General features: G+C 65.2%; 109 protein-coding genes, 1 tRNA gene, 1 other RNA gene and 1 pseudogene (2 of these 112 only partly in view). 31 read left to right on the forward strand and 81 right to left on the reverse strand.

The window, feature by feature from the left end; all coding sequences use genetic code 11:
* The 15 genes from ACODRW_RS06735 to mnmG all read right to left on the reverse strand — a co-directional run.
* Positions 1–413: the 5' portion of a DeoR/GlpR family DNA-binding transcription regulator gene (locus ACODRW_RS06735; RefSeq protein WP_235085929.1), read on the reverse strand. 379 nt of this gene lie to the left of the window's left edge; 413 of the gene's 792 nt are visible here — the first part of the coding sequence; the start codon lies at positions 411–413; its stop codon lies off the left edge, out of view.
* Positions 414–587: 174 nt separating this feature from the next.
* Positions 588–1,955, reverse strand: coding sequence for a bifunctional UDP-N-acetylglucosamine diphosphorylase/glucosamine-1-phosphate N-acetyltransferase GlmU (gene glmU / locus ACODRW_RS06740; RefSeq protein ID WP_107800955.1), 1,368 nt, complete (start codon positions 1,953–1,955; stop codon positions 588–590).
* Positions 1,956–2,030: 75 nt separating this feature from the next.
* Positions 2,031–2,453 (reverse strand): F0F1 ATP synthase subunit epsilon, encoded by a 423-nt coding sequence (locus tag ACODRW_RS06745; RefSeq protein WP_019103740.1) that lies wholly within the window; start codon positions 2,451–2,453, stop codon positions 2,031–2,033.
* An 11-nt stretch (positions 2,454–2,464) separates the two neighbouring features.
* Complete coding sequence (atpD, locus tag ACODRW_RS06750) at positions 2,465–3,862, reverse strand: F0F1 ATP synthase subunit beta (protein WP_019103741.1); 1,398 nt, start codon at positions 3,860–3,862, stop codon at positions 2,465–2,467.
* A gap of 41 nt (positions 3,863–3,903) precedes the next feature.
* On the reverse strand, positions 3,904–4,770 hold the full coding sequence (gene atpG / locus ACODRW_RS06755; protein WP_048410022.1) for a F0F1 ATP synthase subunit gamma: 867 nt from the start codon (positions 4,768–4,770) through the stop codon (positions 3,904–3,906).
* 43 nt (positions 4,771–4,813) lie between these two features.
* Entirely contained in the window at positions 4,814–6,358 is a 1,545-nt protein-coding gene (atpA, locus tag ACODRW_RS06760; RefSeq protein ID WP_048410021.1) for a F0F1 ATP synthase subunit alpha, read from the reverse strand.
* Between the two features lie 8 nt (positions 6,359–6,366).
* Positions 6,367–6,903 (reverse strand): F0F1 ATP synthase subunit delta, encoded by a 537-nt coding sequence (locus ACODRW_RS06765; RefSeq protein ID WP_043589588.1) that lies wholly within the window; start codon positions 6,901–6,903, stop codon positions 6,367–6,369.
* Positions 6,904–6,910: 7 nt separating this feature from the next.
* Entirely contained in the window at positions 6,911–7,381 is a 471-nt protein-coding gene (locus tag ACODRW_RS06770; RefSeq protein WP_048410019.1) for a F0F1 ATP synthase subunit B, read from the reverse strand.
* 50 nt (positions 7,382–7,431) lie between these two features.
* On the reverse strand, positions 7,432–7,719 hold the full coding sequence (atpE, locus tag ACODRW_RS06775; RefSeq protein ID WP_019101091.1) for a F0F1 ATP synthase subunit C: 288 nt from the start codon (positions 7,717–7,719) through the stop codon (positions 7,432–7,434).
* A 76-nt stretch (positions 7,720–7,795) separates the two neighbouring features.
* The gene (atpB, locus tag ACODRW_RS06780; protein WP_048413016.1) at positions 7,796–8,608 is read right to left on the reverse strand and encodes a F0F1 ATP synthase subunit A; all 813 of its coding nucleotides are present in this window, start codon (positions 8,606–8,608) and stop codon (positions 7,796–7,798) included.
* Positions 8,609–8,619: 11 nt separating this feature from the next.
* Complete coding sequence (locus ACODRW_RS06785; RefSeq protein ID WP_048413015.1) at positions 8,620–8,982, reverse strand: ATP synthase subunit I; 363 nt, start codon at positions 8,980–8,982, stop codon at positions 8,620–8,622.
* 90 nt (positions 8,983–9,072) lie between these two features.
* Complete coding sequence (locus ACODRW_RS06790; protein ID WP_107800957.1) at positions 9,073–9,930, reverse strand: ParB/RepB/Spo0J family partition protein; 858 nt, start codon at positions 9,928–9,930, stop codon at positions 9,073–9,075.
* Positions 9,931–9,935: 5 nt separating this feature from the next.
* A complete protein-coding gene (locus tag ACODRW_RS06795) occupies positions 9,936–10,727 on the reverse strand; it encodes a ParA family protein (protein WP_107800958.1) in 792 nt (263 codons plus the stop codon).
* Complete coding sequence (gene rsmG / locus ACODRW_RS06800) at positions 10,724–11,365, reverse strand: 16S rRNA (guanine(527)-N(7))-methyltransferase RsmG (RefSeq protein ID WP_048410014.1); 642 nt, start codon at positions 11,363–11,365, stop codon at positions 10,724–10,726. The genes ACODRW_RS06795 and rsmG overlap by 4 nt, the downstream gene beginning before the upstream one ends.
* On the reverse strand, positions 11,362–13,257 hold the full coding sequence (gene mnmG, locus ACODRW_RS06805; protein WP_488905415.1) for a tRNA uridine-5-carboxymethylaminomethyl(34) synthesis enzyme MnmG: 1,896 nt from the start codon (positions 13,255–13,257) through the stop codon (positions 11,362–11,364). Before mnmG ends, rsmG begins: the two co-directional genes overlap by 4 nt.
* Before the next feature lie 198 nt (positions 13,258–13,455).
* On the opposite strand from mnmG, the gene ACODRW_RS06810 reads away from it, so the two are divergent.
* The 4 genes from ACODRW_RS06810 to ACODRW_RS06825 all read left to right on the forward strand — a co-directional run bounded on the left by ACODRW_RS06810 (position 13,456) and on the right by ACODRW_RS06825 (position 17,333).
* The gene (locus ACODRW_RS06810) at positions 13,456–14,205 is read left to right on the forward strand and encodes a GNAT family N-acetyltransferase (RefSeq protein WP_488905416.1); all 750 of its coding nucleotides are present in this window, start codon (positions 13,456–13,458) and stop codon (positions 14,203–14,205) included.
* 42 nt (positions 14,206–14,247) lie between these two features.
* Positions 14,248–14,949 (forward strand): tRNA (N6-threonylcarbamoyladenosine(37)-N6)-methyltransferase TrmO, encoded by a 702-nt coding sequence (tsaA, locus tag ACODRW_RS06815; protein ID WP_227105524.1) that lies wholly within the window; start codon positions 14,248–14,250, stop codon positions 14,947–14,949.
* A gap of 56 nt (positions 14,950–15,005) precedes the next feature.
* Positions 15,006–15,995 (forward strand): Tim44 domain-containing protein, encoded by a 990-nt coding sequence (locus tag ACODRW_RS06820; RefSeq protein ID WP_107800962.1) that lies wholly within the window; start codon positions 15,006–15,008, stop codon positions 15,993–15,995.
* A 144-nt stretch (positions 15,996–16,139) separates the two neighbouring features.
* Positions 16,140–17,333, forward strand: coding sequence for a sensor domain-containing phosphodiesterase (locus ACODRW_RS06825; protein ID WP_107800963.1), 1,194 nt, complete (start codon positions 16,140–16,142; stop codon positions 17,331–17,333).
* 17 nt (positions 17,334–17,350) lie between these two features.
* On the opposite strand, the gene ACODRW_RS06830 is transcribed toward ACODRW_RS06825, so the two are convergent.
* The 5 genes from ACODRW_RS06830 to ACODRW_RS06850 all read right to left on the reverse strand — a co-directional run bounded on the left by ACODRW_RS06830 (position 17,351) and on the right by ACODRW_RS06850 (position 21,048).
* Positions 17,351–18,148, reverse strand: a complete 798-nt coding sequence (locus ACODRW_RS06830) for a DNA-binding protein (protein ID WP_227105526.1) — start codon at positions 18,146–18,148, stop codon at positions 17,351–17,353.
* A gap of 235 nt (positions 18,149–18,383) precedes the next feature.
* Complete coding sequence (locus ACODRW_RS06835; protein WP_488905417.1) at positions 18,384–18,965, reverse strand: BON domain-containing protein; 582 nt, start codon at positions 18,963–18,965, stop codon at positions 18,384–18,386.
* Positions 18,965–19,555 carry a phosphoheptose isomerase gene (locus ACODRW_RS06840; protein ID WP_107800966.1) on the reverse strand — a complete coding sequence of 197 codons (591 nt, stop codon included), beginning with the start codon at positions 19,553–19,555 and terminating at the stop codon, positions 18,965–18,967. Before ACODRW_RS06840 ends, ACODRW_RS06835 begins: the two co-directional genes overlap by 1 nt.
* 39 nt (positions 19,556–19,594) lie before the next feature.
* Entirely contained in the window at positions 19,595–19,930 is a 336-nt protein-coding gene (locus ACODRW_RS06845) for a YraN family protein (protein ID WP_235085919.1), read from the reverse strand.
* Entirely contained in the window at positions 19,930–21,048 is a 1,119-nt protein-coding gene (locus ACODRW_RS06850) for a penicillin-binding protein activator (protein ID WP_253313909.1), read from the reverse strand. The genes ACODRW_RS06845 and ACODRW_RS06850 overlap by 1 nt, the downstream gene beginning before the upstream one ends.
* Here ACODRW_RS06850 and rsmI point away from each other — a divergent pair.
* Positions 21,043–21,939, forward strand: a complete 897-nt coding sequence (rsmI, locus tag ACODRW_RS06855) for a 16S rRNA (cytidine(1402)-2'-O)-methyltransferase (protein WP_488905418.1) — start codon at positions 21,043–21,045, stop codon at positions 21,937–21,939. The genes ACODRW_RS06850 and rsmI overlap by 6 nt on opposite strands.
* 82 nt (positions 21,940–22,021) lie before the next feature.
* Positions 22,022–22,106 (forward strand) — tRNA-Leu (locus ACODRW_RS06860).
* Between the two features lie 80 nt (positions 22,107–22,186).
* Here the strand turns inward: ACODRW_RS06860 and ACODRW_RS06865 are convergent.
* The 3 genes from ACODRW_RS06865 to ACODRW_RS06875 all read right to left on the reverse strand — a co-directional run bounded on the left by ACODRW_RS06865 (position 22,187) and on the right by ACODRW_RS06875 (position 25,854).
* Positions 22,187–22,747, reverse strand: a complete 561-nt coding sequence (locus tag ACODRW_RS06865) for a DUF2939 domain-containing protein (protein ID WP_235085917.1) — start codon at positions 22,745–22,747, stop codon at positions 22,187–22,189.
* A gap of 256 nt (positions 22,748–23,003) precedes the next feature.
* On the reverse strand, positions 23,004–25,274 hold the full coding sequence (locus ACODRW_RS06870) for a TonB-dependent receptor domain-containing protein (protein ID WP_488905419.1): 2,271 nt from the start codon (positions 25,272–25,274) through the stop codon (positions 23,004–23,006).
* Between the two features lie 109 nt (positions 25,275–25,383).
* Positions 25,384–25,854 carry an Lrp/AsnC family transcriptional regulator gene (locus tag ACODRW_RS06875; protein WP_107800972.1) on the reverse strand — a complete coding sequence of 157 codons (471 nt, stop codon included), beginning with the start codon at positions 25,852–25,854 and terminating at the stop codon, positions 25,384–25,386.
* Positions 25,855–25,994: 140 nt separating this feature from the next.
* Here ACODRW_RS06875 and kynB point away from each other — a divergent pair, with 140 nt between their 5' ends.
* From kynB to ACODRW_RS06905, 6 genes are all read left to right on the forward strand, one after another.
* Entirely contained in the window at positions 25,995–26,648 is a 654-nt protein-coding gene (gene kynB, locus ACODRW_RS06880) for an arylformamidase (RefSeq protein WP_107800973.1), read from the forward strand.
* 8 nt (positions 26,649–26,656) lie between these two features.
* Positions 26,657–27,910 carry a kynureninase gene (kynU, locus tag ACODRW_RS06885; protein ID WP_488905420.1) on the forward strand — a complete coding sequence of 418 codons (1,254 nt, stop codon included), beginning with the start codon at positions 26,657–26,659 and terminating at the stop codon, positions 27,908–27,910.
* 285 nt (positions 27,911–28,195) lie between these two features.
* Complete coding sequence (locus tag ACODRW_RS06890) at positions 28,196–29,584, forward strand: amino acid permease (RefSeq protein ID WP_227105538.1); 1,389 nt, start codon at positions 28,196–28,198, stop codon at positions 29,582–29,584.
* 143 nt (positions 29,585–29,727) lie between these two features.
* Positions 29,728–31,500, forward strand: coding sequence for an ABC transporter transmembrane domain-containing protein (locus ACODRW_RS06895; RefSeq protein WP_488905421.1), 1,773 nt, complete (start codon positions 29,728–29,730; stop codon positions 31,498–31,500).
* Complete coding sequence (locus ACODRW_RS06900; RefSeq protein WP_488905422.1) at positions 31,490–33,247, forward strand: ABC transporter ATP-binding protein; 1,758 nt, start codon at positions 31,490–31,492, stop codon at positions 33,245–33,247. The genes ACODRW_RS06895 and ACODRW_RS06900 overlap by 11 nt, the downstream gene beginning before the upstream one ends.
* Before the next feature lie 18 nt (positions 33,248–33,265).
* Positions 33,266–34,060, forward strand: coding sequence for a TatD family hydrolase (locus ACODRW_RS06905; protein ID WP_107800978.1), 795 nt, complete (start codon positions 33,266–33,268; stop codon positions 34,058–34,060).
* A gap of 16 nt (positions 34,061–34,076) precedes the next feature.
* Here ACODRW_RS06905 and ACODRW_RS06910 read toward each other — a convergent pair whose 3' ends face one another.
* The 22 genes from ACODRW_RS06910 to ACODRW_RS07015 form a co-directional block, all read right to left on the reverse strand.
* Positions 34,077–35,708 carry a methyl-accepting chemotaxis protein gene (locus ACODRW_RS06910; protein ID WP_488905423.1) on the reverse strand — a complete coding sequence of 544 codons (1,632 nt, stop codon included), beginning with the start codon at positions 35,706–35,708 and terminating at the stop codon, positions 34,077–34,079.
* A gap of 203 nt (positions 35,709–35,911) precedes the next feature.
* The gene (locus ACODRW_RS06915) at positions 35,912–36,265 is read right to left on the reverse strand and encodes a DUF2069 domain-containing protein (protein ID WP_107800980.1); all 354 of its coding nucleotides are present in this window, start codon (positions 36,263–36,265) and stop codon (positions 35,912–35,914) included.
* Entirely contained in the window at positions 36,262–37,002 is a 741-nt protein-coding gene (tatC, locus tag ACODRW_RS06920; RefSeq protein ID WP_107802034.1) for a twin-arginine translocase subunit TatC, read from the reverse strand. Before tatC ends, ACODRW_RS06915 begins: the two co-directional genes overlap by 4 nt.
* Positions 37,003–37,074: 72 nt before the next feature.
* The gene (gene tatB / locus ACODRW_RS06925; RefSeq protein WP_107800981.1) at positions 37,075–37,575 is read right to left on the reverse strand and encodes a Sec-independent protein translocase protein TatB; all 501 of its coding nucleotides are present in this window, start codon (positions 37,573–37,575) and stop codon (positions 37,075–37,077) included.
* Between the two features lie 14 nt (positions 37,576–37,589).
* Positions 37,590–37,799, reverse strand: a complete 210-nt coding sequence (gene tatA, locus ACODRW_RS06930; RefSeq protein WP_043589548.1) for a Sec-independent protein translocase subunit TatA — start codon at positions 37,797–37,799, stop codon at positions 37,590–37,592.
* 72 nt (positions 37,800–37,871) lie between these two features.
* Entirely contained in the window at positions 37,872–38,198 is a 327-nt protein-coding gene (locus tag ACODRW_RS06935; RefSeq protein ID WP_107800982.1) for a histidine triad nucleotide-binding protein, read from the reverse strand.
* Between the two features lie 22 nt (positions 38,199–38,220).
* The gene (locus tag ACODRW_RS06940) at positions 38,221–38,547 is read right to left on the reverse strand and encodes a phosphoribosyl-ATP diphosphatase (RefSeq protein ID WP_043589545.1); all 327 of its coding nucleotides are present in this window, start codon (positions 38,545–38,547) and stop codon (positions 38,221–38,223) included.
* A gap of 124 nt (positions 38,548–38,671) precedes the next feature.
* Positions 38,672–39,064: a phosphoribosyl-AMP cyclohydrolase gene (gene hisI, locus ACODRW_RS06945; RefSeq protein WP_107800983.1), complete on the reverse strand. Its 393-nt coding sequence runs from the start codon at positions 39,062–39,064 to the stop codon at positions 38,672–38,674.
* Positions 39,065–39,182: 118 nt separating this feature from the next.
* Positions 39,183–39,947 carry an imidazole glycerol phosphate synthase subunit HisF gene (hisF, locus tag ACODRW_RS06950; RefSeq protein ID WP_019103912.1) on the reverse strand — a complete coding sequence of 255 codons (765 nt, stop codon included), beginning with the start codon at positions 39,945–39,947 and terminating at the stop codon, positions 39,183–39,185.
* 77 nt (positions 39,948–40,024) lie between these two features.
* Positions 40,025–40,765, reverse strand: a complete 741-nt coding sequence (hisA, locus tag ACODRW_RS06955) for a 1-(5-phosphoribosyl)-5-[(5-phosphoribosylamino)methylideneamino]imidazole-4-carboxamide isomerase (RefSeq protein ID WP_107800984.1) — start codon at positions 40,763–40,765, stop codon at positions 40,025–40,027.
* 20 nt (positions 40,766–40,785) lie between these two features.
* Positions 40,786–41,427 carry an imidazole glycerol phosphate synthase subunit HisH gene (hisH, locus tag ACODRW_RS06960; protein WP_227108620.1) on the reverse strand — a complete coding sequence of 214 codons (642 nt, stop codon included), beginning with the start codon at positions 41,425–41,427 and terminating at the stop codon, positions 40,786–40,788.
* 82 nt (positions 41,428–41,509) lie between these two features.
* Entirely contained in the window at positions 41,510–42,103 is a 594-nt protein-coding gene (hisB, locus tag ACODRW_RS06965) for an imidazoleglycerol-phosphate dehydratase HisB (RefSeq protein ID WP_107800985.1), read from the reverse strand.
* Positions 42,104–42,106: 3 nt separating this feature from the next.
* A complete protein-coding gene (gene hisC, locus ACODRW_RS06970) occupies positions 42,107–43,177 on the reverse strand; it encodes a histidinol-phosphate transaminase (protein WP_488905424.1) in 1,071 nt (356 codons plus the stop codon).
* A gap of 99 nt (positions 43,178–43,276) precedes the next feature.
* Positions 43,277–44,266 (reverse strand): ABC transporter substrate-binding protein, encoded by a 990-nt coding sequence (locus ACODRW_RS06975; protein ID WP_235085897.1) that lies wholly within the window; start codon positions 44,264–44,266, stop codon positions 43,277–43,279.
* A 60-nt stretch (positions 44,267–44,326) separates the two neighbouring features.
* Positions 44,327–45,619, reverse strand: coding sequence for a histidinol dehydrogenase (gene hisD / locus ACODRW_RS06980; RefSeq protein ID WP_107800988.1), 1,293 nt, complete (start codon positions 45,617–45,619; stop codon positions 44,327–44,329).
* A gap of 10 nt (positions 45,620–45,629) precedes the next feature.
* The gene (gene hisG / locus ACODRW_RS06985; protein ID WP_107800989.1) at positions 45,630–46,271 is read right to left on the reverse strand and encodes an ATP phosphoribosyltransferase; all 642 of its coding nucleotides are present in this window, start codon (positions 46,269–46,271) and stop codon (positions 45,630–45,632) included.
* A 55-nt stretch (positions 46,272–46,326) separates the two neighbouring features.
* The gene (locus ACODRW_RS06990) at positions 46,327–47,043 is read right to left on the reverse strand and encodes a flagellar brake protein (RefSeq protein ID WP_227105543.1); all 717 of its coding nucleotides are present in this window, start codon (positions 47,041–47,043) and stop codon (positions 46,327–46,329) included.
* A gap of 93 nt (positions 47,044–47,136) precedes the next feature.
* Complete coding sequence (locus tag ACODRW_RS06995) at positions 47,137–47,724, reverse strand: SCO family protein (protein ID WP_227105544.1); 588 nt, start codon at positions 47,722–47,724, stop codon at positions 47,137–47,139.
* Entirely contained in the window at positions 47,724–48,623 is a 900-nt protein-coding gene (locus tag ACODRW_RS07000; RefSeq protein ID WP_488905425.1) for a heme o synthase, read from the reverse strand. The genes ACODRW_RS06995 and ACODRW_RS07000 overlap by 1 nt, the downstream gene beginning before the upstream one ends.
* Before the next feature lie 26 nt (positions 48,624–48,649).
* Positions 48,650–49,666 carry a COX15/CtaA family protein gene (locus ACODRW_RS07005; protein ID WP_488905426.1) on the reverse strand — a complete coding sequence of 339 codons (1,017 nt, stop codon included), beginning with the start codon at positions 49,664–49,666 and terminating at the stop codon, positions 48,650–48,652.
* Between the two features lie 74 nt (positions 49,667–49,740).
* Positions 49,741–50,268: a hypothetical protein gene (locus ACODRW_RS07010; RefSeq protein ID WP_107800992.1), complete on the reverse strand. Its 528-nt coding sequence runs from the start codon at positions 50,266–50,268 to the stop codon at positions 49,741–49,743.
* Complete coding sequence (locus ACODRW_RS07015; RefSeq protein WP_158274378.1) at positions 50,252–50,881, reverse strand: SURF1 family protein; 630 nt, start codon at positions 50,879–50,881, stop codon at positions 50,252–50,254. Before ACODRW_RS07015 ends, ACODRW_RS07010 begins: the two co-directional genes overlap by 17 nt.
* A gap of 91 nt (positions 50,882–50,972) precedes the next feature.
* Between ACODRW_RS07015 and ACODRW_RS07020 the strand changes: the two genes are divergently transcribed.
* The gene (locus tag ACODRW_RS07020; protein WP_019102806.1) at positions 50,973–51,170 is read left to right on the forward strand and encodes a DUF2909 family protein; all 198 of its coding nucleotides are present in this window, start codon (positions 50,973–50,975) and stop codon (positions 51,168–51,170) included.
* 57 nt (positions 51,171–51,227) lie between these two features.
* Here ACODRW_RS07020 and ACODRW_RS07025 read toward each other — a convergent pair whose 3' ends face one another.
* The 7 genes from ACODRW_RS07025 to ACODRW_RS07055 form a co-directional block, all read right to left on the reverse strand.
* Positions 51,228–52,091: a cytochrome c oxidase subunit 3 gene (locus ACODRW_RS07025; RefSeq protein WP_227105548.1), complete on the reverse strand. Its 864-nt coding sequence runs from the start codon at positions 52,089–52,091 to the stop codon at positions 51,228–51,230.
* Between the two features lie 21 nt (positions 52,092–52,112).
* Positions 52,113–52,289, reverse strand: a complete 177-nt coding sequence (locus ACODRW_RS07030; protein ID WP_081544914.1) for a DUF2970 domain-containing protein — start codon at positions 52,287–52,289, stop codon at positions 52,113–52,115.
* Positions 52,286–52,843 (reverse strand): cytochrome c oxidase assembly protein, encoded by a 558-nt coding sequence (locus ACODRW_RS07035; protein WP_235085890.1) that lies wholly within the window; start codon positions 52,841–52,843, stop codon positions 52,286–52,288. The genes ACODRW_RS07030 and ACODRW_RS07035 overlap by 4 nt, the downstream gene beginning before the upstream one ends.
* 10 nt (positions 52,844–52,853) lie before the next feature.
* Entirely contained in the window at positions 52,854–54,491 is a 1,638-nt protein-coding gene (ctaD, locus tag ACODRW_RS07040; protein ID WP_107800996.1) for a cytochrome c oxidase subunit I, read from the reverse strand.
* Positions 54,492–54,529: 38 nt separating this feature from the next.
* Entirely contained in the window at positions 54,530–55,582 is a 1,053-nt protein-coding gene (gene coxB / locus ACODRW_RS07045) for a cytochrome c oxidase subunit II (RefSeq protein ID WP_233246750.1), read from the reverse strand.
* A gap of 240 nt (positions 55,583–55,822) precedes the next feature.
* The gene (gene bioD, locus ACODRW_RS07050; protein WP_488905427.1) at positions 55,823–56,461 is read right to left on the reverse strand and encodes a dethiobiotin synthase; all 639 of its coding nucleotides are present in this window, start codon (positions 56,459–56,461) and stop codon (positions 55,823–55,825) included.
* Between the two features lie 297 nt (positions 56,462–56,758).
* Positions 56,759–58,567, reverse strand: a complete 1,809-nt coding sequence (locus ACODRW_RS07055; protein WP_235085884.1) for a 2-isopropylmalate synthase — start codon at positions 58,565–58,567, stop codon at positions 56,759–56,761.
* Between the two features lie 235 nt (positions 58,568–58,802).
* On the opposite strand from ACODRW_RS07055, the gene asd reads away from it, so the two are divergent.
* Positions 58,803–59,645: an archaetidylserine decarboxylase gene (gene asd, locus ACODRW_RS07060; protein ID WP_227105566.1), complete on the forward strand. Its 843-nt coding sequence runs from the start codon at positions 58,803–58,805 to the stop codon at positions 59,643–59,645.
* A 128-nt stretch (positions 59,646–59,773) separates the two neighbouring features.
* Here asd and ilvC read toward each other — a convergent pair whose 3' ends face one another.
* From ilvC to ilvB, 3 genes are read right to left on the reverse strand one after another with little or no spacing between them, the layout of a single operon-like run.
* Positions 59,774–60,790, reverse strand: a complete 1,017-nt coding sequence (ilvC, locus tag ACODRW_RS07065; protein WP_048407995.1) for a ketol-acid reductoisomerase — start codon at positions 60,788–60,790, stop codon at positions 59,774–59,776.
* Positions 60,791–60,849: 59 nt separating this feature from the next.
* The gene (gene ilvN / locus ACODRW_RS07070) at positions 60,850–61,341 is read right to left on the reverse strand and encodes an acetolactate synthase small subunit (RefSeq protein ID WP_019101853.1); all 492 of its coding nucleotides are present in this window, start codon (positions 61,339–61,341) and stop codon (positions 60,850–60,852) included.
* A gap of 11 nt (positions 61,342–61,352) precedes the next feature.
* The gene (gene ilvB, locus ACODRW_RS07075; protein ID WP_107801000.1) at positions 61,353–63,119 is read right to left on the reverse strand and encodes a biosynthetic-type acetolactate synthase large subunit; all 1,767 of its coding nucleotides are present in this window, start codon (positions 63,117–63,119) and stop codon (positions 61,353–61,355) included.
* Positions 63,120–63,314: 195 nt separating this feature from the next.
* Here ilvB and ACODRW_RS07080 point away from each other — a divergent pair, with 195 nt between their 5' ends.
* The 4 genes from ACODRW_RS07080 to ACODRW_RS07095 are packed head-to-tail and all read left to right on the forward strand — an operon-like array spanning position 63,315 to position 65,172.
* The gene (locus ACODRW_RS07080) at positions 63,315–63,881 is read left to right on the forward strand and encodes an RNA polymerase sigma factor (RefSeq protein ID WP_107801001.1); all 567 of its coding nucleotides are present in this window, start codon (positions 63,315–63,317) and stop codon (positions 63,879–63,881) included.
* Positions 63,878–64,243, forward strand: coding sequence for a DUF3619 family protein (locus tag ACODRW_RS07085; protein WP_107801002.1), 366 nt, complete (start codon positions 63,878–63,880; stop codon positions 64,241–64,243). The genes ACODRW_RS07080 and ACODRW_RS07085 overlap by 4 nt, the downstream gene beginning before the upstream one ends.
* Positions 64,236–64,625, forward strand: a complete 390-nt coding sequence (locus ACODRW_RS07090; RefSeq protein WP_235085878.1) for a DUF3106 domain-containing protein — start codon at positions 64,236–64,238, stop codon at positions 64,623–64,625. Before ACODRW_RS07085 ends, ACODRW_RS07090 begins: the two co-directional genes overlap by 8 nt.
* On the forward strand, positions 64,612–65,172 hold the full coding sequence (locus ACODRW_RS07095; RefSeq protein WP_235085876.1) for an RDD family protein: 561 nt from the start codon (positions 64,612–64,614) through the stop codon (positions 65,170–65,172). Before ACODRW_RS07090 ends, ACODRW_RS07095 begins: the two co-directional genes overlap by 14 nt.
* Here the strand turns inward: ACODRW_RS07095 and ACODRW_RS07100 are convergent, their stop codons facing one another.
* Complete coding sequence (locus ACODRW_RS07100) at positions 65,173–66,066, reverse strand: LysR family transcriptional regulator (RefSeq protein WP_107801005.1); 894 nt, start codon at positions 66,064–66,066, stop codon at positions 65,173–65,175. It lies immediately after the preceding gene.
* Positions 66,067–66,180: 114 nt separating this feature from the next.
* Here ACODRW_RS07100 and ACODRW_RS07105 point away from each other — a divergent pair, with 114 nt between their 5' ends.
* Positions 66,181–66,609, forward strand: a complete 429-nt coding sequence (locus ACODRW_RS07105; RefSeq protein ID WP_107801006.1) for a carboxymuconolactone decarboxylase family protein — start codon at positions 66,181–66,183, stop codon at positions 66,607–66,609.
* A gap of 132 nt (positions 66,610–66,741) precedes the next feature.
* Positions 66,742–67,239, forward strand: a complete 498-nt coding sequence (locus ACODRW_RS07110; RefSeq protein WP_107801007.1) for a MarR family winged helix-turn-helix transcriptional regulator — start codon at positions 66,742–66,744, stop codon at positions 67,237–67,239.
* A gap of 89 nt (positions 67,240–67,328) precedes the next feature.
* Here the strand turns inward: ACODRW_RS07110 and ACODRW_RS07115 are convergent, their stop codons facing one another.
* Together ACODRW_RS07115 and ACODRW_RS07120 are read right to left on the reverse strand one after the other, a co-directional pair.
* A complete protein-coding gene (locus ACODRW_RS07115) occupies positions 67,329–67,970 on the reverse strand; it encodes a lytic transglycosylase domain-containing protein (RefSeq protein ID WP_107801008.1) in 642 nt (213 codons plus the stop codon).
* Positions 67,971–67,977: 7 nt separating this feature from the next.
* Positions 67,978–69,687, reverse strand: coding sequence for a proline--tRNA ligase (locus tag ACODRW_RS07120; protein ID WP_107801009.1), 1,710 nt, complete (start codon positions 69,685–69,687; stop codon positions 67,978–67,980).
* 309 nt (positions 69,688–69,996) lie between these two features.
* On the opposite strand from ACODRW_RS07120, the gene kup reads away from it, so the two are divergent.
* On the forward strand, positions 69,997–71,862 hold the full coding sequence (kup, locus tag ACODRW_RS07125) for a low affinity potassium transporter Kup (RefSeq protein ID WP_107801010.1): 1,866 nt from the start codon (positions 69,997–69,999) through the stop codon (positions 71,860–71,862).
* 62 nt (positions 71,863–71,924) lie between these two features.
* On the opposite strand, the gene ampD is transcribed toward kup, so the two are convergent.
* Together ampD and ACODRW_RS07135 are read right to left on the reverse strand one after the other, a co-directional pair.
* Positions 71,925–72,512, reverse strand: a complete 588-nt coding sequence (gene ampD, locus ACODRW_RS07130; protein ID WP_488905447.1) for a 1,6-anhydro-N-acetylmuramyl-L-alanine amidase AmpD — start codon at positions 72,510–72,512, stop codon at positions 71,925–71,927.
* A gap of 48 nt (positions 72,513–72,560) precedes the next feature.
* Positions 72,561–72,944, reverse strand: a pseudogene (locus ACODRW_RS07135) (GNAT family N-acetyltransferase); the annotation flags it as partial.
* A gap of 234 nt (positions 72,945–73,178) precedes the next feature.
* Here ACODRW_RS07135 and ACODRW_RS07140 point away from each other — a divergent pair.
* Positions 73,179–73,712 (forward strand): hemerythrin domain-containing protein, encoded by a 534-nt coding sequence (locus ACODRW_RS07140; protein ID WP_488905428.1) that lies wholly within the window; start codon positions 73,179–73,181, stop codon positions 73,710–73,712.
* 236 nt (positions 73,713–73,948) lie between these two features.
* Here the strand turns inward: ACODRW_RS07140 and tal are convergent, their stop codons facing one another.
* From tal to phoB, 3 genes are all read right to left on the reverse strand, one after another.
* A complete protein-coding gene (gene tal / locus ACODRW_RS07145) occupies positions 73,949–75,010 on the reverse strand; it encodes a transaldolase (RefSeq protein ID WP_235085869.1) in 1,062 nt (353 codons plus the stop codon).
* 320 nt (positions 75,011–75,330) lie between these two features.
* Entirely contained in the window at positions 75,331–76,638 is a 1,308-nt protein-coding gene (gene phoR, locus ACODRW_RS07150) for a phosphate regulon sensor histidine kinase PhoR (protein ID WP_107801014.1), read from the reverse strand.
* 6 nt (positions 76,639–76,644) lie between these two features.
* A complete protein-coding gene (phoB, locus tag ACODRW_RS07155) occupies positions 76,645–77,334 on the reverse strand; it encodes a phosphate regulon transcriptional regulator PhoB (RefSeq protein WP_048412957.1) in 690 nt (229 codons plus the stop codon).
* Between the two features lie 431 nt (positions 77,335–77,765).
* On the opposite strand from phoB, the gene ACODRW_RS07160 reads away from it, so the two are divergent.
* Complete coding sequence (locus ACODRW_RS07160; RefSeq protein ID WP_019100282.1) at positions 77,766–78,209, forward strand: Lrp/AsnC family transcriptional regulator; 444 nt, start codon at positions 77,766–77,768, stop codon at positions 78,207–78,209.
* A gap of 95 nt (positions 78,210–78,304) precedes the next feature.
* Here ACODRW_RS07160 and gap read toward each other — a convergent pair whose 3' ends face one another.
* The 6 genes from gap to ACODRW_RS07190 all read right to left on the reverse strand — a co-directional run bounded on the left by gap (position 78,305) and on the right by ACODRW_RS07190 (position 86,870).
* Positions 78,305–79,318, reverse strand: a complete 1,014-nt coding sequence (gene gap / locus ACODRW_RS07165; protein WP_107801015.1) for a type I glyceraldehyde-3-phosphate dehydrogenase — start codon at positions 79,316–79,318, stop codon at positions 78,305–78,307.
* Positions 79,319–79,549: 231 nt separating this feature from the next.
* Complete coding sequence (nagE, locus tag ACODRW_RS07170; protein WP_107801016.1) at positions 79,550–81,226, reverse strand: N-acetylglucosamine-specific PTS transporter subunit IIBC; 1,677 nt, start codon at positions 81,224–81,226, stop codon at positions 79,550–79,552.
* 159 nt (positions 81,227–81,385) lie between these two features.
* Entirely contained in the window at positions 81,386–83,890 is a 2,505-nt protein-coding gene (gene ptsP / locus ACODRW_RS07175) for a phosphoenolpyruvate--protein phosphotransferase (RefSeq protein ID WP_488905429.1), read from the reverse strand.
* Positions 83,891–84,014: 124 nt separating this feature from the next.
* Positions 84,015–85,037 (reverse strand): SIS domain-containing protein, encoded by a 1,023-nt coding sequence (locus ACODRW_RS07180; RefSeq protein WP_488905430.1) that lies wholly within the window; start codon positions 85,035–85,037, stop codon positions 84,015–84,017.
* Entirely contained in the window at positions 85,018–86,139 is a 1,122-nt protein-coding gene (gene nagA / locus ACODRW_RS07185) for an N-acetylglucosamine-6-phosphate deacetylase (protein WP_227105585.1), read from the reverse strand. The genes ACODRW_RS07180 and nagA overlap by 20 nt, the downstream gene beginning before the upstream one ends.
* A complete protein-coding gene (locus ACODRW_RS07190; protein WP_019101073.1) occupies positions 86,136–86,870 on the reverse strand; it encodes a GntR family transcriptional regulator in 735 nt (244 codons plus the stop codon). The genes nagA and ACODRW_RS07190 overlap by 4 nt, the downstream gene beginning before the upstream one ends.
* A gap of 439 nt (positions 86,871–87,309) precedes the next feature.
* Here ACODRW_RS07190 and ACODRW_RS07195 point away from each other — a divergent pair, with 439 nt between their 5' ends.
* On the forward strand, positions 87,310–88,473 hold the full coding sequence (locus ACODRW_RS07195) for a lytic polysaccharide monooxygenase (RefSeq protein WP_107801020.1): 1,164 nt from the start codon (positions 87,310–87,312) through the stop codon (positions 88,471–88,473).
* A gap of 195 nt (positions 88,474–88,668) precedes the next feature.
* Positions 88,669–89,196, forward strand: a complete 528-nt coding sequence (locus ACODRW_RS07200; RefSeq protein WP_488905431.1) for a cytochrome b — start codon at positions 88,669–88,671, stop codon at positions 89,194–89,196.
* On the opposite strand, the gene yedA is transcribed toward ACODRW_RS07200, so the two are convergent.
* The 3 genes from yedA to tsaC all read right to left on the reverse strand — a co-directional run bounded on the left by yedA (position 89,193) and on the right by tsaC (position 91,397).
* Positions 89,193–90,056 (reverse strand): drug/metabolite exporter YedA, encoded by an 864-nt coding sequence (gene yedA, locus ACODRW_RS07205; RefSeq protein ID WP_227105589.1) that lies wholly within the window; start codon positions 90,054–90,056, stop codon positions 89,193–89,195. The genes ACODRW_RS07200 and yedA overlap by 4 nt on opposite strands.
* 85 nt (positions 90,057–90,141) lie before the next feature.
* Positions 90,142–90,810 (reverse strand): protein TolQ, encoded by a 669-nt coding sequence (tolQ, locus tag ACODRW_RS07210; RefSeq protein ID WP_019101077.1) that lies wholly within the window; start codon positions 90,808–90,810, stop codon positions 90,142–90,144.
* A 26-nt stretch (positions 90,811–90,836) separates the two neighbouring features.
* Positions 90,837–91,397 (reverse strand): L-threonylcarbamoyladenylate synthase type 1 TsaC, encoded by a 561-nt coding sequence (gene tsaC / locus ACODRW_RS07215; RefSeq protein ID WP_227105591.1) that lies wholly within the window; start codon positions 91,395–91,397, stop codon positions 90,837–90,839.
* A 592-nt stretch (positions 91,398–91,989) separates the two neighbouring features.
* Here tsaC and rfbB point away from each other — a divergent pair.
* The 4 genes from rfbB to rfbC are packed head-to-tail and all read left to right on the forward strand — an operon-like array spanning position 91,990 to position 95,416.
* Positions 91,990–93,051, forward strand: coding sequence for a dTDP-glucose 4,6-dehydratase (rfbB, locus tag ACODRW_RS07220; RefSeq protein ID WP_488905432.1), 1,062 nt, complete (start codon positions 91,990–91,992; stop codon positions 93,049–93,051).
* Positions 93,044–93,970, forward strand: a complete 927-nt coding sequence (gene rfbD, locus ACODRW_RS07225) for a dTDP-4-dehydrorhamnose reductase (protein WP_488905433.1) — start codon at positions 93,044–93,046, stop codon at positions 93,968–93,970. Before rfbB ends, rfbD begins: the two co-directional genes overlap by 8 nt.
* A complete protein-coding gene (gene rfbA, locus ACODRW_RS07230; RefSeq protein ID WP_205464805.1) occupies positions 93,967–94,854 on the forward strand; it encodes a glucose-1-phosphate thymidylyltransferase RfbA in 888 nt (295 codons plus the stop codon). The genes rfbD and rfbA overlap by 4 nt, the downstream gene beginning before the upstream one ends.
* Before the next feature lie 16 nt (positions 94,855–94,870).
* Positions 94,871–95,416, forward strand: a complete 546-nt coding sequence (rfbC, locus tag ACODRW_RS07235) for a dTDP-4-dehydrorhamnose 3,5-epimerase (protein WP_227105624.1) — start codon at positions 94,871–94,873, stop codon at positions 95,414–95,416.
* Between the two features lie 69 nt (positions 95,417–95,485).
* Here the strand turns inward: rfbC and purD are convergent, their stop codons facing one another.
* From purD to rnpB, 6 genes are all read right to left on the reverse strand, one after another.
* A complete protein-coding gene (gene purD / locus ACODRW_RS07240; protein ID WP_107801027.1) occupies positions 95,486–96,763 on the reverse strand; it encodes a phosphoribosylamine--glycine ligase in 1,278 nt (425 codons plus the stop codon).
* A 53-nt stretch (positions 96,764–96,816) separates the two neighbouring features.
* Positions 96,817–97,377 (reverse strand): lipid IV(A) palmitoyltransferase PagP, encoded by a 561-nt coding sequence (gene pagP, locus ACODRW_RS07245; RefSeq protein WP_227105626.1) that lies wholly within the window; start codon positions 97,375–97,377, stop codon positions 96,817–96,819.
* A 65-nt stretch (positions 97,378–97,442) separates the two neighbouring features.
* A complete protein-coding gene (purH, locus tag ACODRW_RS07250) occupies positions 97,443–99,020 on the reverse strand; it encodes a bifunctional phosphoribosylaminoimidazolecarboxamide formyltransferase/IMP cyclohydrolase (RefSeq protein ID WP_488905434.1) in 1,578 nt (525 codons plus the stop codon).
* Between the two features lie 73 nt (positions 99,021–99,093).
* Complete coding sequence (gene fis, locus ACODRW_RS07255; protein ID WP_019100932.1) at positions 99,094–99,330, reverse strand: DNA-binding transcriptional regulator Fis; 237 nt, start codon at positions 99,328–99,330, stop codon at positions 99,094–99,096.
* A gap of 30 nt (positions 99,331–99,360) precedes the next feature.
* Positions 99,361–100,404, reverse strand: coding sequence for a tRNA dihydrouridine synthase DusB (dusB, locus tag ACODRW_RS07260; protein WP_107801030.1), 1,044 nt, complete (start codon positions 100,402–100,404; stop codon positions 99,361–99,363).
* A 128-nt stretch (positions 100,405–100,532) separates the two neighbouring features.
* Positions 100,533–100,996: RNase P RNA component class A (gene rnpB, locus ACODRW_RS07265), an RNA gene on the reverse strand.
* A gap of 106 nt (positions 100,997–101,102) precedes the next feature.
* On the opposite strand from rnpB, the gene ACODRW_RS07270 reads away from it, so the two are divergent.
* Complete coding sequence (locus ACODRW_RS07270; protein WP_488905435.1) at positions 101,103–104,282, forward strand: bifunctional diguanylate cyclase/phosphodiesterase; 3,180 nt, start codon at positions 101,103–101,105, stop codon at positions 104,280–104,282.
* A gap of 30 nt (positions 104,283–104,312) precedes the next feature.
* Here the strand turns inward: ACODRW_RS07270 and ACODRW_RS07275 are convergent, their stop codons facing one another.
* Together ACODRW_RS07275 and ACODRW_RS07280 are read right to left on the reverse strand one after the other, a co-directional pair.
* A complete protein-coding gene (locus ACODRW_RS07275) occupies positions 104,313–105,605 on the reverse strand; it encodes an MFS transporter (protein WP_227105628.1) in 1,293 nt (430 codons plus the stop codon).
* The gene (locus ACODRW_RS07280) at positions 105,602–106,789 is read right to left on the reverse strand and encodes a M20 aminoacylase family protein (protein WP_488905436.1); all 1,188 of its coding nucleotides are present in this window, start codon (positions 106,787–106,789) and stop codon (positions 105,602–105,604) included. Before ACODRW_RS07280 ends, ACODRW_RS07275 begins: the two co-directional genes overlap by 4 nt.
* Before the next feature lie 162 nt (positions 106,790–106,951).
* On the opposite strand from ACODRW_RS07280, the gene ACODRW_RS07285 reads away from it, so the two are divergent.
* Positions 106,952–107,899, forward strand: coding sequence for a LysR substrate-binding domain-containing protein (locus ACODRW_RS07285; RefSeq protein ID WP_488905437.1), 948 nt, complete (start codon positions 106,952–106,954; stop codon positions 107,897–107,899).
* 43 nt (positions 107,900–107,942) lie between these two features.
* Here ACODRW_RS07285 and ACODRW_RS07290 read toward each other — a convergent pair whose 3' ends face one another.
* Positions 107,943–111,418, reverse strand: partial view of a translocation/assembly module TamB domain-containing protein gene (locus ACODRW_RS07290; RefSeq protein WP_488905438.1) — the 3' portion only. Its footprint extends 337 nt past the window's final position; only the last 3,476 of its 3,813 coding nucleotides appear in the window; its start codon lies beyond the right edge, outside the window; its stop codon occupies positions 107,943–107,945.

Below are 111,418 nucleotides of genomic sequence, written 5' to 3' on the forward strand. Positions count from 1 at the left end.
GTGGGTTCGTTCTCCAGCTCGCGCAGCGCGCCGGCCACGTTCAGGGAGTTGGTCATCACCACCAGGCCGCGCTTATTGCCCAGCAGCGGGATCATCGCGCTGGTGGTGGTGCCGCTGTCTATGATCACGCGGTTGTGGTCGCGCAGCCGCTCGGCGGCGGCGCGGGCGATGGCGATCTTTCGTTTTGAAACCTGCTCCGCGTCTTCTTCGACCACCATCTCCGACGGCAAGGACACCGCGCCGCCGTAGCGGCGCAGCAGCAGGCCGCCGGTTTCCAGCAGGGCCAGGTCTTTGCGTATGGTCACTTCGGAGGTGGAGAAGCGCTTGGTCAGCTCGTCCACGCTGACCTCGCCGCGTTCCTGCACCAGGGCGGCGATGGCGTGACGGCGTTGCTGAGTGTTTCGCTTGGTCATTTTATGTTTCGTTTCGAAAGTTTCGCGATCATAGCAGCGCCGCTTCGGCTTTGACAAGCGCCGGCCGCGGAAGCGTCGCGCCGCGGCAAGGGGTTGTCGCAAGAATGCCGCCATGAAAAACGGCGCCCATCCTCCAAATCAGGAGAATGGACGCCGCATGGCGACGGAAGGGAATCAGTCGGTTTTTTTCTGCGGCCGCTTCCAGCCCGGCACCGTGACCTGGCGCGCGCGCGCCACCGTCAGTTCGCCGGCCGGCGCGGTCCGGCTGATCACCGAGCCGGCGCCTATGGTGCTGTAGGATTCCAGCGTCACCGGCGCCACCATCAGGGTGCCGGAGCCGACGAAGACGTTGTCGCCGATCACGGTCTTGAACTTGTTGATGCCGTCGTAATTGCAGGTCACCGAGCCGGCGCCCACATTCACCTTGCCGCCGATCTCGGCGTCGCCGATATAGCTCAGGTGGTTGACCTTGGAGCCTTCGCCGATCACGCTTTTCTTCACTTCGACGAAGTTGCCGATATGCACGTGGCCGGCCAGTTTCGCGCCGGGGCGCAGCCGGGCGTAAGGCCCGATCCGGCATCCCTCGCCCACCACCGCGTCTTCCAGATGCGAGAACGGCGCGATCTTGGTGCCGGCGGCCACTTTGACGTTTTTCAGCACGCAGTGCGCGCCGATGTCCACTTGCTCGCCCAGCTCCACCACGCCTTCGAACACGCAGCCCACGTCTATGCTCACGTCCATGCCGTGGCTAAGTTCGCCGCGGATGTCGATGCGCGCCGGGTCCGCCAGCGTGACGCCGGCTTCCAGCAAGGCTTGCGCCTGGTTGCGCTGCAGGATGCGCTCCAGCTCGGCCAGCTGCACCTTGTTGTTGACGCCGGCGGCTTCCCAGCTGGCGTCCACGCTGGCGCTGTCCACGCTCACGCCGTCCGCCACCGCCAGGGCCAGCACGTCGGTCAGATAGTATTCGCCCTGGGCGTTGCCGTTGTTGAGCGCGGCAAGCCAGCCGGCCAGCCGCGCATTGGGCAGGGCCATCATGCCGGTGTTGATTTCACGGATCGCCAGTTGCGCCGGCGTACAGTCCTTGTGCTCGACGATGGCTTGGAGCTTGCCGTCCGCGCCGCGCACCATGCGGCCGTAGCCGCTGGCGTCGTCCAGCACGTCGGTCAGCACCGCCATGCCCGCGCCGGCGGCGCCGGACAAGCGATGCAGCGTGTCCGCCTTGGTCAGCGGCACGTCGCCGTACAACACCATGGTCTTGCCGTCCTTCGGCAGGTGCGGCAGGGCCATCTTCAGCGCGTGGCCGGTGCCCAGCTGCTCGGCCTGCTCGGCCCAGATCAGGTCCGCGTCCGGGATGGCCGCCCGCACCTGTTCGCCGCCGTGGCCGTACACCACGATCAGACGCGCAGGCTTCAAGGCGCGCGCGGTGCGGATCACCCGCGCCAGCATCGGCTCGCCGCCTATGGGGTGCAATACCTTGGGTTTGGAGGAGTACATGCGCTTGCCCTTGCCGGCAGCGAGAATGACGATGCTGAGACTGTCCATGGTTTTTTCACGACTCGAAAACGGAAAAAGGCTGCCACTTGCGTGGCAGCCTACTATACACGATTACATCTCTTATCAGTGGGCGCGCTTCTTGAGGAAATCCAGCGCCTTCAACTCCGCGATGGCCACTGCCAGAGCAGCGTGCGCCTTCGCGGTGGAGAGGTCGTCGGTGGCGCGCTTGAGAGAATCCTCCGCAGCGCGTTTTGCCTCATTGGCGCGGGCCTCGTCGAGATCCTCGCCGCGAATCGCCGTATCGGCCAGCACGGTGATCAGGCTGGGCTGCACTTCCATCATGCCGCCAGACACTGCCACCAGAACTTCTTCGCTGCTGCCCGGCACTTTCAGACGCAGCACGCCGGGCTTGATACGGGTCAGGAGCGGCACGTGTTGGGGATACACACCGATCTCGCCTTCGGTAGCCGGCGCAACCACGAACTCAGCTTCGCCGGAGAAGATCATTTGCTCGGTGCTGACCACTTCCACACGCATCTTGGACATCAGCCCTCTCCTTAGTTAAGGGTCTTGGCTTTCTCGGCAGCTTCTTCAATGGAGCCAACCATGTAGAACGCTTGTTCCGGCAGATGGTCGTACTCGCCAGCGAGAATGGCCTTGAAACCCTTGATGGTTTCGCGCAGCGGCACGTATTTGCCCGGCGAGCCGGTAAATACTTCAGCCACGTGGAACGGCTGGGACAGGAAGCGCTGGATCTTACGGGCGCGAGCCACGACCAGTTTGTCTTCCTCGGACAGTTCGTCCATACCCAGAATCGCGATGATGTCGCGCAGTTCCTTGTAACGCTGCAGCGTGGACTGCACGCCACGGGCTACCGTGTAGTGCTCGTCGCCTACCACCAGCGGATCCAGCTGACGCGAGGTGGAGTCGAGCGGATCCACCGCCGGGTAGATACCCAGCGAAGCGATGTCGCGCGACAGAACCACGGTGGCGTCCAAGTGGGCGAAGGTGGTCGCCGGAGACGGGTCGGTCAAGTCATCCGCAGGCACGTATACGGCCTGGATGGAGGTGATCGAGCCATCGCGGGTCGAGGTAATGCGCTCTTGCAGACGGCCCATTTCTTCCGCCAGCGTCGGCTGATAGCCCACGGCGGAAGGCATACGGCCCAGCAGCGCGGATACTTCGGTACCGGCCAGGGTGTAGCGGTAGATGTTGTCCACGAAGAACAGCACGTCGCGGCCTTTGCCGCTTTCGTCCTTCTCGTCGCGGAAGTGCTCGGCCATGGTCAGACCGGTCAGGGCCACGCGCAGACGGTTGCCCGGCGGCTCGTTCATCTGGCCGTACACCATCGCCACTTTGTCCAGTACGTTGGAGTCCTTCATCTCGTGATAGAAGTCGTTACCTTCACGAGTGCGCTCACCAACGCCGGCAAACACGGACAAACCGGAGTGTGCCTTGGCGATGTTGTTGATCAGTTCCATCATGTTCACGGTCTTGCCCACGCCGGCGCCGCCGAACAGGCCCACTTTGCCGCCTTTGGCGAACGGGCACAGCAGGTCGATCACCTTGATGCCGGTTTCCAGCAGGTCGGTGGCGGGGGACAGTTCGTCGAACTTCGGAGCGGGCTGGTGGATGGCGCGGCGAACATCGGTCGCTACCGCGCCGGCTTCGTCCACCGGGTTGCCCAAGACATCCATGATGCGGCCCAGGGTGGCGCTGCCCACCGGCACCGAGATCGGTGCGCCGGTGTTGACTACGCTCATGCCACGCTTCAGGCCGTCAGAGCTGCCCATGGCGATGGTGCGCGCTACGCCGTCGCCCAGCTGCTGCTGGACTTCGAGCGTCAGGTCGGCATCAACCAGCTTCAGGGCATCATAAACCTTTGGCATGGCGTCGCGCGGAAACTCCACGTCGATCACCGCGCCAATGATTTGTACGATTTTACCTTGGCTCATTATCGGTTCCTAAACATTAAACTTTTTCAGTCTGCGACGGCTTACACCGCTGCGGCGCCTGCCACGATTTCAGACAATTCGGTAGTGATCGCCGCCTGACGAGCCTTGTTGTACACAAGTCGCAGTTGCTTGATCGTGTTACCGGCGTTGTCCGTGGCGGATTTCATCGCCACCATGCGGGCAGCTTGCTCGGAGGCCATGTTCTCGGCCATCGCCTCGAACACAACCGACTCGATATAGCGTTTGACCAGGAACTCCATCACGGCAAGGGCGCTCGGCTCGTACAGGTAATCCCACGAGTGCGAGTGCTCCACCACCATGTGTTCCGAGGTCAACGGCAGCAGCTGTTCAGTCGCCGGCTCCTGCTTCATCGTGTTGATGAAACGGGAGTAAACGATGTAGAGCGCGTCCAGTTCGCCTTCGGCGTACTGCTTGAACAGCACCGTAAGCGGGCCAATCAGTTTTTCCATCTTCGGCACATCGCCGAGCTGGGTTGCGCTGGCCACAACGTTGAGGCGCGCGCGCTGGCATGCGGCCAGGCCTTTCTGGCCCAGGCAGCAGACATCCACTTCGATGCCCTGGTCCTGCAGATCCTTGACTTGGGCGAAGAAGCGCTTGAGCGTGTTCACGTTCAAGCCGCCGCACAGGCCCTTGTCGGAGGTCATCAGGATGATGCCGGCGCGTTTGACTACGTCGCGGCTTTGCAACAGCGGGTGCTCAAGATCCGTGTTCGCCTGAGCAAGGTGCGCCATGACTGTGCGCACCTTCTCGGCGTAAGGACGGGCAGCGCGCATACGCTCTTGCGTTTTGCGCATCTTGGAGGTCGCCACCATTTGCATTGCGCGAGTGATCTTCTGCGTGTTTTGCACGCTTCGGATCTTGGTGAGAATCTCTTTGCCGACTGCCATTCCTGAACCTTTCCTAGTAACTGTTTGCGTTAACCGAAAAGACTCAGTTGTAGCTGAAGCCAGCCTTGAACGATTCCATCGCCTTGGCCAGGATTTTCTCGTTGTCGCCGGACAGATCGCCGGAAGCGTTCACCGCGGCCAACACATCGTGGTGGTTCGCGCGCACATAGGCGAGGAACGCCGCTTCGAAAGCCAGGGCCTTCTTCACCGGAACGTCTTCGTAGCTGCCCTTGTTCACCGCCCACAGGGTCAGCGCCATTTCGGCGGTGGCCAGCGGCAGGAACTGCTTCTGCTTCATCAGCTCGGTCACCACTTCGCCGTGTTGCAGTTGCTTGCGGGTAGCCTCGTCCAGATCGGAAGCGAACTGCGAGAACGCAGCCAGTTCACGGTACTGGGCCAGGGCCAGACGGATACCGCCGCCCAGCTTCTTGATCACCTTGGTCTGCGCGGCGCCGCCAACGCGGGATACCGAGATACCGGCGTTGATGGCCGGACGGATGCCTGCGTTGAAGAGGTCGGTTTCCAGGAAGATCTGACCGTCGGTGATCGAGATCACGTTGGTCGGCACGAAGGCGGAAACGTCGCCGGCCTGGGTTTCGATGATGGGCAGCGCGGTCAGGGAACCGGTCTTGCCTTTCACTTCGCCGTTGGTCAGCTTGGCCACTTCGTCTTCATTGATGCGGGAAGCGCGTTCCAGCAGACGGGAGTGCAGATAGAACACGTCGCCAGGGTAGGCTTCGCGGCCCGGCGGACGGCGCAGCAGCAGCGAAATCTGACGGTAGGCGACGGCTTGCTTGGACAAGTCGTCGTACACGATCAGCGCGTCTTCGCCGATGTCGCGGAAGTATTCGCCCATCGCGCAGCCGGAGTACGGGGCGATGAACTGCAGCGCGGCGGCTTCGGAAGCGGTCGCGGCCACCACGATGGTGTGGCCCAGCGCGCCGTGTTCTTCCAGCTTGCGCACCACGTTGGCGATGGAGGAGGCCTTTTGGCCAATCGCCACGTAGATGCACACTACGCCGGTGCCTTTTTGGTTGATGATCGCATCCAGCGCCACCGCGGTCTTGCCGGTCTGGCGGTCGCCGATGATCAGCTCGCGCTGACCGCGGCCAACCGGAACCATCGAGTCGATGGCCTTCAGGCCGGTCTGCATCGGCTGGGATACCGATTGACGCGCAATCACGCCCGGCGCGATCTTTTCGATCGGGCTGGACAGCTTGGCGTTAACCGGGCCCTTGCCGTCGATCGGCTGACCCAGGGCGTTGACCACGCGGCCAATCAGTTCCGGACCTACCGGAACTTCCAGAATGCGACCGGTACAAGTAACTTCGTCGCCTTCCGAGATGTGCTCGTACTCGCCCAGAACCACGGCGCCGACAGAGTCGCGCTCCAGGTTCATCGCGAGGCCGAAGGTGTTGCCCGGGAATTCGAGCATTTCACCCTGCATCACGTCTGCCAGGCCATGGATACGAACGATGCCGTCGGTCACGGAAATCACGGTACCTTTGGTACGGGTTTCTGCGCCTTCGGCCAGGTTCTGAATCTTCGCCTTGATCAGATCGCTGATTTCAGAGGGGTTCAACTGCATGATCTCTCCTAATTCTTGAGGCTTACTGCCATGGCTTGCAGTTTGCCGCGCACGGAAGCGTCGATGACATCGTCGCCTACCAACACACGAACCCCGCCGATCAGGTCAGGGTTGTCACGCACATCAATCCGTACGGATTTGCCGTACTTCTTGGAAAGCGTGTCGGTCAGTTCGGCTTGCTGTGCATCGTTCATTGCAAACGCCGTTTCCACCACGGCATCCACAACGCCTTCCGCTTGCGCCTTGAACACTTCAAACTGTTCGGCGATTTGCGGCAGCAGCGTCAAACGGTTGTTCTCGATCAGCGCGGCCAGAAAACGTTTTACGTCTTCGTTGCCGCGCGCGCCCAGAACATCCAGCATCAGCGCCTCAAGCTCTTGTGCGGTATGTTTCGGATTGGTGATGACGGCTTCCAAATCCGGGTTCTTCACCATGGCAGCCAGCCACGACAGCGATTCCGACCATTGCTGGGTGGCGTGCTGCTCGGTGGCGAGGCTGTATACCGCTTCGGCATAGGGCCTAGCTACGGTAATGAGTTCTGCCATGAGTTAATTAAAACTCCGCTTTGATGGAGGCAAGCAGATCAGCGTGCTTGGCCGAGTCGATCTCTTTGCGCAGGATCTTCTCTGCGCCCGCAACCGCCAGGTCGGCCACTTGCGCGCGCAGGGTTTCCTTGGCGCGCAGGACTTCCTGATCGATCTCAGACTTGGCGTCGGCCACAATGCGCGCGCCTTCAACGCGTGCGGCATCCTTGGCTTCGTCCACGATCTGGCTGGCGCGCTTTTCAGCGGCCATCACGATTTCGGTCGCTTGCTGTTTGGCCTTGCGGAGTTCGTCCGCAACGCGTTTTTCAGCGGCTTCCAGATCTTGCTTGCCACGCTCGCCGGCGGCCAGGCCGTCTGCGATGCGCTTGGCGCGCTCATCCATCATGTTGGTAAGCGGAGGCCAAACAAACTTCATGGTGAACCATACCAGGATGGCGAACGTGATCGCCTGGCCCAGTAGTGTTACGTTGAATTCCACGCTTGTTTTCCTCCAGTAGTATTACTGCAACAACCAATTCCGCTTAAAAATTAAGCGCCGGCTTTCAGAGCGGCCAGGGCGGCGGACAGGAACGGGTTATTGAAGGTGTACAGCATGGCGATACCAACACCGATCATGGAGATGGCGTCCAGCAGACCGGCCAGAATGAACAGTTTGGTTTGCAGAACCGGGATCATTTCCGGTTGACGGGCGGAGGACTCGAGGAATTTGCCACCCAGGATGGCAAAACCCAGAGCAGTACCGATGGCGCCCAGGCCAATGATCAGGGCAGCGGCCAGTACGGTCATGGACTGGATCTGAGAAACGAGTGCTTCCATTGTGTATCTCCTAAGACTTAATCAAGGATGGTTGGTAAAAAAGCTAAAAAACAAAGGTAAAACAAAGAAACCGGTATTAGTGCGCTTCCACCGCCAGGCTCAGGTACACGATGGTCAGCATCATGAACACGAAGGCCTGCAGGGTGATGATCAGGATGTGGAAGATCGCCCACGGCGCGCCCAGCAGCCATTGCAGGCCCCAGGGCAGCAGCGCGATCAGGATGAAGATCATTTCGCCGGCGTACATATTGCCGAACAAACGCAGGGACAGCGAAATCGGCTTGGCCAGCAGTTCCACCATCTGCAACAGGAAGTTGGCCGGAGCCAGCAGGATCTTGCCCACGGTGCCTTCCGCGTGGAAAGGCGCGGTGAACAGTTCTTTGGTGTAACCGCCCACGCCCTTGGCGCTGATGGAGAAGCCGATGATGCAGAACATCACGGACAAGGACATCGCGAAGGTGGCGTTGACGTCGGCGGACGGCACGACGCGGAAGTAAACATGATGCGGCTCGGCGCCGAAGAAGGTGTAACCCACCCACTGGGCCAGCGTCGGCAGCAGATCCACCGGCAGCAGGTCCATGAAGTTCATCAGGAAGATCCAGCAGAAAATGGTCAGCGCCAGCGGAGCGATCACCTTGCTCTGGCCGTGGAATACGTCGCGCACCTGCTTGTCCACCATCTCCACGATGCTTTCCACAAACAGCTGCAGCCGGCCCGGATTCTCCAGCTTGGCCTTGCGCGCCACGACGGCGAACACGCCGGCGAAGATGAAGGCGAGAACCAGCGAAATGGAGAAGGTATCAAGGTGCAGGCTCCAGAAGCCGGCGGAAGGATCCGAATTCCAGAAGGTGAGGTGGTGCTTGATGTAGTCAGTTGCGTTGCTTGCCATCGCTCATTTTCTCAATTTTTGATTAAAAGCCCGAACCAGTAGCCGGATACGGCGGCAAAAAATCCGCCAAAAAGACCGACTATCGATAAATCCTTGAAAAATACCAAAGTCGCACCAAATATCAGGATGGTGAGGACGTATTTGACGGCCTCTGCCCTGAAATGCGCTTTCATCAGTTCCGCGGGAGCGACATGGCGCTTGGCGTAGGCGATTCTGGCGTACACCAGAGCCGGCACCAAGGCCGACAATCCGCCAAGCAAGACAGAAACCGGAACGGCCAGGTTTCCTCCCCCTGCAACCATTCCGATCAGCAGCGCGACCCCCACCAGGGTGCACTGCAGGCGCAGTATACGCTTAACTTCTGGATTAACCATGTTTACCCAGCAAAAAAACCGCCGAATTATAGGCTTCACGCTTGATTTGCGTCAACTTGCCTGTCATTGACATGCTGCGTTGCAACAGTCTCATTTGCTTGAAGTTTTCTGCAGCTTTTCCAGCAAGCCTTCCAGCTCGTCCAGCGTTGCATATTCTATGACCAGCCTGCCGTTGCCGCGGTTTGCGTGACGGATGCTGACGCGCGCGCCTATGCGCTCCGACACCTGTTCCGCCAGCCGGTTCACGTCCGGGTCTGTCTGTTTTTGCTGCGGTGCAACTGTGGTTTTTTCCACAGCTTTCTGCTGTACCCTGCGCTCCACCTCGCGCACGGACAGGCCTTTCTCGCCCACCTCCTGCGCCAGACCCAGCTGCTCAACCACCGGCAGCGCCAGCAAGGCGCGCGCATGGCCCATCTCCAGCCGCCCCTGATGCAGCATGGTCTGCACCGGCTCCGGCAGCGCCAGCAGACGCAATAGATTGCTGACCGCGCTGCGCGAACGGCCCACCGCGTCGGCGGCGGCCTCGTGGGTCAGGCCGAATTCGTCGATCAGGCGCTTGAGGCCCTGGGCCTCCTCGATGGGGTCCAGTTCCTGGCGCTGAATGTTTTCGATCAGCGCCATCGCCAGCGCCGCTTCGTCCGGCACGCTCTTGATCACTGCGGGCACTTCGGACAAGCCGGCCTTGCGCGAGGCGCGCCAGCGCCGCTCGCCGGCGATCAGTTCGTAATCGCCAAAGCCGATTTCGCGCACCACCAGCGGCTGAATCACGCCCTGGGAGCGAATGGACGCGGCCAGTTCGTCCAGCGCGCCCTCGTCCATGAAGCTGCGCGGCTGGTATTTGCCGGGACGGATGCTGTCGATGGGAAGGGAAGTCAATCTGTCGTCCACTGTCTCGGCAGTGGACAGGAGCGCGTCCAGGCCGCGCCCCAATCCTTTTAATTTGGCCATATCGCTTAGACGGAGGGGGTTGTGGTTGCGGGCTCTAGCCTGTCCGCCAGCTCTTGCGCCAGCGCAAGATAGGCTTGCGCGCCGCGCGAGGCGCGATCGTAGACCAGGCCAGGCAAGCCGTGGCTGGGCGCTTCCGCCAGCCGCACATTGCGCGGTATCACGGTGTCGAACACCTTGGCGCCGAAATGGCGGGCCAGTTGCTCGGAGACCTGCTGCGACAAATTATTGCGCGCGTCGAACATGGTGCGCAGCAGGCCCATGATCTCGATCTTGGGATTCACCGCCACCCGCACCTTGCGCAAGGTCGCCACCAGGTCGGACAGGCCTTCCAGCGCGTAGTATTCGCACACCATCGGGATCAGCACGCTGTGCGCCGCCACCAGCCCGTTCAGGGTCAGCAGGTTCAGCGAGGGCGGGCAGTCTATCAGCACGTAGTCGTACTGCTCCTCCACCGCCTGCAGCGCGTTCTTCAGCCGCGCTTCGCGCGCCAGCTCGTTGACCAGCTCCAGCTCCGCGCCGCCCAGATCGCGGTTGGCGGGCAGCACGTCGTAACCGCCCTCCTTCGCCGGCTGGCGCGCGTCTTCGATCGAAGCCTCGCCCAGCAGCACGTCGTAGCCGGACAGTTTCAGGGATTGCTTGGCGATGCCGCTACCCATGGTGGCATTGCCCTGCGGGTCGAGATCGACAATCAGCACGCGCCGGCCCAAGTCGGCCAGGCCCGCCGCCAGATTCACCACAGTCGTGGTCTTGCCGACCCCGCCCTTCTGGTTGGCGACCGCGATCACCCTTGAATTCATTGCGCACCCACCCCTTCCAGGCGCATTCTCACCAGGTGCCGTTCGGCATCCAGGCCCGGCACTGTCACCGGCAATACTTCGGAAACCACCGTACCCTGCGGCAACAAGGCGATTTCCTCGTAAGGATAGACACCCTTCATTGCTACATATTGACCGTGATCCGCCAGCAGGTGGCGGGTCAGCTTGACGAACTCGGCCAGCTCGGAAAACGCCCGGCTGGTGATGCGGTCGAACTTCTGTTCCGGCTGGTAGGCCTCCACCCGCTCGGTCATCACCTGCACATTGGGCAGGCCCAGTTCCACCACCACCTGACGCAGGAAGGTGGTTTTCTTATGGTTGGAATCCAGCAGCACCACTTGCAGATCCGGGCGGGCGATCGCCGCCGGGATGCCGGGCATGCCGCCGCCGGAGCCGACGTCCAGCAGGCGGCTGCCGCCGTCCAGATGCGGCACCAGACTCAGGCTGTCCAGCAGATGGTAGCTGACCATGCGCTTTTCCTCGCGCACCGCGGTCAGGTTATAGGTCTGGTTCCATTTGGCCAGCAGCGCCAGATAGCGGTCCAGCAAGTCGATTTGCGCGTCGCTCAGTTCCAGTTTCAGCTGCGACAGGCCTTGTTGTAGTTCTGCGTTATGTGTCATGCGGTTTTCGTTGCGTCGGCAAAGCCGCGTTTCAGGTGGACCATCAAAAGAGCAACCGCCGCCGGGGTAATGCCCTGGATGCGCGAAGCCTGCCCCAGGGTTTCCGGGCGTTGCTGGTTCAGTTTCTGCTGCACTTCCTTGGACAGGCCCTTGACCAGACCGTAGTCGATGTCGGCCGGCAGGCGCACGTCTTCAAGGTTGTCGCGGCGCGCCAGTTCTTCGTTCTGGCGGTTGATATAGCCTTGGTATTTGACCTGAATTTCCACCTGCTCGGCAACCGCCTCGTCCGCCACCGCGCCGCCGGCCTCCGGCAGCGTCATCAAATCGGCGTAGGCGACATTGGGCCGCTTCAGCAAATCGTACAGGCTGTATTCGCGCTCTATCGCCTTGCCCAGCAACGCTTGCAGCGCGGCGGCGTCGCTCAGCCGCGCCGGATGCAGCCAGGTGGCCTTCAGGCGGGCCTTCTCCGCCTCCACCGCGTCGCGCTTGCGGCAGAAGCTGTCCCATTGGGCATCGCCGATCAGGCCGTGTTGGCGGGCAATCTCGGTCAGCCGCAGGTCGGCGTTGTCTTCGCGCAACTGCAGGCGGAATTCGGCGCGGCTGGTGAACATGCGGTAAGGCTCGGCCACGCCCTTGGTGATCAGATCGTCCACCAATACGCCCAGATAGGCTTCGTCGCGGCGCGGACACCAGCTAGCCTGATCCCGGGCGAACAGGGCGGCGTTCATGCCGGCCAGCAGGCCCTGGGCGGCGGCTTCTTCATAGCCGGTGGTGCCGTTGATCTGGCCGGCGAAGAACAGACCCTGGATCGCCTTGGTCTCCAGCGAGGCCTTCAGGCCGCGCGGGTCGAAGTAATCGTATTCGATCGCGTAGCCGGGCCGCAGGATGTGGGCGTTCTCCATGCCGCGGATCGAACGCACCGCCGCCAGCTGGATGTCGAAGGGCAGGCTGGTGGAAATCCCGTTGGGGTAGAACTCGTGCGTGGTCAGGCCTTCCGGCTCCAGAAAGACCTGGTGGCTGTCCTTGTCGGCGAAGCGGTTGATCTTGTCTTCGATGGACGGGCAGTAACGCGGGCCGACGCCTTCTATCACCCCGGTGAACATCGGGCTGCGGTCGAAGCCGGAGCGGATGATCTCGTGGGTGCGTTCATTGGTGTGGGTGATCCAGCACGGCAGTTGCTTGGGGTGCAGCGCGCGGTTGCCGCGGTAGGAGAACACCGGCTCCGGCGTGTCGCCCGGCTGCTCTTCCATCACAGAGAAGTCGACGCTGCGGCCGTCGATGCGCGGCGGCGTGCCGGTTTTCAGCCGTCCCACCGGCAGGGCCAGTTCGCGCAAGCGCGCGCCCAGCGTGGACGCTGCCTGATCGCCGGCGCGGCCGCCGGTGTAGTTCTCCATGCCGACGTGGATCTTGCCGGACAGGAAGGTGCCGGCGGTCAACACCACGGTCTTGGCGCGGAAGGTGATGCCGATGGCGGTGATGGCCCCGGCGACGCGGTCGCCCTCTATCAGCAGATCGTCCACCGGCTGCTGGAACAGCGTCAGATTGGGCTGGTTCTCCAGCATCTCGCGGATCGCCGCCTTGTACAGGATGCGGTCGGCCTGGGCGCGGGTGGCGCGCACCGCCGGGCCCTTGGAGGCGTTGAGGGTGCGGAACTGGATGCCGCCGATGTCGGTGGCCAGCGCCATTGCGCCGCCCAGGGCATCCACTTCCTTGACCAGATGGCCCTTGCCGATGCCGCCGATCGACGGATTGCACGACATCTGGCCCAAGGTCTCGATGTTGTGCGTCAAAAGAAGGGTGTCGCAGCCCATGCGCGCGGCCGCCAGCGCGGCCTCGGTGCCGGCATGGCCGCCGCCCACCACTATCACGTCGAAGTTTGTCGGATAAATCATGGCTTTGTCGGAAAGAGCAAATCGAACGGAAAAACGGCCTATTCTACGCCAAATCCTGAACCAGCGTAAGTCGTTGATTTCAATAAATCCAGCCGGTAACGACGGCGTCAAGCGCCGGTCACCCGATAGTCATATTAAAGACATCGCCGCGTCAAACAAGCTGCCTAGCATGGGACTCACCACAAAAGGGAGCAAAACATGCTGCTAAATGAACAGCTTGCCGTGAGCGCCAAACCGCGCCTAAGCGTGCGCGTGGCCAGTGAAACGCGGGATATCCGCCGCGCGCAGAAGCTGCGCTTCGATGTGTTCGCCGGGGAAATGGGCGCGGAGCTCGGCTCCCGCGACCTGGGCATCGATTGCGACGAATACGACGAGTTGTGCGATCACCTGATCGTGGAAGACGCCGCCAGCGGCCTGGTGGTGGGCACTTACCGCATGCTGTCCCCGGCCATGGCGCGCCGCGCGCCCAGCCTGTATTCCGAACACGAATTCGATCTGACCCGGCTGGCCCACCTGCGCGCCGGCCTGATCGAAGTGGGCCGCTCCTGCGTGCACCGCGACTTCCGCTCCGGCGCGGTGATCGCCCTGCTCTGGTCCGGCCTCGCCGATTACGTGCAACAGCACGGCGGCCAATACCTGGCCGGCTGCGCCAGCGTGTCGCTGAGCGACGGCGGCCACCAGGCGGTCAGCCTGTACCGCCAACTGGAGGCCAAGCATCTGTCGCCGCCGGAATGGCGGGTGTTCCCCCACCTGCCGCTGCCGCTGGACCGGGTCCGCGACGACGCCCCCTCCGCGCCGCTGCCGGCGCTGATCAAGGGCTATCTGCGCGCCGGCGCCTATATCTGCGGCGAACCGGCCTGGGACCCGGACTTCAACTGCGCGGATTTCTTCATGCTGCTGCCCATGGGCCGGCTGAGCAGCCGCTACAACAAGCACTTCGTCGGCTAGCCGCCGCAGATCGCGCCCCTGGCCGAATGCTACAATCCGGCCATGAGCTACACCTTCGACACGGTGGGCGTGATCCGCTCGCCCTACCGCGAAAAATTCGGCATCCCGCGCCAACCCTCGCTGGTCAACGCCGCCCGCATCACGCTGGAGCTGCTGCCGCCCTACGACCACCCCGACATGGTGCGCGGGCTGGACGCGTTTTCCCATGTCTGGATCAGCTTCGTGTTCCATCAAACCGCCGAGCGCGGCTGGCAGCCGCTGGTGCGGCCGCCGCGGCTGGGCGGCAACGCCAAGGTCGGCGTGTTCGCCAGCCGCGCCACCCATCGCCCCAATCCGCTGGGCCTGTCCCTGGTGCGGCTACTGCGCGTGGACACCCAGCCCAAGGTGGTGCTGACGCTGGAGGGCGCCGATCTGCTGGACGGCACCCCGGTGCTGGACATCAAGCCCTATATTCCCTTTGTCGAAGCCCGGCCGGAAGCCCGCGGCGGCTTTGTCGACGGCCCGCCGCCGCAATTGAGCGTGGGCTGGGACCCCGCCGCGCGCGCGCAGCTGGCCGCCGAAGCCGGCCTGCCCGGCGATTTCGCCGCGCTGGTGGAACAGGTGCTGGCCCAGGACCCGCGCCCGGCCTATCAAGACGACCCGCAGCGGGTCTACGGCGTGGCGCTGCACCACTGGAATGTGCGTTTCCGCGTGGAAAAAAACCATGCGCAAGTCATTGAAATTCAGCCGTTGACCCCGAACTAATCTTTTGCGCCCCAGTCATACCGGGGCGATACCAACCACTCAGGAAAAAAGCAAATATGACCACCCGCGCGAAGACGATCATGCTCGCCTTCACCATGGTTTCCATGTTGGCCGCTCCGTTCGCGGAAGCGGCCCGCCTAGGTAAAGGCAAGAGCGCCGGCATGCAGCGCTCGGCCCCCACCCGTTCTTACCAACAACAAGCGCCGGCGCGCCCGGTTGCGCCGCCCGCGCAAGCGCCCGCTCCGGTTCAAGCTCAACCCAAATCCGGCCCCGGCATCGGCACCGCCGTAGCCGCAGGCGCCGCGGGCGCGGCCGCCGGCTATATGCTGGGCTCCGCCATGAGCGACAAAGGCGGCCAGCAACAAGCGCCGGCCGCGGCCAACGGCAACGCCGATCCGGCGCTGGCGGCGCAAGCCCAAGGTCAGCAGCCGCAGAAGAGCGGCGGCATGCCCTGGGGCACGCTGGCCCTGCTGGGCCTGGTGCTGGCAGGCGGCTACATGTTCTTCCGCCGCAAGGCCGGCGCGGCGCGTCCGGCCATGGCTGCGCCGCAAGCAGCGGGCATGCCGCAGAATATGGGCGGCTATCAAGAACCGGCCCGTTTCGACTCCATCCCGAAAATCGGCTCCGGCCTGGGCGGCGCGCAAGCCGGCTTTGGCGGCGGCGCGATCAGCGAGGCGCCCGCGCGCCTGCCGGACGGCACCGAGACCCCGCACTTCCTGCGCCAGGCCAAGGCCACCTTCTTGCACCTGCAAAACCTGAACAGCACAGAAAGCCTGGAAGAAGTGCGCAAGTACATGACGCCGGATCTGTTCAACGCGCTGCGCGAAGACATTGCCGCCAACACCGAGGTGGCCGATTTCCCGCAACTGGACTGCCAGCTGTCCGAAGCCAGCATGGAAGGCGGCCGCTACATCGCCAGCGTGCGCTTCTCCGGCACGGTCAGCGAGGCCGTGGGCGCGTCGGCGGAGCCGTTCTCCGAATACTGGCACTACATCAAGGACGACAGCACCAACGGCAAGTGGTTGGTGGCGGGCATCCAACAGTAGCAAGCTTCTTAACATCTTTATCCAAACGGGCCGCATGGCCCGTTTTTTATTTTTAATGGCGATGCACTAAACTGGAATGCCGATTGCTTCAGGCAAAAAAACAATACCGGCCGTAGAGTCCGCGCCACGGAGGGCAGCTATTCCATGAAAGAATTCGAGCATGCCGGCTTGAAACTCGGCAGTCACTTCCAGCCTATCTACAGTCTGGCGCATCGCCGCACGATAGGCATGGAAGCTTTGCTGCGCGCCAGACAGGACACGTCCCCGCTGACGCCGGCGGAGGCTTTTTATTCCGTCGTCTCGCCCGAACGCCGCCACCAGCTGGATCTGGCGGTGAGCGAAGCCCATGCCGTCCGTTTCAGCCAGATGCAAAGCGATCATCCCTGCTGGCTGTTTCTCAATATCGACGCCGCGTCCTTGTCGCGGCCGGAACGCGCGATGGCGCTTGCCAACGGCATCAAGGCCGCCGGGCTGGACCCCAGCCAGGTGGTGCTGGAAGTGCTGGAACATGTGCTGGAAGTGGACGAGGCCTTGATCGAAGGCGTCAATGTGCTGAAAAGCAGCGGCTTCCTGATCGCCATCGACGACTTCGGCGTCGGCCATTCCAATCTGGACCGGGTCTGCCAGCTGGAGCCGGACCTGGTCAAATTCGACCGCCACCTGCTGCGCGCCGCCGTCCACCAGCCGCGCACCCGCAACTTGCTGGCCAAGCTGGTGCGGCTGATGCACGAAATTGGTGCCTTGGTGGTGGAGGAAGGGATAGAAACCGATCAGGACGTGCTGATCGCGCTGGAATCGGGCTGCGATTTGGTGCAAGGCTATTTCGTCGCCCACCCCAGCGATCAGCCGGATCAGGACCACGTCATCACGCCGCGCATCGACGAACGCTGGGACGAGCTGATGGCGCGCGAGCTGCTCAAGCGCAAACTGACGCGACGCCAGATCGAGCTGGCGCGGCAATCCTTCGTGCAAAGCGCCATCTCGCTGATGCAGGGCACGCCGTTCGATCTGGCCGCCAAGCCCATGCTGGCGCTGCCCGACGTGGTGCGTTGCTTCCTGCTGGACAGCGCCGGACGCCAGATCGGCCGCAACCTGAACAGCCGCCAGCCGCGGGCCGCCGCCAATCCCAAGTTCGCGCCGCTGGTGGACACCACCGGCGCGGTCTGGTCGCGGCGCAGCTACTTTCAACACGCGGTGGATCAGCCCGGCGTGCTGTATATGAGCGAGCCTTATCTGTCCATGACCGACACCCGCTCCTGCGTCACCATCTCGATGGCGATAGAAATCGACGAGATCATGCACGTGCTGTGCGCCGACGTGCTGATTCCCCAGCACTGACGCCAGCCGCGCCAGGATCAGCGAAACTTCAGGATGTCCTCGGCCGCGGGCTGCGGCGTGTAGGCGGCCTTCAAGGATTCGTCCTCCTCGCCGGCCTCCGGCGCGGCGCCCGGCTTGGGCGACATCTTGATCCGGGCCACTTCCGCCTTCATCGCGGCGCTGGCGCTGGATTGCAGCAATTCGCCGCGCAGTTTGGCCAGCGCCGTTTCCGCCGCCTGGCCGTCGGCGGCGCTCAGGCGCAACTCGTTCTGAGACCGCAACAACAGGCTTTTCGCCTCGGACAGCTCCCGCTCCAGTTCGCCGACCCGGACCTCGGCCTTGTCCATGCGCTCCCGAAACGCCTCCGCCTGCGGCTGCGCCACCGCCAGGTCCTGCGCCTGCTGCGCGGTCAAGGCCAGGGAGGCCGACAACTGGCGGCGCGTGGCGTCCAGCTCCGCCGCCTGGCGTTCGAAAGCGCCGGCGAGTTCGGCGCGCAGATGATCCAGTTCGGCCCGCTCGCGCTCCCAGGCCGCCTGGGCGGCGCTCAGGCTGTCGTTGGCCAGCGCCTTGGCCTGGGTCCAGATCGCCTCCAGCGCGGCCATCCCCGCCTGGCTGACGCCTTCCGGCACCTCGCCGTCCAGGGCCGCCGCCGTCGCCGGCTGCACCCGTCGCCAGTCTTTCAGCACCACGCTGGCGGCGTCCATGTCCACCCCCGCCAGCTGGCGGACCTGGTCGACGGCAGGGTGCCGCTGGCGGCCGGACTTCTCGTATAGTTCCGTCGCCGCCGCGATGATGCGCTCCCGCGCCTCCGCCGATATCTTGCCCGCCTGGTTCATAAAGCCGCGTCCTCGCCCATCTTTGCCAACTGCGTTGCCGGTACCGCCCAGCCAAAACCGGGCGTCAGAAATTGCGCCGAAACGCGAGGTTTCGGCAGCAAGGCAGATTGCAGCAGAAGCGCCGGCGAGCGGACATAGGATTTTTCCTAAAAAACCCAGGAATTCTCCGCCGCCCCGCCGCCGAACAATGAAAAAGCCCGGCCTAAGCCGGGCTTGTAATCGCGGGACATCCGCCTTACTGCGCGATGTCGTTGATGTATTCGAACAAGGTCACCACTTTCTGCACGCCGGAGGTCTCGCTGACCACCTTGGCCGCCGCCGCGCCTTCCGCCTGGGTCACCATGCCCAGCATGTAGACCACGCCGCGCTCGGTCACCACTTTGACGTTGTTCGGGTTATAGCCCTTGCCGTCCAGCAGACGGGTGCGCGCCTTGCTGGTCACCCAGGTGTCGCTGCTGCGCTCGGAGAAGCCGGACGCCGGCGCCACCACGGTGTAGTTGAACACGCGGCGCACATTGGGGATGCCGCGCGCGGTCAGCTCCGCCTGCTGGCGCGCCTGCTCGCTGGGCACTTCGCCGGTCAGCAACACCGCGCGGTTGAAGCTGGTGGTGTTGACGTGGGCCGAGGGCAGCAGCTTGCCCACCTGGTCCGCGGTTTTCAATTCTATGCCCTGGTCGTCCACATAGGCGCCGCTGGTGCGGCGATCCGTGGCCACCAAGGCACCGCCGGCCGCGCCCGCCGCCACTACGCCGAAACAACCGCTCAGAGCGCTGCTGAAGCCAGCAGCCAGCAATACCGCGAATACGCGACGCTTCATCATTCACCTCCCAACAACATGTAATCGATGGTGTCGCACAGGGCGTGGACCATCAGGGTGTGCACTTCCTGAATCCGGCAGCGACGCAGCGCCGGCACAATCAGCTGTATGTCTTCCGGCGACAGGATTTCGGCCACCTTGCCGCCGTCCATGCCGGTCAGGGCGATCACGCTCATGCCGCGCTCATGCGCCGCGTAGATGGCCTCGATCACATTGGCGGCGTTGCCGGACGCGGAAATCGCCAGCAGCAGGTCGTTGGTATGGCCCAGCGCCCTGACCTGCTTGGAAAACACCATGTCGAAATCGTAATCGTTGCCGATCGCGCTCAAGACCGAGCTGTCGGTGGCCAATGAAATCGCCGCCAGGCCCGGACGCTCCTTCTCGAAACGCCCGACCATTTCCGCGGCGAAGTTCTGCGCGTCCGCCGCCGAACCGCCGTTGCCGCAGGTCAAAATCTTGCCTTCGTTCATCAGGCAAGCCACCATCTGTTCCGCCGCCGCGGCTATTGCCGGCGACAACAACTCCATCGCCTCTTGCTTGACGGCGATGCTTTCCAGGAAATGCCCGCTGACGCGGTCAATCAAATCCATGGGACATCCTTATCTTTTAGGGTCGGTCGACCCATCGCACTACATGAAAATATTCTGCAACCACTGCGGCTCCGCCTCGCCCACGGTCAATACCGCGTCAAAACGGCATGGCGCGTCTATTCCCTTTTGGGACAGATAGACCTCGGCGGCCAGCATGAGTTTCCTTTGCTTGGCCGTCCCTATGCTGGCGGCCGCGCCGCCGAAGGCCGCGCTGGCGCGATGGCGCACCTCGATAAACACCCAGTAGCGCCCATCGCGCATGATCAGATCGATTTCGCCGCCGCGGCAGGACCAGTTGCGCTCCACCAGCGTCAGGCCCCGCCTCAGCAGCCAGGCCAGCGCCTTGTCCTCGGCAAGCCGGCCTTGAAGATTCACTACGGCTGCTCCACGCTCAGCACCGCCATCGGCAGTTGGCGCTCGAACAGGCGGTCGCGCCCCAGCCTCAAATCGCCGGTGACGCCGTCCAGCCTCAGGCCCAGCGGCTGCCGCGCGCCCGCCAGCAGCACCGCCAGCCGCCAGGCGTCCACGCCCAGCGCGTACAGACGCTCGGTCTGCATCGTCAACGCCGCCGCCGGCCGCGGATAGCGTTTCACCGCCGGATGCTCCGGCATCAGGAACCAGGGCATGTCTATCACCCTCACCCCGGCCAGCGCCACCGCGCTGCCGCGGCCGTTGAGCTGGGAGGTGCCGTACACCGGCAGTTCCGGCGCCAGCGCGGCCTTGACGATGCCGGCCTCGTGCGCGTCCAGCGCCATGAACACGGCGTCGGCGCCGGCCGCCGCCTGCAGAATCGCCGGCAGGCTGTCCGGCTTGGCTTCCAGCGCCATCGGGGATTTGCCGCGGCTCAGGCTTCGCCATTCGTCGATGAAGGCCTGGCGCAGCCGCTGCGACAGGCTGTCCGCGCCGAACAGCAGCAAGGGGTTGGCGCGGCCGTCTTCGTACATCAGGCGCGCCACCTGGCGCGCCTCGCCCTCGACGATCAGCGACAGCGAGAACAGCTTGGGATTGGCCGGCACTTCGCGGCCTATCGAGTTCAAAGCCAGCGTAGGCACCGTCACCGCGGGCGCCACCGCGGCGATGGCCCCGCGCGACAGCGGGCCGATCACCACATTGACCCCGCTGGCCAAGGCCTGTTTGTAGCCGGCCACGGCGGTGTCCTCGGACGCCTCTATGGGCACCAGCTCGGCGTTCTGATCCACGCGCGCCGCCGCCTCCACGCCGCTGCGCACCACCGCGGCGGCCTCGCCCAGGGTGGCGGAGCCGGTGGGCAGCAGCAGGCCGACGCGCAGGCGGCCGCCGGCCGGCTGCGGTTTCGCCGCCGTCGCGCTGGCGTCCCGCGGCGCGGTCGCCGGCACGGCCGGTTTCGGCGCCTGCTGGCCCAACAACTTGAGCGGCGCGGTATTGCTTTGGATGATATAGTCCGGGGTTTGCGCCATTGTCGGCGTCAACCAAGTCATCAAGACGCCAACCAACAGCGGAGTCAGTCTTTGCATACTTCGTTCGCTCATCTGCTTGAATCAGCCAGGGAAAGTTTCTGTCGCGGCACATTATATGTGGTGGCCACGCCCATTGGAAATCTGGCCGACATCAGCGCCCGCGCCTTGGCCGCTTTCAGCGCCGCCGACGTGGTCTGCGCCGAGGACACCCGCGTGACCGGACAGCTGTTGTCCGCCTACGGCATTCACGCCAAACGCCTGGTCAGCCTGCGCGAGCACAATGAGCGCGGCATGTCGGAACAAGTGGTGCGCTGGCTGTCCGAAGACCAGATCGTGGTGCAGGTGTCCGACGCCGGCACGCCGGCGGTGTCCGATCCCGGCGCGCGGCTGGCGGAGGCGGTGCGCGCCGCCGGCCTGCCGGTGCGGCCGGTGCCCGGCTCCAGCGCGGTGATCGCCGCCTTGTCCGCCAGCGGCCTGACCGCGCCGTCCTTCCTGTTCCACGGCTTCTTGCCGCCCAAGAGCGGCGAGCGCCGCAAGACGCTGCGCCAATGGCTGTCCGCGCCGCATCTGACCGTGTGCTACGAGGCGCCGCACCGCATCGTCGACACCTTGCGCGACATCGTCGCGGAGCTGGGCGCGGAGCGCCGGCTGCTGCTGGCGCGCGAGTTGACCAAGACTTTCGAAACCTTCCGCAATCTGCCGGCCCAGGACATGCTGGAGTGGGTGGAGTCCGACTCCAATCAGCAGCGCGGCGAGATCGTGCTGATTCTGGACGCCGCGCCGGCGCGCGAGGACGCCGACGACGCGGTGCCGGAAGACACCGTGCGCGTGCTCAAGCTGCTGGCGGCGGAATTGCCCACCAAGCAGGCGGCGTCGCTGACCGCGCAGATCTGCGACGGCAACCGCAAACAGCTCTACGACTTGGCGCTTAAATTGAAGCAGGAGTGAACCGCGGCCAAGCGCCGGGGAAAAAAGGATTTACAAAGCGATTTGCTATCGCTATTATTCTCCTTCTCGGAATGCCGAAGACGCCCGGATGGCGAAATTGGTAGACGCAGGGGATTCAAAATCCCCCGCCGCAAGGTGTGTCGGTTCGAGTCCGACTCTGGGCACCAGCGATTTTGGCAGGCCGAAACATCAAAAACCCCGCACAGCGCGAGCTCTGCGGGTTTTTTGTTGTCTCAAGCAGCCGTTCTTATTCCGGCAGGCGCACCGCCGACAGTTTCCAGCCCAACCAGCCGTCGCGCTTGAACACCAGACCCAGCGACTGTTCGGCTTTGTCTTTCTGCTTGACCGTCACCACGAAACGATCGATGTCTTCATAGCCCATGGCCGTGTCGACGCCGGCGCGCGGCTCCGTCGACGCTGCGCCGTCTCCGCCGGCCGCCGGCTCATCCGCGCCGCCTTGCGGCAGGCCCGGCTTGGGCTTGATCCCTCGCATCATCAAAGCCAGGCTTTCCGGCGTCACCATGGCGTCCACCACCGGGGCGACCACCGCGTCGGCAATGGCCGCGCCCATCGCCGCCAGCGGGTTCTTGTCCTTGGATTGGTTCAGGTCCAGCACCGATTTGGGCACGACGGACTCTTTCAGGCTGTTGCGCAAGGCCGGGTAGTCCACATAGCCGGACAGTTTGGCCGCGTCGCGCGCGTCCAAGGCCTGCTGCATGCCCCGCACCGCCAAATACGGCGTCGCGTAGAACCACGCCCCCAGGGCCACGACCGCCGCGCCCAGCGTCAACTTCATTTTCATGCTCATGTTTATCCCCCTGAATCAAGCGGCCGCCTCATGCGGCTCATAAAGTCTACAGACCGCCGGCCGGCGCGCAGATTCCCGCCGGCCGCGGCAAAAAACGCGCGGCCGGCGGCTCAGAGCCTGTTCAACGTCTCGCGAGCCAGAGCGAGACAAGGCGAAAACGAGCAAAAAAGCGGAATGTACGAGGGGTACATGAGCATTTTGAGCTTGTACTCGCCGTGCAACGCTCCACGAAGCACAGCGGACTCTGAACAGGTTCTCAGAAGCGCGCTTCCATCCCCATCCGTATGGTCCGCCCCGGTATCGGCATGCTGATCACGGAACCGGTGTCCACCGCATAGCGGTTGGTCAGGTTGTCCACATTGAAATTCAGATTGACCTGCTTGTTCAGCCGGTACTCGATGAACAGGTCCACCAGCCGCTCGGACGCCAGTTCCAGCACCGGCTGCGCGCCGGTGCCTTTCAGCCACCCGGCCGGATTGGTCTTGCCGGCATGGTATTTCAGGCGGCCGCCCACGGTCAGGTCGCCGTTCAGCCAATGCTTGCCGGCGGAAATCACGTACACGCTCTTGGGCGGGATGCGGGTCGGAATCAGGCTCCAGGCGAAGCCGTTCTGATTGCACACCGCGGCGTCGCGCCGGCTCGCCTGGTTCACCGAGCACACTTCCGGGTCCAGGTAGCGCGTGGCGGCGGCCTCCACGAAGAAGGACGGGCTGTGGTAGTCCACGCCGAACTCGAAGCCGCGCAGCTCCACCTTGTCGTAGTTGAGGAAGGTCAGATTGCCCTGCCACGACGGCATGCCCGGCGTCCGGTCCAGCCAGGCGCTGGAAATATAATCCGCCACCTTGTTGTTGAAATAAGCGGCCTTGAAGCCGATGCGTTCCTGATCGCGGAACACATCCTGGAAGCTCGCCTTCAAGCCCAGTTCCAGGTTCAGCGAACGTTCCGGCCGCAAGGGATTGTACGGGTTGTAGCTGAACACCTCGGAGGAGGTGGTGGTTTCATACAGGCTGGGAGTGCGATAGGCGCGGCCGCCCTTGGCGTAGACATCCAGCCACTTGGCCAGGTGCACGTCGACCTGGCCGGTCAAATCCAGCTTGGGCGCGTAATCCGCTTCCAGATTGGTCGCATAGTCGCGCGTGGTCGAACCATGCAGATTCGCGCCCAGGGAGAAGCTGGCCCAGCGATAGGACAGCACGGCGTTGCCGAACAGGCTGCGCTCGTTGCGCACGCCGTTGCGCGAGGCCACCAGCGTCCGCGGCTGCTCGGTGTAGCGGCTGGTGGGCTGGGTGCGCTCCTGCTGGAAGGCCAGGCCGTAGCTCAGGCTCAAGGGCAGCGCCTCCAGTTCCGAGCGGTTGAGCAAATTGAAGCCATGGCGCTTGTTGTTGTAGGCATGCATGTACTGATCGCCGTAGGACGCGCCGGGACGGCCGGCCCACAAGCCGTTGTGCTGGTCCAGATCCGCCTCGGTGGCCCACAGGCCCAGGTTCAGGTCGATCAGCTTGTTGTCGCTGGGCGTATAGCTGTAGTTGGCGCTGTAGGCGTGCACGACGGCGCTGCCCAGCGCCCATTGCGGCATGGACTCCACGCCCGGCGGCAGTTCCTGGAAGTTCTTGTCGTTGGAGTTCTTGTACCAGTAGGCGGCCAGCAGTTCGCCGGCCTGCTGGCGGTGGCGGCGGAAGATCAGCTTCAGTCGCTGCGCGTCGTTCAGCGCGAAGCCCAGCTTGGCCAGCAGCGAATCGCTTTCGTAACTGGTGTTCACCACTTCCTGGCCGCGCGACACCACCGCCTCCGGGTAGCCGTCGAAACCGTGGCTGCCGGCGAAGTAATTGCCGGTGCGCCGCTTGCTGTAGGCCAGCAAGGCGTCCAGGCCGGGCTGCCGATAGGCCAGCGCCAGCGTGGCCGAGCCGTTGTTGAAGGTGCGCGGGCTGAGGCCGTTGTTGAGCTGGTAATACACCTGGTCGCGCTCATCGTCCGGCACCCGGGGCGTCTTGTTGTTGTTGTACACGCTGCCCTTCAGCAGCACGCCGAAATCCTTGCCGGGGCGCAGCACGTCCTCGACGCCCAAGGTGCGCATCTGCACCAGGCCTCCGATCGCGCCGCTGGAGAAGGCGCCGTTGCTGGCGCCCTCCTCCACGCTGACCTTGCTGATCAGGTCCGAATCGATATAGGTGCGGTCGCTGGTGCCCTGGTAGCCGCGGGCGGTGTGGGTGGATTGCAGGCTGCCGTCTATCAAGACCGGCACCCGGCCTTCGCCTTGCAGGCCGCGGATGCCCAGATCGATGGCGCCGGCTTCGTTGCGGATATTGTTGACCTGCACGCTGGGCAGGCCGGAGAAGATGTCGGCGTTGCCGGTGCCGCGCGCGCGGCGCAATTGCTCCGCGTCCAGCACCTCGCCATGCGAGAGCGCGGCTTTGCGCTCGGCGTTGACGTGGACGGTTTCCATTTGCGGCGCGGGTTCGGCGGCCAGCAGGGTTTGCGGATGGGCTGCCGACAATAACAGGCAGGCGGAAAGGCTCCGGTATTTCATGGCGTGGGTGGGGTGGGGTTCAGGAGCGCCGAAGTTAATGCTAATGATTCTCATTAACAACGGTAATTATACCAAGCCCCTCTCCGCGCCGGCCCCACCCGGCACGCGGCTATTTACCGTCCAGCGGCACTTGCCAGCGCTGATCCTTGAGCGTGCGCATCACAATATAGGAGCAGATGTCGCGCATGCCGGGAATGCGGTTCAGCCGCTCCACGATGAAGCCGCTGAAGGCGGCCAGATTGCGGCAACGGACATGCAGCACGTAGTTGCTGGGACCGGCGACGATGTAGGCGGCGGCGATTTCCTCAAACTGCCGGATGCGCTCCATGAAGTCTTCATGCCAGTCTTCGCGCGCCCGATCCAGCGTCACGTGGACGATGGCCTCCAGCTCGTAGCCGAGCAGGGCCGGGTCCAGTTGGGCGTGATAGCCGCGGATCAGTCCCTGGCTTTCCAGCGCGCGCACCCGCCGCAGACAGGCGGACGGAGACAGGGCCACCTGGTCGGCCAGATCCTGATTGCTGAGCCTGGCGTTGTGCTGCAATGCGGAAAGAATCCGGCAATCTATCGCGTCAAGCTGCATTTGCAATTTCCCATCGTTATCTGTCTGCTCCGCTGCAGTTCCTGCGAAAAGCATGCCATTAGCAAGACCAACTTGCAATTTCTGGCGGATGCCTTGGTGCTAGCATGATTCCAGGCTTCTTACCGCTCAGGAACCGTTCCATGTTGCTCGATATCAGCCCCCCGCTGCGCGCCGGCCTGCCGGTCTGGCCCGGCGACACCGCCTTCGACGCCAGCCCCGCCTGGCAGCTGGACGCCCACTGTCCGGTCAATGTGGCGCGGCTGACGCTGTCGCCTCACAGCGGCGCGCACGCCGACGCGCCGGCTCACTTCCAGGCCGCCGGCCAGGGCATAGGCCAGGTGGCGCTGGACGCCTATCTGGGGCCGTGCCGGCTGATCCATTGCCTGTCCCCCGGCCCGCTAATCCGGCTGGAGCAGATCCGCGCGCGGCTTGAGGCCCGGCCCGGCCCGCTGCCCCCGCGGCTGCTGATCCGCAGTTACGCGCGCTATCCGCTGGAGGCCTGGGACGCGGACTTCCCCGGCGTGGAGGCCGCCGCCATCGACTGGCTGGGCGGCCAGGGCGTGCGGCTGATAGGCGTGGACACCGCCTCGCTGGACCCGATGGACAGCAAGACCATGGACGCCCATCACGCCACCGCCCGCCAGCGCATGGCCATCCTGGAACAGCTGCTGCTGGATCACGCGCCGGAGGGCGATTACGAGTTGATCGCGCTGCCGCTGAAGTTGATGAATCTGGACGCCAGCCCGGTGCGCGCCGTGCTGCGGCCCTTGCCCGTTTCCACCCCTCTCGTGTAGGACCCGCCATGAAACACACTCGCGAAGCTTGTCTCATCGCCGATCAGCAAGACCCGCTGGCCGGCTTCCGCCAGCGGTTCGACCTGCCGGCCAACACTTTCTATCTGGACGGCAACTCGCTGGGCGTGCTGCCCAAGGGCGCGCTGGAGCGCAGCCGGCAGGTGATCACCGGCGAATGGGGCCATGATCTGATCCGCAGCTGGAACACCGCCGGCTGGTTCGACATGCCGGCGCGTCTGGGCGACAAGCTGGCGCCGCTCTTGGGCGCCGGCCCCGGCGAAACCGTGGTCACCGACACCACCTCGCTGAACCTGTTCAAGGCGCTGGCGGCGGCCCTGCGCATCCAGCGGCAAGCTCATCCGGAGCGCAAGGTGATCCTGTCCGAGCGCGACAACTTCCCCACCGATCTCTACATGATCCAGGGCATGATCGAATTCCTGCAGCAGGGCTATGAATTGCGTCTGATCGACGAGGCGCTGCCGCTGGAACAGGCGCTGGACGAGGACGTGGCGGTGCTGCTGCTGTCCCACGTCAATTACCGCACCGGTTATTTGTACGATATGGCCGCGGTCACCCGCAGCGCCCATCAGCGCGGCGCGCTGGCGATCTGGGACCTGGCGCACTCGGCCGGCGCGCTGCAAGTGGACCTGAACGGCGCGGACGCCGATTTCGCCGTGGGCTGCACCTACAAATACCTGAACGGCGGACCGGGCTCGCCCGCCTTCATCTGGGTGGCCCCGCGCCATCAGAATGCTTTCTGGCAGCCCTTGTCCGGCTGGTGGGGCCACGCCAAGCCCTTCGAGATGGCGGCCGACTACGCGCCGGCCCAGGGCATACGCCGCTTCCTGTGCGGCACCCAGCCCATCGTGTCGCTGGCCTTGGTGGAATGCGGTCTGGACGTGGCGCGCCAGGTGGATGCCCAGCAGCTGCGCGCCAAATCGCTGGCGCTGACCGATCTTTTCATCGAGCTGGTGGAACAGCGCTGCGGCTGCCACCCGCTGACCCTGATCACCCCGCGCGAGCACGCGCGCCGCGGCAGCCACGTCAGCTTCCGCCATCCGCAAGGCTTCGCGGTGATGCAGGCCTTGATCGCCAACGGCGTCATCGGCGATTACCGCGAACCGGAAGTGCTGCGCTTCGGCATCACTCCGCTCTACCTGAGCCATGCCGACATCTGGGACTCGGTGGAAATCCTGCGCGAGATTCTGGACAGCGGCAGCTGGGATAAACCTGAGTTCCACCGCCGCGGCGCGGTGACCTGAGAACCTGTTTACGATCTGCTGCGCTTCGTGGAGCGTTGCACGGTGAATACAAGCTCAAAATGCTCATGTACCCCTCATACATTCCGCTTTTTCGCTCGTTTTCGCCTTGTCTCGCCCTAGCTCGCGAGATCGTCAGCACGTTCTGAGAGCTGTTCAAAACCTGCATGGCGCGCGGCCTGGCCGCGCGCCGCATCAAACCGCCGCCGGCAGCCCCGCGCGGCGGCGCCATAGCGCAAGGGACGTCAGATCCCGCCAGACCGCGCTGCATAGACAGAGGAGAACATCATGAGCAGTTTCCAGGACATCAAGGATAGGGAACAGGGCCTGCAGCGCCGGCTCAGCGCCGGACAGATGAGCATGATCGCCATCGGCGGCGCCATCGGCACCGGTCTGTTCCTAGGTAGCAAGTTCGCCATCGGCTTCGCCGGCCCCAGCGTGGTGCTCAGTTACGCCATAGGCGGCCTGATCACCCTGTTGCTGATGGGCTGCCTGGCGGAGATGACGGTGGCGCACGCCACTTCCGGCTCCTTCGGCGCCTACGCCGAGCACTACGTCAGCCCGCTGGCCGGCTTCCTGGTGCGCTACAGCTATTGGGCCTGCGTGGTGCTGGCGGTGGGCACCGAAATCACCGCCGTGGCCGAATACATGCGCTACTGGTTTCCCGACACCCCGCCCTGGATCTGGATTCTGCTGTTCTCCAGCGCGCTGATCGGCGTCAACGCCACCAGCGTCAAGGCCTTCGGCACGGTGGAGTACTGGTTCTCCACCATCAAGATCTTCGCCATCGTCGCCTTCATCCTGATGGGCTGCTATGTGGTGTGGGGCAGCGGCAACCCCGCTTACGGCGCGCGCAACTTCAGCGCCGACGGCGGCTTCTTCCCCAACGGGGTCTGGGGCATGTGGGTGGCGGTGGTGATCTCCATCTTCAGTTATCTGAGCGTGGAGATGATCGCGGTGGCCGCCGGCGAGGCGGAAAACCCGGAACAGGCGGTGCGCCAGGCTTTCCGCGCCACCATCGCGCGGCTGGTGGTGTTCTACCTGCTGTCCTTGAGCCTGATCATCGCCATCGTGCCCTGGGGCCGGATCGGCGCCGGCAACAGCCCCTTCGTCACCGTGATGCAGGTGCTGAACATCCCCTACGCCGCCGGCATTCTCAACTTCGTGGTGGTGGTGGCCGCGCTGTCGGCGATGAACAGCCAGCTCTACATCACCACCCGCATGATGTTCAGCCTGTCCCGCGCCGGTGACGCGCCGATCGGGCTGGGCAAACTGAACCAGCGCGGCATCCCGGTCAACGCGCTCCTGCTGTCCACCAGCGGCATCGCGCTGGCGGCGGTGCTGTACGTCTTGTTTCCGCAACAGGCGTTCACGCTGATGATCGCGCTGTCGATGTTCGGCGCGCTGTTCACCTGGCTGATGATTTTCTACACCCATCTGCGTTTCCGCCGCCATCACGATCAGGCCGGCGGCCTGGATCTGCCGTTCAAGATGCGCCTGTTTCCCTACACCACGCTGGCCGGCCTGGTGTTGATGCTGGCGATCATGATCACCACCGCCTTCACCGAGGTGTTCCGGCTGACCCTGGTCTTTGGCCTGCCCTTCCTGCTGCTGCTGGTCGTGTTGTTCCACACCGTGCGCAAGCCGCGGCCCAAGCCGGCGGCGCAACAGGGCTAGACCGTCATACGAGGGCCCGCCCGAGAGCCGCTTCAGGATCCGCCGCGCTTCGCGCGATACGGGCTTGAAGCGGTTCTGACACCGCGATCGGATTCGGCATAGAATATTCGGCTCGCACCCAATCCGGATAATCCGCCCCCGCCATGTCACGCCCGTCCGCTCTCGCCCCCGGCGCCAGCCTGTCCGCGCTGCTGCGCGACTTCGTCCTCCGTCATTGGCCTTACTATCTGCGCGCGGCGCTGATGCTGGCCGCCGTGGCGGTGCTCACCGTGCTGATTCCGCGCCAGATCGGAGAAATCGTCGACCTGCTGGCCAAGGGCCAGCTCGGCGCCCCGCAACTCATGCGCGAGCTGGGCTGGCTGCTGCTCTTCGGCGTGGTGATCTATCTGCTGCGCGCCGGCTGGCGGCTGCAGCTCTTCGCCGCCGCCTACCAACTGGGCGTGGAATTGCGCACCCGGCTGTATCAGCGGCTGAGCCGCCAGGGGCCGGGCTTCTACCATCACCAGCGCACCGGCGATCTGATGGCGCGCGCCACCAACGATATCGACGCGGTGGAAATGGCCGCCGGCGAGGCGATGCTGGCCGGCTTCGACGGCAGCCTGACCCTGGTGATGGTGCTGGCGATGATGACCTTGGGCATAGACTGGCGGCTGGCCGCCGCCGCGCTGCTGCCCTTCCCGCTGATGGCCTTCGCCTTCTGGCGCATCACCCGCCGCGTGCACCAGGCCTGGGCCGGCTCGCTGCAAAGCTTCAGCCGGCTCAACGACCACGTGCAGGAAACGCTGAGCGGAGTGCGCACGCTGCGCACTCTGGGCCTGGAGGAACGCAATAGCCGCGAGCTGGCCGGCCTGGCCGCCTCCGCCGCCGACAACAGCCTGGAGGCGCAACGCTGGGAGGCGGCGTTCGAACCGGTGGTGGGGCTGACCCTGAGCACCGCGGCGGCGGCCACGCTGGGCATCGGCGGCTATCTGGTGTGGCAGCAGCAGCTGACCATAGGCGCGCTGACCAGCTTCAGCATGTATCTGGGCCAGCTGATCTGGCCGATGTTCGCCGCCGGCTGGGTGCTGTCGCTGCTGGAACGCGGCCGCGCCGGCTGGAACCGGCTGGAGCCGGTACTGAGCGCGCCCGAGTCCGTGGACGACAGCGGCGTCAACGCCACGGAGCCGGCCGGCGAACTGCGCTGGCGCGACCTGAACTTCACTTATCCGGGGCAAAGCGCGCCGGCCTTGCGCGCGATCGATCTGCGCCTGGGCCGCGGCCAGACCCTGGGCATCGTCGGCCCCACCGGCAGCGGCAAGTCCACGCTGCTGCGCCTGCTGCTGCGCCAGTACCCGCTGCCGACCGGCAGCGTCAGCTGGAACGGCGTGCCGCTGGAGGAATACAAGATGGACGCCTTGCGCGCGGCGATCAGTTGGGTGCCGCAGGAGTCCTTTCTGTTCTCCGCCTCGGTGGCCGACAATATCGCGCTGACGCGCCCGGACACCGCCGAACGCGAGATCGAACGCGTGGCGCGGCTGGCGGCGGTGCACGAGGACATCCTGCGCCTGGCCCAGGGCTACGCCACCCCGGTGGGCGAAAAAGGCGTGGCCTTGTCCGGCGGCCAGCGCCAACGGCTGGCCATCGCCCGCGCCTTGCTGGCGGACGCGCCGCTGCTGCTGCTGGACGACGCCTTGTCCGCGGTGGACACCCAGACCGAGACCCAGATTCTGCAACATCTGCGCGAGGCGCGCCGCGGCCGCAGCGTGATCATCGCCAGCCATCGGCTGTCCGCGGTGGCGGACGCCGACCACATCGTCGTGCTGCAGCACGGCGGCATCGCCGAAGCCGGCAGCCACGAGGCGCTGCTGCAATTGAACGGCTGGTACGCCAGCCAGTGGCGCTATCAACAACTGGAGGCCAGCCTGGATGAAATCTGATCAATCCGCGATCAACCGCAGCCGGGCGGTGGCCCTACTGCGCCACTCCGCCGCGCCGGAAAAGCGCCATGTGCTGTGGGGCACGCTGTGGCTGATCGCCGCCGCGCTGATGGAGGCGCTGTCGCCGCTGCTGGGCAAGGTGTTCATCGACCGCTATCTGCTGCCGCGCGCGCCGCAATGGCTGGAAATGGGCCTGCTGCTGCTCGCCTGTCTGATGGCCGGCTACGCCGCGTCCAGCCTGCGCTATCTGCAGCTGGTGCGCCTGTCCGGCGTGGCGATGCGCTCGGTGCAGAGACTGCGCGAACAGGTTTACCGCCACGTGATCCGGCTGCCGATGGCCTTTTTCGACAAGGCGATCACCGGCCAGCTGGTCAGCCGCGTCACCAACGACACCGAATCGGTGAAGGCCTTGTACGTGCAGGTGCTGTTCGTGATGCTGGACAGCAGCATCGTGGTCATCGGGGTGATGGCGGCGATGGCCTGGCTGGACTGGCGGCTGATGCTGCTGGCGGCGCTGCTGCTGCCGGCGATGCTGGCCATCGTCTGGCTCTACCAGCGCTGGAGCGCGCCGTCGGTGACGCGCGCCCGCGCGCTGCGCAGCGACATCAACGCCCAGATGGCCGAATCCATCTCCGGCATGAGCGTGTTGCAGGCCGCCAACGCCACCGGCCGCTTCGCCGCGCGTTTCGATCAGGCCAACCACAATTACTACCGGGCGCGGATCGCGGAGTTGAGCGCCAACGCCTGGCTATTGCGTCCGGCGCTGGACCTGCTGAAAGTGCTGTTGCTGGCCGGGGTGATCTACAGCTTCAGCCAGCGGCCGCTGGGCGCGCTGCAGATCGGCGTGCTCTACGCCTTCATCAGCTATATCGGCCGCATGGTGGACCCGCTGATCCAGATCACCATGCAGTTCAGCCAGTTGCAGCAGGCGGTGGTGGCGGCGGCGCGGGTGGACGCGCTGCTGCAGGAGCCGGCGGCGGCGGCCGGCCACGGCCAGGGCCGCATCGAGCGGGGCGCGGTCAGCTTCCGCCGGGTGAGCTTCGGCTATCAGCCTGAGCGGCCGGTATTGCCCGATCTTTCGCTGGAGATTCCGGCCGGCGGCTTCATCGGCATCGTCGGCCACACCGGCAGCGGCAAATCCACGCTGCTGTCGCTGCTGCTGCGCTTCTACGCGCCGCAAGGCGGCGAGATCCTGATCGACGAGCAGCCGCTGGCCGCCTTCGACGACACCGCCTTCCGCGACGGCGTCGGCCTGGTGCCGCAGGAGCCCTTTCTGCTGGCCGCCAGCGCGCGCGACAATATCGCCATGGGCCGGCCGTTGACGCAGCAGCAGATCGAGGACGCCGCGCGCGCGGCCGGCGCGCACGATCTGATCCTGGCCCTGGAGCAGGGCTACGACACCGATATGGGCGAGAGCGGCTCACGGCTGTCCAGCGGCCAGAAGCAGCTGATCGCCATCGCCCGCGCGCTGGCGGGCAAGCCGCGCATCCTGTTGCTGGACGAGGCCACCTCCCACATCGACAGCGAAACCGAACAACTGGTGCAAGGAGCGCTGGAACAGCTGCGCGGCCAGATCACCCTGATCTCCATCGCCCACCGGCTGTCCACCATCCGCGACGCCGACCGCATCATCGTGCTCAACCACGGCCAGATCGCCGAAACCGGCAATCACGAGGCCTTGATGACCGAGGGCGGCATCTACCAACGGCTATACTTGCTGCAGCAATTGCAGCCGGAAGCCGGCTGAGCGAACGACGAATCCGCCATGCACCGTTTCCCCGCCCTGCCCGCGCCCGGCGCGCTGATCGACACCCACTGCCATCTGGACGCGCCGGAATTGGCGCCCATGCTGTCCGCCGTGCTGGAGCGCGCGCGCGCCGCCGGCGTCGGCCAGATCCTGGTGCCGGCGGTGCGCGCCGACACCTTCGACGCGGCCGCCGCCATGCGCCGCGATCACGGCTGCTGGATAGGCTTCGGCCTGCATCCCATCTATCTGGAACGGCATCTGGACGAGCATCTGGAGCAGCTGGAGCGCGCGCTGCGCGAACAGCGGCCGGAGGCGGTGGGAGAGATAGGCCTGGACTTCTATCTGCCGGAGCTGGATCCGGCGCGGCAGGAGGCCTTGTTCGTCGAACAGCTGAAGCTGGCGCGCAAATACGCGCTGCCGGTGGTGCTGCACGTGCGCCGATCAGTGGACCGCGTGCTCAAGCATCTGCGCGAGCAGCGCGTCGAGCGGGGCATCGCCCACGCCTTCAACGGCAGCCCGCAGCAAGCGGACGCGATGCTGCGCCAGGGCATGAAGCTGGGCTTCGGCGGCGCGATGACCTACTCCGGCTCCCAGCGCATCCGCCGGCTGGCGGCCACGCTGCCGCTGTCCGGCCTGGTGCTGGAAACCGACGCGCCGGACATCCGCCCCGAGTTCGCCCAGGACCGGCCCAACGAGCCGGCCCATCTGGCCGCCTTCAGCGCGCAGCTGGCCGAGCTGCGCGGCCTGCCGGAGACGGCGCTGCGCCAGGCCTTGTACCGCAATAGCCTGGAGGCGCTGGGCATCGCCGGCTGAGATGAAGCCCCTTCCCTCAGGTGCGGAAGCGCCTGAGATTGGAGTCCAGATCCACCGACAACTGCTGCAGCTCCTGCGATAGCTGGCTGGCCTGGCCGGAGGCCTTGGCGGTGCTCTCGTTCATCTGCGCCATCTGCTCCACATTGCCCGCCACCAGCTGGCTGGCGTGGCTTTGCTCCTTGATCGCGTTGGCGATGTCGGTGATGCGTTCCACCGAGTGCTGGGACAGCTGATGGATTTCACGCAGCGATTCGGCCACGCTGGAGGTGCTGCTGACGCCGCTCTCGATGCGGGCATTGGCCTGCTGCATGCTCTGGTAGGCGCGCTGGGTATCGGTCTGCACCCCTTCGATATGGGTGGAAATCTCGGTGGTGGCCTGGCTGGTGCGCTCGGCCAGCTTGCGCACCTCGTCCGCCACCACCGCGAAGCCGCGGCCCATCTCCCCGGCCCGCGCCGCCTCGATCGCCGCGTTCAGCGCCAAGAGATTGGTCTGCTCGGCGATGTCGCGGATCACCCGCACGATGTCGCCGATATCGCTGGAACGCTGATTGAGCTGCCCCATCACCGTGGAGGTTTCGGTAATGCCGCTGGCGATCAGCTGGATCTCGCTGGCGGCTTTTTCCGCCAGGCCGTTACCGCGATCCGCCTGCGCCATGGTCTGGCGCGCCTGGCCTTCCACATCGCGGGTATTGTCCGCCACCAGATTGATGCTGACCGACATCTGCTCGATCGCCGCCGCGCCGCTGGCGGCGGATTCCGCCTGATTGGCCGCGGCGCCGGACACCTGGGAGCTGACGTCCGCCATCTGGCCCGAGGCGCTGGCCAGTTGCGTGGCGTGGCCCTGGGCTTCCTGCACCAGCCGGCGCACGGTGCCGACCAGCGAGGCCAGCGATTCGCCGACGCTGCCCAGCTCATTGCGGCCGAAGTCCGGCAGTTCCAGGTTCAGATCGCAGGTTTGCGCCAGTTGCTGCGCGGAATCCCGCATCTGCAGCAAGGGCACGCGGATGGAACGGATGATGTACCAGGACACCACCAGGCTGGCCAGCAGGCCGACCGCCACCGTGGCCAGCAACTGGCTGCGCACCGCGTCCGCGGAGGCGTCGATCTGGCCGCGCAGCCCCGCCACCGCGTCGGAAGCGCCCTTGGCCAGTTTGGCCGAGACCTCTTCCATCTGGTGGATGCTGCCCTTGTACTGGCCAAACGCCTTGTTGGCATCGCTGGTGCTGGCCAGTTCCTGCTTGTCCACCTTGGCGCCCACCGTCTTGAAGCCGTCGGCGTAGCTGTTGAGCAGTCCGTCCAGCGTCGTCAGCTGCTGGGCGGCGTCGCCGTTCAGCGGATGGGTGCCGGCGTTCTTGATCGCCGCGTGCGCGCCGTCCAGCGTCTTGCTCCATTTCCCGCTGTACTCGCCTCGCTTGGCGGCGTCGCCCAGATTGATGAAATAGTCCTTCTCGAAACGCCGCAGATTGCCCATATGCTGCTGCAACTCCACCACGTCGCGGTAAAAGGCCAGTTCATGAGTGCTGACATCCTCCACCCGGCTGGAAATGCTGCCCAGCCCCATGAAGGCCAGCAAGCTGGTCACCGCCAGCGCCACCAGCAACAAGGCGAAACCCAGGGTGATCCGGGCCGCAATCGTCATATTCCGCATTTACACACTCCCCAACCAAACTATGTTTTTTTTGGATTCCCGCCGATTCAAGTCCGCGGTTTCGCCGCGATGGTAAACCAAGCCGTTCACGGTTTTCACCGCATGACTCCGGCAAGTTTCACACTCTGCGCCCGGCATGCGCGACGGACGCAAAAAAAGCCGTCAGCATGAGCTGACGGCTTCCTTTTGGCTGCGCGCGAGGTCTACTGCGGCTGACGCGACAACTTGAAGGTTCTGGCAAAGCCCAATACACAGACGAAGAATAGTCCGCTTAAGAAGATTTCGCCCCATGCAAGTTGTTGCGACAGACCGCGATCCGCCCAACCGCGCATCACGCCCTCGGTGAAATAAGCCAGGATGAACATGCTGGCCCATTGATAGGTGTACAGGCGCTGGGCCAGGATGCCGCGCAGCGGCAGCAGCAGCACCGCCGCCTTGAGCGCCAGCAGCGAGCCGCCCGGACGCAGCGGCGCCAGCCACAGTTCCCAGGCCAGGCACAGCAGGATCAGGGCGATCAGCGACGCCGACGCGCCGTAATGCCAGGCGTTTCGATTCATGAACCATCCTCCAACAAAGGGCGCTCCTTCTTGCGGCCCAGGAACACCGCCAACAGAATGCCCGCCTCGTACAACAGCCACAGCGGCACCGCCAGCAGGGTTTGCGACAGCACGTCCGGCGGCGTGACGACGGCGGCCACCACGAAGGCACCGACGATCACGTAAGGCCGGCCCTGGCGCAGTTTTTCCACCGACACCACGCCCATGCGCACCAGCAGGATCACCACCACCGGCACCTCGAAGGTGACGCCGAAGGCCATGAACATGCCGAGCACGAAGGACAGGTATTTATCGATGTCGGTCATCATGCTGACCCCGACCGGCGTCACCGCCGACATAAAGCCGAACACCACGGGGAAGACCAGGAAGTAGGCGAAAGCCATGCCGGTGAGGAACAGCAACAGGCTGGCCACCACCAGGGGCAGCACCAGCCGTTTCTCATGGTGGTAGAGCCCGGGCGCGACAAAGGCCCAGATCTGGTACAGGGTATTGGGCAGCGAGATCAGGAAGGCCACCAGCATGGTCACCTTGACCGGTACGAAGAACGGCGCGGTGACGTCGGTGGCGATCATGTTCGCCCCCTTAGGCAGCGCGTCCAGCAGCGGCTTGGCCAGCAGATGGTAGATGTCCCCGGACCAATGGAACAGGCCGAGAAACACCAGCGCGACGCCGAGCAGCGCCCGTACCAGACGGGTGCGCAACTCGATCAGATGCGCGAGCAAGGGTTGTTCATTCATGCGCGGGATGTCCAATGGATTCAGGAACGGCCGGAGCGGGCGCCAGTCCCGCCCGGCCGGGTGCGGCCAAGCTCAACGCGGCGATGGCGGATCGGCCGGCTGGGGAGCCGGCGCCGCCGGCGGCAAGTCGTCGAACAGGTCCAGCTGGTTCTCGTCCTTGACCGGCGCCGCCTCGGCCTGCGCCTCGACGTCGGCCGGAAGCGGGTCCAGCAGATCCGGCTGCAGGCCGCCGTGGATGAGATTGGCCGCCTCTTCCACCGGCGCGCGCGCCTCGTCCGCCAGGGAACGCAGTTCGGCGCTGTTCTGCTCCATCGCCTCGCGCACGCCCCGCACTTCGGAGTCGAGCTGGCCTTTGAACGACTGCGCCGCGTCCTCGATGTCCTGCCGCAATTCGTTCAGGCCGGTCAGATTGGCCTGCTGCTGGATGTCGGACTTCACCGTGGCCACGAAACGCTGGGCGCGGCCCACCAGCGCGCCCAGGGTGCGCGCCACCGTGGGCAGGCGCTCCGGCCCCAAGACCACCAGGGCCACCACGCCTATCAACAGGATTTCGCCAAAGCTGATTTCAAACACGCTTGAGCCGCGCCTTATTTCTTGTCGGCGTCGCCGTCGATGATGCGGCCGGTTTCAGCCGGCTTGTCCTTGGCGGCCTTGTCGTTCTCGCCGTTCATGCCTTCCTTGAAGCCTTTGACCGCGCCGCCCAGATCTTCACCGATATTGCGCAGTTTCTTGGTGCCGAACACCAGCACCACGATCAGCAATACCACCAGCCAGTGCCAGATGCTGAAAGAACCCATGATTCACTTCCTTATCAAATCGAATTAGTACGCGGAGGCCGCCCGGCCTCCCGCTTCGGGCCCGCAGGCCGATCAGTTATTCTTGTGGCCGAACACATGCACGTGCAGGTGGAACACTTCCTGCCCGCCGCCGCGGCCGGTGTTGATGCCGGTCTTGAAGCCGCCCTCCAGGCCCTGCTCGCGCGCCAGCTTGGGCGCCAGGGTCAGCATCTTGCCCAGCACCGCCTCGTGCTCGGGGCCGCAATGGGCCAGCGAATCCACGTGCAGCTTGGGAATCAGCATGAAATGCACGGGAGCGATCGGACGGATGTCGTGGAAGGCCAGCACATCGTCGTCTTCGTAGATTTTATTGGCCGGAATCTGCCCGGCCACGATTTTGCAGAAGATGCAGTCTGTCATTATTGTCGGCTCTCGCTCAATCTTAAGGGGTGGGGGCGCGGGAGGCCTTTTCATCCAGGCCGGAAATACCCTCGCGCCGCTTCAACTCCATCAGCACGTCCTCGGGCCGCAGGCCATGATAGGTCAGCAACACCATGCTGTGGAACCACAGGTCGGCCACTTCGCGCACCAGATGCAGCTTGTCCTTGTCCTTGGAGGCCATCAGCGTTTCCGCCGCCTCCTCCGCCACTTTCTTCAGAATGGCGTCCTCGCCCTTGTGAAACAGGGACGCCACATAGGAAGACTGGGAACTGGCCTCGCGCCGCGCTTCCAGCGTGTCCGCGATGGTTTTCAGCACATCCTGGCTCATGTCGCTATTCCTTTACGCCGCAACCCCGGCAAGTATATGTCGTTCCGATGGCAAAACGATAACAATCGCCTTGCCGGCAGCCATTCTAACGGCCAGCCGCCGCAAGGCGTTGACCGCGCGCAAGTCAGGCCTTGCCGTAGATGGCGCCCGGGTCCTTCAAGACCGCGTCCACCACTTCCCAATCTTGCCGCGCCGGATCGAAGCGGCGGTAGAAGCAGCTTTCGCGGCCGGTATGGCAGGCGATGCCGCCGGCCTGCTCGATCTGCATCACCACCACGTCGCCGTCGCAGTCCAGCCGCAACTCCTTGACGCTTTGCAGGTGGCCGGAATCCTCGCCCTTCTTCCACAGCTTGCCGCGCGAGCGGCTCCAGTAATGGGCGACGCCGGTTTCGGCGGTCAGGGCCAGGCTGTCGCGATTCATCCACGCCACCATCAGCACCCGGCCGCTGGCGGCGTCCTGGGCGATGGCGGCGACCAGGCCCTTGTCGTCCCATTTGACTTCATCCAACCAATTCATGGCTCACCTTTAGAAGGCCGCGCGCCTTGGCTATGAGTGGCGGCGCGGCAAATGATTCAGCGCGGCGCCCGCTTCGCCTCAAATTAAGACGCCGGCAAGAGTGTCGATCGGAAGGCGCTCACAGCCGCACTTCGATGCCGGCGTCCCGCATCGCCTGCTTGGCCTCCGCCACCGTGTGCTCGCCGAAATGGAAAATACTGGCGGCCAGCACCGCGTCGGCCTTGCCCAGTTTGACCCCGTCCACCAGGTGCTGCAGCGTGCCCACGCCGCCGGAGGCGATCACCGGAATGTCCACCGCTTCCGACACCGCGCGCGTCAGCTCCAGATTGAAGCCTATCTTGGTGCCGTCGCGGTCCATGCTGGTCAGCAGGATTTCGCCCGCCCCCAGTTGCTGCATCTGACGCGCCCACGCCACCGCGTCGATGCCGGTGCGCGTGCGGCCGCCGTGGGTGAACACCTCCCAGCGGTCGTTCTCCGGCGTCACCGCCTTGGCGTCCACCGCCACGACGACGCACTGGCTGCCGAAGCGATCGGCCGCCTCGCTCACCAGCTGCGGCCGGGTCACCGCCGCGGTGTTGATGCTGACCTTGTCCGCGCCGGCGCTGAGCAGGCGGCGGATGTCCGCCACTTCCCGCACGCCGCCGCCCACGGTCAGCGGAATGAACACCTGCTCCGCCACCGATTCGATCACGTGCAGAATGATGTCGCGCTGGTCCGAGCTGGCGGTGATATCGAGAAAGGTCAGTTCGTCCGCGCCCTGCTCGTTATAGCGGCGGGCGATTTCCACCGGGTCGCCGGCATCGCGCAGACCCAGGAAGTTGACGCCTTTGACGACGCGACCGGCGGTCACGTCCAGACAGGGGATGATGCGTTTGGCAAGCATATGGGGTCCGGCAAACGGCCAACCGGCCCGAACAGTGCGTACGGGCCGGCATGGCTTGATAAGTCGAGAACAGGCTCTCAGTCCGACAATTCGTCGGCCAGCGTCTGCGCGGCGGCGAAATCGATGCCGCCCTCGTAGATGGCGCGGCCGGTGATCGCGCCTTCGACGCCCTCGTCCTTCACCGCGCACAAGGCGCGGATGTCGTCGAGATTGCTCAGGCCGCCGGAGGCGATCACCGGGATGGTCAGCGCCTGCGCCAGCTTGACGGTGGCGTCGATGTTGACACCGTTCATCATGCCGTCGCGGCCGATGTCGGTGTAGATCACCGAATTGACGCCGTAGTCCTGGAAGCGTTTGGCCAGATCGATCACCTTGTGGTTGGTGACCTTGGCCCAGCCGTCTATCGCCACCATGCCGTCCTTGGCGTCCAGGCCGACGATGACCTGGCCGGGGAAGGCGTCGCAGGCATCGTGCAGAAAGCCCGGCGTCTTGACCGCGGCGGTGCCGATAATCACGTAGGCCAGACCCATGTCCAGGTATTTCTCAATGGTGTCCAGATCACGGATGCCGCCGCCCAATTGCACGGGGATTTCATTGCCGACCTCGCCCAGAATGTCGCGGATCACCGCCAGATTCTTGGGCTTGCCGGCGAAAGCGCCGTTGAGGTCGACCAGATGCAGGCGGCGAGCGCCCTGATCGCGCCAATGGGCGGCGACTTGCACGGGGTCGTCGGAGAAAACGGTGGCATCGTCCATCACGCCCTGTTTCAGGCGTACGCATTGACCGTCTTTCAGGTCTATCGCGGGTATGAGCAGCATGGTGCTAAATCAAACGTGAGTTAAACACTGCCATCCCAGGCCAGGAAGTTCTTCATCATCTGAAGGCCGGCCCGGTGGCTCTTTTCGGTGTGGAACTGGCTTGCGAAGATGTTCCCACGACCGACAATACATGAAAACCGCTCAGGGTATTCACTTTCCGCCAGCGTCAGGCCCGCATCGGCCGGCGCAAAGTGGTAACTATGCACAAAATAGAAACGCTCGCCGTCGGCGATGCCGGCGAACAAGGGATGGACCCGCGTCTGGAACACCTGGTTCCAGCCCATGTGCGGCACTTTCAAACGCTCGCCCTCGGCGTCGCGCAGCCCGGCGGCAAAACGCGCCACCTTGCCGGGGAACAGGCCCAGGCCTTGAGTCGGCCCCTCCTCGCTTTCCTCGAACAATAGCTGCGCGCCGACGCAGATGCCAAAAAACGGCTTATTCTTGGTGCTTTCCCTTATCGCCTCGGCCAGCCCGTGCTGGTTCAGCTCGCGCATGCAGTCCGGCATCGCGCCCTGCCCGGGGAAGATCACCTTGTCCGCCTTGAGCACGGCTTCCGGCTCGCTGGTGAGGAAGATGTCCGCGCCGATGTCGTTGACGGCCTGCGCCGACTTGAGCACCGAATGCAGATTGCCCATGCCGTAATCCACTACTGCAACTTTAATCGCCATCCTGCAAGCTCGCTTCGGGGTGTGGCGGCGCTCCGGCCAAATGCGGCCGGAGCCCTGAAAAAACGGCGCGGCCGACTTATGCGGTCAGCGTGCCCTTGGTGGACGGCGTCTGTCCGGCCATGCGTTCGTCCGCCTCACAGGCCATGCGCAAGGCGCGGCCGAAGGCCTTGAAGATGGTCTCGGCCTGATGATGGCTGTTGACGCCGCGCAGATTGTCTATGTGCAGCGTGACCATGCTGTGATTGACGAAGCCGTGGAAGAACTCGGAAAACAGGTCGACGTCGAACTGGCCGATGCTGGCGCGGGTGTATTCGACCTGGTATACCAGGCCCGGACGGCCGGACAGGTCGATCACCACCCGGCTCAGCGCCTCGTCCAGCGGCACGTAGGCGTGGCCGTAGCGGCGGATGCCCTTCTTGTCGCCTATCGCCTTGGCGAAGGCCTGGCCCAGGGTGATGCCGATGTCTTCCACCGTGTGGTGGGCGTCGATATGCAGATCGCCGTGGGCGACCACGTCCAGATCAATCAGGCCGTGGCGGGCGATCTGGTCCATCATGTGGTCGAGAAAGGGCACGCCGGTTTCAAAGCGGCCTACGCCGGCGCCGTCCAGATTCAGGCTGACGGTGATCTGGGTTTCCAGGGTATTGCGGGTAACGGTTGCGGTTCTCATGGCTCAGGCGAAGTAAGCGTCCAGGGCCGCCAACATGGCGTCGTTTTCCTGCGGCGCGCCCACGGTCAGGCGCAGGCATCGCTCCAGCAAGGGGTGGCTGCCGTGCAGTTGCTTGATCAGGATGCCGCTGGCCTTGAAATGCTGGTACAAGGCCGGCGCGTCCGGCACCCGGATGGTGATGAAATTGGCTTCCGACGGGAAGGCTTCGATGGCGGCGTGGCGCGCCAGCCCGGTGGCCAGCCGGCCGCGTTCCTCGCACAGTTCCGCGGCCTGGCGGTTGAACACCTCGATATGGCGCAGCGAGAAGCGCGCGGCGGCCTGGGTCAGCACATTGACGTTGTACGGCGGGCGCACCTTGTCCAGTTCCCGGATCCAGTCGGCGGGGCCGGCGGCGTAACCCAGGCGGATGCCGGCCAGGCCCAGCTTGGACAGCGTGCGCATCACGATCAGATTGTCGCGCAGGCCGGCCAGGTTCATGAAGCTGTCGCTGGCGAAAGCCTGATAGGCCTCGTCCACCACCACCAGGCCGGGCGCGGCCTCGCAGATCGCTTCCACCTCGGCGCGGGCGAAGCGCGGGCCGGTCGGGTTGTTGGGGTAGGACACGAACACCACCGCCGGCTGATGCTCGGCGATGGCCGCCAGCGTCGCCCGCAGGTCCAGGCTGAAATCGGAACGCAGCGGCACGCCGACGTAGTCCAGGCCGGAGAACAGCGCGTTCATCTTGTACATCACGAAGGACGGCTCCAGCGCCAGCAACTTGGCGCCGGGACGGGCCAGCGCCTGCGCCACCAGGGTGATCAGCTCGTCGGAGCCGTTGCCCAGCAGCACTTCGGCCGGCTCCGGGATGGAAAACGCCTGCTTCAGCTGGGCTTTCAGCGTGCCGCCGGACGGGTCCGGATAACGGTTGACGGCGACGTCGGCCAGCGTCCGCGCCAGTTCCTGGCGCAGCTCGGCCGGCAGCGGCCACGGATTCTCCATGGCGTCCAGCTTGATGTAGCCGTCGGCGGAGGCTACCGGGTAGGCGCTGATGGCGGCGATCTCATCGCGCACCAGCTGTCGGACGGACTTTTTCATGACTTCGCAATCGGCCTGGCGGCCAACAAAAGCCCCGCGGGCGGAGCCGTGTTATCGGAAAAGACGAAAAGCTATAGTAGCGTGTTCATTCGCTTTCAGCTACTCGACCCAATTCGCCCGTTCCCGCAGCCGCGCCGGCAGCTCTATGCGGTCTCGCGCCAGGCCTTCGCGGCTGAAAACATAGCGGCCTTCCGACGGCGTCACCGGGAACAGGCTGGCCACCGGCTTGCCGTGGAACAACACTTGCTCGGCCAGCTTGGCCGCCTCGCGGCCCTGCTCGTAGCCGGATAGCACCAGGCCGCCGGCGGCCTTGTCCTTGCCCACGGCGAAATCCCAGAACGCGAACAGCGGCAGCTTGGCGTGGGCGGCGGTCCAACGCAGCACTTCATCGCCGGGCACCACCTTGCCGCCGGCGTCGCGCAGGGTGAAGTAAAGGCCGACCCAGACCGCCTGATAGCGGCCGGCGGCGCCCAGCACCCGCCGCTGCCAGTCCGCGTAGGAGCCGGTCAAGGCCAGGTCGACGTGGATATTGGCCAGCAGCATGGTGTCGCGGCCGACGAAGGTCTCGTCGCGGATGATGCGCGAGGTGAGATCGTCGTCGAACAGCACCAGCGCGCTGCGCAGGCCTTTGACGGTTTTGCCCAATTCGAAGACGCTGCGCAGAATCAACGGCCGCTCCAGCACGCCGCTGACGCCCGACGCCGCGCCCGGGAAGTAATTGCGCGGATTGTTGTTGATGCCCAGATAGATCACCGGGACGCCCCGCTGGGCCAGCTTGCTGCCCACTCTTTGCAAGGCGGCGTCGTCGCCGACGATGACGAGCTCAGGTTTTATTTTCGCCGCCATCGCCAGCGCTTCGTCGGCGCGCGCCTGATGCTGGGCCGGCGGCAGACGCTTGGTGTCCATCGCGTAATAGCTCAGCTGCGCGCGCTTGCCCAGGCGCTCCTGCAGGGCGCGGCGGTAATCCTGATCCCAGGGGTAGTCGCTGTGATAGCTCTCCACCACCAGCACCCGCGGTTGCGCCCCTGCCGCCGCGGACAAGAAAAAGGCCAGACAGAGTCCGGCCATGATGCGTTTCAGCCCAGCCATCGCCTTCTCCGGTTACCTATCCAGATTAAGCGATGAAGCGGCGTTTCGCCTCCAGCGGCGCTAGGCGTCCAGCCTCAGCTCCGCCGCGCGCGCATGCGCGCTCAGGCCTTCGCCGTGGGCCAGCAGGCTGGCGACCTGGCCCAGCGTCTGCGCGCCGGCCTGGGACACCCGGATCAGGCTGCTGCGCTTCTGGAAGTCGTACACGCCCAGCGGGCTGGCGAAACGCGCGGTGCGGCTGGTGGGCAGCACGTGGTTGGGGCCGGCGCAATAATCGCCCAGGCTCTCCGAAGTGAAACGGCCCATGAAGATGGCGCCGGCGTGACGGATCAACGGCAACAGCTCGTCCGGATGGGCCACCGACAGTTCCAGATGCTCGGGCGCGATGTAGTTGGCGATCTCACAGGCTTGCGCCAGATCGCCGACCTGGATCAGCGCGCCGCGATTGCCGAGGCTGGCCTCGATGATGGCGCGGCGCGGCATCTGCGGCAGCAGTCTGGCGATGCTGGCCTCGACCTGGGCGATATAGTCCGCCGACGGGCACAGCAGGATGGCCTGGGCGATTTCATCGTGCTCGGCCTGGCTGAACAAATCCATGGCCACCCAGTCCGGCGGGGTGTCGCCGTCGCAAATCACCAGGATTTCGGACGGGCCGGCCACCATGTCGATGCCCACCACGCCGAAGACCCGGCGCTTGGCCGCGGCGACGTAGGCGTTGCCCGGGCCGGTGATCTTGTCGACCTGGGGCACGGTCTCGGTGCCGTAGGCCAAGGCCGCCACCGCCTGGGCGCCGCCGCAGGTGAACACCTTGTCCACGCCGGCGATGTAGGCGGCGGCCAGCACCAGATCGTTGCGCTCGCCGTCCGGCGTCGGCACCACCATGATGATTTCGCCGACGCCGGCCACCTTGGCCGGCATCGCGTTCATCAACACCGAGCTGGGATAGGCGGCCTTGCCGCCCGGCACGTAGATGCCGACGCGGTCCAGCGGCGTCACCTGCTGGCCCAGCAAGGTGCCGTCCTCGTCCTGATAACTCCAGGAATGCGCCAGTTGCTTCTCGTGATAGCGGCGCACCCGTTCCGCCGCGGTGCTCAGCGCGTGGCGCACCGGATCGCTCAGCCGGTGGAAGGCGGCTTCCAGTTGCTCGCGCGACAGCGTCAGATCGGCCATCGAGACCGCGCGCATGCGGTCGAAGCGGTTAGTGTAGTCGATCACCGCGGCGTCGCCGCGCGCCTTGACGTCGTCGCAGATGGCGGCGACGGCGGCGTCGACGGCCGGGTCCTGCGCGGTTTCAAAGGCCAGCAGCGCCTGCAGGCGGGCGGTGAAATCGGCTTGGGAAGAGGACAGTTTCAGCATGGAGCGGACCTCAGGCCGGCACGGCGCCGGCGAATGCGTCCAGCACCGGCTGGATCACGTCGTGTTTGAGCTTGAGCGCGGCCTGGTTGACCACCAGCCGCGAACTGATGTCGACGATGTGTTCGACCGCGACCAGATCGTTGGCGCGCAGCGTGCCGCCGGTGGAGACCAGGTCCACGATGGCGTCGGCCAGGCCGACCAGCGGCGCCAGCTCCATCGAACCGTAGAGCTTGATGATGTCCACATGCACGCCCTTGCGGGCGAAATGCTCGCGCGCGATCTGCGGATACTTGGTGGCGATCTTCAGGCGCGCGCCGCGGCGCACCGCGGCCTCGTAGTCGAAGCCGTTCTGCACCGCCACCATCATATTGCATTTGGCGATATTGAGATCCAGCGGCTGGTACAGGCCGGCGCCGCCGTGCTCGATCAGCACGTCGCGGCCGGCGATGCCCAGATCGGCGGCGCCGTACTGGACATAGGTCGGCACGTCGGACGCGCGCACGATCACCAGCCGCACGCCCGGATGGTTGGTGCCGATGATCAGTTTGCGCGAGGCTTCCGGGTCCTCCGCCGGCAAAATGCCGGCGGCGGCCAGCAGGGGCAGGGTCTCTTCAAAGATGCGCCCTTTGGACAGGGCAATAGTCAGCTTCATGATGTCTTGCGGCAAGGATGACGAAATCGAGGTTAAGGCGAAGCGGCGCGCGGATTCAGCCGACCAGCGCGCGGCGTTCGCGCTCCAGCAGGCCGACGTAGCGCTGAATCAGCGTCTCCATCGCCGGCGTCAGCCCCAGATAGGAGCAACCGATGCGCACAGCCTCGTTGCCGTTGCGCAGCTTGGCGGCCAGCCGGTGACGGACTTCCAGCCCGATATGCAGCCCGCCCAGCGGTTTCAGGTCCAGCGTGCAGCGCTGGTATTGCTGGCCGATGTCGAAGCCGGGCGTGGCCGGCTGCGGCAGCCACATGCTGACGCCGCCCAGGCTGACGTCGAACAAGGCCAGGTCGATCGGCTTGTGCGGGTAATCGGCCACATGGCACATCACCGGGCTGGCCGCCGGGGTCTGGATGCGGAAGAATTCGCGGCGCTGCAGCTTGATCACCTGCTCGGGCAAATCCGCCTGGAAGGCGGGCTGGCCCTCCCAGTCTATGCGGCGCACCTGGCCGGTGACGAACTGGGTCTTGACGCCCTCCGGCGAGCAGACGAAGACATTGCGCTCGCTGGCCAGCAGATGTTCATTGGTCTCCGGGTCCGCGCCCCAGTCGAACACCAGCGTGCCCGCCTTGTGGTCCACCTCCAGGAAACGAGTCAGGATGAAGGTTTTTCCCTTATTGGAAAACACCGTCACCATGTGGCCGTTCTTAGCGATGCCGGCCAGATGATGGGCGATCTCCACCGACGTGGACAGCGTGTATTTGGCGAGGTCCAACGATGGCTGCGAGCCGGATGTTGCGCCAGCGTTATGGTCGTTGCTCACTTTGATCCGACTTTCATGTCTGCGTCAGTTTCCGATACGCCAAGTTTAGCGTAACAACTGGCCAATATCATGAGCCAAGCTCGCCGACGGCGTGCCATAGGCCTCAAACACTCGCAAACGGCCCTGTTTATCCAACAGATAGGAGCCGGCGCTGTGGTCCACGCTATAGCCTCCGCCCGGCTGGCTCACCCGCTGGGCGACGACCTTGTATTGATTCTTGATCTGCTCGACCTCGCCGGCCGTGCCGGTCAGGCCGACGAAGCTTCGATTGAAATGCGGCACATAGCCGGCCAACACCTGCGGCGTGTCGCGTTCCGGGTCTATGCTGACGAACAGCACCTGCACCTGGCTGGCCTGCTCGCCCAGCTGCTTCACCGCCGCCGCGTATTCCAGCATGGTGGTGGGGCAGACGTCCGGGCAATGGGTGTAGCCGAAGAACAGCGCCACCACCTTGCCCTGGTATTGGGACAGGCTGCGGCGCTGGCCTTGGTGGTCGGTCAGCGTGAAATCGCCGCCTATCGACGCGCCGGCGACGTCGGTGCCTTTCAAATCCAGCTTGGGTTCATTCGGCGAGCACGCGGCCAGCCACAACGGCAGCAGCAGCCAGCCGGCGAGTTTTATCAATTTGCGCATCAGGAAACGGGTATCAGCCAGTAATGGTCTATCAGCAGGGCCGCGAACAGCCAGGTCAGATACCAGATCGACCAAGCGAAGGCGCGGCGGGCCAGAGCGTCAGCATACTGGCGATGCAGGCGCACGGCAAGGAAGAGCAGCCGCGCGTCCAGCGCCAGCGCCGCCAGCAGATAGAGCCAGCCGGCCGCGCCCATCGCCACCGGCAACAGGGTGATGGCCGACAACAGCAGCGAGTACAGCAAGATGGACAGCGTGGTGAAACGCTGGCCGTGGGTCACCGGCAGCATGGGCAGCCCGGCGCGGGCGTAATCGTCGCGGCGGTACAGCGCCAGCGCCCAGAAATGCGGCGGCGTCCAGGCGTAGATGATCAGGAACAGCACCAGCGCGAACGCGTGCACCTCCCCGGTCATCGCCGCCCAGCCCAGCACCGGCGGCATCGCGCCGCTGGCGCCGCCGATCACGATGTTCTGCGGCGTATTGGGCTTGAGCAGCAGGGTGTAGACGATGGCGTAGCCGACGAAGGTGGCCAGCGTCAGCCAGGTGGTCAAGGCGTTGACCAGGCCGGCCAGCAAGGCCATGCCGATGCCGCCGGCGGTCAGCGCGATGACCAGGGTCTCGGCCGCGCCGGCCTCGCCGCGGGCGGTGGCGCGCCAGGCGGTGCGGCGCATATTGGCGTCCACCGTGCGCTCCACCAGGCAATTGATCATCGCCGCCGCGCCGGCCACCAGCGCGATGCCGGCGGTGGCCGGCAACAGGCGCGCCGGATCCGGCCAGCCCGGCCCCGCCAGAAACATGCCGATCACCGCGCAGAATACGATCAGCCCCACCACCCGGGGCTTGGCCAGTTGCATCAAGGCGACCGCGTGCTGGCGCGCCTGCTGAAGCTCCGCTGCGTTCATGTTTTTCCCCCCTCAGGATGCGGCGCTCAAACCCATTCGCGATGGTTTTTGGAAAGACGGGGCAAAGGCCCGACCGGCCGCGCCTGCGCGGCGCGCGCCGGCCTCAGCCGCAGCGCCAGCAGGCTGCTGATCAGCAGCAGACAGGCGGCGCCGGCGTTGTGCAGCACCGCCACCGGCAAGGGCAGCGCCAGCAACACATTGGCGATGCCCAGCCCGATCTGCAGCGACAGCGCCGCCAGCAAGCAACACAGGTGGCCGCGCAGCGCCGGCAGCCGCCAGCCGGCGCGCGCCGCGCTCAGGCACAAGACGGTCACCAGGGCGGCGCCCAGCCGGTGCAGCCAATGCACCGCCACCAGATTGCCCACCGCCAGCGGGCTGCCGTCCGGCGCCTCGCCCAAGGCGCGGAACAGATGGAAAGCGTGTTCGAAGCGCATCTGCGGCCACCATTCGCCATTGCAGGCGGGAAAGCCCTGACAGGCCAGCGCGGCGTAGTTGGTGGACACCCAGCCGCCCAGGGCCAATTGCAAAGCCACCGCCAGCGCCAGAGCGCGCGCCAGCCAGCTCAACGACGCAGGCGCGTCCACCGGAGCGAGCCGCGGCGACAGCGCCAGCCAGGCCAGCAGCAGCAGCACCGACACGCCCCCGATAAGGTGCAGGGTGACGATGGCCGGCTTGAGCAGCAAGGTCACCGTCCACATGCCCAGCAAGCCCTGGAGCAGCACCACCGCCAACAGCGTCCCGACGACGCGGCGGTGGCGTTTCCGCCGCCACGCCTGCCAGCCGATGGCGACGATCAGCGCGCCGAGCGCGCCGGCCAGATAGCGATGGCTCATTTCCTTCCAGGCCTTGCCCAGGCTGACCGGGCCGTCCGGGCTCTGGGCTTGCTGTTGCTGAATGCGTTCCGCGGCGTGATGCGGGGAGATCTGGCCGTAACAGCCCGGCCAGTCCGGACAGCCCAGCCCGGCGTCGGACAGGCGCACATAGGCGCCGAAAGGCACGACCACGCATGCCAGGATGAATGCCAGCCAGATCAGTCGCCTCATGCTGCTCTCCCCTTGTCGAGCGGCCAAGAAACTGCGGATGTCGCGGGCCGCGCGGGCGCCGCGGCTTAACGAGCTCAACCGATGCCGTTATTGGTTTTCAGCACGCGGCCTATTTCCTGAATCACTTTCTTGGGATCGGCGGCGTCGGGATAGAACAAGACCTGGTTGCCCAAGGGGTCCACCAGGTAGTAGCCGCCGCCGTCGACGTCCGTCTGCGCGGTTTGCACGATGTGGGTGGCGTCCACCTCCTCGTGCGCGGCGCTCTCCTGCCAGCCCAGCCGGGTCAGACGGCCGGCGGCCTCGCCCTGCGCGCGCTGAATCTGGCGCATCGCGAAAAAGCGCTGCTGGCAGCGTGTCTGGCAGCCCGGTTCTATCCTGGCCGCCAGTACCCATTTGCCGCGCGGCCATCCTTGCGCGCCGGTCAGCGCGAACGGCCGCGTCGGCAACAATTGGCCGTAGCTCTTGCCGCCCTGCGGCGGCATCAGCCGGTAAGCCGCCCAAGAGGCGAGCACCGGCGCCAGGCAGATGGCCGCCATCAGCAGCAGCTTGAGCCGGCCGCGGCGCCGGGACGGCTCGGGGGACGCTTCATCGACGCGGCTCATGGGAACGTCTCCTCAGCGAATGCAAGGACAGCAGCAATAACAGGCCCAGCAGCAGCCACTGCGCCGCATAGGCGTAATGGCGCTCCGGCATGAATTCCGGCAGCACCGGCCAATGCCGCAGCGGGTCCGGCGAGTGCTCCAGCACCACCACGCCCTGATGCCAATGGCCGGGGTAGCGCTGGCGCAGCGCGGCCATGTCGATGGCGTCGACGCGGCCCTCCACGCCGGCCACCGCGCCGGGCAGCACGAAGTGGCGCGGCAGCGGCATCCAGTGTCCGCGCAAGGTCAGCGTTTTCGGATCGACGGCGGGCGGTGTCACGCCGTCGGCCAGCCAGCCCAGGTCCAACAGGGCCATCGCGCCGTCCTCCAGCCGCCAGGGCTGCAGCATGCGCCGGCCCTTGACCTCGCCCAGATAGCTGTTTTCCAACAGCAAGGCCGGGCCGGCCGGCTGCGCGCCGGGCAGCGCCACCCGGCTGAATTCCGGCTGCGGGCGGGCCTCGCGATAAATCAGGCTGACCGGCGGCACGCCGATGGCGCTGGTCAGCGAGCGCAATAATTCGGCCTTTTCCTGCGCGCGCTGCCATTGCCAGGCCGCCAAAAAGAAAGGCAGCACCGCCATGGCCAATAAACACAGCCAAACCAGCCGTTTGCCGCTAGACTTCAAAGCTGTAGATCGACGGCCCAATCGACCGGGGGATTCCGCAATGAAACTTGTCATTCTGTTCTTGCTCGCCTGCATCGTGCTTGCCCTGTTCTGGGGCCTGACCGGCCTGCTGAAGTCCGATCAAGGCTCTCAACGTCTGGTTCGCTCCCTCACTTTGCGCATCGGCCTGTCCATCGGCCTGTTCCTGCTCTTGCTGCTGGGCGCGCTGTTCGGCTGGTGGCGCCCTCATCAAGCTTAGCCGAGCCGGCCGCCCTCGTCCCGGCGCGGCCCCTGGCCTTTGGTCCGGCCGCGCGGTTCACAGCCAGTAGACGAAGACGAACAGCAACAGCCACACCACGTCGACGAAGTGCCAGTACCAGGCCGCCGCCTCGAAGGCGAAATGATGCTGGCCGTCGAAATGCCCGCGCATCACCCTCAGCCACACCACCGCCAGAATGATGGTGCCCAAGAGCACGTGCAGGCCGTGAAAACCGGTCAGCATGAAGAAAGTCATGCCGTAAGCGCCGGAGGCCAGGCTCAGATTCAACTCGCTCATCGCGTGGCCGTATTCGTACATCTGCAGGCAGAGGAACAAGCTGCCCAGCAACACGGTCAACAGCAGCCCCAGCTTCAATTGCGCGCGCCGGCCTTGCAGCAGCGCCCAATGCGCCCAGGTCACCATCGCGCCGGAACTCAACAGGATCAGGGTATTCAGCGCCGGCAGGCCCCAGGCCCCCATCGCCTGATAGGGCTTGGTGATGCCCGGCCCGGTCAGCAGCGGCCAGGACGGCTCGAAATCCGGGTACAAGATTTTGTAGTCCATCTCGCCCAAGGTCGGCACCGACACCACCCGCACCCAGTACAAGGCGCCGAAGAAGGCGCCGAAGAACATCACCTCGGAGAAGATGAACCAGCCCATGCCCCAGCGGAAGGACATGTCTTCCTTGCCCTGGTAGTCGCCGTGCCGGCTTTCGCGGATCACGTCGCCGAACCAGCCGAACAACATATAGATCAGTATCAGCGCGCCCACGCCCAGCGACAGTTTGCCCAGCGGCTGGCCGTTGACGGCGAAAGCCGCGCCCAAGCCCAGGCAGAACAGCGCCACCGCGCCCACCGCCGGCCAGCGCGATGGCTGCGGCACAAAGTAATGCGTCTGTTCCCGCTCGTTCGCTGTCGTCATTGCGTTCTCCCTGCACACCGATTAGGACGTGGCCAGCCGCACCACCAATAGCAACACGCCGATAAAAGTCGCCGCCAGCAGCAGCGCGGTCAGTATCAGCTGCAGCGGCGAGAGCTTGCTGTCCTCGCGCGCGTCCGCCTTGCGGCGCACGCCGAAAAAGGCGGACAACACCGCCAAAACGCCTTGCCATGCCCTCATGAGCCCGCTCCCGCATTGCCCGGCACGTCAAACACGGTATAGGCCAGCGTGATGCTGTCTATTGAGGCCGGCAAGCGCTTGTCGACGACGAACACCACCGGAAAGCGTCTGGTTTCGCCGGGCGCGAAGGCCTGCTGGCGGAAGCAGAAGCACTCCAGCTTCTTGACGTACTCGCCGGCGGCGGCGGGCAGATAGCGCGGAATCGCCTGCCCCACCACCCGCTGACCGCTGGCGTTGGTGATTTCGTACTCCACTTGCACGAACTGGCCCGGCTTCACCTTGAGCCGGGTCTGCAAGGGCCGCACCTGCCACGGCAGGCCGGCCTGCACCGTGGCGTCGAAAGTCATGTCCACCTCGTGCGCCGCCGCGCCGCCGTTTGTCGCCGTGTCGTCCAGGCTGTCCGCCTTGACCACGTCGTTGAGGCCGGTGACTTCGCACACCACCTTGTACAGCGGGATCAGCCCCCAGGCGAAAACGAACATCAGCAAGGCCACCACCGCCAGTTTCTTCATCAGCTGGCGGTTGCTGCGGCCCTGCTTGGCGGCGGCTTCCATCGCATCGTCCTCAGTGGTGCTCGCCGCCGGTGCTGGACACCACCACGCCGTTTTCAATCACCTCCAGCTGCGGCGCTTCGGCGAAGCTGTGATAGGGCGCCGGGGTGGGAATCGCCCACTCCAGCGTATTGGCGCCCTCCCACGGATGCTGCGGCGCGGGCTTGCCGTGGCGCAGCGAGCGCAGGATGTTGTAGAGGAAGATCAACTGCCCCAGGCCGAACATGAAGGCGCCGATGCTGGCCAGCTGGTTGAATTCGGTGAATTGCAGCGCGTAGTCGGGAATCCGCCGCGGCATGCCGGCGAGGCCGAGGAAGTGCATGGGGAAGAAGGTGACGTTGAACCACAGCAAGGACCACCAGAAATGCAGCTTGCCCAGGCCCTCGTGGTACATCTTGCCCGTCATCTTGGGAAACCAGTAATAGATGGCGGAGAACAGGCTGAACAGCGCCCCGGCCACCAGCACGTAATGGAAATGGGCGACCACGTAGTAGCTGGCGTGCAGCTGGATGTCCACCGCCGCCACGCTGAGGGTGACGCCGGACAGGCCGCCTATGGTGAACAGCAGGATGAAGCCGATGGCGAACAGCATGGGCGTTTCAAACGTCATGCTGCCCTCCCACATGGTGGCCACCCAGTTGAACACTTTGACCCCGGTGGGCACCGCGATCAGCATGGTCGCGTACATGAAGAACAGCTGGGCGGTGGCCGGCATGCCGGTGGCGAACATATGGTGCGCCCACACCATGAAGGACAGGATGCCGATGCTGGAGGTGGCGTAAACCATGGAGGCGTAGCCGAACAAGGGCTTGCGGGCGAAGGTGGGAATCACCTGGCTGACGATGCCGAAGGCCGGCAGCGCCATGATGTAGACCTCGGGATGGCCGAAGAACCAGAACACGTGCTGATACAGGATGGGGTCGCCGCCGCCGGCGGCGTTGAAGAAATGGGTGCCGAAGTGACGGTCGGTCAACACCATGGTGACCACGCCGGCCAGGACCGGCATCACCGCGATGATCAGGTAGGCGGTGATCAGCGAGGCCCAGGCGAACATCGGCATCTTCATCATGGTCATGCCCGGCGCGCGCAGATTGAGGATGGTGACGATGATGTTGATCGACCCCATGATGGAGCTGACGCCCATGATGTGGATGGCGAAGATGGTCATGTCCATGCCCATGCCCATCTGGGTGGACAAGGGCGCGTACAGCGTCCAGCCGGCCGCCGCCGCGCCGCCGGGCACGATGAAGGACAGCAGGAGCAGCAGCGCCGCCGGCGGCAGCAGCCAGAAGCTCCAGTTGTTCATCCGGGCGAAAGCCATGTCCGGCGCGCCTATCATCAGCGGCAGCATCCAGTTGGCCAGGCCGGTGAAGGCCGGCATGATGGCGCCGAACACCATGATCAGGCCGTGCAAGGTGGTGAACTGGTTGAACAGCTCCGGCTGGAAGAACTGCAGGCCGGGCTGGAACAGTTCGGCGCGGATGCACAGCGCCATCACCCCGCCGGACAGGAACATGATGAAGGAGAACCACAGATACATCGAACCGATGTCCTTGTGGTTGGTGGCCGCCAGCCAGCGCATGATGCCGCGCGGGCGCTCGTGATGCCCCGGCGCGTGCCCGGCATGGCCGGCGTCATCGACAATTGCCATATCGCTCTCCTTGCATGGGTTCGCCGCCGCTCCCGGCCTCAGCCGGTGGCGCCGCGGGCCGCCTTGATCTCTTTGGGCTGCACCAATTCGCCGGTGTGGTTGCCCCAGGCGTTGCGCTCATAGGTGATCACCGCTGCGATGTCGGTATCCGACAGCTGCTTGCCCCAGGCTTGCATCGCCGGGTTTTTCTGACTGCCGAACAAGACGATGTGGATGTGCGCCGGCTTGTCGGCGGTGGCTATCTTGGAACCGTCCAGCGCCGGGAAGGCGCCGGGCAGGCCCTTGCCGTTGGCCTGATGACAGGCGACGCAGTTCTGGGCGTAGACCTTTTCGCCGCGGGCTTTCAGATCGGCCAGCGTCCACACCTTGTTGGGATCGTCCGCCGCCGCGGCCATTTGCTTTTTCTTGGCTTCCAGCCACTTGGCGTAGTCGTCCGGCGTCTTGGCCTCCACCACGATGGGCATGTAGCCGTGGTCCTTGCCGCACAACTCGGAGCACTGGCCGCGATAGGTGCCGGGCTTGTCTATGCGAAACCAGCTGTCGCGCAAAAAGCCGGGAACCGCGTCCTGCTTGACGCCCAGCTGCGGCACCCACCAGGAGTGGATCACGTCGTTGGCGGTCAGCAGCAGCCGTACTTTCTTGCCGGTGGGCACCACCAGCGGCTCGTCCACTTCCAGCAAGTAATTGACCGGTTTGGCCGCGGCGTTGGCGATGGCCTCGCGCGGCGTGGACAAATGGCTCATGAAGCCGAAGTTATCGTCCAGGTAGTCGTAGCGCCACTTCCATTGATAGCCGGTGACCTTGACCGTCATGTCCTCGCCGCGCGTGCTCTTCTGCGACAACACCGCCTTGGTGGCCGGCCAGGCCATGCCGATCAGGATCAGCAGCGGAATCACCGTCCAGATGATTTCCACCGTGGTGTTTTCATGGAAGTGCTTGGCCTGATGGCCGGCGGCTTTGCGGTGGCGGACGATGGCGTACATCATCACCAGGAACACCAGCGCGAAGATGACGCAGGTGATCACCAGCAACATGGTGTGCAGGTCGTATTGCTGACGGGCAATGGGAGTGACGGGGGCTTGCAGATTCAACTCGGCCGCTGACGCGCAGGATATCGGCAGCCAACAGCAAAGGACGCGCATACAGGACATGGAGCCCCCCTAGAAATCCTCAACTGACATGAAATGGTGCTGACTGGTCCGGTCTATTCCCATGACCGGTTAATGGCATGCTAGAAAAAAAGGTCAAGGAAAACAAGAAAATGTCTTGCGGCAACGCAATAAAATATTACGGATGGGAATCGCGGCGCGCGTCGTTCCGCGCCCGGCGGCTCAGTTGGATTCGCCGGCCAGGTGCGGCACTTCCAGCAATAGCGGCGCCGGCATGTGTCTTTGCAGGGTTTCCAGGTTCTGCTCGTAGGCCTGTTGCTGCGGCACCACTCGATTGGCCACCCAGCCGGCCAGCGGCAGCCCGGTGTCCAGCACCGCGCGCGCGGTCAGCAAGGCGTGGTTGATGCAGCCCAACCGCATGCCCACCACCAGAATCACCGGCAGTTGCAAGGCCTTGGCCATATCGGCCATGAACAGCCGGTCGGACAGCGGGGCCATCCAGCCGCCCGCCGCTTCCACCACCACCACGTCGGCGCAGGCGGCCAATTGCTGGTAATGGTCGACGATCACGTCCAGCCGGATATCCACGCCGGCCTCGCTCGCGGCGATATGCGGCGACACCGGCGGCAGGAATCGATAGGGGTTCATCAGTTCCAGATCGGACTGGCCGGTGGCGGCGGTCAGCCGCGCCACGTCGTCGTTCCACCAGCTGCCGTCGGCCAGCAGTTCGCAGCCGGAAGCCACCGGTTTCATCGCCAGCACGCGTTTGCCTTCGGCCTGCCATTGGCGGATCAATTGCACGGCGACGTGGGTCTTGCCGATTTCGGTATCGGTGCCGGTGATGAAGAAGGCTGCGGACATGGACGCTTTCCGTAATGGGGAAGGAGAGAGCTGGCAGTCTAGCGCCGGCCCGTCCGCGCGTAAAACGCAAAAACCCCGGCTCCGCCGCGCAACGACGCCGACCTCATGGGTCGGCTGTCCGCCGCGCGGCCTTGTGAGCCGGGGCAAAAAGGGTCGGCCTTGTGGGCCTGATGGACTTCACACTCGATAAAGTGAACTCCCTGGGCCGGACGGTCTAACGCTGACTGCACGCCGACAAGGACGGGATGGAAAACCTTGTCGACGATGCGCCGCGCTGGCCGCCTCGGCCGGAAAACCTCATACCAGCGCTTGTGCGTTCAGCTTTTGCTCCTGGTTCATCAATTTGTTCAAGGCCGACAAATAGGCCTTGGCCGAGGACACGATGATGTCGGTGTCCGCGCCCAGGCCGCTGACGATGCGGCCGTCTCGCGCCAGGCGCACCGTCACTTCGCCTTGGGATTCGGTGCCCTTGGTGATGGCGTTCACCGAGTACAGTTCCAGTTCCGCGCCGCTGGCGGCCACGCTTTCAATCGCCTTGAAGGCGGCGTCCACCGGACCGGAGCCGCTGGATTGGGCGCGGCGCTCTTCGCCGTGCGCCAGGAAGACGATGGAGGCCACCGGCGCTTCGCCGGTTTCGGTGGCGATCTTCAAGGACACCAGTTTGTAATCCTCTTCGCGGACGGTGCTGAACTCGTCCGACACCAGCGCGTGCAGGTCCTCGTCGAAAATCTCGCGCTTGCGGTCCGCCAGCTCCTTGAAACGGGCGAAGGCGGCGTTCAGCGCTTCTTCGCTGTCCAGCACGATGCCCAGCTCGATCAGCTTGGTCTTGAAGGCGTTGCGGCCGGACAATTTGCCCAGGGTCAGGCGGTTGGTGCTCCAGCCCACCGATTCGGCGGACATGATCTCGTAGGTTTCGCGGTGCTTGAGCACGCCGTCCTGATGAATGCCGGACTCGTGGGCGAAGGCGTTGGCGCCGACGATGGCCTTGTTGGGCTGCACCGGATAGCCGGTCACCGTGGACACCAGCTTGGAGGCCGGCACGATCTGGGTGGCGTCGATGCCGGTTTCCAGCGCGAACACGTCCTTGCGGGTGCGCACCGCCATCACCACTTCCTCCAGGCTGGCATTGCCGGCACGCTCGCCCAGGCCGTTGATGGTGCATTCCACCTGGCGCGCGCCGCCCAGCACCGCGGCCAGGCTGTTGGCCACCGCCATGCCCAGATCGTTGTGACAGTGGGCGGACCAAACCACTTTGTCGCCGCCCGGCGTCTTGGCGATCAATTCGCGGAAGAAAGCCTCGGTGATGAAGGGCACCGCGTAACCGACGGTGTCCGGCACGTTCAGCGTGGTGGCGCCGGCCTTGATCACTTCGCCGAAAATGCGCGCCAGGAAGTTGATGTCCGAGCGCAGCGCGTCTTCGGCGGAGAACTCCACGTCGTCGGTGTATTCGCGGGCGATTTTCACCGCCGCCACCGCCGCCGCCACCACTTCGTCCGGGCTCATGCGCAGCTTCTTCTCCATATGGATGGGGCTGGTGGCGATGAAAGTATGGATGCGGCCGCGCGCCGCCGGCTTGATCGCTTCGCCCGCGGCGCGGACGTCGCGCTCGTTGGCGCGGGCCAGACTACAGACGGTGGAGTCCTTGATCACCTCGGCGATGGCGTGGATGGCGTCGGCGTCGCCCGGGCTCGCCGCGGCGAAACCGGCTTCGATGATGTCCACGCCCAGACGCTCCAGCTGGCGGGCAATCCGGATCTTTTCTTCCTTGGTCATCGATGCGCCCGGCGATTGCTCGCCGTCGCGCAAGGTGGTGTCGAATATATAAAGACGATTGCCCATCTGGCTGTTTCTCCCTGGTCCCTGCATTGCAATTTCCGCGCCTGTCCCGACGCCGATCAGATAATCGTTGAAATCGAAGCGTTTACCCTGGCTGGCCGCCATCACCGCCAGCTTGTTGAGCTGGGCCAATGGCAGGCTGCCGCGTTCTCTCCATTTGTATATCGCCGCCCGAGTCACCGGCTCATCGGCGAACAAGCGATTCAGATCCTCAGCCAGCTGTCCCGGCCCGCCGAAGTCCGCAATCAAGCGTTCAATGTCCAATTGCATCATGTGCTCCCGCAGCAAATTTTGATCCAGCCTACCGGCAAGCAAGACATAAAGTCAAATCTGCACGCTGAAAACTGTGATTAAAACGTTACACCCGATGTCCAAGCCAAAAATATCGGACATTATGTCTATTTTTGTCTAGCAATTGCCTAAGCTTTAAGCAAAGCGCAAGCGATCAGACGCCGGCAGATCGGTTATACTCTTGGGTTTAGTCAGATTGATCGAGGACAAACCAGTGTCCGAACGCCTGTTCGTGCTGTTGCAACATCTGATGCCCAAGCTGGCCATGACCCGATTGGCGGGCCGCATCGCCAACTGGGAAGGCGGCAGCCTGACGCAATGGATCATCCGCCGCTTCATCGCCCGCTATCAGGTGGACATGAATGAAGCCGCCGCCAGCGATCCCTCCGCCTACGCCAGCTTCAACGCCTTCTTCACCCGCGCCCTGCGCGCCGACGCGCGCCCGCTCTCGAGCGAACGGCTGGCGTGCCCGGTGGACGGCGCCATCAGCCAGTTCGGCCGTATCGAGCAGGGGCAGATTTTCCAGGCCAAGGGCCGCAGCTACTCCGCCCAGGCGCTGCTGGCCGGCGACGCCGAATCCGCGCGCCGTTTCGACGACGGCCATTTCGCCACCATCTACCTGAGCCCGCGCGACTACCATCGCATCCACATGCCTTGCGACGGCCGCCTGCTGCGGATGAGCTATGTTCCGGGCGAGCTGTATTCGGTGAACCCGGCCACCGCCCGCGGCGTGGACCGCTTGTTCGCGCGCAATGAACGCGTGGTCTGCCTGTTCGAGGGACAGGACGGACGGCCCTTCGCGCTGGTGCTGGTGGGCGCCACCATCGTCGGCAGCATGGCCACCGTCTGGCACGGCGTGGTCAATCCGCCGCGGCCGGGCCAGATCCGGCACTGGGACTACCGCGACCAGGACATCCGTCTGGCCAAGGGCGAGGAGATGGGCCGCTTCTTGCTGGGCTCCACCGTGGTCTTGCTGTTCCCGCAAGGCCCGCTGAGCTTCAACCCCGCCTGGCAAGCCGCCGGCGCGGTGCGCATGGGCGAGGCGATGGCCGACTGAAGGCTCTCGCTCCAAACGCAACGGCGCCCAGGGCGCCGTTTTTCATGGGCCGGCCTTGCGTCCGCGCCGTCCAAACGCAAAAAAGCCGGGAAATCTCCCGGCTTTGCTTAATGCGGCAGCCCGCGGACTCAGTTCTTGGACTGGTCCACCAGCTTGTTCTTGGCGATCCACGGCATCATCGCGCGCAGCTCGGCGCCCACTTTCTCGATCGGGTGATCAGCGGTCAGACGACGACGCGCGGTCATGCTCGGATAGTTGGTCTTGCCTTCCAGGATGAACATCTTCGCGTATTCGCCGGACTGGATGCGGTACAGCGCCTTCTTCATCGCGTCCTTGGTGGCGGAGGTCACCACTTCCGGGCCGGTCACGTACTCGCCGTACTCCGCGTTGTTGGAGATCGAGTAGTTCATATTGGCGATGCCGCCTTCGTACATCAGGTCGACGATCAGCTTCAGCTCGTGCAGACACTCGAAGTAAGCCATTTCCGGCGCGTAGCCGGCTTCCACCAGGGTTTCGAAGCCGGCCTTGACCAGCTCCACCGCGCCGCCGCACAGCACGGCCTGCTCGCCGAACAGATCGGTCTCGGTTTCCTCGCGGAAATTGGTCTCGATCACGCCGCCCTTGGTGCCGCCGTTGGCCGCCGCGTAGGACAACGCCACGTCGCGCGCCTTGCCGGACTTGTCCTGATAGACCGCGATCAGGGTCGGCACGCCGCCGCCCTTCAGGTATTCGGAGCGCACGGTGTGGCCCGGGCCTTTCGGCGCCACCATGATCACGTCGACGTCGGCCGGCGGCACGATCTGGTTGTAATGGATGTTGAAGCCGTGGGCGAAGGCCAGCGCCGCGCCCTTCTTCAGATTGGGCGCGATGTCCTTGCCGTAGACGTCCGGCTGCGATTCGTCCGGCAGCAGAATCATCACCACGTCGGCCTTCTTCACCGCCTCGGCCACTTCCTTGACCTTGTGGCCGGCCGCTTCCGCCTTCTTCCAGGAAGCGCCGTCCTTGCGCAGGCCCACCACGACGTCCACGCCGGAGTCTTTCAGGTTCTGCGCATGGGCGTGGCCCTGGGAACCGTAGCCGATGATGGCGACTTTCTTGCCCTTGATGATGGAGAGGTCAGCGTCTTTGTCGTAGAAAACTTTCATTTGCAATCCTTGATTTCGTTTGTTTAGGCGGCCCGGCCCTTGGCCGGCGCCCGCCTGCTTCAGATTTTCAGAACCCGCTCACCCCGACCAATGCCGGATGCGCCGGTACGGACCGTTTCCAGGATCACTGTGCGGTCCACCGCCTCGATGAAGGCGCCGAGCTTTTCGCTCGTACCGGTCAGCTCGATGGTGTAAGTCTTTTCCGTCACGTCGATGATGCGTCCGCGGAAGATGTCGGCCATGCGCTTCATCTCCTCGCGGTCCTTGCCGGTGGCGCGGACCTTGATCAGCATCAGCTCGCGCTCGATGTGCTCGGATTCATTGAGGTCTATCACCTTGACCACCTCGATCAGCTTGTTGAGCTGCTTGGTGATCTGCTCGATGACTTCGTCGGAACCGTGAGTGACGATAGTCATGCGCGACAGCGTCGGGTCCTCGGTCGTGGACACTGTCAGCGAATCGATGTTGTAGGCACGGGCCGAAAACAGGCCCACCACGCGGGACAATGCGCCCGCTTCGTTTTCCAGAAGAATGGATAGGATATGTCGCATACCGGCTGGCCTCAACACATATTGCCGTAGTCACGGTTGTTCTCGAAGGGCACGTTCTGCACCTCGCTCATGTGCTCGGGCAGGTCCATCTGATCCAGGCCCTTGCCGTTTTGCACCATCGGGAACACGTTCTCGGACTGGTCGGTACGGAAATCCAGAAACACCAGCCGCTCCTTCAGCTTCTGGCTGAACGCCTCCTTCAATACCGGCTCCACGTCGGCGGGGTCTTCCACCTTGAAGCCGATATGGCCGTAAGCCTCGGCGATTTTGACGAAGTCCGGCAAGGCGTCCATATAGGATTCGGAATAGCGCGTGCCGTAGAAGAACTGCTGCCACTGGCGCACCATACCCAGGTAGCGGTTGTTCAGCGCCAGCACCTTCACCGGGGTGTGGTACTGCTTGCAGGTGGACAGTTCCTGGATGTTCATCTGGATCGAGCCCTCGCCGGTGATGCAGGCGACGGTGGCGTCCGGATTGGCCAGTTGCGCGCCCATCGCCGCAGGCAGGCCGAAGCCCATGGTGCCGAGTCCGCCGGAGTTCAGCCACTGCTTGGGATTGTCGAACTTGTAGTACTGCGCCGCCCACATCTGGTGCTGGCCCACGTCGGATGTGACGATGGCCTTGCCGCCGGTGATTTCGTACAGCTTCTCCACCACGTACTGAGGCTTGATCAGCTCGGTGGACGGGGTGTACAGCAAACAGTTGTGGCCGCGCCATTCCTCAATCTGCTTCCACCAGCCGGCCAGGGCTTGAGCGTCCGGCTTCTGGCCGGATTGCTTCAGCAGGTCCAGCATGTCTTTCAGCACATGCTTGACGTCGCCGACGATGGGGATGTCCGCCTTCACCCGCTTGGAGATGGAGGACGGATCCACGTCGATGTGGATGATCTTCTTCGGCTGGCTGAGGAAGTGCGAGGGCACGCTGATCACGCGGTCGTCGAAACGCGCGCCTATGGCCACCAGTACATCGCAGTACTGCATCGCCATATTGGCTTCATAAGTGCCGTGCATGCCCAGCATGCCGAGGAACTGCGGATCGGAACCCGGATAGGCGCCCAGGCCCATCAGGGTGTTGGTACACGGCAAGCCCAGCGATTTGACCAGTTCGGTCACTTCGCCGGCGGCATTGCCCTGCACCGCGCCGCCGCCCACGTAAATAAAGGGGCGCTTGGCTTCCAACAGCAGGTTCACCGCTTTCTTGATCTGCCCCGGGTGGCCGCGGGTAGCCGGCACGTAGGAGCGGATATGCACGCTTTCCGGGTATTGGAATTCCGTGCGCTGCTGGGTGATGTCCTTGGGGATGTCAACCACCACCGGACCGGGACGACCGGTCTTGGCGATGTAGAACGCCTTTTTGATGGTAGCGGCTATTTCATTGACGTCCTTGACCAGGAAGTTGTGCTTCACGCACGGGCGGGTGATGCCCACCATGTCCACTTCCTGGAAGGCGTCCAGGCCGATGGCCGGAGACGGCACCTGGCCGGACAGCACCACCATGGGGATGGAGTCCATATAGGCGGTGGCAATGCCGGTCACGGCATTGGTCGCGCCGGGGCCGGAGGTGACCAGGGCCACGCCCACCTTGTCGCTGGAACGGGAGTAGGCATCGGCGGCATGCACCGCCGCCTGCTCATGCCTGACCAGCACATGTTTGAATTTGTCCTGCCGGAAAATGGCATCGTAGATTTCCAGCACCGCGCCGCCGGGGTAGCCGAAAACAAATTCGACACCTTCTTCCTGCAGGCAGCGGACAACCGCTTCCGCGCCCGATATCTGCATATCGCCTCTTGTCTTTGCGTTAGTTTCATCCCGTATCGGACGACCTTAGCGTATTGCTTTGAAACCGGTCAAGTGCTTTTGTGCAGGTGCAATATGCGTCTAAGCCTCGGTAAATTCAGGAAAAAAATCAGGCTTGGCCGAATCAGCGGCGCTCTGCTACCATCTTCTGTTGGCATCAACTCAAACTCTCATCCGATGGCTAGCCGCGAGGAAATGGCCGACTTCCTGGAGTCGGCGGAGAAACGCGCTTTCAAGCAGGCGTGGTATGCGGTCCAGAACGAAGACAGCGCATTGGATATCGTGCAGGACTCGATGATGAAACTGGCGGATCGCTATCCGCACGCCCCGGCGGCGGAACTGCCGCTGATCTTCCAGCGCATCCTGCAAAACACCATCCGCGATTTCTACCGCCGCAGCAAGGCGCGCCGTTTCGTCAGCACGCTGCTGTCTTCGCTGATCCCCGCCCGCGAGGAGGAGGACGGCCCGGACCCGCTGGAAGTGCTGGACGTGGCCGCTGACGAGGCGCACAGCAACCCCGAACTGTGGTGCGCGCGCAAGGAAACCGCCGTGTTGATCGAGGCCTCGCTGCAGTTGCTGCCCGCCCGTCAACGCGAGGCCTTTTTGCTGCGTTATTGGGAGGGTCTGGATGTCGCCGCCACCGCGCGCGTGATGGGCTGCTCGGAAGGCAGCGTGAAAACGCATTGCTCGCGCGCCAATCACACGCTGGCCGCCATCCTCGCGCAAAAGGGAGTGACGCTATGAAACCTTCCAATCCCCTGCCCGGCCATGTGTCCCGCGTGCTGGATCACGCCAGCGACGATCTCGACCCCGCGCTGGAACGCAAACTGCGCCAGGCGCGCGAACGCGCGCTGAGCCGCTTCGACGCCCATTCCCCCGGCGCCGCGCCCCCGCGCGAGCGGCTGGGCCTGTGGGCTCAACGCCATGTGTTGTCGCTCCGCCGCGGCGGCCTGGCCTTGGGCTTCGCGCTGTTGACCGGCGCCGGTATGATGCTGGCCGAAGACCTGCTGCTGGAGGAAGAAGCGGTGGACGCCGCGCTGCTGGCGCAGGATCTGCCCTTCGAAGCCTTGCTGGAACCGCATTTCAGCCGAGGCCTGCATGAATAGCGGCCGCCGCCTGCTGCTTGCCCTGTGCCTGAGCGGGCTGCTGACGCCGGCGGCCAAGGCCAGCCCGCCGGCCAACCCCAGCTGGGCGCAGTTGAGCGCGGAACAGCAACAGGTGCTGGCGCCGCTGGCCACGGAATGGGACCGCTACGCGCCGTATAAAAAGCAGAATCTGCTGGCCATCGTGCCGTCCTTCCAACAGCTGCCGGAGGCCCAGCGCCAGCGCGTGCAACAGAAGCTGAAAGCCTGGTCCGAACTGAGCCAGCAGCAGCGCGACGAAATCCGCGCCAACTGGAAAGCCTTGCAGCAGATGCCGCCCGAACAACGCCGGCAGGCCATCCAGCGCCTGCAACAACAACATAAAGCCCAAGATGCCTCCCGCTGACGCCCCCGCCCTGACTCCTCCGACACTGAAACGCAGCCTGGCCAGCCTGTTCTACGAATTGCTGCTGGTCGCCGCGCTCTTGCTCACCGTCACCGCGGCGCTGACGCCGTTGCAAACGCTGATCGGCCAGGGGCCGCTGTTCAAGGCCCTGCTGAAAGGCGTGCTCGCCGTCGCGCTGTTCGGCTACTTCGGCTATTGCTGGGTGCGCAGCGGCCAGACCGTGGCGATGAAGACCTGGCGCATCAAGCTGGTCAACGCCCGCGGCGGCGGCATTGTCTGGAAGCAGGCGGCGGCGCGCTACCTGATCGGCCTCACCTTGTTCGTCGGCATGCCGGCGGTGTCCTATCTCGGCTGGGCCAATGCCTACGGCCACCAGCCGCAGGCGCTGTGGCTGGCGCTGAGCTGGTGCCTGGTGCCCTTCCTGGCCAAGTTCTACGACCGCGACAAACTCTTCCTGCACGACAGACTGGCCGGCACCCGGCAGATCGTGCTGCCCAAGCCGCCGCATCCGGGCAAGAAGCGGCGCGGCGAGCCCACGCCGGGCTGACTAAGCCCGCGCCAGCAAAGGCTCCGTCTCGGCGAACTCCGCCAGAACGTCCAGCAAGACCCGCACCCGCGCCGGCGGATAACGCCGTTGCGGCCATACCGCGTACACCGGCTGCGCCGGCATTTCCCAGCCGGCCAAGACCTGCCGCAAGCCGCCTTCCGCCAACTGACGGTGGCACAGGCTATGGGGACAGACGGCAATGCCGACGCCGGCCTCGGCCAAGCGGCGCGGCAGCAGCATATCGTTGACCCGCAGCCGCGGCGGCGGCAACTCCCATTCCGCGCCGTCGTCCCGGCGCCGCAAATGCCAGCGCTCGAACGGCTCCGCCACCAGCAAGGCGTGACGCGCCAGCGCCTCCGGCGTCCGCGGCTCGCCTTGCGCCGCCAGATAGGCCGGCGCGGCCACCAGCAAAGTGCGCACCCAGCCCAGCCGCCTTTGGTTCAAGCTGGAGTCCGGCTGCTCCCCTACCCGCAAGGCCAGGTCCGCCATGCCGCTGAGCAGATCGTCGATGGCGTTGTTCAGATGCAGCTCCAAGCGCAAGTCAGGATAGTCTCTGAGCATCCGCCGCCACACCGGCACCAGGACGTCGTTGCCCAGGCTCAGCGGCGACAGCACCCGCAGCACGCCCTTGACCTGGTGCAGCGAATCGGCCAGCGACGCGGCGGTCTGGCTCAGCGATTGCAGCAAGGGCCGGCATTGCTCGTAGTACTGCCCGCCTTCCGCCGTCAGCTCCATCCGCCTCGCGCTGCGGTGCAGCAGGCGACAGCCCAACTCCCGCTCCAGCGCCTGCAAGCGCCGCGACAGGGTGGCGGTGGGCACGCCCAGCCGCCGAGCGGCGGCATTCAGGCTGCCGGCGTCGACAATGCTCACGAACAACTGCAGATCATCCAGCATGATTTCATTTTTGGAATTTGAATTCGATATTTTAAGTCTATTTACATAAATGATTTTTGCCTAGACTGGCCTTGCAGCTCGCCGCTGCGACTCTCTCTCTTGAAAGGAATTGCCATGTCTCTGCGCCTGCCCTACACCCAACTGTCCCCCGCCGCCTACCAAGGGCTGGCCAGCGTCAAAGCCAGCCTGCAGCACAGCAGCCTGGGCCTGCCCTTGATCGAGCTGGTTTACCTGCGCGTATCCCAGATCAACGGCTGCGCCTTCTGCCTGAAAATGCACGCGTCGGCCCTGCGCGCCAGGGGGGAAAGCAATGAACGCATCGATTCTCTGGCCGGCTGGCGCGTCAGCGAGTTGTACAGCGCCCGCGAGCGCGCGGCGCTGGAATGGGCGGAATCGCTGACCGACATCGCCGTCACCCAGGCGCCGGACCAGCACTATCTGCCCTTGCAGGAACACTTCAGCCCGGAAGAAGTGGCGGACCTGAGCTTCGCCATCGCCCTGATGAACGCCTTCAACCGGCTGGCGGTCAGCATGCGTCAGTAAGCGCGCTTCCCGCTGGTGCGGGTGATGACTGAAGACTATTCTTTCACGTGAAGATAAACTAACTTCAAGCCGTGCTAATCTCTGCGCCCGGTAGTCATCCAGTTGTCACCCACACATCAGGAACCGTCAGTGATGCAACAAGCACCAGACCAGATTGACCGTATCGTGGCCCTGTGGCGCGAGGTTCGCCCGGACTTGGACCCGTCCTCCACCGAAGTGGTCGGCCGCATTGTGCGAATGGAGTACTTCGTCACCCGCCGCGTACTGCACGATTTGGCACGCCACAATCTGAATGTCGGCGAATTCGACGTGTTGGCCGCGCTGCGCCGCGGCGGCGAGCCGTTCCAGCTGTCCCCCAATCAACTGCAAGGCATGGTGCTGATTTCCTCCGGCGCGCTGACCAACCGCATCAATCGTCTGGAAGAAGCCGGCCTGGTGACCCGCTCGCCGGACCCGGGCGACCGCCGCGGCGTGATCGTGACGCTGACGCCCAAGGGCTTCGAGGTGATCGAGGACGCCGTCGGCAACCATCTGTCGGCCGAGGCCGAGTTGATCGAGATGCTGGACGCGGAAGAACGCGCCACGCTGGCGCGCTTGCTGAAAAAGATGCTGCAAACCCAGGAGGATTGAAATGCGCGCGCCCTCCTGTAGCCTGCCGCGCTGAGCGGACAAAAAAACCGGCCTGGATTCCAGAGCCGGTTTTTTTTTGCATCCGCGCTTCAGCGCAGCAGCGGCGGCGCGGCGCCCGCCGCCGCCGTTTTCACCGGCAGCGGCGCCACCCAGTGCCAGCGGCCTTTCCAGGCCCCCATCACCAGATTGGGATACTCGGCGCGGCCCAGGCTGCCGTTGTAGCGGCCCAGCGCGCGGAACAGATTGCCGCGCTCGATATCCAGGTAGTAACGCAGAATGGTGCAGCCGTAGCGCAGATTAGTGGTGAGATCGAACAGATTGTGCTGCGCATTGCCTATGCTGCGCACCCAGAACGGCATCACCTGCATCAGCCCGCGCGCGCCGGCGCCGGAGATCGCGTACTTGTTGAAGCCGCTTTCCACCTGGATCAGGCCCAGCACCAGCTGCGGGTCCAGGCCGGCGCGGGTGGCCTCGTAATGGATGGCGGTGAGCAGACGCTCGCGCGTCCATTTATCCGGAATCCGCTTGGCCAGCCGGCTGGACATCTCTCCCAGCCAGGCGTCGGCCTCGCGCTGGTCGTCGAACACCAGCCGCGGCGCATTGGCGTCCGACACCGAACGGCGCATGGTGGAAGCGACGTTGGCGGCCAGCGCCTCTTCCTTCTGCGCGCCGGCCCACGCCGGCATCGCTGCCAGCGCGGCCAACAATACGACGATGCCGGATCGGATCATAAGACGGTCACAGCCCCAGTTTGGCTAGCACTTGTTCCAGCATAGCATCGGCGGCCAGCGCGCTGGCCTCCGCGTCGCGACGGTGCTGGTACTCGACCTTGCCTTCCTTCAGGCCGCGGTCGCCGATGGTGACCCGATGCGGCGCGCCGATCAGTTCCCAATCGGCGAACATCGCGCCCGGGCGCTCGCCGCGGTCGTCCAGGATCACGTCCACGCCCTTGGCCAGCAGGCCTTGGTACAAGGCGTCGGCGGCAGCCTTCACCTCGGCGGAACGGTCATAGCCCACCGGGCAGATCACCAGGGCGAACGGCGCGATGGCGTCCGGCCAGATCATGCCCTTGTCGTCGAAGTTCTGCTCGATCGCCGCGCCCAGAATGCGGGTGACGCCGATGCCGTAGCAGCCCATCTCGAACGGCTTGGGCTTGCCGTCCTCGTCCAGGAAGGTGGCGTTCATCGCTTCCGAGTACTTGGTGCCCAGATAGAACACATGGCCCACTTCGATGCCGCGCTGGATCGCCAGCTCGCCCTTGCCGTCCGGCGAGGCGTCGCCGGCCACCACATTGCGGATGTCCATCACTTCCGGCTCCGCGCAATCGCGGCCGAAGTTGACGCCGGTGTAGTGCTGATCGTCCTCGTTGGCGCCGGTAATCATGTCGGCCATCTTGGCGACGGTGCGGTCGGCGATGACGCGGCCCTTGAAGCCCACCGGGCCCAGCGAGCCGGGATTGGCGCCGAAGGCGGCCTTGATCGCGGCCGGCGAGGCGAAAGTCAGCGGCTTCTTGATGCCGGCGATCTTCTCCGCCTTGACTTCGTTCAGCTCGTGGTCGCCGCGCACCAGCAACAGCACCGGCTGATCTTCGTCGCCGTCCACCACCACCGCCTTGACGGTCTGCTTGACGTCCACGTTCAGGAAGCCCACCAGATCGGCGATGGTCTTGACCTTGGGCGTGTGCGCCTTGGCCATGGCCGCGCCGGCGGCCGCGCGTTCGCCGGCCGGGGCCACGGCTTCGGCCAGTTCGATGTTGGCGGCGTAGTCGGAACCCGGGCAGTAGACGATGGCGTCCTCGCCGGTGTCGGCGATCACCTGGAATTCATGCGAGCGGTCGCCGCCGATCGCGCCGGTGTCTGCGGCGACGGCGCGGTAGCTCAGGCCCAGGCGGTCGAAGATGCGGCAGTAGGCGGCGTACATATTGTCGTAGCTGACGCCGGCGGCGTCGGCGCTGCGGTCGAAGGAGTAGGCGTCCTTCATGGTGAACTCGCGGCCGCGCATCACGCCGAAGCGCGGACGGCGCTCGTCGCGGAACTTGGTCTGGATCTGGAAGAAGTTCTTCGGCAGCGCGCGGTAGCTGCGCAGCTCGTTGCGCGCGATGTCGGTGATCAGCTCCTCGGCGGTGGGCTGCAAGGCGAAATCGCGCTCATGGCGGTCCTTGAAGCGCAGCAACTCCTCGCCCATCTTGTCCCAGCGGCCGGTTTCCTGCCACAGGCCGGCCGGTTGCACCACCGGCAGGCTGACTTCGATTGCGCCGGCGCGATTCATCTCTTCGCGCACGATGTTTTCCACCTTGCGCACGCTGCGCAGGCCCATCGGCATCCAGGAGTAAATGCCGGCGGCCACTTTGCGGATGAAGCCGGCGCGCATCATCAGTTTCTGGCTGGCGATGTCGGCGTCGGCGGGGGCTTCCTTCAGGGTGGAAATGAAAAACTGCGATGCGCGCATGATGCGTCCTTGGCAATACGGTGTAATTGAGGGCTTGATTGTAGCGTTTGCCGCGCCTCGCGGCCAAGCCTTGCGCCGGCATCGCCGATTTGCGCTATAAAGATGCGTGTCCCGCCCCCCGCCGGCTACCCCAGATGCGGCCGCCGCGCAAGCAGACAGCCCGGACTCTGTCGTTTTACGAGAACACATCTCGGCTCTTGCGCGGCCTTTGCTTGGCTTACCCAGACCTCTGGAGTAATCTGCGCGCTCAAGAACCACCGATATTGCTGTGCAGCAATATACGGTGACGAACAATTCCATTGGATGCTTATGCAGGATCACAACAAACAGGCCATGGCTGGCCTGACCCTGGCCGCCTTGGGCGTGGTATACGGCGACATCGGCACCAGCCCGCTGTATACCCTGCGCGAATGCTTCACCGGCCAGGGCATCCCCACCACTCCGGAAAACATCTTCGGCATCTTGTCGCTGATCTTCTGGTCGCTGATTTTCGTGGTTTCCATCAAGTACGTGGCCTTCGTGCTGCGCGCCGACAACCGCGGCGAAGGCGGCATCATGGCGCTGATGGCGCTGGCCCGTCATTACACCACTCACGCCGCGCGCTGGAAGATCGTGCTGCTGGGCTTGTTCGGCGCGGCGCTGTTCTACGGCGACGCCATCATCACCCCGGCGGTGTCGGTCTTGTCCGCCGCCGAGGGCATGGAGCTGATTTCCCCGGCGATGGAAAGCTATGTGCTGCCGATGGCCATCGGCGTGCTGACCGGCCTGTTCCTGCTGCAACGCTTCGGCACCGCCAGCGTCGGCCTGCTGTTCGGCCCCATCATGCTGGTCTGGTTCTCCGTGCTGGGTCTGCTCGGCTTGCACCAGATCGTTCAAGCGCCGCAAGTGCTGCAGGCGCTCAATCCCTACCACGCGCTGCACTTCATCGGCCACAACGGCTGGGGCTCCTTCCTGACCCTGGGCTCGGTGGTGCTGGCGCTGACCGGCGCCGAGGCGCTGTACGCCGACATGGGCCATTTCGGCAGCTCGCCGATCCGCCGCGCCTGGTTCAGCCTGGTGCTGCCCGGCCTGGCGCTGAATTATTTCGGCCAGGGCGCGTTGCTGATGCAAAACCCGGCGGCGATCAAGAATCCCTTCTTCCTGCTGGCGCCGGACTGGGCGCTGCTGCCGCTGATCGTGATGGCGACGCTGGCCACGGTGATCGCGTCGCAGGCGGTGATTTCCGGCGCCTACTCGCTGACCCGCCAGGCCATCCAGCTGGGTTACTGCCCGCGGCTGGAAGTGCAGCACACCTCGGAAAAAGAGATCGGCCAGATCTATATGCCCTTCATCAACTGGGCGCTGCTGATCGCGGTGATGGTGGTGGTGCTGACCTTCAAGACTTCGTCCAGCCTGGCCGCCGCCTACGGCATCGCCGTCACCGGCACCATGCTGATCACCACCTGCCTGTTCTTCGTGGTGGCCCGGGTCAACTGGCGCTGGCCGCTGCCGCTGGCGCTGGGCGTCACCCTGATGTTCGCCACCATAGACCTGGGCTTCTTCAGCGCCAACATCCATAAAGTGGCCGACGGCGGCTGGCTGCCGCTGGTGCTGGGCATGGTGATCTTCACCCTGATGAGCACCTGGAAGCAGGGCCGCGAGCTGCTGTTCACGCGCCTGCGCGACCAGGCGCTGCCGCTGGACAGCTTCATCGAGAACCTGGAAGCCTATCCGCCGACGCGGGTGCAAGGCACCGCGGTGTTCCTGACCAGCACCTTGCACGGCGTGCCGCACGCGCTGCTGCACAATCTCAAGCACAACAAGGTGCTGCACGAGCGGGTGGTGTTGATGACGGTGCGCACCGAAGACGTGCCCTATGTGGCGGAAGAAGACAGACTGGAGATCGTGCAGATGTCGGCTTCGTTCTGGCGCGTGGTGGCCCGCTACGGCTTCAAGGAAGACCCGAACGTGCTGCAGGTGCTGGAAGACTGCACCGCCCAGGGCCTGGCCTTCGAGCTGATGGACACGTCCTTCTTCCTGTCGCGGGAAACCATCGTGTCCACCGAGCGTCCGGGCATGTCGCGCCTGCGCGAAAAGCTGTTCGTGTGGATGAGCAAGAACGCGATGCGCGCCACCGACTTCTTCCAGGTGCCGACCAACCGGGTGGTGGAGCTGGGCGCGCAAGTCGAGCTGTAAGCCCTCCCGCCCCGCTCCCAAGCCGGACCGGCCCTGCCTGTCCGGCTTTTTCGCGCCTGACTCTAGCGTTGCAGGCCGCTGTCCGCCTCCGCCCGCGCCCAATCGAAGAACGGGCCGGGATCGGTCTTGCGCCCCGGCGCGATGTGCTCGTGGCCGATGACGGCGCTAAGCGGCAGCTTGCTCCGCAATGCCCGCGCCAGCGCTTGCAGCGTGCGGTATTGCGCCTCGCTGAACGGCTCGAAATCGCAGCCTTCCAACTCCACGCCGATGGAAAAATCGTTGCAGCGCTCACGCCCCCGCCAGCTGGACACGCCGGCATGCCAGGCGCGCCGCGTCACCGGCACGAACTGCTGCAGCTCGCCGGACCGACGAATGAAGAAATGGGACGACACCTGCAGATGCTGGATTTCGGCGTAGAACGGATGCTCGTCAGGATTCAGCCGGTTCTGGAACAGCTGTTCCACGCCCAAGCCGCCGTAGCGATACGGCGGCAGGCTGATGTTGTGGATCACCAGCAGTTCCGGCGCCATACCCTCGCCGCGTTCATCGTGATTGGGCGAGGGCAGCCGGCGCGCGCCGTCCAGCCAGCCGTCTTCCAATAATTGCAAAGCAGGCGGCGGGGCCGGCTGATAATTCAAACGCCACAACATCAAGCCGTCCGGCGTGGACCAGCGCTGCTCGGCGACGAAACCGGCCTTGCGGTACAAGGACAACGCGGCGATATTGACCTCGGCGGTGTCCACGCTGACCTCGCCCTCGCCCACCAGCGCCCGGTTCAGCAGGCGATAGCCCCAGCCGGCGCGCAGCTGTTGCGGATCCACCACCACTCTTTCGATATGCAGACCGCCGTCCTCGCGGCGCGAGGCCACCAGCAGGCCGCGCAGGCTCTCGCCCTCGAACGCGCCCCAGACCGCGTCGGCGCAGGCCCGCGCCGCGGCCAGATCGGCCCACAGCACGGGCAGGTGCGGATAGGACAGCCACTCCGCCTCCAGGCGGTGGGCGGCCAGTTGCAGATCCAAGGCGCGCGCGGCCAGCGCGGCGTCCCTCAAATCCAGGCTTTTCACTTCAAACGGGGCTTGCATTCACTCTCCCTGCGCGCGTAACCGATGCAACAATCCGGTAACTGGAACAGTCCAATATCGCACTTGTTTTCTGAGGCCCTACGCGGTATCAAGAACAACCGGGGCGGACAAGCCTTCATCCTGCATTCTACCGCTCCCGCCCGGCGGAAGGCTCGCCTTGCTTGAGCCGAATCATGGCCGCGGCCCGTTCCATGCCGCAGAATGCAGGCCGTCACCCATCACAGGAGAACGCCCATGCTGACGCTGGACTCTCTGAGCAACGCCGCCGCGCCCAGCTTCGAACAACCGCTGGAAATGCTGCAAGCCTGTCACGACAAGATTCGCCGCTTCTGCGAGCAATTGGATCAGCTGCCCGCCTACATCGAGCGACACGGCGTCAACGAGGCCGCCCGCAATACGATAGACGGCGTGGTCCGCTACTTCGATCTGGCCGGCCCCGCCCATCACAGCGACGAGGAGGACGAGCTGTTCCCGCTGATTCTGGCGCGGGTGCCCACCGCCGCCTCCCGGCTGGAGCAACTGAGCGCCGAACACGGCTATCTGCATTCCTGCTGGAACGCGATCCGCGACGATCTGCTGGCGCTGCGCGACGGCAAGATCCACCGCATCAGCCGCAACGAGCTGGAGGAGTTCGCCCGCCAGTACCGCGAACACGCCGCCGCAGAGGAAAGCTGGCTGTTCCCCACCGCCGCCTCCGCCATCAGCGCCGAGGAAATGAGCGCCGCCGGGCAGCGCATGGCGGCGCGCCGGACGCAGCAGGCCGCCTGAACGACGGCCGCTCCAGGCTGCACGCGCAAAAAAGGCTGACCGCGCTGGTCAGCCTTTTTATCTTTCCGCACTCAGAACCTGTTTACGATCTGCTGCGCGTTGTGGAGCGTTACACGGTGAGTACCCCTTCGAAATGCTCATGTACCGTGTGTACACTCCGCTTTCTCAGCTGTTTTCGCCTTGTCTCACCTTAGCTCGCGAGATCGTAAACACGTTCTCAGAGCTGGTTTACACTCTCAGGCGGTCAGCTTCAGCAACTGCTCGAACGCGTCTTCGAACAGCTTCAAGCCGTCCTGCTGCAGCTTCTCGCCGGCGGCGGCCAGATCCACGCCGGACGCCCCCACCGCGTGCAACAGGGTTTGCGCGTCGTCCATGCCTTCCGGCAGCGTCAACGCGGCCTGGCCGTGATCGCGGAAGGCCGCCAGCGTGCCGTCCGGCACGGTGTTGACGGTTTCGTCGCCGATCAGGCTTTCCACGTAGAGCACGTCGGAGTAAGCGGCGTTCTTGGTGCCGGTCGACGCCCACAGCAGATATTGCGGACGCGCGCCGGCGGCTTTCAGCTCGGCGAACTCGGCGCCGTGAAAACGTTCGCGGTAGCGGGCGTAAGCGGCCTTGGACAGCGCGATGGCCACCTTGCCCTGATGGGCCGCGCCCACTTGCGGATCCAGCAGGCTGTCGACGCGGGACAGGAAGAAGCTGGCCACCGCCTTGATCCCGGACACATCCTTGCCGTCTGCGTGACGGGCGGACAGGCCGGCGATGTAGGCGTCCCACACCGCTTCCACTTGCGGCAGCGAGAACAGCAGGGTGATGTTGACGTTGACGCCTTCGCGCGTCAGCGTCTGGAAGGCGCGGATGCCGGCGGCGGTGGCCGGGATCTTGATCATGGCGTTGGGGCGGGCGATTTCCGCCCACAGGCGGCGCGCCGCGGCCAAGGTGCCGGCCTCGTCGTTGGACAGCTCCGGCGACACTTCCAGGCTGACATAGCCGTCGTTGCCCTGGCTGGCGTCGTACTGGCCGCGCAGCAGATCGCAGGCGGCCTGGATGTCCGGCACCACCAGCGCTTCGTAACGCGCCTCGGCCGACAGGCCGGCGTCCGCTTTCAGGCGGGCCAGATCGGCCTGGTAGCTGGCGTCGCCGCTGATCGCCTTGTAGAAGATCGCCGGATTGGAGGTCACGCCGGCAATGCCGTCGTCGGCCAGCAGACGCGCCAGTTCGCCGGAGGCGATCAGTTCGCGGGACAGATTGTCCAGCCAGATGCGCTGGCCGAAGGGGCGGATGGATTGCAGTCGATTCATGGTGGAACGATCCAGAATAAAGTCAGGGCGGACCCGGCGTCGCCGAGCCGGCCGGTGGCTACCACGCCATAGAGCCTGTTCAGAGTCTCGCGCACAAGGGCGAGACAAGACGAAAACAGCCGAGGAAGCGGAATGCACATACGGTACATGAGCATTTCGAAGCGGGTTTCTAACGCCGTATCGCCGAAGCGCAGCAGACTTTGAACAGGTTCTAAAATCGGCGGGCTAAAACGGACATCCTAACCCGCTTGGAGCGGCGCGCCAAGAGCGCCGACCCAAGCTTGCAAGAATACGCCGCATGCGGCCCCGCGGCGCGGCGCTCAGGCCGCTTGCGAGCCGCTGCGGCGGTCGCGCGGGAACACCGCGGAGAACACGCTGCCCTTGTCTGGCTCGCTTCTGATCTCCAGCCGGGCATGGTGGCGCGCCAGCACATGCTTGACGATGGCGAGGCCCAAGCCGGTGCCGCCGCTGCCGCGCGAACGGCCGCGGTCCACCCGGTAGAAACGCTCGGTCAGGCGCGGGATATGCTCGCGCGGGATGCCGATGCCGGTGTCGCTGACAGAGAAGCGCAGCTGCTCGCCCTCCTCTTTCCAGCTGAGGGTGATGCAGCCGCCCTCCGGCGTGTAGCGCACCGCGTTGGACACCAGGTTGCCGAAGGCCGAGTGCAGCTCCTGCTGGCTGCCCCACAGCCAGGCGTCGCTGTGCCGGTCCAGCTTGACCTGATGGCGGCCGTGGGACAGGCCCTCGGCCTCCACCATCAGCGTGTCCAGCATGTCCTGCATGTCCACCCGCTCCGACACCGTCGCCTTGGGGCTGTTCTCCAGCTTGGACAGGGTCAGCAAGTCCTCGACCAGGCTTTGCATGCGCCGCGACTGCTCCATCATCATCGGCAGAAACTGGCGGAAGGTGGCGTCGTCCACCTGCGGCATGTCTCCCAGCGTCTCCAGAAAGCCGCCCACCACGGTCAGCGGCGTGCGCAGCTCGTGCGAGACGTTGGCGACGAAATCCTTGTGCACGGTCTGCACCCTCTCCAACTGGGTGATGTCGCGGGTCAGCAGCAGCTTGCGGGTGGAGTCGAAGGGCACCATCTGCAAGGAGATCACCAGTTCGCGCGGCTGCACGAAGTTGAGCACCAGCGGCTGGCTGAAGCGCGCCTCGTTCATATAGGCGTGAAAGGCCGGTTGGCGGATCAGATTGAGAATCTGGTTGCCGACATCGCGTTTGCGGTCCAACCCCAGATGCTCCACCGCCATCGGATTGATCCATTCGATGCGGTCGTGCTCGTCCAGCACCACCACCCCGTCCGGCATCGCCTCGCCGGCGTTGATGAAACGCTCCAGCGCGTGGGTGAGCTTTTTCTGGCTCTGGCTCTGGGTGCGGGTGGTACGGTACAGCGTCATGAAAATGGTGTGCCAGACGCCGAAACCGTCAGGCACCCGCTCCGGAGTCGGCCGTTGCAGCCAACGCAACAGCAGCGCCACATGGTAGAGATTGAAGGCCAGCCAGCCGCCCAGGCAGATGGCCACCGCGATCAGTCCGTCTTCCGCCGACGAGCCCAGCCAGAAGCCGAGGCCGATGACGGCGGTCGCCAGCAGCGAGGCCAGCGTGCGTTTCAGAAATTCAGGCATCAGGCCTCACTGCTGGGTGGAAAAGCGATAACCGGTGCCGCGCACGGTCTGGATCAGCGTGTCGTGCCCGGTGCCCTCCAGCGCGCTGCGCAGCCGGCGGATATGCACGTCCACGGTGCGCTCTTCCACGAACACATGGTCGCCCCACACCTGGTCCAGCAGTTGGGAGCGAGAATGCACGCGCTCGGGGTGGGTCATGAAGAAGTGCAGCAGGCGGAATTCGGTGGGGCCCAGATCGATGACGCCGCCGTTGCCGGTGACGCGGTGGGTGACCGGGTCCAGCCGCAGGCCTTGCACATCCACCGCGTCGTCGGTCATCTGCGGCGCGCGGCGGCGCAACACCGCCTTGATGCGCGCCAGCAGCTCGCGCGGCGAGAAGGGCTTGGTGATGTAGTCGTCGGCGCCGGTTTCCAGGCCGGTGATCTTGTCCTGCTCGTCCGAGCGCGCGGTCAGCATGATGATGGGCACGTGGCGGGTGCGCTCGTCGGCGCGCAGGCGCTTGGCGATGTCCACGCCGCTGGCGCCCGGCAGCATCCAGTCCAGCAGCACCAGGTCAGGCAGCGCGTTGCGCACCAGCGTCAGCGCCGCTTCGGCGGTGCTGGCCCGCAGCACATGGTGGCCGGCCTGCGCCAGGTTGAAGGCAATCAGCTCCTGGATTGCCGGTTCGTCTTCAACAAGCAAGATATTGGCTGGCATGGTTGATCCATTCCCGTTTGAGTGTGTGGCAAGGATAAAAACGGGTGATTACAAAAATATGACATTTCGTCAAACTTTCCCACTTTGGCGCAGATTATTTTAACGCGCCAGCCGTAGACGCCTCAGCAAGCCAAAAAAAAACGGGCCTGTTGCTGTGAACAGGCCCGGAATGGTCGTCGTCAATACAGATTTGATCTGACTAGAGACCAGGGACAAAGAGATCACCAGGACAGTTTCAAATGAGAGCGTTTTGGGACAATTCTCATCCGCAACGGATCTGGACAGGCGGGCCGCGGGACAGTGCGGCCAACCCTGATACGGCCAGCATTTTACGTAGCAAACAGGCGTTTTGATCAGATGGTTGATTGGATTTTCAGTCATTACGCCTTTTTTTATAAGTTTGTTTCGTCATATTTCCTTATAATCGAAGAATGGATAAATTTGATAGAAAAATCATCGCCGCACTGCACGAAAACGCCCGAATCAGCTTCGCGGAACTGGCCCGGCGGGTGAATCTGTCGCCGCCGGCGGTGGCGGACCGGGTGAGCAAACTGGAGCGCGGAGGCGTGATCACCGGCTACCGCGCCACCATCGATCCCAACAAGGTGGGCATGCCCATCTGCTGCATGATAGAGCTGACGGTCAAGCATCTGGAGTACTTCGCGGTGATAGAGGAAATCCGCACCATGCCGGAGATCATCGAATGCATGTCGGTGACCGGCACCAGCGGACTGATGATGAAAGTGGTGGTGGACAATATGCCCACGCTGCAGGCCTTGATCGCGCGGCTGATGCAGTTTGGCGACACCAAGACCTCGATCGTGATCGAGGTGCCGGTGCCGCCGCGGCTGCCGGATCTGCAGCAGGATGAATAAACCGGCGCCGTCCCAAGCGCCCGCTCCTGGCGCCGCGCCATGAAAAACGGACAGGCAAGCCTGTCCGTTTCTTGAGCCGGAACCCCGCTGGGCGCTTACTTGGCGGCCTGCCAGGCCACGGCGGTATCGATCATGCGGTTGGAGAAGCCCCATTCATTGTCGTACCAGGCCAGCACTTTGACTTCGCGGCCGCCGATGACGCGGGTCAGCGTGGCGTCGAAGGTGCTGGACGCCGGGTTGTGCAGGAAGTCGCAGGACACCAGCGGCAGGGTGTTGACGCCCAGCACGCCCTTGAGCGGGCCTTTGGCGGCGTCGCTGATCAGCTGGTTCACTTCTTCCTTGCTGGTATCGCGGCCGGCGGTGAAGGTCAGGTCCACCAGCGAGACATTGCTCACCGGCACGCGCACGGCGAAGCCGTCCAGCTTGCCCTTCAATTGCGGCAGCACCAGGCCCACCGCGGCGGCGGCGCCGGTCTTGGTCGGGATCATGGATACGGCGGCGGAACGGGCGCGGCGCAGGTCTTTGTGATCGGTGTCCAGCAGCACTTGGTCATTGGTGTAAGCGTGCACCGTGGTCATCAGGCCGCGCTCGATGCCGATGGTGTCGATCAGCGGCTGCACCATGGGGGCCAGACAGTTGGTGGTGCAGGAGGCGTTGGAGACGATGGTCATCGCGCTGCTCAGCTGCTGGTGGTTGACGCCGTAAACCACGGTGGCGTCCACGCCTTCGCCGCCCGGAGCGGAGATCAGCACTTTCTTGGCGCCGGCCTGCAGATGCGCGCCGGCTTTTTCGCGGGTGGTGAACAAGCCGGTGCATTCCATCACCACGTCCACGTTCAATTCTTTCCACGGCAGCTCAGCCGGGTTGCGGATGGCCAGCAGTTTGATCTTCTTGCCGTTGACCACCAGGTGATCGCCGTCCAGCGCCACGGAAGCGGCGAACGGACCGTGCACGCTGTCGTAACGGGTCAGGTGTTCATGCAGCTCCGGCGAGGCCAGATCGTTGATGGCGACAATCTCGATGTCCTGATCGGCATAGCGCTCTTGCCATGCACGCACAATCATGCGGCCGATGCGGCCGTAACCATTGATAGCAACTCGCAACGTCATGATGCATCCTCCAAGTTGAAATGGCGCAAGGTCATCTTCCCGTGCCCTGCGCCACCACTGTCCGCCTGATTCCGCTTGTAATCAACTCGCTACATAAGTAGTGGGCGAATTACCAACATCGGCAGTGCGGAAATTGCGCCCAAGCTTGCCGTGCGTCAAATTCCGCCGGGCGACGCCCGGTTCTCAAGGCCTGTCCGAGGCCCCGCGACGCGCGGCGCATGGAAACGATGCTCAGCCTTGCAATGCGGCGGCGTAATCGCCCGCGTCGCTATTCAATACTATATGCAATAGCGTGCCGGAGAAGGCGGTGACGCCGCTGGCGCCCAGTTGTTGCAGGGCGGCCTGGTCCACCAGCTCCGCGTTGGCCACTTCCACCCGCAGCCGGCTGCCGGCCACGGCTTCCACCTTGAGCACATTGGCCGCGCCGCCCAGCGCCGCCAGCCAGCGTTCGCGGTCTATGCCGACCACCTCGCCCAGGGCCTGCGCCGGCGCGGCCGCTTGGACGGCCGCCTCGGCGTCCGGGTTGCCCAGCGCGACGCGGATTTCGTCGGCGATCAGGTCCGCCTCCGGTCCCAGCACCACTTGCACGCTGCCGGCGGCCGGCTTGATCAGGCCGCGCGAACCCAGCGCCTTGAGTGCGGCTTCGCTCACCTTGTCGTTGCTGGCCACTTGCAGACGCAGACGGGTGGTGCAGGCGTCCACGGACTTCAGGTTGGCGGCGCCGCCCAGCGCGGCGATGAAGGCGCGCGCGCGGTCGCTGCCGGCGGCCACCGCCGCCACGGCCACCATCGCGTCTTCGCGGCCCGGGGTTTTCAGGTCGAACTTCTTGATGAAGAACACGAACAGCACGTAGTAGAGCGCGAAGTAGCCGATGCCCACCGGGATCAGCAACAGCGGCTTGGTGGACAGGCCGAAGTTCAGCAAGTAATCGAACAAGCCGGCGGAGAAGCCGAAGCCCAACTTGATGTTGAGCGCGTGCATCAAGGCCATGGCCAAGCCGGTCAGCACCGCGTGGATGGCGTACAGCGCCGGAGCCAGGAACATGAAGGCGAATTCCACCGGTTCGGTGACGCCGGTCAGCATCGCGGTCAGCGCCATCGAGAACAGCAGGCCGCCGACGGCTTGCTTGTTCTCAGGCTTGGCGGTGCGGTACATCGCCAGGCAGGCGGCCGGCAGGCCGAACATCATCACCGGGAAGAAGCCGGACATGAACATGCCGGCCGTCTTGTCGCCGGCGAAGAAGCGGGTCAGGTCGCCGTGCACCACCTTGCCGGCGGCGGAGGCGAAATCGCCCACCTGGAACCAGACAATGGTGTTGAGGATGTGGTGCAGGCCGGTGACGATGAGCACGCGGTTGAGCACGCCGTAGGCGAAGACACCGATCTCGCCGGCGCCGATCAACCAGCGGCCGACGCTGTCGATACCGGTCTGCACCGGCATCCAGACATAGCCCAGCACCGCGCCCAACAAGAGCATGGAGAAGCCGGTGACGATGGGCACGAAGCGCTTGCCGCCGAAGAAGGCCAGGTAGCTGGGCAGCTTGATGTCCTTGTAGCGGTTGTACAGCGCGCCGGCCACTAGGCCGGACAGGATGCCGGACAGCACCCCCATATTGATTTTCTCGTCTATCACCTTGAGCACCGCGGTGATCACCAGATAGCCGATGGCGCCGGCCAGGCCGGAGGTGCCGTTGTTGTCCTTGGCGAAGCCCACCGCCACGCCGATGGCGAAGATCAGGGCCAGGTTGCCGAAGATGGCGTCGCCGGCCTGGGCCATCATCTTGATGTTGAGCAGGTCCGGCTGGCCCAGGCGCAGCAGCAAGCCCGCCACGGGCAGAACAGCGATCGGCAGCATCAGGGCGCGGCCCAGCTGCTGAATGCCAGCGAATTTATTGTCAGAGGTACTCACGTCTCGTCTCCCAGTGTATGGACGCCGATGGGGGCATGGCGCTCCAGGCTGCTACCTTCTTGTGTGTCTGTACCGCTCGCTGCCGCGTGTCCCCGCGGCATGCGATGACCTCAAAACCACTTCATAAAAGCCCCGCGCGCGCCTGCGCGCCGGGCCGATTCAATCTTCCGGCCACCATTCGGCGGCCTGCGTGCGCACCGCGGCGGCGGAGTCCAGCGTCAGCAATTGCTCGGCGCGCTTGCGGCAAGCCTGCTGGTCCAGCGTCCTCACCTTGGCCTTGATCTCCGGCACCAGGCCGGGGCTGACCGATAGTTCGGCGACGCCGAGGCCGACCAGCACCGGCGCGGCCAGCGGGTCCGAGGCCAGGGCGCCGCATACGCCCACCCATTTGCCGTGCTGGCTGGCGCCGGCCACCGTGCGTTCGATCAGCCTCAGCAGCGCCGGGTGCATCGCGTCCAGGCTGGCGGCCAGCGAGGCGTTGCAACGATCCATCGCCAGCGTGTATTGCGTCAGGTCGTTGGTGCCGATGGACAGGAAGTCGGCCTCGGCGGCCAGTTGGTCGGCCAACAGCGCGGCGGAGGGCACTTCCACCATCACGCCCAGCTGCGGCCGCTCGCTCAGCCCCGCTTCCTCGGCCAGCGCGTCGATGCGCTGGCGCAAGCGCCGCAGTTCGCCGACATCGGCGATCATCGGCACCAGGATGCGCAGCAGGGACAAGGGCCGCAGCATCAGCAGCGCGCGCAGTTGCTCGTCCAGCATCTCCGGATGGGCGAAGCCGGTGCGGATGCCGCGCAGGCCCAGCGCCGGATTCGGCTCCGGCGGCAGGGTCAGATAGGGCACTTCCTTGTCGCCGCCCACGTCCAGCGTGCGGAAGATGGCGACGCGGCCCTGCAATTCGTCCAGCACCGCCTGATAGGCGTTGGCCTGTTCGTAGCGATCCGGCGCGTCCTGACGGTCGATGAACAGAAACTCGGTGCGCAGCAGGCCGACGCTGTCGGCGCCGTGGCGCACCGCTTCGCGCGCGTCCTCTTCATTGGCGATATTGGCGGCCACCTCGACGCGCACGCCGTCCAGCGTCACCGCGGCGCCGTCGGCGTCCGCGCGCATATCGGCGCGGCGGCTCTCGCGTTCCGCCATCGCCTGCCGGGCGGCGGCCAACAGGGCCGCGTCCGGCGCCGGATGACAGCCGCCTTGGCTCGCATCCAGCAAGACTTCGCTGCCGGCGTCCAGCCGCAACACCTGAGGCCCGCAAGCCACCAGGGCCGGGATGCCCAACGCGCGCGCCAGGATGGCCACGTGGCCGGTGGCGCCGCCGGCGGCGGACAGGATGCCGGCCACCCGCTCGCGCGGCAGCCGGGTCAGTTCGGAAGGCGCCAGGTCTTCGGCCACCAGAATGGAGGCCGGATACAGTTCGGGCTCGCTTTGGGCGCCGCCCAACAGGGCTTTCAGCACTTGGCGTTCAATGTCTTTGAGATCCGCGACCCGTTCGGCCAGCAAGGGGCGGCCCAGGCCGGACAGCACGCGGCATTGCGCGCGCACCGCCTGACGGAAGGCGTGGCCGGCGCTGTGGCCGGCGGCGATGTCCCGTTCCGCCGCGTCCCGCAATTCCGGATCGTCCACCAGCGCCAGATGGGCGGCGAAGATGTCGCTTTGCGAGGTCTGGCCGCGGCGCAAGGCTGTGTCGATGGCGGCGGCGATGCCGGCGCTCACCTCGGCCAGCGCCCGGCGCAATTGCTCGCGCTCGCTGTCGGCGTTGACCGCGAACTCCGCCACCTGCGGCTCGAAGGCGTCGAGACGCACCACCTGGCCGATGGCCAGGCCCGGCGCCGCGCACACGCCGCCTATCCAGCCGGCCGGCAACGAGCGCGCCGGCGCGCTCGCCAAGGGCGCGGGCGCGCCGTGGCCGGATTCGGTGCGGGTCTGCAACGCGGCGATCACCGCCGCGGCCGCGGCGGCCGCGTCCTCGCCCTGCGCCAGCACCGCCACATCGTCGTCCTCGGCCACGCCCAAGCCCATCAGGGCCACCACGCTGCGGGCGTTGGCCGCCTGGCCTTTGAACTCCACCCGCACGCTGGCGCGATATTGACGCGCCGCGTTCTGCACCAGCGCCGCCGGCCGCGCGTGCAGGCCGCCGGCGTGACGCACCGTGGCCTGACCGCGGCTTTCCGCGCCCTCGGCGCTGGGGGCCTCGTCGGCCGCCGCGCCGCCGGACAGCGTCAGAAACACGCTGCGGCCCGCCTGCTGCCAGCCCTCGCCCCGACTTTCCAGCGCATAAGCCTCGCCATTGGCGATCACCACCATGGTCAGCAGCGACGGCGCGCGCCGCGCCACCGCGTCCAGATCCACCTCGATCAGGGGCTGGCCCTGACGCACCGCGTCGCCGGCCTTGACCAACGGCTTGAAGCCCTCACCCTCCAGCTTGACGGTGTCGATGCCGATGTGGATCAGCACTTCCGCGCCGTTGGCGGCTCGCAGCGTCAAGGCGTGGCCGGTGCGCGCCAATTGCGCCACCTCGCCGTCACAGGGCGCCAGCAGGGTGCCGGACAGCGGCTCGATCGCCAGGCCGTCGCCCATCATCAAGCCGGCGAAGACCGGATCGGGCGCGCGGCTCAGCGGCACGGACGGCCCGTCAAACGGGGCCAGGAGTTCGAGCGTAGCGGACATGGGGGGCGTCTCCATTCTTACTGACTGATGTGTCTCCGCGGCCGGCGCGGCTTCCGCTGGACGCCGTTCGCGGCGCGCCCCGTTCGTGCAGACGGTCGGGGCGCGGTTTCAAGCAGGACCGGACTCAGCGCGTGCAGGTCACTTTGGACAAGTGGCGCGGCAGATCCGGGTTCAGGCCGCGCGCCTCGGACAAGCGCGCCGCCATCAGGTAGAAGCTCTGGATCGCCAGCAGCGGATCCAGCGCCTCGTCGTCGGCCAGCGCCAGGGTCAGGTCGCGGCTGGCGATATTTTCCGGCGCCGCCAGCAGCACCTTGGCGCCGCGGCCGCGCATCTCCTCGGCCAGATCGATCAGGCCCTGTTGCTCCGGCCCGCGCGGCGCGAAGATCAGCAGCGGATAGCCGTCGTCGATCAAGGCCATCGGCCCGTGCTTGATCTCGGCGCCAGAGAAGGCCTCGGCCTGGATCGCGCAGGTTTCCTTGAATTTGAGCGCGGCTTCCAGCGCTACGGCGAAGCCCAGGCCGCGGCCCACCACCATGATGCGTTCGGCGTCGCGCAAGACGTCCACCGCCGCCGTCCAGTCCTGGCGCGTGGCTTCGGTCAGGCGCTGCGGCAGATTGGCCAGCGCGGCCAGCAGCGCGTCGTCCGCCTGCCAGTGAGCGACCAGGCGCGCCACCGCGGACAGCGAGGTGATGTAGCTCTTGGTGGCAGCCACGCTTTTTTCGTCGCCGGCGCACAGAGGCACCACCCATTCGCAGGCGGCGGCCAGCGGCGATTGATGCTTGTTGACCAGCGCCGCGGTGCGCGCGCCGGCGGCGCCCAGCGCCTTCATGGTGTCGATCAGGTCCGGGCTTTGGCCGGACTGGGACAGGGCCACCACCAGCTGGCCCTTCACCGCCAGCGGCGCGCGGTGCAGGGTCACCAGCGACATCGGCAAGGACACCACCGGCACGCCCAGCCGCTGCATCGCCAGATAGGCGAAGTAGTTGGCGGCGTGATCGGAACTGCCGCGGGCCACGGTCAGCGCCAGGCTGGGGCGTTCCACCGCCAGCGCGCGTCCCAGCGCGGCCAGCGCTTCATCGGCGTACATGTGTTGCGCGGCCACCGCCTCGGCGGCGTACAGCGCTTCTTCAAGCATCAACGAGGCCAATCTGTTCTCCCTCTACATAGACTTGCTGCAAATTCAAATCCGCGTCCATCGTCACGATGTCGGCCCAGGCGCCGACGGCGAGCCGTCCGCGATCTGCCAGGCCCAGGTAGTCTGCGGGATAGAGCGACAGCCGGTGCGAGGCGTCCGCCAGCGGCAGGCCGATGGACACCAGGTTGCGCAGCGCCTGGTCCATGGTCAGCGTGCTGCCGGCCAGAGTGCCGTCGGCCAGACGCACGCCGCCCATGCACTTGGTCACCGAGTGCGAACCCAGCTTGTATTCGCCGTCCGGCATGCCGGCGGCGGCGGTGGAATCGGTCACGCAGTAGAGGCGCGGAATCGAGCGCAGGGCGGCTCGGATCGCGCCCGGATGGACGTGGAGCAGATCCGGAATCAATTCGGCGTATTCGGCGTGCGCCAGCGCCGCGCCCACCATGCCGGGCTCGCGGTGGTGCAGGCCGCTCATCGCGTTGAACAGATGGGTGAAGCCGGACGCGCCTTGCTCCAGCGCCCGCACCCCGTCCTCGTAACTGCCCAGGGTGTGGCCCAGCTGCACCTTGACGCCCTGCTCCGCCAACTGGCGGATGATGTCCATATGACCGGCGATTTCCGGCGCCAGCGTGATCAGCGACACCGGCGCCAGCGAGCGGTACCAGTCCACCTGCTCCATCACCGCGCGGCAGGCGTCGTCGGGCTGGGCGCCCAGCTTGCCGGGATTGATGTAGGGGCCTTCCAGATGCACGCCCAGGATGCGGGCGCCGCCGGGCTGGCGTTCGCGACAGGAGGAACCGAGCGCGCGCAACACCTGCTCGATGTCGATCGGGGGCGCGGTCATCGTGGTGGCCAGCAAGGATGTGGTGCCGAAGCGGGCGTGCAGCCTGGCCACGCTCTCGGCGGCGCGGCCGCCCTCCATGATGTCGACGCCGCCGCCGCCGTGGACGTGCAGGTCGATGAAGCCCGGCAGCAAATAACGCTCCACCGCTCGGCCGGAGGCCAAGCGCGCGTCTATGGCCTCGATGCGGCCGTCGGCAGCCAGTTTCAATTCGCCGTCCATCCAGCCGGCCTCGGTCAGGATGCGTCCTTGCAGCACTCGGTTTTGGGTCATCGTCTCAGTTCGGCAACAAAATCGTAGTAGTCGTTACGGCAATAGGTATCGGTCAATTCAATCGCGATGTTCTCGGCGTTGAAGCCGATGCGGGTGATCAGCAACATCGCTTCGCCGGGGCGGATGCCGGCCAGCGTGGCGATGTCGCCGGAGGCGTTCACCGCGCGGATGTGCTGCAGCGCGCGCACCACCGAATGGCCGCTGGCGTCCAGATGGGCGTACAGCGAGGTGCCCACTTGCTGCGGCTCCGGCAGATACGCCACCGGCAGCGTCGTCATCTCGATCGCCATCACCACTCCGTCGGCCAGCCGCTGGCGCTTCAGCCGCGACACCTGCGAAGTGGGCGACAGCCCCAGCTTGATCACTTCTTCATTGCTGGGCGCGAACACGCCGCGCTCCAGCCACACCGACGACGGCACGAAGCCGCGCTGGCGCAATTGTTCGGTAAAGCCGGTCAGCCGCGACAAGGGCTGCTCCAGCCTCGGCGTGATGAAGGTGCCCGAGCCCTGGCGCCGGCGAATCAGGCCCTGCTCCAGCAGCACATCCATCGCCTTGCGCGCCGTCACGCGCGAAATGCCCAGTTCTTCGGAAAACGTGCGCTCCGACGGCAGCGCCTCGTCCGCCTGCCACCAGCCGGCGTTGATGGCGTCGGCCAATTTCCGCGACAACTGCAGATACAGCGGCGTGGTCAGGGTTTCATCCGGTTTCAATGCAAGCCAGCGATTTTCCATGGGTTGTCTGCAAGTGGTCTGAAAACCCCAGTGTATAACCTGGCTCCCCGGCTGGCATCTTCCGCGCTGACGCGAGTCGATTCCGGCCTTCCGGCTTACCGCGAACGTTAATACCACATTAATACCACGTCAATACCATTTTATTTGCGCACATCATTGTCCGCTTGCTGCATGGCAGCAAAACGACAAACAGATGATTTGGCAGGGGAAATTGCGGGAGCAATGCGTATTGACCTGCGGGACAGGTCAGGTAATGAGCGTTTTTTGCAAGAATCAAGCAGATACAAGACCACACAGTAAGTATGGCAATAGTACCTTTCGCCAAACTTACATTAAAAATAGTCGTCTCATTTTAAATCATATGGCATTCATATGATGATTGGACTGCTCGGCAAACTGCTGGGCGCTTGCATACCACTCGTAGCTCAAAGGAGTCAGAATGAAACCACAACTGCGCCTTCCCGCCGCCCTCGCCCTGGCCTGCCTCAGCGCGCCGCTCTGGGCCCACGGCACCATGGAAGTGCCGATCAACCGCACCTACAACTGCTTCAAAGAGGGCGCGGAATCGCCGAAATCCGCCGCATGCCAGGAAGCCCGCCGCGTGGGCGGCACCCAGGCCATGTACGACTGGAACGGCATCAACCAGAACCCGCAAGGCGACAACCACGCGGCGGTGGTGCCGGACGGCAAACTCTGCGCCGGCGGCCAGGACAAGTTCAAGGGCTTCAATCTGGGACGCACCGACTGGCCGAAAACCAAGCTGGTGCCGGACGCCAACGGCAACTACGAGTTCGTCTACCACGCCACCGCGCCGCACTCGACCAAATACTTCAAGTTCTACGTCACCAAGAACGGCTGGGATCAGACCAAGCCGCTGAAGTGGTCCGACCTGGATCCGCAGCCCTTCCACACCGTGACCGGCAACCCGCCGCTGGACGCCAACAAGCGCTACCACATGGTGGCCAAGCTGCCGGCCGGCAAGAGCGGCCCGCATATCATCTTCAACGTCTGGAAGCGCGCGGACAGCGAGGAAGCGTTCTACTCGTGCTCCGACGTGGTATTCGGCGACGGCACCAATCCGCCGGAACCGCCGCCGGTGACCAATCCGTGGAAGGAAATCGGCAAGGTGACCGCTTATGAAAACCTGCCGAACAACAGCACCGCCACCCTGCGCGTGTTCGACGCCAGCGGCCGCGACGCCGAAACCATCCCGGTCAAGCTGGACGCCGTCAGCGGCCAGATGGCGAACTGGCCGTACGAGCTGGGCGTGAAAGTGAACGCGACCTCCAAAGCGATCCGCATCGGCGTGATGAATCAGAAGCAACGCACGGTGAGCATCACCCCGGAACGCAGCGCCACCGCCAACCGCGTGTACCTGAACGACAGCTACAAGGGCTACACCTATCAGATCGACCTGAAAAAGGGCGACGGCGGCATCACGCCGCCGCCGGTGGGCGACACCTGGAAGGAAGGCCTGTCCTACACCGCCGGCCAGATCGTCAGCTATCAGGGCAAGAAGTACCGCTGCCTGCAGCCGCACACCGCCTGGGCCGGCGCGGGCTGGACTCCGTCCACCCAACCCGCCTTGTGGGCTCCGGCCTGACCGTCCCCTTGTCAGCGCGCGGGCTGAACGCCTGACTCGCTGACTCGCCGGCCTTCCCCGTCCCGGAAGGCCGGTCTCTCCCACACTCCTCCTGCCGCAGGCCCATTCCTTGGATGGCCACCGCGCCATGCCCGCGACGCAGGCAGGACGGCGGCCGCGCGTCGCCTGCCGGGATTCGCAAGAAAGCCGATTCCGATGGAAACCTCAACCCAGACCTATCCGCCCATCGCCGCCTGGCTGCACTGGATTTGCGCAGTCGTGATCCTGTGGGCGATGATCAGCGGCTTCGCGCTCGCCTCCGGCGCGCTGCCGCCCGCCGTCGCCGCGGCGATTCCGCCGTTCAACGTTGCGCTGACCACCTTGTTGATGCCGGTCTTCCTGCTGCGCGTTGTTTACCGCGCCAGCTTCCGCATGCCGCCGCCGGCCGGCGTTCCGCCCGCCAAGCACCGGCTGGCGCGCCGCGCCCACGCGCTGCTCTATCTGCTGAGCTGTCTATCGCTGGCCAGCGGCTGGCTGATGATGGAGCGGCCGGTCGATCTGTTCGGCCTGATCACGCTGCCGCCCAGCCTGGAAGCCGGCGCGGCCACACGCGCGCTGGCCAAGCTGCACTTCGCCAGCAATGTGCTGCTGGCTCTGCTATTGACCGCCCACATCGGCGCGGTGATTCAACACCAGCGCCAAGGCCGGCGCCTGCTGCGGCGCATGTCGCTGCTGACGGGCTAACGCCGCCAGCTGATCAAGACCACCGCCGCCACGATCACGCTCATCGCCAGCATCTCGTGCAGGCCGATGTGCTCGCCGAGGAAGACCACGCCCAGCAAAACCGCGATCACCGGGTTGACGTAGGCGTAGCTGGTGGCGGCGGCCGGAGACACCGTCTTCAGCAAGTGCAGATAGGCGCTGTAAGCGATGATGGAGCCGAACACCGCCAGGTAAAACAAGGCCAGCCAGCTGGACAGCGTCGGCATCGCCTGCAGCTTCTCGCCATAAGCCTGGCTGGCCAACAACAAGGCTGCGCCGCCGAAGATCATCATCCAGGCGCTGCCCATCGGTCCCTTGGGCTGAGCCAGATGGCGGCTCCAGGCCGAGCCCAGCGCCCAACCGGCGGAGGCCAGCAGCAGCAGCGCAGCGCCGCTGGGGCTGGCCTTCAGATTGGCCCCCATATTCAACAGCACCATGCCGCAAACGCCCAGACCGATGCCGGCCCATTCCACCTTGCGCGCCTTTTGACCGAACATGCGCGCGAACAACAGGGTGAACAGCGGCACGGTGGCGATCACCAAGGCGGCCACGCCTGAGGACACGTCTTTCTCCGCCACCGTGACCAAGCCGTTGCCCACCGCCGGCATCAGCACGCCGAGCAAGGCGGCGCCGCCCAGCTCGCGCGCGTTCGGCATCGGGTATTTGCGCAAGCATAGGTAGGCCAGCATCAGCCAGCCGGCCAGGGAAAAGCGCAGGCCGGCCATCATCATCGGCGGCCAGGACTCGATGCCTATGCGTATGCCCATATAGGTGGAGCCCCAGATCACGTACAAGGCGAAGAAAGCGGCTAAGGTCAGCGGGGGAATGCGCGAAAACGGCATGGTGCGGCTCGGGAAAGTGGAACCGGATACCATGCCGTATGGGAATGTCCGTGGCAAGTCCAATTTTGCCGCGGACGGGCCAGGCTTAACGCGTGGCCAAGCGCTGCAAGATGTTGGAGAACTCTTCCATATAACTGTCGAAGCGGGTAGCCAAGCGGTCGACGTCGGTGGCGAAGCGGTTGTAGGCCACCACCGCCGGAATCGCGGCGAACAGGCCGATGGCGGTGGCCACCAGCGCCTCGGCGATGCCCGGCGCCACCGTGGACAAGGTGGCCTGGCCGGCGTTGCCCAGGCCGATGAAGGCATGCATGATGCCCCACACCGTGCCGAACAGGCCGATGTAAGGACTGACCGAACCAACAGTGGCGAGGAAGGAGGTGTGGCTGTCCAGGGCGTCCAGCTCGCGCTGCGCCGCCGCCTTCATCGCCCGGCGCGAGCCGGCCATGATGTCGGACAGCTCGGTGCCGTTGCGGCCGCGCAGCTTCAGGAACTCGGCGAAACCGGACTGGAAAATGCGCTCCATGCCCACGGTGTCGCTACGGCGGCTGGCGTCCTCGTACAAGCGGTTCAGGTCCGCGCCGCTCCAGAAATTACGCTCGAACTCGTCGCTATTGCGCCGCGCCGCGCGCAGCACGGCGATCTTGTTGAAGATCAGGGCCCAGGACAGCACCGACATCAAGGCCAGGCCGGCCATCACCAATTGCACCATCAGGCTGGCGTCCAGGATCAGGCTCAGGAAGGAAATCTGTTGCACGGCAACTCCTCTTGTAATCGCCAGGCTCAGCGCAACACGCGGCCTGTTTCCAAATCAATGATGGTGGACGGTTTGCGCCGCTTGCCGATGCGGCCCGGCAGGGTCAGCACCCGCTGGCGGAAAGCCTCGCGGCAGGCCCGCGCGGTTTTCAGCGATTGCTGGCCGGCGCGGTTGGCCGAGGTGGACACCAGCGCCGTGCCCAGGCTGCGGCACAAGGCCGCCGCCTCGCCATGCGCTGTCACGCGCACGGCGATCTTGTCGTGTTTGCCGCGCAAGGCCGGCGGCACCCGGCTCGAGGCCGGCAGCAAAAAAGTATATGGACCGGGCCAGTAGCGCGCCAGTTCCGCGTATTGGGCGGCGCTCAACGGACGGATCAGATGACGGATCTGGGAGACGTCGGCCGCGATCACGATCAGCCCCTTGTGATTGGGCCTGGCCTTGATCGCCAGAATTTTGCGGATGGCGCGCACATCCAGCGGATTGCAGCCCAGGCCGTAGCAGGACTCGGTGGAATAGGCGATGACCTCGCCTTGCTTCAAGGCGGCGCGGGCCTGCTGTTGCAGGGCGCGGCCGGGCAGACGGGGCACGGGCCGCACCTGGCCTGGCGTGAACTTCATGATGGACGGCGATGCGAAAGTAAAGCCGCATTGTACCGCTGTCCGCGGCGGCGACCTAGCGCTTCAACGCCGCGTCGTCAACATCCTCCGGCGCCGGCCGCCAGGCGTAGCAGCGAAGCGGCGGCCTGTCGCTGCGAAATTGCTTCAACCAATACGCCAGCCGGCGCCAGCAGCGGCGCTCATGACGCAGGAAATGCGCGACCCCGCGCCATCGGCCTCCGGCCCCCGGCACTGCCGGCGATGCGATACGACTCACGATGAACTCTCCTCGACATCAGGCTCGGTCTCCGGCCTATAAGCAGGCCGGCCTTCGCCATTCACCTCCAATCTAGGAGAAGCCGCATCAAGTCAATGTCGAATTTCCGATGCCAACTGTAAAAATGCCATAAATCTGCCCCTTTCCTTCACCGCCCCGCTCCGATATTTTTAAGCATTTGGAACCTAGCCAAGCTGTCGATATTATTCATTGAACCCATAAAATATTTTTGTCATCCTCTTGCAGCCGTACCATCCCGCGGCCGCAATGAGCCAGTTTTCTGATTCAAGCTATTGAAAGAACAATATGAGCATTTTGGTCACTGGCGGCGCCGGCTTCATCGGCGGCAATTTCGTGCTGGACTGGCTGGCGCAGAGCGATGAGCGCATCATCAATCTCGACGCGCTGACCTACGCCGGCAATCTCGACACCCTGAAAACCCTGGGACAGGACCCGCGCCATGTCTTCGTGCGCGGCGACATCGGCGACCGCGCGCTGCTCGACGCCCTGCTGGCCGAACACCAGCCGCGCGCGGTGCTCAATTTCGCCGCGGAAAGCCATGTCGACCGCTCCATCCACGGACCAGGCGACTTCATCCAGACCAATGTGGTGGGCACCTTCAATCTGCTGGAGAGCGTGCGCGGCTACTGGACAAGGCTGGCGGACGCGGACCGCGCCGCCTTCCGCCTGCTGCACGTCTCCACCGACGAAGTCTACGGCACGCTGGGACCCGACGACGCGCCCTTCTCCGAGCTCCACCGCTATGAGCCCAACAGCCCCTACTCGGCGTCCAAGGCCGCGTCCGACCACCTGGTGCGCGCCTGGCACCACACTTACGGCCTGCCGGTGCTGACCACCAATTGCAGCAACAACTACGGCCCCTATCACTTCCCGGAGAAGCTGATTCCGCTGGTGATCCTCAACGCCCTGGCCGGCAAGCCGCTGCCCATCTACGGCGACGGCAGCCAGGTGCGCGACTGGCTCTACGTCAAAGACCATTGCAGCGCCATCCGCCGCGTGCTGGAAGCCGGCGTGCCCGGCGAAACCTATAATGTCGGCGGCTGGAACGAGAAAACCAATCTGGACGTGGTCAAGGCGATCTGCGCGCTGCTGGACGAGTTGGCGCCTCAAGCCGACCCGGCGCGCCGCTACGCCGAACAGATCGCCTTCGTCGCCGACCGCCCCGGCCACGACCGCCGCTACGCGATAGACGCGCGCAAGCTGGAGCGCGAATTGGGCTGGAAGCCGCAGGAAACCTTCGATAGCGGCATCCGCAAAACCGTCGCCTGGTATCTGCAACATCAGGATTGGGTCGCCAACGTCAGCAGCGGCGCTTATCGCGACTGGGTGAACCAGCACTATGGCTGAGCGCTCACCCACCATTCTGCTGACCGGGGTCAACGGCCAGCTCGGCCATCGGTTGCGGACCGCGCTGACGCCGCTGGGCGAGGTCGTCGCGCTCAGCCGGGCCGAACTGGACCTGAGCCGGGCAGACAGCGTCCGCCAGGCGCTGGAACGCCACCAGCCCGACATCATCGTCAATCCCGCCGCCTACACCGCGGTGGACCGCGCCGAGAGCGAGGCGGAACAGGCGCATGCGGTCAACGCCGCCGCGCCGGCGCTGCTGGCGCAATGGGCGGCTCAGCACCAGGCGCTCTTGCTGCACTACTCCACCGACTACGTATTCGACGGCGCCGGCGAACAGCCCTGGCGCGAGGACGACCCGGCCCGGCCGCGCTCGGTCTACGGCCAAAGCAAATGGGCGGGCGAGGAGGCGGTGCGCGCCGCCGCGCCGCGGCACTTGATTCTGCGCACCAGCTGGGTGTTCGGCGCCCATGGCGGCAACTTTTTGAAGACCATTCTGCGCCTGGCGCAGGAACGCGACAGCCTGAAGGTGGTGGCGGATCAGATCGGCGCGCCCACCTCCACCGCCCTGATCGCCGACGTCACCGTGGCCCTGCTGCGCGACTATCTGCGCGACCCGGCCGGCTTCGCCTACGGCAGCTACCACCTGGCGGCGCAGGGCGAAACCAGTTGGCACGGCTACGCCCGCTTCCTGGTGGCCGAGGCCGGCAGACTGGGCTATGCGCTGCGGCTGTCGCCGGCCGACATCGAGCCGATCACCACCGCCGACTATCCATTGCCGGCGCCGCGCCCCGCCAACTCCCGGCTGGATTGCGCCAAGCTGCGGCAGACCTTCGGCCTTGCGCTGCCGCCCTGGGAAAGCGGCGTCAAACAAGTGCTGGCCGAACTCGGCGCCCAGCCGCAACAGAAAGACACTCAATGACTCAGGCACGCAAAGGCATCATCCTGGCCGGCGGCTCCGGCACCCGGCTGTACCCGGCCACCATTTCCGTCAGCAAACAATTGCTGCCCATCTACGACAAACCGATGATCTACTATCCGCTGACCACGCTGATGCTGGCCGGCATCCGCGAGATCCTGATCATCTCCACCCCGCAGGACACGCCCCGTTTCGAACAACTGCTGGGCGACGGCAGCCAATGGGGGCTGCGGCTGCAATACGCGGTGCAGCCCAGTCCGGACGGCCTGGCCCAGGCCTTCATCATCGGCGAGGACTTCCTGGCCGGCGCGCCGTCGGCGCTGGTGCTGGGCGACAACATTTATTACGGCCACGACTTTTCCGCCTTGCTGCAAGACGCCAACGCCAAGCGCAGCGGCGCCAGCGTGTTCGCCTACCGCGTCAACGACCCGGAACGCTACGGTGTGGTGGCCTTCGACGCCGACGGCAAAGCGCTGTCCATCGAGGAAAAACCAGCGCAGCCCAAGTCCAATTACGCGGTGACCGGGCTGTACTTCTACGACGAGCAGGTGGTGGACATCGCCAAGGCGATCAAACCCTCGCCGCGCGGCGAGCTGGAGATCACCGACGTCAACAACGTCTATTTGCAACAGGGCCAGCTCTCGGTGCAGACCATGGGCCGCGGCTACGCCTGGCTGGACACCGGCACCCATGAATCCATGCTGGAAGCCAGCCAGTTCATCGCCACCATAGAAAGCCGTCAGGGCCTGAAAGTGGCCTGCCCGGAGGAAGTGGCCTACCGTTCCGGCTGGATAGGCGACGAGCAGGTGCGCCTACTGGCCAAACCGCTGCAGAAGACCGGCTACGGCCGCTACCTGCTGGCGATGCTGGATCAGCCGGTCTATTGATCTTGACGAGCGACACATGAATATCATCGACACCCGCATTCCCGACGTCAAAATCATCGAACCTGCCGTATTCGGCGACGAACGCGGCTTCTTTTTCGAAAGCTTCAATCAACAGCGTTTCGAAGCCGCCGTCGGCCGCGCCGCGCCCTTCGTCCAGGACAATCACAGCCGCTCGGCCAAGGGCGTGCTGCGCGGCCTGCACTATCAGCTGGCGCCGCACGCCCAGGGCAAGCTGGTGCGGGTGATCGCCGGCGAAGTCTTCGACGTCGCCGTCGACATCCGCCCCGGCTCAGCCAGTTTCGGCCAATGGGTGGGCGTACACCTGTCCGCCGCCAATAAACGTCAGCTCTGGGTGCCGCCCGGTTTCGCTCACGGCTTCCTCACCCTGTCGGACAGCGCCGAGTTCCTGTACAAAACCACCGACTATTGGTTCAAGGAGCTGGAGCGTTCCATCGCCTGGAACGATCCGGAGCTGGCCATTGCCTGGCCGCTGGACGGCGAGCCGCAACTGTCGGCCAAGGACGGCGCCGCGCCCGGCCTGCGCCAGGCCGAACTGGGCTGAGCCGGAACCAAGCCCGAAAATGAAAACAGCGCCGCTTGCGGCGCTGTTTCTCTATCAAGCGGCAAGACGCTAATGTTTGCGGCCGATAGCGCGCGCGCCGATGTCGCGGCGCATCTGCTTGCCGGCGAACTGAATCTGGTCGGCCAGCACGTAAGCCTTACCCTGCGCCATCTTGACGCTGTCGCCCAGGCCCACCGCGCACAGCACGCGGCCGCCGTTGCTGCGCAGCTGCTTGTCCGCGTCCAGGCTGACGCCGGCGTGGAACACCATACCGTCCTCGCTCTCCGGCGGCAGGCCGCTGATCAGATCGCCCTTGCGCGGCGCTTCCGGATAGCCTTCGGCCGCCAGCACCACGCCCAAGGCCACGCGCCGGTCCCATTCCGCCTCCACCTGGTTCAGGCGGCCGTTGACGCCGGCTTCCAGCAACACGGTGAAGTCCGACTTCAGACGCGCCATGATGGGCTGGGTTTCCGGATCGCCGAAGCGGCAGTTGAACTCGATGGTGTAAGGATTGCCCTGCGCGTCTATCATCAGCCCGGCGTAGAGGAAGCCGGTATAGCTGTGGCCGTCCTTCTTCATGCCCAGCACCGTGGGCAGGATGATTTCGCGCATCACCCGGTTGTGCACCGCCGGCGTCACTACCGGCGCCGGGCTGTAGGCGCCCATGCCGCCGGTGTTCGGGCCCTGATCCTGATCCAGCAAGCGCTTGTGGTCCTGGCTGGTGGCCATCGGCAACACGTGGTCGCCGTCCACCATCACGATGAAGCTGGCCTCCTCGCCCTGCAGGAAGTCCTCGATCACCACGCGCGCGCCGGCGCTGCCCATCTTGTTGCCCACCAGCATATCGTCGATGGCGGCGTGCGCCTCGTCCAGCGTCAGCGCCACCACCACGCCCTTGCCGGCGGCCAGGCCGTCGGCCTTGATCACGATGGGCGCGCCCTTGGCGTCGACATAGGCATGGGCGGCGGCGGCGTCGCTAAAGGTTTCGTACGCGGCGGTGGGAATGCCGTGGCGCTTCATGAAGGCCTTGGCGAAATCCTTGGAGCTTTCCAGCTGCGCGCAATACTGGGTGGGGCCGAAGATTCGCAGCCCTTCGGCGCGGAAGGCGTCGACCACGCCGGCCGCCAGCGGCGCTTCCGGGCCCACCACCGTCAGTTCGATCTTCTCCTGCTTGGCGAAAGCCACCCACTCCGCCACGCTGCCGAGCTCGACGTTGGTCAGATTGGGGTCCAGCGCGGTGCCGGCGTTGCCGGGCGCGACGAAGACCTTGGATACCCGGCGCGACTTGGCGATGCGCCAGGCCAGCGCGTGCTCGCGTCCGCCGGAGCCGATAACCAGTACTTTCATGTTCGATGCTCCACTCGTTTTTACGGCGCGTCGCAACGCGCCGGATTCTTCACTCAGCCCAACTGCCAACGCAGCCAGGCGAACAAGACATTGCCGTTGTTGTGCCCGCCCGGGATATAAGTGGCCTGCAAGGCCAGGCGGCGGTATTCCACCGACACCAGCGGCAGCACCGCCGGCAAGGGCGCGTAGCTGTAGTCCGAGCGCGCAGTGACGCCGGCGGTAAAGCCCGCGCCCAAGCGCCAGCCGTCCAATGGGCGCCATATTTTCTGGAAGGCGTAGCCGACGAAGGGCTCGACATCCTTGTGCGAATCCAGGAAGGCCATCGCGTACACCGCGTGCCAGTCGCCGTCGGCGTCGTAGCGATAACGTCCCGCGCCCAAGCCCCACGGCCGTTCGTTGAATTGCCGGATCTTCTCTCTATCGTAGAAGGCGCGGTTGTGCCACGTCACCGCCGGCACGTACAACTCGTACTGGTCGGAACGCCAGGTCGCCTCGATGTTGGCGCGGCCGCGTTGCCAGAAACCTTGCGGCTCGGCGGCCGTCTCTTCGGCCTGCGCCGCCAGGCTGGCGGACGCCAACAAGCCGGCGCCCAGCCAACAAACAATTGCTCTCATCGGAAAAACAACAAATCCATGTAAAGAAGCCGGCATGCCGGCCTCCTCCGGTTAATCGGAACCGCTCAGTGGCGGAAGTGACGCACCCCGGTCAGCACCATCGCGATGCCGTGCTCGTCGGCGGCGGCGAAGACTTCTTCGTCGCGCATCGAACCGCCCGGCTGAATGATGGCCTTGATCCCCTGCTCGGCGATCACGTCGATGCCGTCGCGGAAGGGGAAGAAGGCGTCGGACGACGCCACCGCGCCCTGCAGGCTCAAGCCGGCGTCGGCCGCCTTGCGCGCGGCGATGCGGGTGGAATCGACGCGGCTCATCTGGCCTGCGCCGATACCGGCAGTCTGACCATTTTTACAGAAAACAATTGCATTCGACTTCACATATTTGGCCACGCGCCAGGCGAACAGCAGATCGGACAGCTCCTGCGGCGTCGGTTGACGCTGGGTCACCACGCGTAATTCGTCCAGGCCCACATTGCGGATGTCCGGCGTCTGCACCAGCACGCCGCCGCCGACGCGCTTCAGTTCGAAGCGGTTGGCGCCGATCTCCAGCGGGATTTCCAGCACGCGCACATTCTTCTTGGCGGCGATCACGGCCTTGGCTTCCTCGGTGAAAGCCGGCGCGATCAACACTTCCAGGAACTGGCCGGTCACCGCTTCCACCGTGGCGGCGTCCACCGGGCGGTTGAAGGCGATGATGCCGCCGAAGGCGCTGGTGGTGTCGGTGGCGAAAGCCAGCCGGTAGGCGCTCAAGGTGTCGCCCGCCACCGCCACGCCGCAGGGGTTGGCGTGCTTGACGATGACGCAGGCGATGTCGTCGAAGGTCTTCACCGCTTCCCAGGCGGCGTCGGCGTCGGCGATGTTGTTATAGGACAGTTCCTTGCCCTGCAGCTGACGGTAATTGGCGATGGAGCCGGCGGCCGGGTCCAGATCGCGATAGAAGGCGGCCGCCTGGTGCGGGTTCTCGCCGTAGCGCATGTCCTGCACTTTGACGAACTGGGCGTTGAGGCGCTTGGGGAAGGCCACGCGTTCCGGCTTGCCCGCCAGCGCGCCGTCGGCCAGGCTGGTCAGGTAGTTGGAAATCGCGCCGTCGTAAGCCGCGGTGTGAGTGAAGGCCTTCTTGGCCAATTCGAAGCGGGTGGCCTTGGACAACGCGCCGCCGTTGGCGCGCATCTCCTCCGCCAGCGCCGCGTAATCGGCGGCGTCGGTGACGATGGCCACGTGCGCCCAGTTCTTGGCGGCGGAACGCACCATGGTCGGGCCGCCGATGTCGATGTTCTCGATCGCGTCTTCCAGTTCGCAGTCCGGATTGGCGATGGTGGCTTCGAACGGGTAGAGGTTGACGCAAACCAGATCGATGTTGCCGATCTCATGCTCGGCCATCTTGGCCACATGCTCCGGCAGATCGCGACGGCCCAGGATGCCGCCGTGCACTTTCGGATGCAGGGTCTTGACCCGGCCGTCCAGCATTTCCGGGAAGCCGGTGTAGTCGGACACCTCGGTCACCGGCACGCCGGCGTCGGCCAGCAGTTTGGCGGTGCCGCCTGTGGACAGGATGTGCACCCCTTGGGAAGCCAGGGCCTGGGCGAATTCCAGAATGCCGCTCTTGTCGGAGACGCTGATCAGCGCGCGTTCGATTTTGCTCATGGTTCTCTACCGCGTTAACTAAAAAGGAACACAAAAAAAACCGGCCACCCTATTCGGTATGGCCGGTTTGTCTTCATATCAAATCATAAGACTTCATCTTTTTACGCAGGGTGTTGCGGTTCAATCCCAGCAACTCCGCCGCCCGGGTCTGATTGCCCTGGGTGTGTATCAGCACCACCTCGAGCAATGGCTTTTCCACGCAAGCCAACACCATGTCGTAGATGGCGGAGGGGTTCTCGCCATCCAGGTCCCTGAAATACTGTTCCATCGCCAGCCGCACCGACTGCGAGATATGGTCATTGTTCTGCATGGTTATTATTCTGTCCAAGTCTGATTGGAATTAGCCATCCACCACCGTCTCCGAGTCGTGGTCCAACGCTTCCCCAGCGCCATCCAAATACACCAGCCGTTCAGAGTCCCCGGCCAAACGGTCGAAATAGGCCGCCACGGCCAAGCGCTGCTCCGCCGTGGACTCGAGTTGGTACATCTGCTGGCGGAACGCGTTGCCGCCCTGCAGTCCCTTGGTGTACCAGGCGATGTGCTTGCGGGCGATGCGGCAGCCCGAATATTCGCCGTAAAACTGGTATAGCTCATCCAGATGCCCCAGCAAGAGCTGGCGGATCTCGCTCACTTCCGGCGGCGGCAGGCATTCGCCGCTCTCCAGAAAATGCTGGATTTCGCGGAAAATCCACGGCCTGCCCTGGGCCGCCCGTCCTATCATGATGGCATCGGCGCCGGTATGTTCCAGCACCCACTGTGCTTTCTGCGGGGTATCGATGTCGCCGTTGGCGATCAGCGGAATCCGGATCTGCCTCTTCACCTCGCGTATCGTGTCGTACTCGGCCGCGCCGCGATACATGTCCTCGCGGGTGCGGCCGTGCAAGGCCAGCGCGGCGATGCCGCAATCCTCGGCCAGCTTGGCCACCCGCAGCGCGTTGCGGTGTTCCGGGCTCCAGCCGGTGCGCGTCTTCAGCGTCACCGGCACGTCCACCGCCTTGACCACCGCCTCCAGGATGCGTCCCACCAGCGCCTCGTCGCGCAGCAAGGCCGAACCGGCGGCCACATTGCACACCTTCTTGGCCGGACAGCCCATATTGATGTCGATGATCTGCGCGCCGCGCTCCACGTTGAGCCGCGCCGCCTCGGCCATCTGAGCCGGATCGGAGCCGGCGATCTGCACCGAGATCGGCTCCACCTCGCCGGCGTGGTCGGCGCGGCGCAAGGTCTTGGCCGTGGTCCACAGCGCCTTGTTGGAGGTGATCATTTCCGATACCGCCATGCCGGCGCCCAATTGCTTGCACAGCATGCGGAACGGTCTATCCGTCACCCCGGCCATGGGCGCCACGATCAGCCGGTTTTTCAATGTGTACGAACCAATGCGCATGCTTGCGAAACTCTGGGATAGCTGACTGAAGGGCCGGTATTGTAAAGCTTTTTCCCAGGAACGTGGATTTTTTTTGCTTATTTTTTGAGCAAACCCCATAGCGTCAAGCCATGGGGTCGCGGGGATGAGGTGGAAGTTGGCCGATAAGCCGGGTCTTGTCGTTGGACAGTCATTCCTCTAGGCCTGCCGTTACCGACAGGCTCAAGCGACCTACCCGGGGATATACGCGAGCAACGTCAATTCCCCCTATTTGGTCTTGCTCCGGATGGGGTTTTGCCTGCCGTCCGTGTTACCACGTCCGCGGTGCGCTCTTACCGCAGAATAGGGCACCACACCCTATCTGTCCGACCGGACTCTCGCCCGGCCAGTACACCTTTTCACCCTTGCCTGATCCGTCTCGCCGCTTGCGCGGCGAAATCAAGAGTCCACGTCCTTGCGGACGCTTCCTCCGGCCATCGGCGGTTCAGCTCTCTGCGCCACTTTCCATCGCCTCACGACGTCCGGCCATTAACCGGCATCCTGCTCTGCGGAGCCCGGACTTTCCTCCCCGTCCGTTCTTGCGAACGAACGCAGCGACTGCCTGGCCAACTTCCGGCCGCCATTCTACCCGATTCCGCCCCGGCCGGCCCGACATTTTGCCATGACAAACGCGATAATCCCTTATACTGGCGGGTCCATCGAGCGATAACGACAAAAACATGGAGTTGAATCAGGCCAAGCTGTCCCGTCTGCAATTGTTTGGCACGCTCGCCATTGTGTTCATGCTGGCGCTGACCTTGTCCAGCTACTTCCTGCTGAGCAGCTGGAACGATTTCCAGGCCCGCCAGCACACCATACGCCAGGACGCTTACGCGCGCGCGCGCGACTACCTGCGCTCCTACGCCGACCACGCCGCGCAAACCCTGTCCGCGCTGCGCGAACGCACCAACGACACCCTGAAGCAAAGGCTGCGCGAACAGGTGGACCAGGCCTGGAACCTGGCCGACGCCATCTGGCGCCAGGAACGCCTGCGCCGCCCGCCGCATCAGGTGCAGCGGCTGATCGCGGAGGCGCTGCGGCCGCTGCGCTACTTCGACGGCCGCGGCTATTTCTTCATCGACGGCCTGGACGGACGCTGCGTGCTGCTGCCCACCGCGCCGCAGCTGGAGGGCGGCTCGCTGCTGGCCAACCGCGACGATCAGGGCCGCTACATCATGCGCGCGCTGATCGAGTCGGTGGACAACCCGCAACAGCGCGGCTTCAGCTCCTACCGCTGGTACCAGCCGGGCCGCGGCGAGATGAGCGAGAAAGTCGCCTACGCCCGCCGCTTCGGCCCCTACAACTGGCTGATAGGCAGCGGCGAATACCTGAACAACGTCGAAACCGACATGCAGAAGCAAGGCCTGGAGATGCTGGCGCGCATGCGCTTCGGCCACGACAGCGGCGACTTCATGATCATAGACCGCCACGGCGTAATCCTGCTGGACCCGTCCAATCCGGCGATGAACGGCAAGCACTACTCCGCCCTGCCCGGCGCCGACCGCGGCCGCATCGCCGAACTGATCCGCCGCGGCAAGCAAGGCGGCTTCATGGAATACCTGATCAGCAGCCTGGACGCGCCGCAAGGCGAACGCTATCTGTCCTACGCGCGCCAGCTGCCCGGCTGGGACTGGACCCTGGTCACCAGCCTGCGCGTGCAGTCCATAGAGGACAGCAGCCAGCGCGCGCGCCAGGAACTGGAGCGCAGTCTGCGTGAACGCATCGTCGCCACCCTGCTGCTGACCCTGGCCGCCCTCTTGGTCGCCGCCGCCTTCTGCTGGTTCTTCCTGCGCTGGCTCAACGCGCTGGTGCAGCGCTACCGCCAGGACTTGCAGCAAAGCCACCTCTCGCTGGAACAGCGCTCGCGCGATCTGCGCCTCAGCCATTTCATGGTGGACAACGCCACCGATCTGATCGCACTGCGCAACGCCGCCGGCGACATCGTCTACTGCAACCAAGCGGCGCGCCAACGGCTGGATTGCGGTTGCGACGCCGCGACGCTGACCCGCGCGCTGTTCCGCCCGGCCGCGGACGCCCTGCCCCATACCTTCGACGCCCGGCTGCAGTGCTGCGGCGAGGAGCAATGGCTGGAAGTCACCGTCAGTCCGCTCAACTACCAGGGCGAAGACTATCTGTGCGCCACCGGCCGGGACATCACCGCGCGCCGCCAAACCGACCGCCAGCTGCGCCTGGCCGCCAAGGTGTTCGAATCCAGCAACGAGGCCATCCTGGTCACCGACCCGGACAACCGCATCCTGGCAGTCAACCGCGCCTTCTGCGCGATCACCGGCTACGAGGAGGCCGAGGCGCTGGGCCAGACTCCCGCCCTGCTCGCCTCCGGCCGCCACGAACCGGCCTTCTTCGAAAACATGTGGCAGCAGCTGACCCAGCGCGGCCAGTGGTCCGGCGAGATCTGGAACCGGCGCAAGAACGGCGACATCTTCCCGGAATGGCTGAACATCAGCGTGCTGCAGAACGAACAGGGCGAGATCAGCCACTATGTGGCGCTGTTCACCGACATCTCCGAACGCAAGGAGCAGGAAGCGCGGGTGCAGCACCTGGCCGAGTACGACGCGCTGACCGATCTGCCCAACCGCGTGCTGATCAACGACCGGCTGCAGCAGGCCATCCGTCAGGCCGAGTTGCGCCAGGGCCAGCTGGCGGTGCTCTTCGTCGATCTGGACCACTTCAAAAACATCAACGACACCCTGGGCCACGGCCTGGGCGACGAATTGCTGAAACAGGCGGCCAGCCGCCTAAGCGCCGCCGTGGGCGCGCTGGACACCGTCGGCCGCACCGGCGGCGACGAGTTCGTACTGATCCTGCCGTCCATCGACCAGCCCGGCGAGGCCGCGCAAGTGGCCGAGCGCGTGCTGGCCGCGATGCAACGGCCCTTCGACATCGGCGCCCATCAGCTCAACGTCAGCTGCAGCATCGGCATCAGCCTGATGCCGGACGACGGCCGCGATCTGCAGAACCTGCTGATGAACGCCGATCTCGCCATGTACCACGCCAAGGCGCACGGCCGCAGCACTTTCCGCTTCTACACCCGGGAAATGAACGTGGAAGTGGCCGAACGGCTACATCTGGAAACCCGGCTGCGCCGCGCCATCGAACACGGCGAGCTCTACCTGGTTTATCAGCCGCAATTCAATATGAGCGGCGAACGCCTGCTGGGCTGCGAGGCGCTGGTGCGCTGGCGCGATCCGGAACACGGCCTGATCATGCCTTCGCGCTTCATCCCCATCGCCGAGGACACCGGCCTGGTGGTGCCGCTGGGGCGCTGGGTGCTGGGCGAAGCCTGCCGCCAGGCGGCGCAATGGTACGACAGCGGCCTGCGCCCGGTGCGCATGGCGGTCAATGTCTCGGCGCGGCAGCTGACGCGGCCGGACTTCGTCGACGATGTGCGCGACGCGCTGCAAAGCAGCGGCCTGCCAGGCTACTGCCTGGAGATCGAAGTCACCGAAAGCACGCTGATGGAGGACGCGGACTTCGCCGCTCGCCAGTTGGCGGTGATCAAGGCGATGGGGGTGCGCTTGTCGATAGACGATTTCGGCACCGGTTATTCCAGCCTGGCCTATCTGAAGCGCTTCGCGCCGGACACCATCAAGATAGACCGCTCCTTCATCATCGACCTGCCGCAGGACGAGGAAAACGCCGCCATCGTCTCCGCCATCGTCCACCTGGCCAACGCGCTGGGCATGGACACTCTGGCCGAGGGCGTCGAGCATCCGCAGCAGCAGGACTATCTGGGCAAGCTCGGCTGCTCGGCGATGCAGGGTTATCTGCTGGGCGCGCCGCTGTCCGCGGAGGCGATGGAACAAAGAATGGACGCGCTGCGGCAACGGCTGTCCGTCTGAATCCGGCCCGGCGATGCCGGGCCGGCAAGCTCAGTCCAGCGGCCGGTTCGCCGTCTCAGGCACCATCGCCAGCCCTATCATCGACACCAGGATGCACAACACCGCATACAGCGCCGGCGCGTTGGGATCGCCGGTCAGCCGGATCAGGCCGGCGGCGAAGAACTGGGCGAAGCCGCCGAAAATCATCACGCCCACGCAGTAGACGATGGACATGCCGCTGGCGCGGATGCGGCGCGGAAACAACTCCGGCAGCACCGCGATGCTGGGCACCGCGGTCAACACCAGCGGCACCGTCAGCAGCACCACGACCAAGAGCAGCGTCGGCAGGCCGGGCGCGGCGTTCAACAGCATGAAGCCCGGATACAGCAAGAGCAGCAAGACCAAGCGCGGCCACAGAATGGAACGGCGACGGCCGACACGGTCGCTCCAGCGTCCGGCCGCCACCGACAGCAGCACTTGCAACAGAGCCGCGGTCGACGCCGCCCAGATCGCCACCGCCAGCGGCATGCCCAGCACCGTCACCGCGTGATTGGCCAGATAGTGGGCGATGATGAAGTTGGGCCCGGTGCCGCCTATGGTCAGCAATACCCCGGCCAATATCTGCCGCCCGTGCCGGCGCAGCAAGGGCCCGGCCGGTTCCGTCGTCGCCTGCGGCGCCACCGCCGAGGCCGCGGTCTCGTCCAGCTGGCTGCGGATATACTCGCCCACCGGAATCGCCAGCACCCCGATGGCGAACACCAGCCGCCAGCCCCAGGCCTCCATCGCCGCCGCCGGCAACAGCGCGCTCAGCAAACTCACCGTCAGCGTGCCGGCCAACACCCCCAGGCCCTGGCTGAACAGCTGCCAGCTGCAGTAGTAGCCGCGCGACTTGTCGTCGGCGTACTCCATCAACATCGAGGTGGCCGCCCCCACCTGGCCGCCGACGGCGAAGCCCTGCACCAGCCGTCCCAGCACCACCAGCGCCGGACCGAGCAGGCCGGCCTGGGCGTAGGTGGGCGCCACCACGAACAGCATGGAGCCTATCGCCATCAGCCACAGGCTCAGCCGCAGCGCCGGCTTGCGTCCCTTGCGGTCCGCGTACAGGCCGATGACGATGCCGCCTATCGGCCGGCTGATGAAACCGGTGCCGAACACCGCGAAGGACAGCATCAGCTGCAGCAGCGGCTCGTCGCTGAACGGAAAGAACAAGCGCCCCATCAAGGTGGCCAGCGCGCTGTAGACGATGAAGTCGTAGAACTCCAGCGCATTGCCCACGGTGATGGCTGTGATCGCGCGCCGGCTGGGCGCGGCCGGCCGCGCCGCCGACAACTGGGCGGCCGTCATTGCCCGCCTCCGGCCGCGCCGCCCAGATAGCGCTCCACCAGCTTGATCCAGTAGCTGGCGCCCACCGGCAAGGCCTGGTCGTTGAAGTCGTAGCCGGGGTTGTGCACCATGCAGCCGCCCTCGCCGTCGCCATTGCCTATGATCAGATAACAGCCCGGCACCCGCTCCAGCCAGAAGGCGAAATCCTCGCTGCCGGTCAGCGGCGGCATCTCCGCCACCACCCCGCCCTCGCCCAGCCAGTCCACGGCCACCTGCCTCGCCAGCGCGGTGGCCGCCGCGTCGTTGACCAGCACCGGATAACCGTCCTGGTAATCCACCTCGGCGCGCGCGCCGAAGCCGGCGGCCTGGGCCGCGGCCAGCGTCTCGATGCGTTGGCGCAGCAAGGCGCGCACCTGCGGCCGCAAGGCGCGTATGCTCAGCCGCATTTCCGCGCTCTCCGGAATCACATTGGGGGCCTCCCCGGCCAGGATGGCCCCCACCGTCACCACCGCCATGTCCAGCGGCGACACATTGCGCGCCACCACGCTTTGCAGCGCCATCACCAGGGACGCGGCCACCACCACCGGGTCCACCGCCTTGTCCGGCACCGCGCCGTGGCCGCCGGTGGCGCGGATGCGGATCACCGCGGTGTCGGCGGAAGCCATGAAGGGACCGGGCCGGAAGCCCAGCTGGCCCACCGGGAAACCCGGCATATTGTGCATGGCGAAGATGGCGTCGCAGGGAAAGAGCCGGAACAGGCCGTCGTCCAGCATGCGCTTGGCGCCGCCCTTGCCCTCTTCCGCCGGCTGGAAAATCAGATGCACGGTGCCGCTGAAGCTGTCGCGCCGCGCCAGCTCGCAAGCCGCCGCCAACAGCATCGCGGTATGGCCGTCGTGGCCGCAGGCGTGCATTTTTCCCTCCACGCGGCTGGCCCACGGCAGGCCGGTGGTTTCCTGGATGGGCAGCGCGTCCATATCGGCGCGCAGGCCTATGCTCGGCCCCGCGCCGCGGCGCAGGGTGCCGACCACGCCGGTCACGCCCAGTCCTTCGTGGATTTCGTAGCCCCAGTCGCGCAGGCAGCGGATCACATGGCGGCGGGTCTCCACCTCCTCGAAGCCCAGTTCGGGGTGGGCGTGGATATCGTGGCGCAGCGCGATCATCGCCGGGGCGATATCGCGGATGCCGGGCAGAATGGGGGCGTTCATGGCGTCGTCTCCTTGGTGTCTATCACGCTCTTGTCGCACACTGTCGTGGCGACGACGGACGCGGCGCCGCGACTGCGATCCCAGACTAGCGGCAATAGTTAATAGGTGAATAGCCGCAGAACGGTGATCGAGAACACTTCTGGTTGTCGGTTTGGAGACGAGATGAAACTGCAGCAACTGCAAGCGCTGATCGCGCTGGCCGACGGCGGCGGCATTCGCGCCGCCGCCCGCATGTTGGATCTGTCGCAGGCGGCGGTCAGCAAAACGCTGCGCGAACTGGAGGAAGAACAGCGGCTGCCCCTGTTGCAACGGCACGCCAGCGGCGCGCGGCTGACCGAGGCGGGCCGGGCCTTGCTGATCCACGCGCGCCAGGTGGCGATGCAGCTGGAGCGCGCTCATGACGAATTAGAGGCGCTGCGCGGCCAGCGCGACGCCAGGCTGTGCATAGGCGTCACGCCCTGGCTGGTGCCCACGCTATTGCCTGAGGTGGTGTTGCGCTTTCGCCAACGGCTGCCGGCGATCCGGCTGGAATTGTTCGAAGGCCTGCTGGCGGTGGCGCTGCCGCGGCTACGCGACGGCCAGATGGATTTCGCCATCAGCCCGCTGTTCGACCCGCTGGCTCAGGAATTCCATTGCCAGCCGCTGTTCAGCCACGGCGGCCGGGTGTTCGCCCGCAACGGCCATCCAGCGCTGCGCGCGCAGTCCTTGTCCGAGCTGCTGGAACAGGATTGGGTGGTCAATTACAGCCCCTCCAGCTATCGCCACGTGCTGGACCGGCTGTTCACCCGCCACGGCCTGCTTATCGCGCCGGAACGGCTGATCTGCGCGCAGTCGATGGCGCTGCTGGCCGGCCTGGTCCAGGCCGGCATGCTCAGCTACGGGCCGGAGCCCTTGCTGCTGTGCCCGGAATTCGCCGGCAAGGCCCAGGCCTTGTCGCTGCGGGAAGACATGGAGGATATCGTCATCGGCGTGATCAGCCTGCAGGGGCAGGCCCACGGCTACGCCGCCCGCTGCTTCATCGACTGCCTGCGGCAGACGCTGCGCCAGCGTATGCGCTCGGCCCGGCCGGAGGACCGGGCCTTGGCGCGGATGCTGACGCTGCGGTTTTAGAGGCCGTTCAAAGCCTGCGCGCTTCGGCGACGCCGCATCGCGCTCAATCGAAGCGCAAGGTGTAGCGCGACTCCACCGAGGCGTCGGTACCGGCCCGCAACACCACCGACCAGCCCCTGCTCAGCTGATACGCCAGCTTCACCGCCTGGTTCGCGCTGGTCACGCCGTACTCGTAGCCCAGATACAGTTCGCGGGTCAGCTGGCGGCCCACCGTCACCACCTGCTCCGCCGGGCTCACCGTGCCGTTGGCCAAGGTCTTTTCCTTGCGGCTGGACACGCCCAGATCGTCGAACAGGCCGATCTGATCGTTGAGCGAGCCGGCCAGCATCATGCCGGCGGAGGCCGCCAGATCGTTGTCGTCGCGCTCGCCGCTGGCCGCCCGGCCCAAGACCAGCCAGGCCAGCTTGTCCTTTTCCGACATCGGCTCGTCGGCGATCAACCGCACCTTGGGCACCGACACCGAACCGCTGACTTCCACCCCGGCGCCCACCGGCGACAGCCGGCGCTTGGCGCGCACATTGAGCAGGGGGTTGTCCAAGGGACCGTTGAAGGTGATGGCGCCGTACTCGATGTCCAGATCCTGGCCATAGGCCTTGTAACGCCCCTTGACCACCCGCACCTGGCCCTTGGCGCCCGGCGCTTCGCCCGGATTGGCGCTGACGCGCACCGAGCCGGTCAGATCCACGTTCAGGCCCTGGCCGGAGAAGCGGAAGTGCTCGCCCAGGTCCAGATCCAGCGCCACCGTCAGCGGCATGCTGGCGAAGGCCGACGGCTCCGGCCCCGGCCGGCCCTTGACCATCACATCGTCGCCCAGGCTGGGCGCGCCGAACTTGGGCAGGCCAATGCGGCCCTGGTCGGCGCGGATATGGCCGGTCAGCGACAGTTTGCCGGCCACCATCGCCAGTTCCGTGCGGCCGGACACCACCAGGCGGCGGTTGGGCCGGTCGAACACGCCGAACTTGCGCAATTCCACCGCCACCCGCGCGTCCGGGGTGTCGCCGCTGAGATCCAGCGCGCCGCTGGCCGCCACCTCGCCTTCGCCGCCGGCGAAGCGCAAACGGTCCAGCACCAGCTTGCGGCCGTCCAGCCGCGCCAGCAGGCTGCCGTCGCCCAGGCGGATGCCGGTGCGGCGGTCGGCCAGCAATAATTTGTCGCCGCGTATCGTCCCTTGGGCCATAGGCTGGCTCAAGGCGCCGGTCAAAGCCAGATTGGCGCTGATCAGGCCGCCCAGCTCCAGCGAAGGACCGGCGAAGCTGGCCAGCGTCGCCAGCGAAGGCACGCTGGCGCTGACCGTGGCGTTGAGCGGGGTCTTGGCGTCGATGGCGCCGCCGTTCCACGGCACCGAACCCTTGCCTTGCGCTTGGGCGTAGCGGCTGTCCAGATTCAGGTCGAACAGCGCGCGCCCGCCGTCCAGCGTCAGGGTGACGGCGGCGGTCTTCAGACCCAGCGCCACGTCCTTGCCCTTGTCGCCCGGCAGCTGCACGTCGCCGCCGGCGCGGCGCAGCGTGAACTGGCCCTTGGCGTTGGCCGCCAGATTCAGGTTCCAGTCGGAATCGAAGCTCAGATCCTGCTTCACCGGCAGGCTGAGCAAGGGCCCCAGCTCCGCCAGCCGCAGGCCGCGCGCGGAGCCGCGGGTGCTGAGCGCGCCGTTGGCGCCGCGGTTGAGTTCGGCCAGGGTGATGCTGCCGCCCAAGGCCGACAGCCGGGCGTTGCCCACCTTGATCTGCTCGCCCAGTTCCAGCGCCACCGGCGCCAGCAGGCTAAGGCCGGGACGGCCGCTCAACTCCAGTTTGCTCAGGGTGCCGGCCCAGGGCCCGGCCTCGCCGCGCAGGCCGCCGCTGGCCGCCAATTGCAGCGCGTAAGGGTGGTCGGCCAGGCGGAAACGGCCGTCCAGTTGCAGACCATGGCGCGCGCGCGTGCCGTTGGCGCTGGCGCGCAGCTGCTCGGCGCGGAAACCGCCGGCTTGCAGCGCGGCCACGTCCAGCTTGAGTTGGAACGGGCTGTTCTGGTCGGCCTTGACGTTGCCGCTGAATTGCATGCTCTGCACGGCGATATTGCCCGGCAGCTTCAGTCGGTCGGCTTGCAGATTGGCGCTGATCAACGGCGCCTTGGGTGTGCCCGCCAACTCGCCCTGGCCCTTGACCACGCCGGAGAAACCGGGGCCGATCAGGCCGAGATTGGGCGCGTCGATCAAGAGTTTGAGCTTGTCGCCGGCGGCGCCGTAAGCACCGTTGGCCTGCAGCCGGTTCTGCGCCAGCTTCAGATCGGCGCTGAGCGACTTCAAGCGTTCGCCCTGCAGCTGTAGATCGGCCCCGCCGCTGAGCGGCGCGCCGGACAGCTTGCTGGGCGCGAATTGCAGCTTGGCCGCCACGCTCAGCGGGCTGGCCAGCTGACCCTTGGCCTGCAAGCTGGCGTTGAGGTCGCCGCTGGGCAGGCCGGGCTTGAGTTTGGACGGGTCGGCGCGATTGAGCTTGCCGTTGAAATCGAACAGCTGCTTGCCGTCCAGGCCCAGTTGACCGGCCAGCGCCAGGGTGCCGACGCCGGCGGTCAACTCCGCCTGCCGGATCAGCAGCGCCGGATGCGGCGCCGGCGCGAAACCGACATCGGCCTTGGCTTGCAGGGTTTTGCCCTTGAGTTGGGCGAGGATGTTCGGCCCGCTCAAGGGGCCGTCCAGCGTCACCCGGCCGTCCAGGCTGTCGTCCGGCGCGTCCGCGTGCAATTGCCTCAGGCCCAGCTTGGAGACATCCAGCGCCAGCTTGAGCCTATCCGGCCGCAGCTGGCCGGCCAGGCCGATTTCGCCGCCGGCGATCCGGGCGTGGGTATTGAACAGCTCCAGCGCCTTGTCGTCGGCGCGGAACTCGCCGGCCAGCAAGGACAGCGGCAGCCGCTGCTCGGACAAGGGGCCGGCCAGCTCATTCAGCAGGGTCAGGCCGCCCTTGACGCGCTGGCCGGCGTCCGGCTCGGCGAACACCGCCAGGCTGAGCTTGGCGCGCGGCCATTCCGGCAGGATGGCCTGCGGATTGATGCCGGCCATGCGCGCGTCCAGCCGGGTGAAACTGTTGAAGGGATTGCTGGCGAAGGGCAGCAGGCCGCCCTTGACGTCGGCCACCAGGTCTTTGCCGGACAACTCGCCGTCAAAGCTCAGGTGCAGCAGATCGCCGCCCAGCGCCAGCCGCGCCTGATAGGGAATCTTGTCCAGCTCGCCGTCGGCGCTGAGCTTGCCCTGCAGCGCGAAGGGCTTGGCGTCGGCCAATTGCAGCGCCGCCGCGGCCTCGCCCCAGGGCGAGCCCAGGCGCTTGAGCTTGAGATCGTGGCGCCGGCCGTCGTAGACGTAGCCGGCTTCCAGGCCGTAGAGCCGCAGCTTGGCCGGCTCCAGCGTCACGCTGGCCACGCTCAACCGGTCCAGGCGGACGCCCAGGGGCAAGGCCAGCGATTCCGGCGCGCCGCTGGACGGGGCGGCCGGCGTCGGCTTGACCGCCACCTTGACGTGGCCCACCGCCAATTGCCTCACCCACAATT

This window comes from Chromobacterium sp. FG89 (assembly GCF_057808735.1).

What these genes read in the sequence shown, in the direction of transcription:
- glmU (WP_107800955.1), bottom strand. Translation starts at nt 1,955, where the DNA reads ATGGACAGTCTCAGCATCGTCATTCTCGCTGCCGGCAAGGGCAAGCGC.
- ACODRW_RS06745 (WP_019103740.1), bottom strand. Translation starts at nt 2,453, where the DNA reads ATGTCCAAGATGCGTGTGGAAGTGGTCAGCACCGAGCAAATGATCTTC.
- atpD (WP_019103741.1), bottom strand. Translation starts at nt 3,862, where the DNA reads ATGAGCCAAGGTAAAATCGTACAAATCATTGGCGCGGTGATCGACGTG.
- atpG (WP_048410022.1), bottom strand. Translation starts at nt 4,770, where the DNA reads ATGGCAGTCGGCAAAGAGATTCTCACCAAGATCCGAAGCGTGCAAAAC.
- atpA (WP_048410021.1), bottom strand. Translation starts at nt 6,358, where the DNA reads ATGCAGTTGAACCCCTCTGAAATCAGCGATCTGATCAAGGCGAAGATT.
- ACODRW_RS06765 (WP_043589588.1), bottom strand. Translation starts at nt 6,903, where the DNA reads ATGGCAGAACTCATTACCGTAGCTAGGCCCTATGCCGAAGCGGTATAC.
- atpE (WP_019101091.1), bottom strand. Translation starts at nt 7,719, where the DNA reads ATGGAAGCACTCGTTTCTCAGATCCAGTCCATGACCGTACTGGCCGCT.
- atpB (WP_048413016.1), bottom strand. Translation starts at nt 8,608, where the DNA reads ATGGCAAGCAACGCAACTGACTACATCAAGCACCACCTCACCTTCTGG.
- ACODRW_RS06785 (WP_048413015.1), bottom strand. Translation starts at nt 8,982, where the DNA reads ATGGTTAATCCAGAAGTTAAGCGTATACTGCGCCTGCAGTGCACCCTG.
- ACODRW_RS06790 (WP_107800957.1), bottom strand. Translation starts at nt 9,930, where the DNA reads ATGGCCAAATTAAAAGGATTGGGGCGCGGCCTGGACGCGCTCCTGTCC.
- ACODRW_RS06795 (WP_107800958.1), bottom strand. Translation starts at nt 10,727, where the DNA reads ATGAATTCAAGGGTGATCGCGGTCGCCAACCAGAAGGGCGGGGTCGGC.
- rsmG (WP_048410014.1), bottom strand. Translation starts at nt 11,365, where the DNA reads ATGACACATAACGCAGAACTACAACAAGGCCTGTCGCAGCTGAAACTG.
- mnmG (WP_488905415.1), bottom strand. Translation starts at nt 13,257, where the DNA reads ATGATTTATCCGACAAACTTCGACGTGATAGTGGTGGGCGGCGGCCAT.
- ACODRW_RS06810 (WP_488905416.1), top strand. Translation starts at nt 13,456, where the DNA reads ATGCTGCTAAATGAACAGCTTGCCGTGAGCGCCAAACCGCGCCTAAGC.
- tsaA (WP_227105524.1), top strand. Translation starts at nt 14,248, where the DNA reads ATGAGCTACACCTTCGACACGGTGGGCGTGATCCGCTCGCCCTACCGC.
- ACODRW_RS06820 (WP_107800962.1), top strand. Translation starts at nt 15,006, where the DNA reads ATGACCACCCGCGCGAAGACGATCATGCTCGCCTTCACCATGGTTTCC.
- ACODRW_RS06825 (WP_107800963.1), top strand. Translation starts at nt 16,140, where the DNA reads ATGAAAGAATTCGAGCATGCCGGCTTGAAACTCGGCAGTCACTTCCAG.
- ACODRW_RS06830 (WP_227105526.1), bottom strand. Translation starts at nt 18,148, where the DNA reads ATGAACCAGGCGGGCAAGATATCGGCGGAGGCGCGGGAGCGCATCATC.
- ACODRW_RS06835 (WP_488905417.1), bottom strand. Translation starts at nt 18,965, where the DNA reads ATGAAGCGTCGCGTATTCGCGGTATTGCTGGCTGCTGGCTTCAGCAGC.
- ACODRW_RS06840 (WP_107800966.1), bottom strand. Translation starts at nt 19,555, where the DNA reads ATGGATTTGATTGACCGCGTCAGCGGGCATTTCCTGGAAAGCATCGCC.
- ACODRW_RS06850 (WP_253313909.1), bottom strand. Translation starts at nt 21,048, where the DNA reads ATGCAAAGACTGACTCCGCTGTTGGTTGGCGTCTTGATGACTTGGTTG.
- ACODRW_RS06865 (WP_235085917.1), bottom strand. Translation starts at nt 22,747, where the DNA reads ATGAGCATGAAAATGAAGTTGACGCTGGGCGCGGCGGTCGTGGCCCTG.
- ACODRW_RS06870 (WP_488905419.1), bottom strand. Translation starts at nt 25,274, where the DNA reads ATGAAATACCGGAGCCTTTCCGCCTGCCTGTTATTGTCGGCAGCCCAT.
- ACODRW_RS06875 (WP_107800972.1), bottom strand. Translation starts at nt 25,854, where the DNA reads ATGCAGCTTGACGCGATAGATTGCCGGATTCTTTCCGCATTGCAGCAC.
- kynB (WP_107800973.1), top strand. Translation starts at nt 25,995, where the DNA reads ATGTTGCTCGATATCAGCCCCCCGCTGCGCGCCGGCCTGCCGGTCTGG.
- kynU (WP_488905420.1), top strand. Translation starts at nt 26,657, where the DNA reads ATGAAACACACTCGCGAAGCTTGTCTCATCGCCGATCAGCAAGACCCG.
- ACODRW_RS06890 (WP_227105538.1), top strand. Translation starts at nt 28,196, where the DNA reads ATGAGCAGTTTCCAGGACATCAAGGATAGGGAACAGGGCCTGCAGCGC.
- ACODRW_RS06895 (WP_488905421.1), top strand. Translation starts at nt 29,728, where the DNA reads ATGTCACGCCCGTCCGCTCTCGCCCCCGGCGCCAGCCTGTCCGCGCTG.
- ACODRW_RS06900 (WP_488905422.1), top strand. Translation starts at nt 31,490, where the DNA reads ATGAAATCTGATCAATCCGCGATCAACCGCAGCCGGGCGGTGGCCCTA.
- ACODRW_RS06905 (WP_107800978.1), top strand. Translation starts at nt 33,266, where the DNA reads ATGCACCGTTTCCCCGCCCTGCCCGCGCCCGGCGCGCTGATCGACACC.
- ACODRW_RS06910 (WP_488905423.1), bottom strand. Translation starts at nt 35,708, where the DNA reads ATGCGGAATATGACGATTGCGGCCCGGATCACCCTGGGTTTCGCCTTG.
- ACODRW_RS06915 (WP_107800980.1), bottom strand. Translation starts at nt 36,265, where the DNA reads ATGAATCGAAACGCCTGGCATTACGGCGCGTCGGCGTCGCTGATCGCC.
- tatC (WP_107802034.1), bottom strand. Translation starts at nt 37,002, where the DNA reads ATGAATGAACAACCCTTGCTCGCGCATCTGATCGAGTTGCGCACCCGT.
- tatA (WP_043589548.1), bottom strand. Translation starts at nt 37,799, where the DNA reads ATGGGTTCTTTCAGCATCTGGCACTGGCTGGTGGTATTGCTGATCGTG.
- ACODRW_RS06935 (WP_107800982.1), bottom strand. Translation starts at nt 38,198, where the DNA reads ATGACAGACTGCATCTTCTGCAAAATCGTGGCCGGGCAGATTCCGGCC.
- ACODRW_RS06940 (WP_043589545.1), bottom strand. Translation starts at nt 38,547, where the DNA reads ATGAGCCAGGATGTGCTGAAAACCATCGCGGACACGCTGGAAGCGCGG.
- hisI (WP_107800983.1), bottom strand. Translation starts at nt 39,064, where the DNA reads ATGAATTGGTTGGATGAAGTCAAATGGGACGACAAGGGCCTGGTCGCC.
- hisF (WP_019103912.1), bottom strand. Translation starts at nt 39,947, where the DNA reads ATGCTTGCCAAACGCATCATCCCCTGTCTGGACGTGACCGCCGGTCGC.
- hisA (WP_107800984.1), bottom strand. Translation starts at nt 40,765, where the DNA reads ATGCTGCTCATACCCGCGATAGACCTGAAAGACGGTCAATGCGTACGC.
- hisB (WP_107800985.1), bottom strand. Translation starts at nt 42,103, where the DNA reads ATGAGAACCGCAACCGTTACCCGCAATACCCTGGAAACCCAGATCACC.
- hisC (WP_488905424.1), bottom strand. Translation starts at nt 43,177, where the DNA reads ATGAAAAAGTCCGTCCGACAGCTGGTGCGCGATGAGATCGCCGCCATC.
- ACODRW_RS06975 (WP_235085897.1), bottom strand. Translation starts at nt 44,266, where the DNA reads ATGGCTGGGCTGAAACGCATCATGGCCGGACTCTGTCTGGCCTTTTTC.
- hisD (WP_107800988.1), bottom strand. Translation starts at nt 45,619, where the DNA reads ATGCTGAAACTGTCCTCTTCCCAAGCCGATTTCACCGCCCGCCTGCAG.
- hisG (WP_107800989.1), bottom strand. Translation starts at nt 46,271, where the DNA reads ATGAAGCTGACTATTGCCCTGTCCAAAGGGCGCATCTTTGAAGAGACC.
- ACODRW_RS06995 (WP_227105544.1), bottom strand. Translation starts at nt 47,724, where the DNA reads ATGCGCAAATTGATAAAACTCGCCGGCTGGCTGCTGCTGCCGTTGTGG.
- ACODRW_RS07000 (WP_488905425.1), bottom strand. Translation starts at nt 48,623, where the DNA reads ATGAACGCAGCGGAGCTTCAGCAGGCGCGCCAGCACGCGGTCGCCTTG.
- ACODRW_RS07005 (WP_488905426.1), bottom strand. Translation starts at nt 49,666, where the DNA reads ATGAGGCGACTGATCTGGCTGGCATTCATCCTGGCATGCGTGGTCGTG.
- ACODRW_RS07010 (WP_107800992.1), bottom strand. Translation starts at nt 50,268, where the DNA reads ATGAGCCGCGTCGATGAAGCGTCCCCCGAGCCGTCCCGGCGCCGCGGC.
- ACODRW_RS07020 (WP_019102806.1), top strand. Translation starts at nt 50,973, where the DNA reads ATGAAACTTGTCATTCTGTTCTTGCTCGCCTGCATCGTGCTTGCCCTG.
- ACODRW_RS07025 (WP_227105548.1), bottom strand. Translation starts at nt 52,091, where the DNA reads ATGACGACAGCGAACGAGCGGGAACAGACGCATTACTTTGTGCCGCAG.
- ACODRW_RS07030 (WP_081544914.1), bottom strand. Translation starts at nt 52,289, where the DNA reads ATGAGGGCATGGCAAGGCGTTTTGGCGGTGTTGTCCGCCTTTTTCGGC.
- ACODRW_RS07035 (WP_235085890.1), bottom strand. Translation starts at nt 52,843, where the DNA reads ATGGAAGCCGCCGCCAAGCAGGGCCGCAGCAACCGCCAGCTGATGAAG.
- ctaD (WP_107800996.1), bottom strand. Translation starts at nt 54,491, where the DNA reads ATGGCAATTGTCGATGACGCCGGCCATGCCGGGCACGCGCCGGGGCAT.
- bioD (WP_488905427.1), bottom strand. Translation starts at nt 56,461, where the DNA reads ATGTCCGCAGCCTTCTTCATCACCGGCACCGATACCGAAATCGGCAAG.
- ACODRW_RS07055 (WP_235085884.1), bottom strand. Translation starts at nt 58,567, where the DNA reads ATGCAATTGGACATTGAACGCTTGATTGCGGACTTCGGCGGGCCGGGA.
- ilvC (WP_048407995.1), bottom strand. Translation starts at nt 60,790, where the DNA reads ATGAAAGTTTTCTACGACAAAGACGCTGACCTCTCCATCATCAAGGGC.
- ilvN (WP_019101853.1), bottom strand. Translation starts at nt 61,341, where the DNA reads ATGCGACATATCCTATCCATTCTTCTGGAAAACGAAGCGGGCGCATTG.
- ilvB (WP_107801000.1), bottom strand. Translation starts at nt 63,119, where the DNA reads ATGCAGATATCGGGCGCGGAAGCGGTTGTCCGCTGCCTGCAGGAAGAA.
- ACODRW_RS07080 (WP_107801001.1), top strand. Translation starts at nt 63,315, where the DNA reads ATGGCTAGCCGCGAGGAAATGGCCGACTTCCTGGAGTCGGCGGAGAAA.
- ACODRW_RS07085 (WP_107801002.1), top strand. Translation starts at nt 63,878, where the DNA reads ATGAAACCTTCCAATCCCCTGCCCGGCCATGTGTCCCGCGTGCTGGAT.
- ACODRW_RS07090 (WP_235085878.1), top strand. Translation starts at nt 64,236, where the DNA reads ATGAATAGCGGCCGCCGCCTGCTGCTTGCCCTGTGCCTGAGCGGGCTG.
- ACODRW_RS07095 (WP_235085876.1), top strand. Translation starts at nt 64,612, where the DNA reads ATGCCTCCCGCTGACGCCCCCGCCCTGACTCCTCCGACACTGAAACGC.
- ACODRW_RS07100 (WP_107801005.1), bottom strand. Translation starts at nt 66,066, where the DNA reads ATGCTGGATGATCTGCAGTTGTTCGTGAGCATTGTCGACGCCGGCAGC.
- ACODRW_RS07105 (WP_107801006.1), top strand. Translation starts at nt 66,181, where the DNA reads ATGTCTCTGCGCCTGCCCTACACCCAACTGTCCCCCGCCGCCTACCAA.
- ACODRW_RS07110 (WP_107801007.1), top strand. Translation starts at nt 66,742, where the DNA reads ATGCAACAAGCACCAGACCAGATTGACCGTATCGTGGCCCTGTGGCGC.
- ACODRW_RS07115 (WP_107801008.1), bottom strand. Translation starts at nt 67,970, where the DNA reads ATGATCCGATCCGGCATCGTCGTATTGTTGGCCGCGCTGGCAGCGATG.
- ACODRW_RS07120 (WP_107801009.1), bottom strand. Translation starts at nt 69,687, where the DNA reads ATGCGCGCATCGCAGTTTTTCATTTCCACCCTGAAGGAAGCCCCCGCC.
- kup (WP_107801010.1), top strand. Translation starts at nt 69,997, where the DNA reads ATGCAGGATCACAACAAACAGGCCATGGCTGGCCTGACCCTGGCCGCC.
- ampD (WP_488905447.1), bottom strand. Translation starts at nt 72,512, where the DNA reads ATGTTGTGGCGTTTGAATTATCAGCCGGCCCCGCCGCCTGCTTTGCAA.
- ACODRW_RS07140 (WP_488905428.1), top strand. Translation starts at nt 73,179, where the DNA reads ATGCTGACGCTGGACTCTCTGAGCAACGCCGCCGCGCCCAGCTTCGAA.
- tal (WP_235085869.1), bottom strand. Translation starts at nt 75,010, where the DNA reads ATGAATCGACTGCAATCCATCCGCCCCTTCGGCCAGCGCATCTGGCTG.
- phoR (WP_107801014.1), bottom strand. Translation starts at nt 76,638, where the DNA reads ATGCCTGAATTTCTGAAACGCACGCTGGCCTCGCTGCTGGCGACCGCC.
- phoB (WP_048412957.1), bottom strand. Translation starts at nt 77,334, where the DNA reads ATGCCAGCCAATATCTTGCTTGTTGAAGACGAACCGGCAATCCAGGAG.
- ACODRW_RS07160 (WP_019100282.1), top strand. Translation starts at nt 77,766, where the DNA reads ATGGATAAATTTGATAGAAAAATCATCGCCGCACTGCACGAAAACGCC.
- gap (WP_107801015.1), bottom strand. Translation starts at nt 79,318, where the DNA reads ATGACGTTGCGAGTTGCTATCAATGGTTACGGCCGCATCGGCCGCATG.
- ptsP (WP_488905429.1), bottom strand. Translation starts at nt 83,890, where the DNA reads ATGTCCGCTACGCTCGAACTCCTGGCCCCGTTTGACGGGCCGTCCGTG.
- nagA (WP_227105585.1), bottom strand. Translation starts at nt 86,139, where the DNA reads ATGACCCAAAACCGAGTGCTGCAAGGACGCATCCTGACCGAGGCCGGC.
- ACODRW_RS07190 (WP_019101073.1), bottom strand. Translation starts at nt 86,870, where the DNA reads ATGGAAAATCGCTGGCTTGCATTGAAACCGGATGAAACCCTGACCACG.
- ACODRW_RS07195 (WP_107801020.1), top strand. Translation starts at nt 87,310, where the DNA reads ATGAAACCACAACTGCGCCTTCCCGCCGCCCTCGCCCTGGCCTGCCTC.
- ACODRW_RS07200 (WP_488905431.1), top strand. Translation starts at nt 88,669, where the DNA reads ATGGAAACCTCAACCCAGACCTATCCGCCCATCGCCGCCTGGCTGCAC.
- yedA (WP_227105589.1), bottom strand. Translation starts at nt 90,056, where the DNA reads ATGCCGTTTTCGCGCATTCCCCCGCTGACCTTAGCCGCTTTCTTCGCC.
- rfbB (WP_488905432.1), top strand. Translation starts at nt 91,990, where the DNA reads ATGAGCATTTTGGTCACTGGCGGCGCCGGCTTCATCGGCGGCAATTTC.
- rfbD (WP_488905433.1), top strand. Translation starts at nt 93,044, where the DNA reads ATGGCTGAGCGCTCACCCACCATTCTGCTGACCGGGGTCAACGGCCAG.
- rfbA (WP_205464805.1), top strand. Translation starts at nt 93,967, where the DNA reads ATGACTCAGGCACGCAAAGGCATCATCCTGGCCGGCGGCTCCGGCACC.
- rfbC (WP_227105624.1), top strand. Translation starts at nt 94,871, where the DNA reads ATGAATATCATCGACACCCGCATTCCCGACGTCAAAATCATCGAACCT.
- purD (WP_107801027.1), bottom strand. Translation starts at nt 96,763, where the DNA reads ATGAAAGTACTGGTTATCGGCTCCGGCGGACGCGAGCACGCGCTGGCC.
- pagP (WP_227105626.1), bottom strand. Translation starts at nt 97,377, where the DNA reads ATGAGAGCAATTGTTTGTTGGCTGGGCGCCGGCTTGTTGGCGTCCGCC.
- purH (WP_488905434.1), bottom strand. Translation starts at nt 99,020, where the DNA reads ATGAGCAAAATCGAACGCGCGCTGATCAGCGTCTCCGACAAGAGCGGC.
- fis (WP_019100932.1), bottom strand. Translation starts at nt 99,330, where the DNA reads ATGCAGAACAATGACCATATCTCGCAGTCGGTGCGGCTGGCGATGGAA.
- dusB (WP_107801030.1), bottom strand. Translation starts at nt 100,404, where the DNA reads ATGCGCATTGGTTCGTACACATTGAAAAACCGGCTGATCGTGGCGCCC.
- ACODRW_RS07270 (WP_488905435.1), top strand. Translation starts at nt 101,103, where the DNA reads ATGGAGTTGAATCAGGCCAAGCTGTCCCGTCTGCAATTGTTTGGCACG.
- ACODRW_RS07275 (WP_227105628.1), bottom strand. Translation starts at nt 105,605, where the DNA reads ATGACGGCCGCCCAGTTGTCGGCGGCGCGGCCGGCCGCGCCCAGCCGG.
- ACODRW_RS07280 (WP_488905436.1), bottom strand. Translation starts at nt 106,789, where the DNA reads ATGAACGCCCCCATTCTGCCCGGCATCCGCGATATCGCCCCGGCGATG.
- ACODRW_RS07285 (WP_488905437.1), top strand. Translation starts at nt 106,952, where the DNA reads ATGAAACTGCAGCAACTGCAAGCGCTGATCGCGCTGGCCGACGGCGGC.